The organism is Gilvimarinus polysaccharolyticus (genome assembly GCF_001187555.1).
GTDB lineage: Bacteria > Pseudomonadota > Gammaproteobacteria > Pseudomonadales > Cellvibrionaceae > Gilvimarinus > Gilvimarinus polysaccharolyticus.
The window spans coordinates 214,059-329,401 of the sequence record NZ_LFIJ01000002.1 but is presented as its reverse complement, the minus strand read 5'-3'; the positions used below and the strand labels follow the sequence as shown (position 1 = coordinate 329,401).

The following is a 115,343-nucleotide window of genomic DNA, read 5'->3' as shown; positions in this document are numbered from 1 at the left end:
TTAACTCAAACCGAGGTTGTGGTAGGGCTTGAGCCGGGCGATCAAGTGGCACTTCTTAAACCTGCGGGAGAAATCCTGTGAAAAAATTAAAGCAGAGTTTTCTTGAGGCGTTAGAGCAGCTGTGGTTTCACCGCTTACGTACTTTTTTAACCCTACTTGGAATGATCTTTGGTGTCGGTGCGGTAATCGCGATGGTGAGTGTTGGTGAGGGTGCTGAAAAAGAAGCTCTACAGCTGATCGAGTCGATGGGTTTGCGCAATGTGTTGGTCGAGGAAAAATCAATTTACGGTGAGCGCTTGCGTGATGTGCGAAAGCACTCGGTGGGTTTGTCGCTGCAAGATGTGCGCGCCAGTATGGAGACTTTGCCATTTGCGCTTAATTACAGCGCCGAGAAAAAAATAGAAGTCTATGCCTTGTTTAGCCGCAACGCCAATAGCGACAGCCAAGTGTTAGGCGTAACCCCAAGTTTAAGTGAGCTGGGGAGCTTGCAAGTGGGGCAGGGCCGATGGTTAACCGAAGATGATAATCGCTATTATCGTCAGGTGGTGGTGATTGGTACGGCGGTGGCTAATCAGTTGTTTCCGCGCGGCGATGCAGTGGGTCAAACCTTAAAAGTAAATCATCTATGGCTTGAAGTGATAGGAGTGCTGGAAAGTAAAAATCTAACTAAGGATAACTTTCAGGGGGTCCAGTTATCGGGTGAGAATAACCGAATTTATATGCCGTTAGAAACGGCTCTAAAGCGTTTTGATTTTAGGGATATGGCCTCGGAGATAGACGCCTTTAGGGTCGAGCTAAGCCCTGGTGTCGATCCTCAGGCGGCGGCTAAAAACCTTGCCCACCTACTGGATAGGCGGCACGGCCAAGAGCAAGATTACAATATAGTGGTGCCCGCTGAGTTACTTAATCAGCACGAACAAACCCAGCGTATTTTTAACATTATTATGTCTTGTGTGGCCGGCATATCACTGTTGGTGGGCGGTATAGGTATTATGAATATTATGCTGGCCACTGTGCTTGAGCGCACGAATGAGATCGGCCTGTTGCGTGCCATAGGGGCAACAGAAAAAAACGTCCGCGATCAGTTTATTATCGAGAGTGTCACCATTGCCGGCCTGGGTGGTTTGCTGGGTATCGTACTGGGTTTTAGTTTGGCAGCGGTGATCTCGACTTTTGCCGGTTGGCCGGTGGCTTGGTCGTTCAATGCGGTGATTGTAGCGGTACTCTTTTGTACTGCGACGGGTTTGATTTTTGGTATTTATCCCGCAATCAAAGCTTCGCGGCTCGATCCGATTACCGCACTACAGCACGATTAATGCGAAACTGGATTTTAGTCTCGATAAGGCAGCTGGAATATACAGGTAAAAAGGCTTCCTTTGCCTACTTCACTGGTGATTTTTAACTCGGCGTAATGCCGCATAAGAACGTGCTTAACAATCGCGAGCCCGAGACCTGTTCCACCTGTGCTGCTATTGCGGCTGTCATCAACTCGGTAGAATCGCTCGGTAAGGTGCGGCAAGTGTCGGCTGCCAATGCCCGGGCCATTATCGCCCACCGAGATATAAAAGTTGTTTTTATCTAGCCATAAACGAATGGTAATTTCGCCACCGTCTTGAGTGTATTTTATAGCGTTAGTCACCAAGTTAGACAGTGCGCTATGGAGTTCTTTCTCGTCTCCTAGAATATGTATGCCTTGGCTGTTTTCATGGCACTCTAGTTTAAGCGTTTGCTGCTTGTCTTGAGCCAGGATGGTGGCTTCGTCTTTTATAATAAGCAGTAGCTTGTTGATATCAATATCGGTTTGGTTCAGGTCGGAGGCGGTGGTCTCAAGTTTGGATAGCACCAGCAAGTCATTAATTAGCACCGATAACCGATTGGATTGTTGCAACATTTGGTTTAATGGTTTGTTCCACTTAGGCATGACATTGCTGTCGGCTAAGGTTTCTATATAACCGTTGATAACCGTAAGTGGGGTGCGCATCTCATGGGATGCGTTGGCGACAAACTCTTGTCGCATTTTTTCTAAGTTATGCAGTTGGGTCGTATCGCGCACAATGATTAGGCGCTCATTATTGCCAAAAGGTGTCACCTGAAATTGTAACCGTTTGGCTGCAAAACGTGGAGAGGGCAACTCTATATGTTGATCGTATTGTTGCTCTTCTAGGTAGCTGACAAACTGCGGGTGACGGATAAAGTTAATGACCGATTGCCCGCGATCTTTACTGTTAAAGGCCAGCATGCGATGAGCGGCCGGATTCCAGAAATCGAGATGACCGCGCGAGTCGAGAATAATTACCCCTTCACGCAGTGTTGAAGTGAGCTTTTGTATCCGATTAACTACCGCCTGCAGTTGCTGATTTTGGCTGCGTTGACGCCGCTGGGTATGATACAAGCTGTCAAAGATTTCACCCCACAAGCCTTTGGCCTCTGGCGGTTCTGTATCCTCATGCATAAGCCATACTTTGAGCTTATAAATGTTGTGATAGATAACCGCTATATACACCAAGCTCCCCAGCAGTAATGCTAAGGTGATGTTGTCGGTGGCTAAGCCGACAAAAAAGACGATTAGAGTGATAATTAGAATGCGTTGGAACTCGGCGCCAAAACTTTTTAACAAGGTACCGCCTCCGGGTTCCGATCGATCTTTTGGATGATGTTGTGCCATGCCAGGTGAGAGCAGCAGTGGACTTTTATTATACAGTTTTTATACTGTATACATCAGTGCAACTAAGGCGTGCTGGTAGGGTTTAGGCTTCTGCTTTTATAGAAAACCGATAACCTGTGCCGCGTACAGTTTGTACTAGATAATCGAGACTGTCGATAGCCAGTACTTTACGTAATCGTCTTATGTGAACGTCTACCGTGCGCTCTTCGACATAAACATTGCCGCCCCAGACATGATCGAGTAGCTGGCTGCGAGTGTATACGCGCTCTTGGTGAGTGATAAAAAACTCTAACAAGCGGTATTCCGTTGGCCCCATACTCACGGGCTGGTCATTAATGCTTACTCGGTGGCTGACTTGGTCGAGACACAAGCTGCCGATGACAATGGGCTCGGACTCTGATTTTGGTGCGGTGCGGCGCAGCACCACCTTTAATCGAGCAACCAGTTCACGCGGCGAGAAAGGTTTAGTGATGTAGTCATCAGCACCGACTTCTAGACCTTGCACCTTATTATCTTCTTCACCTTTGGCTGAGAGCATAATAATAGGTAAGGTAGCGGTGACCTCGTCCTGCTTTAAGCGCCGCGCCAATTCTATACCACTGGTGCCTGGCAGCATCCAGTCTAAGAGCAGTAAATCAGGCTTTTCATCAATAATTAAGCTGTGAGCATCTTGCGCATTACTGGCTTCTATACACTGATAATCAGCCATTTCCAGTGCTACGCGTAGCATATCGCGAATGGCCGCTTCATCATCAACGATTAATATCTTTCGTTCGTTCATTGGTATCTGCCTAGTGGGTAACCTGGAGATCATGCTTGTTTGAACATTTAATAAAAGATTCATTGCAGAATTATGACAGGATAACAAAAATGTCATAATTTTATATGGTTAAGTGAAATACTAGGCTTCGATACTAGTATTGTTGGTAAATTGAGCCGCGATTGATTTTTTGGCTTAGTTTTCACTGCCCGCATTTTTACTACTTAGTTGTGGCGATTGATTTAACGGTTGGGCTGCCTGCATCACGGCTCGGTTTGATTATCCCGCTCACTTAGTGCTTGGATCGATAGCTTGCTTTTCGCCGCCTGAAATAAAACCTTCACAATCCTGTCACCCAATATTCACAAAACTCGTCAAGTATAGGCGCCACATGAGTACTGAGCTCAGATTGGGCCGACCACGAAGTGGTGCCTTTTTAGTCAGTCATGTCAGCTCATTATGGGCACGAACTACGAATTTATCCGACGCTAACAGGGGTTAGCGTCGGCATACTTTGACAAGCAATCCTTTGGGGAGCGTTGGAATTTATGAAGATCAAGACTTTGGTAAGCGTGAATGCATTAGCCGCTATGTTAGTTGCTTGTGGTGGTGGTGACATTAACCTGAACCCGTCGAGCAACGTTATCGACTCTAACAACACCACCAACAATGTCACTAACGGTGGCAGCGGTGCAACGCCAGATACCAACCCTTGTGCTTCTTACACCAAAGACGGTCAAGCACGTCAAGGTTTGTTTGACGGCAGCAACTGTACTTATGGGCCAACTTTTGTCAGCGACACTAACCCACTGACTATTGACCTGTTGATCCCAGCGCTGGACGGCGGCATTCATATTTTTGAAGACAGCTTGTGGGTTGGTGAAGATGTTGATGCCAGCGAAGCTACTAGCGGTGTTCGTATTCCACAAGAGAGCGAAGGTTCTGAGTTGTCGATTGAAGCCGGCGCTAAAATCGCTTTTTCGGCCTCAACCGATTACGTTCGTATCGCACGCGGCTCTACCATCGTAGCTGACGGTACCGCAGATGCACCGATTATCTTTTCGGCCGTTGCTGACTTGCGTGATGGCGTGGGTACTGAGTCTGATCGCGGTCTGTGGGGTGGGGTACAAATTAACGGTAACGGTATTACCAATAAGTGTACCGATGAGCAGCGCGCGGCGACCGACAACAATGTTCACAGTTGCAGCATTACCGCTGAAGGTCGTCCGGCTTCTTACGGTGGTAATAACAACGCTGAAAACTCAGGCATCTTGCGCTATGTGCAAATCAAGCATGCGGGTTTTGAAGTGGTTGATGGTTCAGAGCTGAACGGTTTGACTTTAAACGCCGTTGGATCTGGCACCACTATCGAGTATGTACAAACTTACACCACCCAAGATGATGGTTTTGAAATGTTTGGTGGCGCAGTTGATTTGAAGCATGTCGTTGCCACTAACGTGGGTGATGATTCGATAGATTACTCTGAAGGTTGGGTGGGCAATGTTCAGTTTGCTCTGGTAACACAAACTTCTGGTTCTAACCGTTGTATTGAAGCCGATAACACCGGCGGCGGTCGAGCTGATGATCTGGCTCCTTTCACCAAAGGTCGTATCTCTAATATGACTTGTATCACCTCTAATGTTGATGAAGGTGAAGGTGATGATCCATCCTCTAAAGGTGACGCAGAAGGTGTGTTGTTTCGTGAAGGTGCACACTTCGAATTGTATAACTCTATCGTAACTTCTAGTGCTTCTGGCATGTCCTCTAACGAATGTTTTGAGCTGGACGACTCTGAAGGCCCGCAAACAATTTGGGCGGCTACCGAAGGTTGGTCAGTAGTACACAGCACTTTGTTGGCTTGTACCGAAGCGACCAAAGTTGGTGTTGATCCTGCCAATGGTGCATTCGATGTTGACAGCTGGATTGCCTCAGCAGGCAACACCAACAACGTTGTACTGGACGAGAACACCACTGGTGTCTTACCAGCCTCGGTGATTGATGGTTTGGATAGCAACCCACGCGCTTATATTACGGCTGCCAGCTTTAGCGATGGCAACGGCGTAACCATTAACGTTCCGGTATACGACGTCACCATGTTGCAAGACAGCTTTGAGGCTGGCGCAGCGCCCGCGTTAGGTAATGCTGGTACTAGCAGCTTCTTTGAAGCGGTTGATTTTATTGGCGCCGTTAGCGCAAGCAACAACTGGGTAGCTGGTTGGACCACCGGTCTGAATCAATAAGCTACACAGCGGATCGATCGGGTAAGGCGCCTCTAATGGGGCGCCTTGTCACGGCAAAGTCCAACGTGTAACAAGCTAGACAGGCGGTTGCTTCAACCGCCTAGTTAATTAAGACCCATCCACCGCCATAATGAGTCTGCATGTATCGCAGAGCGCGTTGGGTGGATCTTCCCAGACCGTTTGGAAAACCGCCTTAAAAGGTTTTTAAAATGCGCACAATGATTACCAAGCGAAACCCGTTAGCATTGGCTGTAGTTGCCGCCACTGTTGCACTGGGTAGCACTCACTCGGTACTGGCTCAGTCCAACGATGAAGCAGGCGAACAGCCTGAGCGTCAGCGGTTGAGTATTCAGGCACCGGTTATCGAAGAAGTACTGACTATCGGTCGCCTGCAAAGCAGTGCCGACTCTATTGTCGATGAGCGTATTGAGCAGGCATTTGCCGCTGATGTGCTTGGCTTCGAGCAAATTTCTCGCGCCGGTGACGCCGATGTAGCATCGGCGCTAGAGCGTGTTACCGGTTTGACGGTTGTTGATGATAAATACGTTTATGTTCGTTCGCTCGGTGAGCGTTACTCCAGCACTTTGCTTAATGGTGCGGCGGTACCTTCACCGGAGTTGACCCGTAACGTGTTGCCGTTGGATTTGTTTCCATCAACCATCGTCAAAACGCTTAAAGTTCAAAAGGCATACTCGCCTGATCTGCCGGCAACGTTTGGTGGCGGTAATATTGATATCCGCACTAAGGGCATGCCCGACGACGTGGTACTTGAGGTGTCTTTGGGCACCGGCTGGAATACCGTAAATAGCGACGATGGTATTAGTTATTCCGGCGGCAGTGTCGACAACACGTTGCCCGAACCCATCGGTCAAGCACTGCAGCAATACAGTGGTGATCCAAGCAGCAATGGCATTTTGAATGTTCTGCACAGCACCGGTGGTTCACCTAGCTCGGAGCTGATTGCCGAGGCCAATCAAATCAACCGTAACCTGTTGTTGTCGCTTGATCGCGATGTGGAAATGACATCTAAGTCACTCCCTGCTGATTTTGACGGTAAGTTCTCGATAGGCAACTCTTGGTATGTTGGTGATGATTGGCGTGTTGGTGGGCTGGTAAACGTTTCTTACGATCATCAGTGGCGCAACAAAAACCAGAGTAAAAAAGGTGTAGGTAGCCCCGACACCATTAACTCTGAAGTGCAGCGTACCGCTGAAGAGATTCGTGAGTTGGCCGCGGTTAGTGCTGGTGTAAGCTTTCAAGAAATGCACACCATTGAGGCGAGCGCTTACCATATTACTGATGCAGAAGACCTGGTGTCTTACACTGAAGGCTTCGATTCCAACAGCAGTGAAGTTGATGGTTCGCAAACCGTCAATTACCAAACTCGCTATGAAGAGCGCCGTTTAGAAATATTTCAACTGACCGGTGATCATAATTTTGATTTGTTTGCGGGAACCTTCGCCGACGAATTACAAATCGATTGGTTTTACTCCGATTCGCGCGCCGAAACCGCCGTGCCAAACGAAGTCAATATTCAGGCATCAAACGTACTTGATCCGATCACGGGTGAAGTGCTGAAAACTCGCCTACTCTCGACCACATCGGTTGCTACGTTTGCGTTTTTACAGCTAGAAGATAACGTAAAAAGCTACGGCTGGAACGGTGAGCTGCCACTTAATTTTGGCGATAACCTTGTGACCCTTAGTGGTGGTTACAGCTATAACGATAAGTCTCGCGCTTACTACGGCTACACGGCCAATATTGATGCGGCGGGTGTGTCAGGTGATGTTATGGAGGGCACGCCAGGGCAGGTGTTGTCCGATGAAAATTTGAGTAATATGAGCAATAATTTTCAACTAACCATGGGTAATGGTCTGGGCAAAGAGAGCTATATTGCCGCGCAAATGACCGATGCGGCTTATGGTATGGTCGATATTAATCTCGATTACACCTGGCGCTTTACTGCCGGCGTGCGTTACGAAGACTTCCGTCAGGCGGTTTTGCCGGTGGATCTTTTGGATTACTCCGGTGAGTCGATTGTTGATCTGAATAATCAGTTGGCCAGTGAAGGGCAAAAGTTCGCCATTAAGGATGACGGCTGGTTTCCATCGGTGGCTTTGACGTTTATGAATCAAGGCTTTATGAATGCCGATGACTTCCAAGTGCGTGCCTCGGTCAGTCAAACTGTGATTCGTCCCGATTTGCGTGAAATATCTGATGTTGAATATATCGATCCGGAATTAGGTATACGCGTTCAGGGTAATCCGTTATTGGATTTCTCTGAGTTGAATCACTTCGATCTACGTACTGAATGGTTTTACGCCGGAGGTGATAACTTTACGGTATCGCTGTTTTATAAAGACATCAAAAACCCCATCGAGCAGACCCGTGCGCCGGGCTCTGATGACGATATCCTCTTGCAGTTTTACAACGCTGAATCTGGAGAAATTTACGGGTTAGAGTTTGAAGGCTTAAAAGATATCGGTGCGGGATTTTTTGTCTCGGGTAATGTCACCTTGAGTGATTCAGAGATTGTCTCGGCCGACGGTCTTGGTTTTACCAACACCAATCGTCGTATGACTGGTCAGTCCGAGTATGTGATGAACGCTCAGCTGGGGTTTGATTCGCCCGACGGTATGCATACGGCATCGTTACTGTACAACGTGTTTGGTGATCGCGTGTACTACGCGGCCCGCTCTAATGGCCATCAAGACGCATTTGAGCAACCGTTTCACTCGATTGACTTGGTATACACCTTCTACCCAACCGATATGCTTAGCATGAAGCTTAAGCTTAGCAACTTGTTGGGCCAAGATCGTGAGTTTGATCAAGTGAACTCTGCCGGTGAAGTGGTGACGATCCTTAAGCAAGAGCAAGGCACAGGCATAGGCTTAGACTTTAAATACTCCTTCTAAGTCAGGCACCCTAAGCACAATAACGCTTAGGGGTAAGAAGAGGCCCGATTAAGCCGCTACCGCAAGGTAGCGGCTTTTTTTTGTGTTTGGTTTTCTGAGGCGATAAATCGATAGATGTGGCTGGGGCCTAAAATGATCCACTTGAGGTTCACCAAGGCTAAAAATGCCATTAAAAATTAGATTAGGCTTAGACGCTTTTGCTATAGGTTTAGTCGTTAATTCAAAAAGTTCTTCGTTTTATAGGTAAGCTCGATGCTGGAAGGGGTGTTTTACGAAAAAATCACGCTTTTTATAAAAAAAATTAAAATATGTCACTTCTGTAATAATAATTTAACAGTGATGTGCGTGGGCGGGTGATATTCTTTATAACAACAGCGCAGATCTAGCATATCAACTGCGTTTATTTGAAGTCGGGGATGTCCCCCAGAGATGATGAGGATTTGAGCATGAAAACACTTCTAACCAATAAAGTGCTCGGTTCACTGGCGATTTTGGCAGTAGTTCTGCCTTTTTCTAGCAGTGCGAGCTCCATGTATCAACCCGCGCAATTTGGCGATGTGGTTGATCAGGTCAGCCAAAAAGTGATTATTCCAGCAGAGATGGCGGCAGATCAGCGCACTATTTCTGTGTACTGCCAAGCAGATATTGCCGCCACCGGTGTGGCCAGTAATGTTAGCTGTTTTGATAAAGCCGCTTACGATGATTTACAGGGGCAAACGCAACGTGCGATTGAGGGATTGAGCTTTTCACCGGCACAAGTTGATGGAGCAACCGTCCCGGTGCGAATGACGTTTCGGGTGGTTTACTCGCGCAATGACAATCAACCTAACGTAGTGATGCTGCCGAACCTGGGTACCTTGCAACGTGAATACGGCGTGAGCTACGTGGCCCCACAAGAGCGCCTTAGTGGCGACGATTGGTACAGTGTTTATGTGGCCGACGGTCGAGCAGAGGGTAAAGCCTTTTTTAATAATGGCCGTTTGGCGCGAGTAGTAGGTAATGTTAGTGCTAATGGTGAGGTGCAAGGGGTGCGTACTATTGAGGCGTCCGGTCGCGCTCGTCAGGATGCTAAAGTTGTCGAGTCGGCGTTAAAAAAATCCAGCTTCATTCCGGGTTTTGTCGATAATAAAGCGACTAGTATGAGCTATATCGCGGTGCTCAATTACCCCGAAAAAAATTAAGTTAAAGTCACTCCCCAAGGGCACCGCAATGGTGCCCTTTATGTTTGGCGGCACGGTGTTGGTTATATCTAAGATAACTATTGTGTAGTCCTGTCATAACTTCTTCGCAGTTACTGTGTTACTCCCCCCCTTTAAATGTGACAGTTTTTTTACGGCCTGTCATCTGTTTGTCATATAGCCTAGTTAGAGTGCGCTCCATACCAAGTTGTCCTAGTGTTTAACCGAGGAGTGCGCAATGAACACCAAACGTCTTATCAGTGGTTTAGCCCTTAGCTGTTCGCTGCTATGCAGTGCGGCCTTTGCCGATTTAGATCCAAACTTGCCCGACTATCAAACAACTTCCGGAGTCTCTGGCAATATCAGTAGTGTCGGATCGGACACTCTGAATAACTTAATGACCTTGTGGTCTGAGCAGTTTGCCAAGCATTACCCTAACGTGAATATTCAGATCCAGGGCGCGGGCTCGTCATCTGCGCCACCGGCTCTTACCGAAGGCACCGCTAACTTTGGCCCCATGAGCCGAGAAATGAAAGCTTCCGAGATTCAAGCTTTTGAAGCTCATTACGGCTATAAGCCCACCGCCGTGCCAGTAGCTATTGATGTTGTGGCGCTTTATGTCAATAAAGACAACCCGATTGAGGGTTTAACCATGAGCCAGGTGGATGCCATTTTCTCGGCTACTAGAATCTGTGGTTATGGCGAAGATATTACTCGTTGGGGTCAGCTGGGTTTGACTGGCGCTTGGGAAAATCGTGATTTTACTGTTTATAGTCGTAACGCCGTTTCTGGCACCTACGGCTTTTTTAAAGATGTTGCGTTGTGTGGCGGTGATTACAAAGCCAGCATTAACGAGCAGCCCGGTTCTGCCTCAGTGGTGCAAGGCATAAGCGAATCGATCAACGGCATTGGCTATTCGGGGATTGGTTATAACACCTCAAGTGTACGTGCGTTGCCGCTTGCGGCCGAGGCGGGCATGCCCTTTGCCAGCCCCGATGCCGAACACGCCGCCGATGGCAGCTATCCAATGGCTCGGTTTCTGTTTGTCTACGTAAACAAAAAGCCTAACCACTCGCTTGATCCGTTGCATAAAGAGTTTTTGAAAATGGTGCTCTCTAAAGAAGGACAAGAGACCGTCATCCGCGATGGCTATATCCCTTTGCCGGCCCAAGTGGCTAAGCGTGTGCGTGCCGAGTTAGAGCTATAAAGCGAAGCCTGTAAACATGCGGCGGTATAGTGCCGCATGTTTTGTCACAAAACTGTCATTTTTGGCGGTTACTATTTGCGCCTTAGCACCCATTCCTTAATTTAAGTCGCCTCGACGCTCTATTGGCGTCCAAGCTAACAGATCACCAAGGATTGTCATTCATGCAAAAGACCCCTCCTGTCGCATCCGAGCCCGAGAGCTTGATGCCCCAAGCCCAACAGCGGGCCAAATTGCGCAGGACTCGCAAACTTAAAGATCGCTTTTCTCATTGGGGTGTGGCTACCGCAGGCATCGCCGTAGTGGGGGCGCTTGGGTTGATATTCTTCTATCTGTTTTCCGAGGTGATGCCGTTACTTAAAGGGGCCAAAGTAACGCCTGTAACCCAATACAGCAGTACCCAAGTTACTGAGATGACTAGCCCTACGGTGTACCAAACCTTAGAGCGTTATGAACAAATTGGCGCTAACTACAGCGAAAGTGGCCAAGTGCAGTTCTTTCAGGTAGCCAGTGGCGAGCCTTTGCTGAACGTACAGTTACCTGCGCCTGCGGATGCCGAGTTTAGTGCGATGGGTTACGGCACGCCAACCGATGCCTTGATAGCCTACGGCTACAGTAATGGCCAAGTAGTGGTAGCGCAGCATGTATACAACCTTAGTTATCCTAATGATCAGCGCAAAATAACCCCAGAGCTAAAATATCCTCTGGGTGCAGCTCCAATCACTTTAGATCAACAGGGCCAGTCGCTAACGGCGGTGGCGATACAAAAAACCGCACGAGGTTATGCCTTGGTGGCGGCTACCGCGGATAACCGCCTGCTGTTGGGCAGTTATACCACTCAAAGTAATATCATGACCGGTGAGACGAGTATCCGTAGTCAGGTGTACCCGCTGCCGGCACTGCCAAACGGTGCCACGCCGCGTTTTGCTCAAGTCGATGCCGGCGCCAGTCATGTTATTGTTGCCGATAACCAAGCGCAATTACATGTGTACGACATTAGTAACCCACAACAAATAAGTTTAACTGAGACAATCCCCACCGAGCGTGGCCAGACAACCGCATTGCAGTTTTTGGTGGCAACCGGTTCGGTAGTGATGGGCACCGATAGCGGTTCGGTAAGTCAGTGGTTGTTAGTGCGCGATAGCCAAAATATTTATCATTTGCAGCATGTGCGTGAGTTTGAGTCACTGCCGGCAGCGGTGACTACTATTGCCCCAGAATATTCTCGACGAGGTTTTCTGGTGGGCGATAGCAGTGGCCATCTAGGAATTTATTACGGCACCTCTTCGCGTACCTTGTTGGTAAAAAAGGTGGCGAAAAAGGGTATCGCGCAGTTGGCTATATCCCCCATCAATGGTCGTTTGATCATTACCGATTCCGGCAATCATATCCAAGTGGTAGATGTTTGGAATCAACACCCAGAGATCTCTTTTAGTTCACTTTGGCAAAAAGTGTGGTACGAGGGACGTTCGCAGCCAGAGTATATTTGGCAAGCATCTTCTGGTGGCGATACATTTGAAGCAAAAATGAGCCTTATTCCACTTTCGGTTGGCACCTTAAAAGCGGCTTTTTTTGCCATGCTTTTTGCCATGCCATTGGGAGTTATGGGTGCGCTCTATACCGCTTACTTTATGACACCTAAATTGCGTGGAGTGGTTAAGCCTTCGATTGAAATCATGGAGGCTTTGCCCACGGTTATTTTGGGCTTTCTTGCCGGTTTATGGCTTGCCCCGTTTTTAGAGAGCCACCTTCCTGCGATCTTTAGTTTGTTGGTGTTTATTCCCTTAATCATGCTGGTAGTAGGGTTTTTGTGGTTTTTATTGCCGTCATCGGTTCGCAGTTTTGCCCCCGAGGGTTGGGAGGCCGCTATTTTGGTGCTGCCAATTATTTTAACCGGTTGGCTCTGTGTTAGCTTAAGCCCTCATATTGAAGTGTGGTTTTTTGATGGTAGTTTGCGTCAGTGGTTTACCAATCACGGTATAACCTACGATCAGCGTAACGCCTTAGTGGTTGGTATTGCTATGGGCTTTGCGGTTATTCCCACCATATTCTCTATTGCCGAAGATGCTGTCTTTAACGTGCCTAGGCATTTAACCCAGGGCTCGTTAGCGTTGGGTGCTACCCGTTGGCAAACTGTGATTGGGGTGGTGTTACCGACGGCTAGCCCAGGCATTTTTTCCGCGGTGATGATGGGTTTTGGTCGCGCGGTAGGTGAGACCATGATCGTCTTAATGGCCACCGGCAACAGTCCATTGGTTAACTTTAATATCTTTGAAGGTATGCGTACTTTATCGGCCAACATTGCGGTAGAGCTACCAGAGACCGCAGTGGGTAGTAGTCATTTTAGGGTGTTATTTTTGGCCGCACTGGTGCTGCTAACTCTGACGTTTATCGTTAATACCTGCGCCGAAATAATTCGTCAGCGCCTGCGTAAACGCTACAGCAATCTATAGTCTGGGAGTTAACAAATGAAGCAATGGTTTAAAAGTGGTGCTCCCTGGATCTGGCTCAATGGCGGCGCGGTAGCTTTATGTATGATTATGGTGGTGGGCCTAATTGGGCTGATCGCGGTGCGAGGCTTTAGCCATTTTTGGCCAGCCGAGGTGTTGCGTACTACTGTGATTGATAAACAAGAGCAAAGCCAAACGGTTATCGGTGAGCTGGTTCGTTCAGAGACAATACCCGCGGCAGTAGCCCGAGATGCTGGCTACTCGGTGCCAGAGGGGGCAGAGCTAGTGACTCGCCACCTGATAAAACAGGGTAACCGTGACATTACTGGCAATGATTTTATGTGGTACGTTGCAACCGGGATGGGCGAGTGGGATTACCCGCAAGACATTATGGTGCTTGAACGTCGTCAGTGGGGCAATTTTTATGGCTTTGCGCAACAAATCAAAGCCCATGGAGAGGTGATTGCCGAACGTGATGATGCCCAGTTTTGGCAAGAGTTAGAGCAGCGGGTTGCTCGTAGCGTCAGTTTGCACGAAGAAATTAAAGCGATTGAAAATGGCGCTATCGGCGATGTCAATCACGCCCTAGAAGGTTTGCGGTTAGCACGTAAAAAATTAACCATAAACAACGCCGATGTTGCGACTATTAATCGTGCCGAGGCTGAGTTTGCTGAGCGCCGAGCCGAGCTGCAAACACACTATGAGGTAGCAAAAGCCGAGCGCGATGCACTTTACCAAAGACTAGAGCGCGACACCTTAGTTATGCAGGTGGCCGATGGTCAGACAGTGCTTGTGCCGTTGCACAATATTGTCCGTGTCTCTCGCCCCAATGCCTTAAGCGTATGGGGAAAGTTGGCTGAATATTCAAGTCGATTTTGGGGCTTTTTAGTTGATGACCCACGAGAGGCCAACACCGAGGGCGGTATATTTCCCGCTATTTTTGGCACTGTAACCTTGGTGCTTGTTATGTCGATTATGGTGACTCCGTTTGGTGTGTTGGCGGCCATTTATTTACACGAATACGCACGCCAAGGGCCAGTATTGCGTCTTATACGGATCTCGGTGTACAACCTTGCCGGTGTGCCCTCTATTGTTTACGGGGTGTTTGGTTTAGGCTTTTTTGTCTACTTTTTGGGGGGCAGTATTGATGAGCTGTTTTACCCCGAGTCTATGCCAACCCCAACTTTTGGTACTCCAGGATTGTTCTGGGCCTCGTTAACGCTAGCACTGTTAACCTTGCCGGTGGTGATTGTTTCAACCGAAGAGGGTTTGTCACGTATTCCTAAAACGATTCGTCAAGGTTCACTCGCGCTGGGCGCGACTAAGTCGGAGACGTTATGGAAGGTGGTGGTGCCCTTAGCAACGCCCGCGATGATGACCGGTTTGATTCTGGCTGTTGCCCGTGCTGCAGGCGAGGTGGCACCGTTGATGTTGGTGGGGGTTGTTAAACTGGCGCCATCGCTGCCGATCGATAGCCACTACCCGTACTTGCACCTCGATCAAAAAATAATGCATCTTGGATTTTATATCTACGATGTGGGCTTTCAGAGCCCCAATGTCGAAGCTGCCAGACCCTTAGTGTATGCCACCGCGATGACGCTGGTGATGCTTATTATTATTCTTAATTTAGCCGCGATTAAAATCCGTAATAATTTACGCGAAAAGTATCGTAGCGCATCAGATTGATTGCTGGAGAATAACCATGTTAGATGACATTACCAAGGTGGCTCCAAGCGCTGCTGAGAGAATAAAGATTCAGACGAAAATGCCGACTATAAAAGGTGTTGAAGGTTTTTCTGAGGCAAATTGCATGACCCACGAGAAAGTAAAACTTGAGGTTTCTGACTTAAACCTTTTTTACGGTAAAGATCGAGCACTTAACAATGTTAGCTTGCAAATACCTGAGAAAAAGGTCACCGCTTTTATTGGTCCGTCGGGTTGTGGTAAATCCACGTTGTTGCGTTGTTTTAACCGTATGAACGACTTAGTGGATAATTGCCGCGTTGAAGGTCAGGTCATGCTCGATGGTCACGATATTTACGATCGCACCGTCGATGTTGCAGAGCTGCGTCGTCAGGTAGGTATGGTATTTCAAAAACCCAACCCCTTTCCTAAAAGTATTTATGAAAACGTCGCCTATGGTTTGCGTTTACAAGGGGTAAAATCTAAACGTAAATTAGATACTGCGGTTGAGCAATCCTTGCGTGGTGCGGCCCTTTGGGATGAAGTGAAAGATCGGTTGCACGACAACGCTTTTGGTTTGTCCGGTGGTCAGCAACAGCGCTTGGTGATCGCCCGCGCAATTGCCATAGAGCCCGAGGTGATTTTGTTGGATGAGCCCGCCTCGGCGCTGGACCCTATATCGACGTTAAAAATTGAAGAGCTGATTTACGAGTTAAAAAATCAGTACACCATTGTTATCGTCACCCACAATATGCAACAGGCGGCACGGGTGTCCGATTACACGGCGTTTATGTATATGGGCGATTTGATTGAGCTGGGTGATACCGACACCTTGTTTACCAATCCAAGCAAAAAACAAACCGAAGATTATATTACCGGCCGTTACGGTTAACCGTTGCCGCTGAGGTTATTGGGCCATTTATTGGAGTAACTTATTATGGCAATGGATATCACCAGTCATAAGCATCATATCTCGCAGCGCTTTAATATAGAGCTGGACAGCATCAAAACACATCTGGCTGAAATGGGCGGAATGGCAGAGCGTCAGGTTAACGATGCGATTCGTGCCATGATTGATGCCGACTCGGCAATGGCCGAGCAGGTCGTGCGCGCCGACCGTAAAATCAATGCCATGGAAGTGGCCATTGACGAAGAGTGTGTCCGTATTTTGGCTAAGCGCCAGCCAGCCGCCGGCGATTTACGTTTAGTGATTGCTGTTACCAAAGCCATTACTGATTTAGAGCGCATTGGCGATGAGGCGGCTAAAGTTGCTCGTCAAGCGATGGCCTTAAGTCGTGATGGGCAGGCTAAACGCGGCTATGTCGAAGTGCGTCATATTGGCGAGCATGTCGCGCGTATGCTGCACGATGCTCTAGACGCTTTTGCTCGGCTTGATATGGATGTCGCCCTGCGTGTGGTGCAAACCGATCAAACCGTAGATCTGGAATACGGTACCGCCATGCGTGAAATGATCACCTACATGATGGAAGATCCGCGCAGCATTACCCGGACGCTTAATATTATGTGGTCGTTGCGAGCGCTAGAGCGTATCGGCGATCACGCCCGCAATATTGCTCAGTACGTGGTTTATTTGGTTAAAGGGGAAGATGTTCGCCACGACAGCGCGGAAGAGATAGAAGAGTATATTCAGCAAGAAGACTAACCGTTAGTGCTAAGGGTAAATGCCGCCGATGAGTGCGGCTAAGCCCACGGTTAATTGTTATGTATCGCGCGGGGTGTAGCTAACCCGCGCTTATACTTGCCTCAGCTTAAGTCCATACGCGTCATGCCGCTAGCTGCATTTAAATACTAGCTCGCCATATAACTTTGTTTCCCCGTCCCTCGCTGTTTTGCCAAGCGTTAGCGCCATTAGCCATCGAATTTTGCAAACTGTACTTTTGTCACTCCTTAATTTACAGAGCTGCCACCCGTCATGAGTTGATCGCCCCTGATTTCAACGGTCTGCGGTAATGGCGCTGTTTTTGCTTTACATTAAGGCCCTAACAATACAGTTGCTATTAGATGGTGGATTAATGGGATTAAATCGACTTTTTAGGTGGTTTGGTAATCGCGAGCTAACCGTGTTGTGCGTGGTATTTGCGTTGCTGGCATCGGTATGGATGTTTGCCGAGATAGCCGCCTTAGTTACCGCGGGCGACACTCACGAGCTAGACCGCCAAGTGTTACTAATGATGCGCACTGCGGGCGATGTATCAGACCCCATAGGCCCCGGTTGGGCCGAGGAGATGGGCCGCGATATTACCGCATTAGGCGGCAACGTAGTGTTAACGCTGCTTACGCTAGTGGTTATGGGCTATTTGCTACTGTCCCAGCGCAAACGGTTAGCGTTTGTGGTGTTGGTGGCGGCGCTTGGCTCGTTGGGCGTAAACACTTGGCTCAAAGATTCTTACGAGCGTGATCGGCCCGATTTAGTGCCCCATGGCGCCGAGGTGTACACCGCAAGTTTTCCCAGTGGTCACTCTATGGTGGCTGCGGCCACGTACTTAACTTTAGGCGCGCTCTTGGCTATGGCCGAACGTCGCCGTCGTTTAAAAATTTATTATTTACTGGTGGCCTTAACACTTACGTTATTAGTGGGGGTTAGCCGAGTGTATCTGGGCGTACACTGGCCTACAGATGTGCTGGCGGGCTGGACCGCAGGTTCCGGCTGGGCCTTGGCCTGTTGGCTCTTAGCTCGCCGGTTGCAATGCCATCGTTCGTTAGAACCAAGTTTCGATAACTCAGCGGTAACTGCCGGCAAGAGCCCCTAGGTATTAGCTTTAACAGTGCAGACTTGTGATACAAATTATGAGGACTTTATATGAATACCCCCGCGGTTAATATGACCAAGGTTGCTGCGATCGATGTGCTTGCACGTATGGGTTATACCGCTCGGGCGCTGGTGTATTTAACCGTCGGCTCCCTGGCCGTTTTAACCGCAGCCGACTTGGGCGGGAAAACCACCAACAGTCGCGGGGCTGTACGCGAGATTGCCGAACAGCCTTTTGGCCAGATTTTATTAGTGTTATTAGTCGTGGGTTTAGTCGGCTATGTGATTTGGCGCAGTACCCAAGCGCTGCGCGATACCGATAATCACGGCACTTCTGTTAAAGGCTTAGGGGTACGCGCGGGCTTGTTTATTAGCGCTGTTAGCCACGGGGCCTTAGCATGGTTTACCGCAAAGCTGGTCTGGTTTGGCTCCGACAGCCGTGAGGCTGAGCCTACTTGGTTATCGTCTGATTTGGGTTTGTGGTTATTGGCTGTTGTTGGTGTGGGTATGGCGGTTGCGGGTGTGGCGCACATGATAAAAGGTTGGAATGTGGGTTATGAAAAATATATGCGCTTGCCACCTGCACAGATTTTTTGGTTACGGCCGCTGTGTCGTTTTGGGTTATTAGCGCGGGGGGCTGTACTGATTTTAATCGGTGTTATTCTTGCGCGCTCAGCCCTGGTGGCTCACAGCTCCGAGATTAAAGGCATCGCCGATGCTTTAAGCTCACTACAAAATAATCCTTACGGCGCTTGGCTGTTAGGTTTTGTTGCGCTCGGGTTGGTGGCATTTGGTTGCTATAGTTTACTCGAGGCGAAATTTCGCCGAATTAATGCAGACGAAAAATAAAAGTTATGCAAAAAAATCAGATACGTAACGCCTTATTGATTGTTAACCCCAAAGCACGCCAAGGGGCAGAAGCACAGCTTGATGCAGGGCTCGAGCGGTTAGAGCAGGCCGGCATTCATGTCGAACGATTAAACTCTCACAGTGCCGATACCAGTCGTCAAGCCGTATTTGATCGTAAAAGCCATTTAGACTTAGTGATAGTCGGTGGTGGTGATGGCACCATTAGCTCAATGGCGGGTACTTTGTACCAATGTGACCTGCCTCTTGCGGTATTGCCTTTAGGTACTGCTAATGACTTAGCGCGTTCGCTGGGCTTAAGTACAGAGCTGGCAGAAGCTTTTGAGACGATTGCTTTAGGTCGGTGCCAAAAAATTGATTTGGGTGTGGTAAATGAGCATTACTTTTTTAATGTTGCCCACCTAGGACTTGGAGTAAAGGTTACCGAGGAGTTAACGTGCGAGGTAAAAAAACAATGGGGCGTGTTTAGTTACCTAAAAGCCCTATTTGCTGCGCTGGCTCGAGTTAAGCAATTTAAAGTTAATATCTCCGCCGATGGTGTGCACTACCGCCAACGCTCTATTCAAATGGCTATTGGCAATGGTCGTTATTATGGCGGCGGCAATGTGGTAGATGAAAACAGCCGCATCGACGATGGCAAGCTTTCGCTGTATAGCTTGCGTCCGCAAACTCTGTGGGAGTTATTAACGCTGGCGCCGCTGTTACGTGATGGCAAACAGCATTACAATGAGCGAGTCTTTAATATTCAGGCAAAAAAGATAGAGATTATAACCGGCCGAAAAGTTATGGCGATTCACGCCGATGGCGAACCCGTAGCCAACACGCCGGCACATTTTAGTGTCTTGCCCAAAGCTTTAGAGGTAGTAGTGCCAAGGCCTATCGCTATTGACGAGTCTCTATGACCGCCACTTACCATCAGAAGGATGCCTGCTTATGAGTGTATTACGTAATGATGTACAAGTTGCACTTAACGATTTACATGTAGCGCTAATGCAAAGCGCCGACCACTACCGCTACGCCGCCGAGTTTGTTACTGATAAGCTTACGTGCGAGCTTTTTGACACTATCGCCCACGCACGTGATCTGTTGGCTAAAGAAGCCGAAGAAGCTGTTCGTAATAGTGGTGACTTACCCTCAGTTCCCGATGCCGATCGCGAAACCGGTGAGCAATTATTGCAACGGTTAGAGGCTGCGTTCTCTGCTCATGAAACCGAAGGCGTTATATATCAAAGACTAGAGGCCGAGTCGCAACTTGAACAGCTGCTGCAAACGCCGGAGCTGACGGTAATTGATAAAGATTACCCCACGCTGCGCCGCGCTTGTTTGCAGGGCATTGAGGTGGCAAGAGAAAGCCTCAATGGTACCGAGGTATCTTAAAAATAAAATATTAGCGCTTTTACAGCATTGCCAAAAGATAAAAAGCTAGTGATATAGAGATGCTCGTAAATCTGCGCGAGCAAGGTGAGTTGCGCAGCGCAGCAAGAGAATGTGCCATGGGATAGGCGGGGAGCCAGTGGTTGAAAATACCGAGGCCTCTGGATTTTCGTCTTCGTGGCAATAGCAAAAAAGTTAGTGCTTCGGCACTCAGTAAGTGCCATTCAGCCCAGCGGTGTGATAAAAATATCGTTGCCGATGGCACTATCAATCTATCGGGCTTGAAATTCCACGTTGCTCGATACCCACTACATGGGTATAAATTTGCGTAGTCTCCAAACTCGCGTGCCCCAATAATTCTTGAATGTTTCGCAAATCAGTACCAGAGCGAAGTAGTTGTGTGGCAAAACTGTGGCGAAAAGTATGACACCCGGCTTTTTTGTGAATTTTACTCGCCAAAACAGCTTTTTTAACAATACGTTGAATTTGCTGCTCCCCCAAGTGGTGTCGCCGCTCCTTGCCAGAGCGCGGGTCAATAGCGCGGTTTGGTGCAGGGAATATATATTGCCAAGCGGGCTCAGTTGCCGCACTCGGGTATTTTCTGGCTAAGGCATTAGGCAAATAAACCTCCCCAAACCCCTCAGCTAAATCCTTTGCTTGAACATTTAAAGCTAGAGCGATTTGCTCGTTTAGCGGCCCCACTAAAGATAGCGGTAACAATGTGCGACGCCACTTACGGCCCTTTGTCTCGCGCGCAATAATGCAGTTATTAGCAAAGTCGATATCTTGAACTCTAAGCCGCATTGTCTCCATCACTCTTAACCCCGCGCCATACATAAGCGATGCGCACAACCAAGCAACGCCCGATAATTGCTCCAGCACCGCGGTTGCCTCATCGTGGCTAAGCACTGTCGGTAGCGTTTTGGGCCGCTGACTAGTGGAAAAGCTTAGTTGCCCAAGTGGCTTATCTAAAAATTGATTATATAAAAAGGCAAGAGCGTTTAAGGCGGTTTTTTGGGTATTAACAGAGCAAAAGCGTTGGTTGGCAATATGACTTAAATACCGGTCAACCTCGTGGGGCGCTAAGCTTTCGGGTTTAGCCATATTATGAAAGCGGATAAAATCCACCACCCAGGTACAGTAGGTTTGCTCCGTCTTATAGCTCAACCCTTTGGCGCGAATAAAAGCTCTAAACCGGTCCATAAATCGTACAGGGCTTGCGGGAAGTAATCGGGGAACGTCTTTCATAAAACCTCCTCATGCTGTCTATATATACAGTAGCAGGCTTGTACGGTCTATTCAAATAGGTGCAATAGGTGAGCAGGGAGCCTATCAAGGGCACCTATTGAGTCGTTTGTTAAATAACTGTTAAAAATCAGCGGCTTAACGTGTACCTCTCCATCGGGGATAGGCTCCCTACGAGTACGGTCTATTGGGTGGTTAAAAAACAGTCAGGCCGTTTGTAGGTTTGACTTGACGCGGCCTTCAGAGTAATTTCTGTTTAAATTCAAAAAAGATAGGCTCCCTCGAAGCGCAAATTCCGGAAGGAGCCTATTAAAATGTTATATTTTTCAGGATAAATCGTGGCTGGCCAAAGAATTATAAATGATGACAAGTTCGAATGTTCAAATCTTATAAATAGAATAATCGAATACTTCACTGTTTTTTATACAGATAGCAGTAAGGTTGATGTTTTGATGGTTGTCTGTAAATTCGAAGGTATTGATCTATATCAGCGATTTTTTCTAGATGCGACTTTAGGTTTCTGGGAAGAATTCTGTAAAGTTGATGCTTTCGAAGATTTAGATGATTTAGAATTAACTGATTTTATGAGTGAGTTTAATTTTCAAGGTGAATTAATTAGTAAAATAATTTGTTCTACCTCTAAAAATGAATTTGCTAAAATTAAATTTTACATTAATGGTATTACCTTTACCTTAAAATACTCAAATAATGAAGATACAGACTCTGATATAATCATTGAAAAAATATAACAAGTGCATCAAACGGACTCGTTCAAATTGTCCACTTTATTGCAAAAAAAACAACGGCGCAACAAAGCGTCCAATTTGCTCGCCGTTTATGCGAGCGTTAGTAGCCTCTACTTATGAAATATCATCTTACTTTAATATTTTTGTCTATGGCGTGGTCAGCATTGGTCTTTGGAGATAGTATATTTGGACTGAACAAAATGAATAGTGAAACGTCAAACTTTTATCAATTAACCCTTCATATCGGAAGGGGCACTAATACTGAAATACCAAAAGAGCTTCTTGGTGCATACGTGCCAGTTTTTGTTGTTGCAAAGAATCATGAATTAGCAGCACAAAAAGCAGTGTCAAGCCTTGTTCAGCAAGGATATGAGTTTATAGATATAGAAGGTAAAATAGTTCAGTTAGACCCGTTAAAGTGGGATTCATATGTTAGCGAAGGGTGGCCAGAATTTAAGGGGCACTTCCCAGTGAAAAGTGAAGTTATAGCGGGCCTAAAAACTGAGAAGATATTTTATGGTCCGTTTGCTGGCTATGATAAACCGGCAACTAACAAGTAAATCAATTTGACCTACGTAAACTGTCGCCTTTTTTGCGGGGCAAAAAATCCGCCATTTTACTGCGGCAAATTATTTAGGCGTTAGCATTTCAGGAGGCATCGAGTTGCCATCAATTGAATTAGTATGCATTAATCAAAACGATCCAATAGACTGCTCTTCATATTCGTTTCTTGTAGAGTCTGGTAGGGAGCTAATATCAGATAGAGCACATTCATCTACCTTTCAATCTGATTTCGATCAGTTAAGTGGGTGTATATATCGCGTCCATGAAAAAAGAGGGCGTACCGCTTACGAGTTGCTAAAGAAGGATTGGTATGATGAAAACGGAGAAGATAATGGTATCGACGATAATATTGAATTTATAGAAGAACATGATTCCAGCTTCGTCGAATTAATTAAAGATTTGTTACAAGCATCCCCTGCGGGAAAAATTGTTTTCACCTCAGATTACCAGTTTGGTCCCGATGAGTTTAGGTGTTATGGCGAAACGACTATCTTGGAATTTATTGAGCTTTACAAAGAGGGAGAGCTGCGCATGAACTCATTGTATAGGGTAAAAAAATGCTAACAAGCGACTGTGATTAAAATCAAGCCTTCAGCAACGTTATTTTTGGCTAATTTATGCCTCCATCCACGGCTGATTATCACGAACCATGGCGTTTAATATTGTCATCATTTTTCGCATACAGGCCGTCAGCGCAACTTTTTTATGTTTACCATTAGCGACTAGCCGATTGTAAAACTTTTTCATTGTTGCGTTATGCTGGATGGCGCACATCATTGCCATATAGAGCACGGTTCGTATCGGAGCCCGTCCACCTTTTATCCGACGCTTACCTTGCATATTGCCGCTGTCGCGGTTGTAAGGGGCGAGTCCACACAGGGCCCCAACTTGACGGTTAGATAGGCTGCCCAGCTCAGGGAGCTCGCCTAGTAGGGTGAAGGCAACGCCATCACCAACGCCAGGAACGGTTTTTAACAAATCGTAAGTGTGTTGCCACTCGGTGACATCGGCCACCTCTTTGGTAAGTTTTTTCTCAATCCATTCAATCTCTTTTTCTAGGAATTTCAACATCCGTGCGTGAGTTGGTACTAAGGTTTTTGTAGTTTTTTGCTGGCGATTAAGCTCTTGTGTTCGGGCCTCCATAAGTTGGCGCTTCCGAGCCAATAAGTCTCTGATATGTCTGATCTTTTTGCTTTGTATGGGTCTTATTTCCGGCTTCATTACGGCGCCGAATTGGGCGATCAATTGCGCGTCAATTTTATCGGTTTTAGCCAAGGTTCCTTGAGCTTTTGCAAACTGCCGAACATTGGTGGGCTGTACGACAACCACAGGCAGTTCAGCTTCAGCCATGGCTTGTACGAGTGTGCGTTCATAGCCTCCCGTCGCCTCGACCACTATGCGCGATAACTTGAAGCGCGAAAGCTTGTTGATCAGGGTTTTTATCTCACTCGCCACATTGTGAATTTGCCAATGTCGATCGATCTCCAGAATGTGGATGTCTAGAAAGGTTTTCCCGACATCAATTCCCACGTTTTTTTCATTCATTCCAATGCGTGCTTTAGAGGTTGTTTTCATGACTCACCCTTGCTACATTCGAGCTCGAGGCTCATTCGACTGTTCGAGTTAAAAGTAGGATCAGCGTGGCGCTCTGGCTTGTTAACGGACTCGGTATTACCGGTGCCTGGCATCAATCGAGTTACCACGCTGAATGTCTGTTGCTGCAGACATGAGCCTCACCTTATCGCTTTATTAACAGGAACGGAAATCGTGTTAAATCAATCATACAAGGCATTAAAGCAGGACAAAAAACAGTTTGCTGTTTTTCGTTCCTCAAACATTTTAGCAAACAATTTTTAGCCTCTTAATGGGGCGTTGAGGCTGTAGAAAAACTCCAAAAAACAGGAGGATTTTGATAAAATAAGGCATCGTAAATGGAGCTTCCGTTATGCCAAACTTCAAAAAATATAATTACAACCAAGATGCCATGGTGGTGATTAACTTCGAAGAGCAAATCCAGCCAGGAACCTTTGAATTTACCCTCCATAATCTGATCGATAATCACATTGATCTTTCCGAGTTTTATAAAAACTACAGTAACGATGCTGGTGGGCGCTCTGCATACGACCCTGCCATACTGCTTAAAATTATTCTTTTTGCCTACGCGAAGGGGATCACCTCCAGTCGTGAAATTCAGTGGCAGTGTGAACACAATATAATATTTAAAGCCTTGTCTTGTGATGCGGTACCTCACTTTACCAGTATTGCCAGCTTTGTAAGCAGCTACCCCGACGCTATCGAATCAGTATTTGAGCAAGTACTCTTGGTGTGTGACCAGCAAGGGCTTCTGGGGAATGAACTGTTTGCCATTGATGGTTGTAAAATGTCATCGAATGCAGCTAAAGAACACTCAGGCACCTTACCTGAATTGGAAGCCAAGCGTGACAAAATACAGCGGAGGCTTCGCGCGTGTATTAAAGAGCATAAAAAGTTAGACGGACGTAAGCCGAATGAACGAGAAAGAAAACAGCAGTTGACGAGCGCCACGGAAACCTTAGGAAAAGAGTTTGAACGGATTAATAAATTCCTAAAGACGGCAACCCCACGGATGGGGCAGGGTAAAAATCCGACAGAGGTTAAAAGTAATATAACCGACAATGAATCGGCTAAAATTACCACCAGTAAAGGCACCATTCAAGGCTACAACGGTGTAGCGGCTGTCGATAAAAAGCATCAAATTATTGTTGAAGCTCAGGCCTTCGGTGAGGGCCAAGAGCACCATACGCTAGAGCCTATACTGGCCGGTATCAAGCAGCGCTACGCCCGTACGGGAATCAGCCCTGACATACTCAAAGCACAGGCCATTATTACCGCTGACACCGGATTTTCAAATGACGCCAATAATCATTACCTGCGCCGCGAAGGCATTAATGCTTATATCCCCGACAACCAATTTCGCTCGCGTGATAAAACCTTCGCCAAACAAAAAGAAAAATACGGTAAGCGTCACCGAGACACGGTGAAAGGTGTAAAGGCTGTGATTCCTTCCAGCGAATTTATCATCAATAAAAAGAAGAAAACTTGTCGCTGTCCGGCCGGCAAAGAGATGTGGCTAAAAAACGACATCATCGCCAACGATGGCAAGCGGAAACTCTTCTTTGAAGGTAAGTTGACAGACTGCCGACAGTGCGACCTTAAGCATCAGTGCATGCGCAACCCGAGTTCAGCCGATACGCGTGAAGGCCATGGTCGACAAGTCTCCATAACCTACACCAATGGCCGTACGGCGACTGACTGGATGAAACGTCGTGTCGATAGCCGATACGGAAAGGCGATTTACGGTCACCGTATGTCCACTGTTGAGCCTGTGTTTGGCAATATAGGCACTAATAAACGGTTGAACCGTTTCTCTCTACGTGGAAAAACGAAAGTACAGGGTCAGTGGCGTTTGTTTTGCTTGGTGCATAACATTGAAAAGCTAATGAATTATGGAGCGATTGCTTAACCACAGTCTTATCCACAATTACCTCTGCGTTACCGCGCAGAATAAGTGATTATGTTAAGCGAATGTGGTTGAATGGTGATCAATATAAAATTAAAGGGCAGACTGAGATATGCGTTTTCGAAAAAACGTTTTTCTACAGTCTCGTTATATGCTCCAAGGAGGTTACATATGATTTCGGAAATGGAGTTTCCATTAGAAACAAAAATCAACGGTAAAGAGGTCAATTCTTATTACCGAGATTCATTTAAAGTTCGGGTTAATAAAACTAACCTTGAAGCTAAAAATGTATATCACAGCATATTTGGTTTTTTACCCAAACCAGTGCGACTCGCTTTATCTTTGCGTAATTCCATAGTGAAACACTTTGGCTTCTCGGCTAGTAATACAGAAATGAGTCTGCCACTAGATGATATTCAGGCAGGTAATAAAGCTGGCTTCCTTGTAATCGAGTCAGTAGAAACTACAGAAGTTATTTGTGGTGCGTATGAGCCTAATATGGATATGTGGTTATCTGTTTTAAAATTATCAGAACAAGAGTTTTCTGTTTCTACCTTAGTTAATTTAAAAACTAAAACAGGTAAAGTGTACATGGCTTTTATAAAGCCTTTTCATAAATTAGTTGCTAAGTATTGTATTAAACAAGCACTCAAAGCAGGTCGCATATAACAAGTCGCTTAAAAGGACAAAAAACACTTGGTTTTTGCTCCTGCGTCGCTTATTTTAATCAACTATTTTTTGCCTCTTAGCGAGGCGTTTATATCCCATCAAGCATCGACCGTACTTGTTGTCGGCAAGAGGCCAAGATTTTTTTAACTAAACTCTTATCTTCAATTGTTCTTGAAACGGCTACCGCCCCGATAATCATTGAAGTTAATGAAAGTATATCATCTTTGTTACGAGGGGCGTCAGCTCCAGCATACTCAATAATAATTTTATTCATGTTCTTATAGGTGTGCGCATACGCCTTCTTTGCTGTTTTGTCTTGTGAAACAATATCAGTTGCCAAAAAAGCCAGAGGACACGGTTTTTCGCCGTTCACATGTTCAATACTAAGATATCCATTTAACAACTGACTTAGCCACTCTTTTGAGGATGTTTCTTTAGGTTTCATTTTGGCTAGCTCACTATTCGTTGCCGAAAACTTTAGAGCCTCACTATACAATTCAGATTTACTTTTGAAGTGAGCGTAAAAGGCCCCTCTTGTGAGGGAGCAATCTTGCATCACCTCATTCACAGTAACTGCACTAAATCCTTTTGAAGAAAATAACGATTGGGCGCTTTCCAGAATGCTTTTTCTGGTTCTTTCTTTATGTTTTTTTGAGTAGGGCATTCTAAATCTCAATAATCTAAATATGACCTTTATCATATATAGATTATTGTTAAGATCAAGTCTTTCCCAAAACCTATAAGGAACTGAGTGATGATTTATGCAATGTTTATCGTATCGATTCTAACCATTTTGGTAGGCTTGATAGCCGTTAAAGCGAGGATTTATAGTGTAAAAAATGGTCACATTCCAGCGGGTTATTTTAAATTAATGCAAGGTCAAGACGTTCCAGAGATCGTCACAAAAACGACTCGCTGCTTTAACAACCTGTTCGAAATTCCTGTCTTATTTTATATTGTTTGCACGCTGTACATTGCTTTAGGTATAGAAACCTATGTGGCGGTTGTTGTTGCATGGATATTTGCGATCCTTAGATGTACACAAGCATATATCCACATAACCTATAACCATGTGAAGCATAGAATGCTTGCGTTTGGAGCCTCGGTGTTGTGTGTATTTTTGCTATGGGTTAATCTAATCGCACTAAAAATATAACAATTCAAGTAAGAAGGACGCGCTAAAGCGCGCCTCTTCTTGAGGGGAACACCAAACTTTTAATTAGAGAATGGAAGTCACAATGAATAAATTTGACATAATCAAAGAAAAAGAAACAAATGGCGCTAACTATGATTTATCTCCAGATGACATTATAGATAGGCTGACAGCTTGGGATTCTATGTATGGAGTTTCAATCGACAATATAGATCATAATCGTTGCGAAGTCACATTTGATTCTTTACCCGATGACCTTGAGGCATTTGCAAGTGAGATTTACTCATTTTGTCCAGATATCGTAGACCAGGGATATGGCTGTATAGATGAAATGATTGAAATGATGGAAGAATCTGGGCAGCCGATTCCTGAAAAGATAATGGATCAAATCGAAGGGGTTGATCTAAGTGAAGAAGATTATGGCTTAAAAGTACTTCAGAACGTTATAAGGAAAGAAAAAAGATTAGGGTTTTGGTGGGACTAAGCATATCAATTACGCGCAGTGGATTGGTTACGCTACGCTCCACCAACCACTGGCGTGAACGTTAAATGTCAGAAGGGATTCATATCCGACAAAAAGAAGCCATACAGTCTGTTCGCTTGGAAGAACTGAACTTCCCAGGCTTCACTAGACACTGGTTGATTTCCGATCGCGTGTTAAGCATATCTCCCCAGATAAGAGCATGAACTGTCACTGCGCAAAGCTTCCACGTCCTGCTTACGCCCCTGACCTGCATCATTTACGGTGGTCGTTAGATCACATGGCTTCACCGTCTTGGACCCAAAGCGCTGCGCGGGCCGACCCTGCCAACTTGCCTCCAGCCTACGCCTTATATGATGTTCTTGTTCATCAGCTCGCAGTTTTGCGTCTGGCTTGACCTACAAGGGTGTAGGAAATGCAGATATTGCAGGAGCAATATATCTGTCCTTCAGGCAGACCCTCGCGGGGCTGCCCTTGCCATTCGCTAGTAGTTATCGTCTAATCACAACATGGTTTTCGAGGGTGATCTTCCTACAGAGGACTTTCACCTCATTAGTTCATGCCCATGCTGGGCGTACACAAGCATAGCCAGTGCGACATTTATTTCGGCGATTTTGGGTGTCCATTACTTCTTCAACTATTCAACGATTTACGTTGGTGCCGGTCGTAGAGGGCTTGAAATAGAATTAAGCCCTGACGATTTAGTAAAGCTAACAAATAGCATGGTTTCTGAAATATGTTATTAATGCTTGCTTTTATTTTGTGTGTGAAAATAGTCAAACGGCCGTAACATTTTTTATGTTGTTGTGTTTTCGTTAACTGATAGAGTTATTCAATGGATATAAGCGTTAACAATCGCTTTAAAAGTTACCCCGAAAATGCCCGAAGCAAGATTGAAATCTTACGTGGTTGGATATTTGAAATTTCTGCCAGTTTAGATCTAGGAAAGATCGAAGAGTCATTAAAGTGGGGGGAGCCTAGTTATAGCGTTAAAACAGGTAGCCCAATTCGTATTGATTGGAAGCCAAAGTCACCGAATAATTGCTATCTGCTCTTTAACTGCAATACGACTTTGGTGGACACATTTAGAGAGCTATACGGCAATTTGTTGGAGTTTCAGGGCAATAGAGCCATAGTTGTAAGCCTCTCAGAGGAATTACCAGAAGCGGCTATAAAGCATTGTATAGAGCTTGGTTTAACCTATAAAACCCGCAAGCATCTGCCATTATTGGGCACGTAATAAGGTTCCCTAGGCGCTTAATACTAAGGCGTTTATCGCGGTATTGCGAAGTAAAGAAAGTACCTAATCTAATAAGGCTATTAATCGATACTATGACAAGAAAAACATTAACGTTAAAAAATAAAAAGCCTAAAAGTGTTGCAGCCTCAGAGGAGCTTGTCGAGGATTTGTATCCGGGCGACCCTAAAAAACGCTTTTTAAATGGCGTGGCTGTGCACCCTGCTCCATGCATTCGCTTAGAGTCCGGTTCTAGCGAACTATCGGTACGAGCGATGGATTTGATTACGCCTATCGGTATGGGGCAACGCGGTTTGATAGTAGCGCCACCTGGCTCGGGTAAAACAACAATTTTAAAACATATCTGTCAGGCGGTGGGCGAGGCTTACCCCGATATTAAACTGTATGCGTTGCTGATTGATGAGCGGCCAGAGGAAGTAACCGATTTTAAGCGTAGCGTACCGGCTGAGGTGCATGCGTCATCGTCGGATGAAAGTTATACCGAGCATGTTCGGGTGGCCAATGAGCTGCTAGATACAGCCTGCAAGCAGGCAGGGGAAGGTCATGATGTGATGATTGTGATCGATTCTCTTACACGGTTATCGCGGGTGCACAATGCCGAGCGCAAGAGTAGTGGAAAAACCATGTCGGGCGGGGTTGATGCTCGGGCATTAGAGATACCGCGCAAACTATTTGGCGCGGCTAGAAACATTGAAAACGGCGGTTCGCTCACTATTTTGGCCACCATTTTGGTAGATACCGGCAGCCGCATGGATCAAGTCATTTTTGAAGAGTTTAAAGGCACCGGTAATATGGAGCTGGTGCTCTCGCGTGAGATTGCCAGCCATCGAGTATTCCCGGCGCTGGATGTTGCCAAAAGTAGCACGCGTCGTGAAGAGCTTTTACTCGCGCCTAAAGATATTGATAAGGTACGAGCTTTACGCCGATCACTTACTAATTTAAGGCCAATGGAGGGGGCAAAAACATTGGTTGAGCTGTTAGATAAGTTCCCAACCAATGGGTCGCTGTTAAAGCAATTTACACCGATATAAAAATTAGCTTTAACAGGTAGAGTTTTTAGCGCTGACTTTTACGTACATAGTTTAAAATAGAAATGGGGACGACTTTTCTAACTGGAAACCCCTCGATTTCTTTGCGGTCGATAATATGGTTTAAGCGACTTTCAATGGCGCATAGGTTTTTAAAGTCCCCCATAGCAACAAACGAAATCGCTTCGCCAGCGGTTCCAGCTCGGCCGGTGCGGCCTATTCGGTGAATATACTCTTCTGGCTTAAAGGGCAGGTCATAATTTACCACGCGACTTAAATCGCCAATGTCGATGCCTCGTGCAGAAACACCGGTAGACACTAAGTATTTGAGTTTTCCTGACTTAAAGTCGGCCAATATTTTTTCACGCATGGCCTGGCTTTTATCGCCGTGAATAGCATCGGCTTTAATGCCTCGCTTTGCCAGCTGATCAACCAGCTTGGCAGCGCCGTGTTTTTTCTCGATAAAGATCAGCGCTTGATCCCATTGCTCGGTGTTAATTAAATGACTCAGGAGTGCCGATTTTGTGTCTTTATCTACCGTTATTAACCATTGGCTTATGGTGGCGGCAGTTGTAGATTTTGGTGAAATCGATATCTCAGAGGCGGGGTTGCTCATCTTGCTGTCAGAAAAATTATCGGCAATGGTGTGAACCGCATGGTTCATTGTGGCCGAGAATAATAAGTTTTGACGGCTTGCAGGTAGGCGTGCAATTATTTTATTAATATCACCGACAAAACCCATATCAACCATTCTATCGGCTTCATCTAATACCAGTACTTCAAGTTCATCAAAGTGCAGTGCACGCTGGTGGGCCAAGTCAATGAGCCGGCCAGGTGTGGCCACCAGAATATCAACTCCGTCTATTAAACGTTGCTTTTGTGGCTCAAGCTCAACGCCGCCATAAACAGCCATAGAGCTTAGGTTTAGATGTTTGCTGTACTGGGCAACATTAGCCGCCACTTGAACGGCTAATTCGCGTGTTGGCGTTAAGATAAGTGCTCGTATTCGCTTGCCCCGCAGTTTTCGCTCTTTGTTAATGTTCTCTAATAACGGCAAAACAAAGGCTGCGGTTTTACCTGTTCCGGTCTGAGCGGTGGCAATTAGATCTTTTCCTGCAAGGATAAGAGGGATAGCTTGTTTCTGAACTGGGGTGGGTGCGCTATAACCTAGCTCTGTAATGGCTTGTACAATAGGGTCACATAACCCAAGGTTTGAAAATGGCATAGAGGCTCGGATGGGTGTCATAAGAAGAGTGGCGGCCAGTATAACGTAAAAGCAGTAGCTCGTTATTTAATCTTGCTGGTTGACGATGTGAGGTTACTCTTGGTGGTAACATCGCATTTGGATAAGCTCTTGAGGTTAAGTTTATGGCTTGCTTTAAGTGCATTGCTGCGATGTCAGTAAGTATTTATCAGTTTGTCTTTTTATATGAATGCTTTTATAACTAAGTGGATTTTTGTTAAGCGATAGTTTTGATGCCCCACGGGCTAAAACACACCGACACAAAAAAGCCGGAGCTAGGCTCCGGCTTTTTTGTGTCGGCTAAAGGTCGATTTTAATCGGCAAATGCGTTAACGGTTTCAATGGTGCCGTCGGCGTTGTGAGTGATTGGCATCATCTTCACGTTGCGTAGGTGCGTTTGGCCGCCAGAGAGTTGTGTGTCGTGGTAAAAGACATACCATTGGCCATTAAACTCGGCGATGGAGTGGTGGTTGGTCCAACCCAATACAGGCTCTAAAACGACGCCTTGATAGGTAAATGGGCCGTATGGGTTATCGCCAGTGGCGTAGGCAATATTGTGAGTGTCGCCAGTTGAGTATGAGAAGTAATAGGTGTCGTTGTATTTGTGCACCCATGCGGCTTCAAAAAAGCGTTTCTCGTTATCGCCATTTTTAATCGGCGTGCCGTCGGTATCCAGCAGCATGATTTCTTTTGGCGCCTCGGCAAAGCTGAGCATGTCGTCGCCCATTTTAGCAATCAATGGCGCCAAAGCAGGCTCGTCATCGGCGGGGTAGCTATCTTCAGCGACATATTCACCGGTGCTCCAGCGCTGCAATTGACCGCCCCAGATACCGCCAAAGTACATGTAGTATTCGCCATCGGTGTCTTCGTATACCGTTGGGTCCATGCTGTAGCTGCCCTCGATGGGCTTAGGTTCAGCGGTGAATGGGCCTGTGGGGGAGTCGCTAACGGCAGCGCCAATATGGAAGATGCCGTCATAATCTTTGGCGGGGAAGTACAAATAGTACTTATCGCCTTTTTTCGCCGCGTCTGGTGCCCACATTTGTTTTTCGGCCCAAGGGACATCATCTACATCGAGCGCCACGCCGTGGTCGGTTACTTCGCCGCCGGCTTCGGTCAGTGATAGAACATGGTAATCGCGCATGGCAAAGTGCGCGCCGCTGTCATCCATCGCGATGTCAGTTTCGATATCATGAGAGGGGTAAATATAGAGCGTGTCATTCCATACATGGGCCGATGGATCCGCGGTGTAGATATTGCTAACCAGTGGTTGTGAGACATATTTGCGCTCGGCGGCCATACGACGATTTTCGGCCTCTTTTTGGATAACGTCGGGCACCTCTTCTGTTGTCGCGGCAGCCGGCGCTTGGTTGGCGGCTGTGACCGATTCGCTTTGTTGTTCACCGCAGGCTGCTAGTGCAGCGACCATGGCGAGCAGAGTTAGGTTTTTATTAAATTGCATAACAATCTCCAGTTATCATTTTTAGTGTGTATGTTAATTTTATAAAGCTATGTTTAAAGGGTTTTAAGTTTTCGTTTAACAATAGCCACTATTACCAGTGCCATAACGTGCCATCCTCTAATCGATTAACCGGCAGGCAAGCGCGTTTGTAAGGATGTTTGGCGGCTTCAGCTTCGTTAATATCTACCCCGTGGCCAGGTGCTTCGCCGGGGGTAAAGTAGCCTTCTTTAAATTCATAGGCACGGCTGAACACTGATTCCATGAGTGGGCTGTGGGGCATATGTTCTTGTATGCCAAAGTTGGGCACCCAGTAATCAAAGTGCAGCGCGGCGCCCATGCATACGGGCGATAAATCGGTAGCGCCGTGAAACCCAGTGCGCACGTGATACAGCGAGGCGAGATCGGCAATACGGCGCACATGAGTAATACCGCCGCCGTGGACGATGGTGGTGCGAATATAGTCGATCAGCTGATTTTCGATCAGCTCACGACAATCGTGAATACTGTTAAATACTTCGCCTACGGCAATGGGGGTGGTGGTGTGTTGGCGTAGTAGTTTAAAACCTTCTTGGTTTTCTGCCGGTATCGCATCTTCTAGCCAAAACAGATGGAAAGGCTCTAACTCTTTGCCGAGTCGGGCGGCTTCTATCGGGGTAAGTCGGTGGTGAACATCGTGCAATAAGTGAAGATCGTCGCCAAATTCGTCGCGAATTGCCTTAAATAATTTAGGTGTAAAGTTTAGATATTTTTCGCTCGACCAAACGGATTCGGTTGGTAAATCGGCATCGGCAGGTTCGTAGGCTTTGCCCTCTTTGGCGACGCCGTAAGTGCTGGCCACACCGGGAATACCACATTGCACGCGGATGGCTTGGTAACCGGCATCACGGGCGCGAGCTACCGCCTCTAGGGTGCTTGGCAGATCTTTGCCGTTGGCGTGGGTGTAGGCCATAATCCGATCGCGGCTACGGCCACCAAGTAATTGGTATAAGGGCATGCCGGCGAGTTTGGCCTTAATGTCCCACAGGGCGGTGTCGATACCGGCCAGTGCCGTCATGCCAATAGGTCCTCGGCGCCAGTAAGCACCGCGGTAGATAAACTGCCAAATATCTTCAATACGCTGTGGATCGCGGCCAATAAGCGCCGGCAACAGATAATCCTCAAGGTACGAGACGACCGATTTTTCACGGCCGTTTAGGGTGGCATCGCCAATCCCGTAAACGCCTTCGCTGGTGGTGATTTTAACGGTGACAAAGTTGCGCCCAGGGCTGCAAACGATCACTTTGGCTGCGGTAATTTTCACGCCAGATGTTACCTCGTGCATTGAGGGTGGCAGTTAATTGGCGCCTTCCCTACATCTTATAGTCATTAAAACCATAAGATTAGCGATATTTTTCCTAAACTACAAGCCAAGCAGTTGGTTTAGAGGCTGCCGTTAAGGATTTCACAGCGCTTTAGCTGTTTTTTGGGGGCGAGGTGTCATTGGATTGGGTGTGGGCGACTTAATATAAAGTCGCCTTTATTTTGCGGCGTATGGCGGTCTTATTATTATCCAGTAGAGCGTGTCATGCTTATTAGCTACTTTATAACTGTTTGGCCATTTTGACGTAATCGACCCCGCCCTTATTGAATGGCTCGCTCTCGACCGCTAGGCCAAATCGAGTGTAAATCCCCGTGGCGGATGAGCGAGCATCACACCAAAAACGCTTGGCGTCATGATCTTTTAGCTCTTCTAAAATATGGGCGAGTAAGGCGCTGCCAATTCCCTGGTTTTGACGTTCTGGCAAGGTGGCGAACTTACGCAGACGAGCATTGCCACCCTCGATAAAAATAGAGGCTACGCATACCAGCTGGTCATCGATAAAAGCGCCGTAGTGTAGGGCATCTTCGTCGCCGCTAATGCGACAAAAATCTTCGGTGCGATCTGGCCATAGCACGAGGTGACGCAGGGGCAGGACTTGGTCTATATCAATTCGTGCTAACTTCATAAATGTGTTCCGAGGTTATGTCTGGGCGTAATGCGGCAGACACTTAGTGTAGACGATTGGTACAGTAAAGTGTCAAGCCGTATGTAGTGACTAACCGTAAGCGGACAATGTGATGCTATTTTGTCTGCCGTACAGGTGCGCAATAATGGTAGGTTTCCCTCTGCCATTAGGGCATATGCCGTAATGTAGGCATAGCGGTGAAGGAGGCGCCCGAGCCAATATCATTCATACAGGATAAAAACACAATACTCGATGTCCGGCCTTATAGCCGCATGGCGCGGCCTGCTGACAGTCTCGGTAGGTAAAGTGGGCAGGGTTGCCTTAGCTGTTGGTTAGGGAAGGCTAGGGCATTAAAATGCGGTTTACTCTGTGTTGTCAGCTGCCGCTTTGCGGGCCTTAACTGCGCTGTCGTGCGCGGCAAATGCGGCCTCACGGTTATCAAACTCAAAAATATGGCGGATGGTGCAATTGTCGCCCCCTGTCTGCACCTGTCCCATTCCGCCGCCACAGACTTCATATGAGCGGCTGCCAAACATCGCGCGGCTGGAACTTGCAAGATCGATGCAGCCGGGCAATACCGTCGCAAGGTAATAACGGTTGCGAGCGTCGATAGAAATCACGTCTTGCTCGAGTACACCGTAGCCGCGAATATCGTTGGCCTTGATACAGGCGCGACCGTTTTGGCCTGTGCTATCAAGCAGTACCGATGAGATGTTAGGTAGCTTGGCCGTGTTACTACAACTGACCAGTGCGGTGACTAAAACGATGCCGGTGAGTCGGGCGACTGAGGGCATGAGAACTCCTAAATATTAATAGTATGTGAGGACTATATTAGCGGTATTTAACAGTGTAAACGAGATTTCGCCGGTTAACTTTTTAAAATTATAAGCAAAAAAAACCCCAGTGGATGACTCCAACTGGGGAAAGCTTCCTGAGGTTGCCTCGTGTTTTAGATTTACCGGCGACAGCTCTCGGAGGTGCCGAGATAACTGGGTTTTAACTCGTCGGTATTGATAACGGTTTTCTTTTCAAAGTCATGTCAAAATCAGTGGTGTAAAGCCGTAATGTGTGAAATCTAGGTTAATCTATAAGCTCACTGTGACCAGCCTCTGCGGTAGGGCTGCTTACTTGCTGGGGCTATGAGTGTTGAGATTATGGATGGCAGTGTGCGGTCGTTCACCAAGCAAAAGTTTGTTACTTGTGGGTTGACGGTTAAATAGCTGGAGCTCGCCGGCAACCGATATCAATGAACGAAAGGGCGTATGCATGTTGGTATTACCCATCCTTTGATTATTATTTATAAGCAAACGCAAAGAGCTGCCGCCTTTTGCCGAATATATTGGGCTTGGTGGCATCGTGTTCCAGCTGTTTGGGCAAAGAGCTGGAAAAGAATCGTTGCTCGTTAGCGAATGTGTGCCTAACTGGTTTTTATTAAAGTGACTTCTTGTGAGTCATAGTCAGCAATATCATGGTCTCCTTGTGGAGGATATCTATTGACCGCAATGTGTCATCTTATGGTCAGCAGAACTATAAGATAGTCAAAAATAACGAAAACCTCAAGTGTTGCGATAAAAAAATTATAAAAAAATTGCAGGTAGCTGGGGGCAGCGCCCTAGGGGCGCTTATTTGGGGGGGTTAGATCTCGAACGAAAAGCCTTTTTCGGTAAGTGCTTGGTAAGCTTGTTCATCAAAGCGGTAAAGCTTGGCGGCACGATGAGCGACGCCTTGTTGTTTTTCGTCGCAGCTGGCGAGCAGGTTCATTTTCATGATTTTGCGCCGAAAATTAGGTTTGTCGAGCTTAGTGCCCAAAACCCCTTCGTATAAATCTTGAAGCTCTAATAGGGTGAATTTTTCTGGCAGCAGATTAAAACCAATGGGGCGACGGCGTACTTGCTGCTGCAAAAATTCAATCCCGTATTGCAAAATCTCGGTATGATCATAAATAAGCTTAGGTAGGTCGCGGACACTAAACCAGCTGGCATCAGCCGCGCCGTTGCCGGCCACTAAGCTGTAGTCTTCGGCGCTGACTAAGGCGTAATAGGCTATGGTGACAACGCGCTCATTTGGGAAGCGGTCGACGCGCCCAAAGGTTTTTAGTTGTTCTAGGTAGATGTTTTGCACGCCGGTGAGCTCGTTAAGATGCCGAGTTGCGGCGTCGCGTAAATTCTCGTCATAGCGAATCCAGCCACCAGGTAGTCCCCAGCGGCCTTTGCTGATACCGTCGCGGTGCTTAATCAGCAAGATATCTAGGTTGCCATTGTCTAAACCAAAAATTAGGTTGTCGATGGACAGCGCCTGGATTACGTTGCTGGGGGTGCGCGCTGGCTCAACATGATTACTGTAGGGGTGATCTGTATCTGGCACTGTCTTATCCGGCTGGAGTGATTGAGTCGATATGCGCCAATAACAAGCGAGGCGCGATTTTACTATATGATACCACTTTTATATTCGATCTTTTTTGTCTCGAAATAGCTGATTGAGTGGCTCTTTGCAGTATGGCAAGCTAATTTGGACGAGTTTGGGTAAAAATTCAAGCAAAAGCCTTGTGGTCAAAAAGACAATAAGCTATTATTTGCTGTAATGTATATAAGTGTCGGCTACTGGTAGGTTGCGAGCTGATGACTAGGTAAAAACACAATAAGTGGGAAGCCATGATATTTCTCGGTATCGATATAGGTAGCTCGTCTACCAAACTTGCGGTTATTGATGGTGCCTCAGGTCGCACTTTAGCCACAACCTCTTACCCCGAGGTGGAGCTTGAAATCAGCAGTCCTCAAGTCGGTTTTGCAGAGCAAGACCCCAATGCTTGGTGGGAGTGTGTTAAGCAAGGGTTGGCAAAAATTGCCGCTACCACTGAAGTTGATCTGAAACAGATTGACGCGGTTGGCATCGCTTATCAAATGCATGGTTTGGTGTTGGTCGATGAGCAGCAACAGGTATTACGGCCTTCTATTATCTGGTGTGATAGCCGTGCCGTACCGTATGGTCAAGCCGCGTTAGAAGCGCTGGGCGATGACTACTGTTTTGATCACCTGCTCAATTCACCCGGTAACTTTACCGCGGCGAAACTGCGTTGGGTGCAAGAGAATGAGCCAGAACTTTTTGCTCGTGTGCACAAAGTGATGTTGCCCGGTGATTTTATTGCTATGCGTTTGTCGGGTGAGATTACGACTACGTCTTCGGGGCTTTCAGAAGGCATTTTCTGGGATTACCTCGAGCGTGCGCCAGCGTCGCAGTTGTTGGCGCACTGGGGAATGTCGCAGGCGTTATTGCCCACGATTGTGCCTAACATCGGCGAGCAAAGTACCGTGAGTGATGCTGTTGCTGCCGAACTTGGCTTAAAACGTGGGGTCAAGATCAGTTATCGCGCGGGCGACCAGCCTAATAACGCCTTTAGTTTGAATGTTCTGCAGGCCGGAGAAGTGGCTGCCACTGCCGGAACTTCAGGAGTTATTTACGGTGTGACAGATAACAATGCTGCCGATCGGCTATCGCGTGTGAATACATTTGTGCATGTAACCGATACCGAGGCTGAGCGCCGCAATGGTGTATTGGTGTGCGTCAATGGCACCGGTCGGTTGTACAGCTGGTTGCGGCAAATGCTCGCGACCGGCGGTGAAGTCAGTTATCCGTTGTTAAACGATTTAGCCACCAAAGTGCCGGTGGGCAGTGAAGGTTTAGTATTTCATCCATTTGGCAATGGTGCAGAGCGTATCTACCAAAACCAGAATCTTGGTGCTCACATTCGGAATATTGATTTTAACCGTCACGGTTTAGGGCATATGGTACGAGCCGCACAAGAGGGCATTGTGTTTGCGCTTAATCAAGGCTTTGACGTATTAAAAAGTCTGGGCGGTAGCTGTGAGGTTATTAAGGTGGCCAAGGGCAATATGTTTTTGAGTGATGTTTTTGCGCAGACGTTTGCTAACACTACCCAGGCGGCTATCGAGGTGTATGACACCGATGGCGCAGCGGGTGCGGCGCGCGGTGCGGCATTAGGCCGAGGTTATTATGCCAGTGCGAGCGAAGCGTTTGCCGGTTTAGATCGTATAGATGTGATTGAACCCAACAGTGCGCAAGCCGATGAATATCAGGCTGCTTACCAAGCATGGCAGGATCAGCTGCCTAGCGTTAAGTAAAGCGGTCGTTGCTCATGACTAAAGCGATCCAGTTACAGGCGGGCTCATCGACCGCGACACTCTACCCAGAGTTGGGCGGAATGATCAATGAGCTGGAGTTTGCTACTCCTGTCGGTGTGCGTAATGTGATTGATGGGGTTGTTTGCTCCGAGCTGCCGCATAACCCTGGCTACCGCAGTGCAGTATTGTTTCCATTTGCTAATCGTTTGCGTGATGGACGTTATCAATTTGCCGGTAAGTCGCATCAGTTTGCCGTCAATGAAGCGGTCACACAAACTGCATTGCACGGTTTTTTGTATCGTACAGCCGCTAACATTATTGCCGAAGAGCAAACGGCCACAGCGCACAGCGTTACTTTGCGCTACAACTCAACGGCAGAGGCGGGATATCCTTTTGCCGCTGCCGTTGAGTTGGTTTACACCTTGCGTGCCGAGGGGGCTTTAGATGTTGAGTTGACGGTGACTAATCGCGATGATTGCGCGATACCCGTTGTCATCGGCTGGCACCCTTATTACACCTTGGGCTGTGACTTGGCCGAGTGCCAATTACAAACGCCGCCTATGCAACGTTGCGAAATTGACGAGCGTATGTTGCCTACCGGAGGGCATACAATCGACGAGCGGTTTACCCAGTCGATGTCATTAACTGACACACAACTGGATAATTGTTTTGTGTTGAGTGCTGACAGTGGCGGGGAGCAGTACGTTAGGTTTTACAGTAAGAGTGTCGGTTATGGGCTGGAGTTATGGCAACAAACCGGCGCTTATGGAATGAATTTTTTGCAGTTATACACGCCGCCTGAGCGGCAGTCGCTCGCGGTCGAGCCGATGAGTGGCGGTATTGATGCATTGAATACTGGTGAGGGGTTGCAAATACTTGAACCCGGCCAGCAATATCAAGGCGCATTTGGTGTGCGTTTGATGAAACAGGTTTAACGACTTAATAGGCTAAGCAGTACCTTCAGGTAACTGCTGACTCAAGCAAAGGTGATTTGATATGAGCGTACTCATTGGTGATAAAGAATATTTTAAGGGTGTGGGTAAGATTGCCTACGAAGGCCCCGAGTCGGACAACCCTTTAGCGTTTAAATGGTACGACGAGAATCGCGTTGTTGCCGGTAAAACCCTAAAGGAGCATTTGCGTTTTGCAACTTGTTACTGGCATACCTTTTGTGGTGCTGGCCACGATCCGTTTGGTCCGGGGCCACTACAGTTTCCGTGGAACGAAGGTCAAGATGCCGAGACTCGTGCGCGTATGAAGCTTGATGCTGCATTTGAGTTTTTCACTAAAATCGGCACTCCATTTTATTGCTTCCACGATGTGGATGTTATTGAGGAAGGCGCTAGCCGCGCCGAAACTCAGCAGCGTTTACAGCAGTGGACTGGCTGGGCCAAAGAAAAACAAGACGCTTCTGGAATGAAGTTGTTGTGGGGCACCGCCAACTTGTTTTCTAACCCGCGTTTTATGAATGGCGCCTCTACCAACCCAGATTTTAACGTTGTAGCGTTTGCCGGCGCTCAGCTGAAAGATGCCATCGATGCGACCATCGCACTGGGCGGCGAGAACTACGTATTCTGGGGTGGCCGTGAAGGTTACATGAGCTTGCTAAATACCGATATCGGTCGCGAGCAAGAGAACATGGCGCGCTTTTTAACTATGGCCCGCGACTACGGTCGCGCCAACGGCTTTACCGGTAGCTTCTTAATTGAGCCAAAGCCAATGGAGCCATCAAAGCATCAGTACGACTTTGACAGCGAAACTGTGATCGGCTTTTTGCGTCACCACGGTTTAGACAAAGACTTTAAATTAAACATCGAAACCAATCACGCAACTCTGGCCAGTCACACGATGGATCATGAGATGCAAGTGGCGGCTAACGCTGGAATGTTGGGCTCGATCGATGCCAACCGTGGCGACTATCAAAACCAGTGGGATACCGATCAGTTCCCGTACAACATCAACGAGACTGTTGAAATGATGTTGGTTATGTTGCGCGCTGGCGGTTGGGCTGGGGGTGGTGTTAACTTTGATGCCAAGCGTCGTCGCAACTCGACCGATTTGGTTGATACTTTCCACGGTCACATTGGCGGTATGGACGTATTTGCTCGTTCATTGATTATTGCTGATGACTTGCTGCAAAACTCCAAGCTTGAAGCCATGCGCAAAGAGCGCTATGCCACTTTTAACGCTGGCGAGGGTGCCAAGTTTGCGGCGGGTGAGCTGAGCTTAGAGGCTTTGGCTGCGATAGGTAACGCTAATGGCGAGCCTGCACAGACCAGCGGGCAGCAAGAGCTGTATGAAAATATCATCAACCGCTTTGTGCGCTAACGATATTTTAGAAGTCGGTTAAATGACTTTATTAAAACGGGTTTGCTGCTCTTTACGTGAGAGCTGCAGCCCGTTTTTTTTTAAACTTATTTTTGTCTGTGGCTGCGTCGTCCGAATTGGTAGGCAGACAACATTTATAATAATACGAGAGGCAAAGGCATGATGATTTGCAGAGCACGAATTTTATCGATGATAGTGTTAATTGGTGCAGGTTTTAGCAGCGCCACAACTGTTTCCGCCGCTGACGAACTCGCTTATAAAAATCCGAATTTGTCGGTAGATGCGCGAGTGAATGATTTATTGGGACGCATGAGCTTAGAGGAAAAGGTCTCGCAGTTGCAGGCCGTTTGGGCAGCGCGACAAGAGTTAGAAACAGATGCCGGTGTATTTACCGACGTTAAAGCAAAAGATATTTTGGGTTTGGGGATTGGTCAAATCGCTCGGCCTGCCGAAAACAAAGCGCAGGTTACCGCCAACAAAACGCCAGAGCAGACGGTTGCGTTTGTAAATGCCGCGCAGCGTTGGCTGGTCGAGAATACTCGCTTGGGAATTCCTGCTATTTTTCATGAAGAGGCCTTGCACGGCCATGCCGCACGCGATGCAACAAGCTTTCCGCAAGCAATTGGTTTGGCGAGCACTTGGAACCCTGCGCTGATCGAGCAAATGTACACGGTTACCGCGGCCGAAGTGCGTCGTCGCGGTGGGCAGCAGGCGTTGACCCCTATTTTAGATGTGGCGCGCGATCCGCGCTGGGGCCGTATTGAAGAAACTATGGGCGAGGACCCTTACTTAATTGCCGAAATGGGTGTTGCCGCGGTACGTGGTTTTCAGGGGGCTGACGATACAATTGGCCGCGACCGAGTTATTGCCACGCTTAAGCATTTGGCCGGTCATGGCGAGCCTACCGGGGGCATGAATATCGCACCGACTCCAGTTGGTGAGCGCACCTTGCGCGAAGTATTTTTGTTTCCATTTGAGGCGGCGGTTAAGCTCGCAGGCGCGCGCAGCGTAATGGCATCTTACAATGAAATTGACGGCGTACCATCACACGCTAATGGTCAGTTATTGAATGATATCCTGCGCGGTGAGTGGGGTTTTGATGGGGTGTTGGTGAGCGACTATTATGCCATTGCCGAGTTGATGACTCGGCATAATATTGTTGCCACTAAGGCCGAGGCCGCTGTGGCTGCGTTGCAAGCTGGCGTGGATATGGAGCTACCGGACGGTGATACTTACCTTGAGCTTGTAAGCTTAGTTGAACAAGGCAAAGTGGAAGAGTCGCTAATCGATACCGCTGTGGCCCGTGTGTTGCGCGAAAAATTTATGCTGGGTTTATTTGAAAGCCCTTACGTAAATACCGAGGGAGTTGATGCTTTTGTTGGCAATGCCGAGCACCAAGCATTAGCTCTTAAAGTTGCCGAGCAGGCGATAGTGTTGTTAAAAAATGATGCTGACCTGTTGCCGATCGATGCTAAAAAATTAAAGTCGGTTGCGGTTGTCGGTCCCCATGCCGATGAGGGAATGTTGGGCGGTTACAGTGATGTGCCACGTCATACGGTGAGTATTCTTGAAGGTGTAAAGAGTTACTTGGATGGTCAAGCTGAGGTGAAGTTTGCCCGTGGTACTCGTTTGACGATTGATGCAGGTGAGGCGGGAGCTGACTCTGTGGCGGCCAATACTCGCTCTAAAGAGCGTTGGAATACTGATGCAATCGTACTGGCTACGGCCGAGGACAAGCGCGGCTTGATGGCAGAGGCGGTTAAACTTGCTGCCGGCAGTGATTTGGCCTTAGTGGTGGTTGGTGGTAACGAGCAAACTTCTCGTGAAGGTTGGGCCGAAAGCCATTTAGGTGATCGTACTGATTTACAGTTGCTCGGGGATCAGCGCGAGCTGGTAGAGAAAGTTTTAGCAACTGGTACGCCCACTGTCGTGTTGTTGCAAAACGGACGGCCCTTGGCAATTCCGGAATTGGCTGACAAAGCGCCTGCCATTATGGAGTTGTGGTATCTCGGTCAAGAGGCGGGTCATGCCGTTGCGCGTAGCGTATTTGGTGATGTTAACCCAGGTGGTAAGTTGCCGGTAACGGTGCCGCGCTCGGTGGGTCAACTGCCGGTGTACTACAACCATAAAGGTACCGCCAAGCGCGGCTACGCATTTAGTGATGCATCGCCTCTATACCCCTTTGGTCATGGCCTTAGCTATACGAATTTTAGCTACGGAGATATTACGGTTAAGGGCAGCCCGGTTAAAGCCGGCGGCAACGTAACCCTAAGTGTTAAAGTAACTAATAGTGGTAAACGCGCTGGCACTGAAGTTGTGCAATTGTATTTGCACGACAAAGTCGCCAGCTTGACGCGCCCGGTACAAGAGCTTAAAGGCTTTACTCGGGTAGAGCTTGAACCAGGTCAAAGCCGCACAGTTAGCTTTCAATTAGCCGCTAACCAGCTGGGTTTTTATGATCGCGATATGCGCTATATCTTAGAGCCTGGTGTGTTTGATGTGATGGTCGGAAGCTCGTCGGCTGACATTCGCGCCCGCGGTGAATTCTCTGTGGCAGGCGAGGTTGTTGATATCACTCAGCAAAAAGCTTATTTAACGAAGGTCGCTATTAAATAATGACGCTTGCTAACTCCCGGTGGCTAAGCGCCACGGGGAGTCAGGGCTTGTAGTGGTATTGTCAGTGCTATCGTTAACGGCTGAGTGTTTGAGACTTTACGAAAGGCACAGTTCTTTGATGTTTTTTTCATAAATTAACTGTTAGCGATAACATCCCTTCTTGGTATTCCATTATTGAAGCTGCTATAGGCGGATTAAGTATAGATGTGTTGAGATTACTTAGCGTAAGAGACGCTTTAAGCTCGGCCGTTGTAGCATTTTTTTCTCAGCGCTGTCCTTAAGGCTGTTTTGCAGCTTTTCTTGCTCTTTATGCCTGCGTTATTGTTGATTTTAAAAAAACATTATGGTCTCGTTGACTATTAGGTATGTCTGTCGTATAAATAGCTATGGTTTGAGCCTAGCCAGCAGTAACAGTAGGTTTAGTGCTAATTTTTAGGTTTGACTATTAGTTTTTAATCGAGCATCATTTGTTAGTAATGACCACCTGCAAGGTGTGATAGCGCTAACATGCCGTGCCCAGGCATTAGCTATTAAACCTGCTTTCGCTTGTTGGTCATGCCACATATAAAGCTCATGTTATTAATAAATATAAATAAAGAGATCATGCTATGACTATTCGTACCCGCAGACCCGGTATGAAATCCGGGATTGTTACCCTTGCTTCCTCCTTGCTTGTTTTAACTAGTGTTGTTGCGTCGGCGCAAGATGATGCCAACGATGATATGGAAATGTTAGAGGAGATCGTTGTACAAGGTGCACGACTGAATTTACAAAACGCACAAGATATTAAACGTGACGCCGATACATTTGTAGACGCTATTTCTGCAGAAGATATTGGTTCGTTACCCGATCGCAGTGTGCTTGAAGCGATGCAACGTTTGCCTGGTGTATCGATCGAGCGTTTTGCTGGTCCAGATGATCCAGATCACTTTAGTGTAGAAGGTTCTGGCGCGGTTATTCGCGGTATGAGTGCAACCCGTAGTGAGTTTAATGGCCGCGACTCTTTCACTGCTAACTCTGGCCGTGGTCTTAGCTTCCAAGACGTATCACCCGAGCTAATGGGTGGCGTAGATATTTATAAAAACCAGACTGCTGATATGATTGAAGGCGGTATTGGCGGTACGGTTAGCTTGCGTACTCGTAAGCCGTTTGATTCCGATGGTCGTGTGTTGTCGCTAGGTGGCGATATTTCTTACGGCGATATGGCTGAAAAAAGTAGCCCTACCATTTCTGGTTTGTACAGCGATCGCTGGAATACTGAAGTGGGTGAATTTGGCTTTTTGGCGAACTTTGCTTACTCCAAGCTCTATGGCGAGTCACACGCTATTCAGAGTGATGCCTATGTGATTTACGACGCTTCTGTTTTGCCTGGTGCAGAAAATTTTGTAGGCGATGGTACTGGAACCGTTTGGATGCCTAACGGCTCGAACCTTCTTATGAAGGAAGATGACCGTGAGCGTCAAGGTTATGCGGCCGCCCTGCAGTGGGCCAGCCCAGATGAAACGATGGAAGCAACCGTCCAATTTATGCGCTCTGATGCCACCTTGGCTTGGACTGAAACGGCCTTAAAATATCAAGGTGGTTATTACGATCCGGGTGCTGGACAAGATAAGCGTTTTACGCGCCCTGTCGACGGTACTGAGTTCTCGTTTGATGATGAAGGCTTGTTTGAGTCTGGTTTTATGGGTGACACAGACGGTTGGCGAGCTGCTGATGATAACGCAGAGCGTATTCCTCGCGCTTGGAATGATGGTGTGGGTGCCGATGAGGGCATCGCGCTATTTGGTCACAAGTATCAATCAGAGCGTCGCTTTAAAGAAACCAACACCGTGGTTGACGATTTTGCGGTGAACTTTAAATGGACGCCTACCGATCAGTTTGAGTTAGAGGCTGATTTGCAATACGTACAAGCTGAGACCGTCGATAACGATTTGGTGGTGATGCTAGGTGTTAACGCTTTGCAAGATTATGACACCACAAGCTCTACCCCGACCCTTGGTCTGGTTGAGCCTTGGAACGGAGTACGTGATGCCGATAGAGCAAACGGTGGAGGCATCTATGATACTGGCTACCCAGGTTTCTCTGGTGATGATGCTGGTGATAGCAACTACTTCCAAGATCCTAACTCTTACTGGTGGCGTTCGGCCATGGATCACTATGAGCGTTCGGATGGTGATTCTATCGCAGGCCGTTTGGACGGCACCTACCACTTTGATGGCGATGCAGGTTTATTGCGCGCGGTAAAAGTGGGTGTTCGTTATGCAGAGCGTCAGCAAACAGTACGCAATACCGATTGGAATTGGGGGAGTGTAGGGCCTGAATTCTCCGGTGGTAACCCTGCTTTGTTTTTGCCTGATGTTGAGTCGCAAGCGAGTGACTATGAAGTGGTCGATTGGAGTGATTTTCACGGTGGCGGGGTAGTTGATATCTCAGGCGGCGGCCTAATTCACCCGACCGAAGAATTTGTGCAAGATCTTCTTTATCAGCGTCGTGAGATTGTTAAGAGTGGCGCTGGCGACTGGGTGCCTTATCCAAATCGTACCGATGTTGTTCTAGACGATGAATTTGGCCTATTTAGCCCAGGGCAAATATTTGATACCACTGAAACCAATCAAGCGGCCTACGTGCGGTTAGACTTTGGTTCAGACGAACATGCTTTGCGTTTTAGCGGTAATGTTGGTTTACGCTATGTCAAAATCGAGCGTGAATCTTTGGGTTCGGTAGCATTCCCTGATTTGGTTCCTGAAGATGTGGCACCAAGTGACATACAGTTACCTTTGACTAGTGCGTCTGTAGAGGCTTACTTGCAGGGCCAGGTTGATGCAGGCACTTACGGTAGTCTTAAAGAGGCTGGCGATGCTGATGAGAATGACTGGGCGGGAGATCGTCTTAATTATTTGTCTGATGATGAGCGTAACTTTGGTAATAACGCCGAGAACCTGCTAACTGCGGTTTCTGATTATGATGCATTTTTACCAAGCTTTAACTTAAAGCTTGAGCTGACTGATGATTTGATTATGCGTTTTGCCGCGGCAAAAGCCATAGCAATGCCAGATATGGGTGACGTGAAAAATCAGGCCGACCTTGGCACCTTGTCGATTGAGGTAGATCAGCCGCAGGTCGATCCAAACAATCCGCCACCAGTTAATGAATACTCTGGTATCCGGGGCGCATACGTTAGTGCTTGGACCGGTAGTGGCGGCAACCCATATCTGCAGCCAATGGAATCCACGCAGTATGATTTGTCGTTGGAGTGGTACTTTGCATCGGTAGGTTCGTTAACCGCAACCGTGTTCCACAAAGATTTAAATAACTTCTTTATACACGGGGCGTTCCCGCAAACGTATACCAACCCGACAACAGGGGTTACCAATACGGCTGATGTTACTGGCACTCGTAATGGTGGCGAAGGTACGATGGATGGTGTGGAGCTGGCATATCAACAGTTTTTTGATATGTTGCCAGAGCCGTTTGATGGCTTGGGTGTTCAGGCTAACTACACTTATATTGATGCCAGTGGTGTGCCTAACAATGAAGAAAGCTATGAGGATGCTGGCTGGATTGGTGGTGATGAAGAAAACACCAGTGCTCGAGTAAGTCTTGATAGCGTACCTTTCCAAGGGCAGTCAGAGCATACAGCTAACTTAGTGTTGATGTATGAGAAGAACGACTGGAGTGCACGAGTAGCTTATAACTGGCGCTCTAAGTACTTGTTGACCACTCGTGATGTTATCAGTAAATATCCATTGTGGAGTGATGATGCAGGCTATATGGATGCATCGGTGTATTACAATGTGAATGATAATGTTCAAGTTGGTCTGCAGTTTACAAACCTTCTGGACACCCAAACCGAGACTCTTATGATCTTGGATGACGGTGGAACCGAAGCTGGTCGTAGCTGGTTTAAACAAGATCGTCGTGCGTCATTTGTCGTACGTGCGAACTTTTAAAATAAGTTAAGCTAGCTATAAAAATGCGCACTTTCGGGTGCGCATTTTTTTTGTCTGTATGATAAGTTTAATTTAAAGATTGCTGAGTCATCTCCAACCCCAAACAAAAAACATAAGAGACCCTATGCAGCAGGAAAAAAAGCGCGAAATTCTTATTGTTGGCGGCGGTACGGCAGGCTGGATGACGGCTGCGGCGCTGGCACGCTTTCTCGATCCCCGCAATTTTAAAATTCGTTTGGTAGAGTCAGATGCAATTGGCACGGTGGGTGTCGGTGAGGCTACCATTCCTCACATACGCCAGTTTAATGACATGCTCGGCATTGACGAAAATGAATTTATGCGGGCTACCAATGCCACCTACAAGCTTGGTATTCAGTTTAATGGTTGGGGCGATAAAAAATCATCTTATATACATCCATTTGGATTGTGTGGCCATGATATTAACGGTGTGGACTTTCACCATTATTGGCTGAGACTGCAAAAGGAGCAAAAGGCTCGCCCGTTTGGTGAGTACTCATTTGCGGTGCAGGCAGCAAATGCCCATAAATTTGATTATCCGATATCGACTCATGATGGCCCAAGAGGTGAATATGGTTATGCATTTCATCTTGATGCGACACTTTATGCCCAGTTTTTACGAAAGTATGCTTGCGATCGATCTGTTGAGCGGATCGAAGGGCGGATCATTGATGTTGATGCACACGCTGATGCAATAACGGCCATACAGCTTGAGAACGGCAGCAAGTTGAGCGCCGAGATTTTTATCGACTGTTCGGGTTTTAAGTCGTTATTGCTGGGTGAAGCGTTACAGGTTCCCTATGAATCTTGGGGGAAGTGGTTGCCGTGCGATCGTGCCGTGGCGGTTGGCTGCGAGAGGGTGTCGGTGCCTAATCCTTATACGCAAACCTTTGCAAATGATTGTGGTTGGCGGTGGCGTATTCCGTTGACAAGTCGTACCGGTAACGGCGCGGTATATAGCTCAAAATATATCTCCGATGATGAGGCTGCGAGCCGGCTTATAGCTGATCTTGATGCTCCAGCGCTAGCTGATCCACGTATTATTAAGTTCGAGGCTGGTAAGCGCGAGCAAGGCTGGAAGGCTAATTGTATCGCTATTGGTTTGGCTTCAGGATTTCTGGAGCCGCTAGAGTCGACCAGTATTTATTTGATCCAAGTGGCAATTCAAAAATTATTGGAATTTTTTCCGGGCGAGGATTGTATTGGGCTTGAGCGAGAAATTTATAATCGTCAGATGAATCTTGAGTATGATCGTATTCGTGATTTTTTAATATTGCATTATTGGCTTAACCGTCGTGATGATAGTGCATTCTGGCGCGAGTGTGCAGCGATGAGTCTGCCTGAATCGCTGCAAGAAAAAATCAATTTGTTTCGTGTTACTGCTCAGGTAAAACAATATCGTCAAGGATTGTTTATGCCTGCCAGTTGGCTGGCGGTTTATTTTGGTCAGGGGCTTATACCTAAAAGCTATGACTCGCGTGTTAATGTGCCTGATATGTCTGGTGTTGAGCGCTACCTAGAGCAAGTGTACGGTGAGTGTGCAAAAGAGTTGATGGATCTTCCTTTCCATGAGCAAGCACTTGCTCGAGTTCAAGCAAGTGCGGCGATTTACCCTCCCTCATCGTTAAGCCTATATGGAGCTAAAACGTGATGTCCGAAGAGCCGCTTAAGCATATCGCGATAGTAGGAGCTGGAGTTGAGCTGTGGTTTTCTGCGGCATTTTTAGCCGCCACTCTTAAGCCATTTAACATCAGTGTGACCAGTATTGAGCTGCAAAGTGTTAATGGTTCAGCGCTGGAGGCCCTCGCACCGCAAAGCCTACGACTGCTTCAATTGCTGAAGATTAATGAGTTTGAGCTTATTAGGCAGTGTCGCGCAGGCTATTCACTAGGTCTAGATTGTAATAATGAGGCTGGAAGTTTTTTTATTCCTTATGGCGGTTTAGGGTTTGCCGCGCAAGATGGAACATTGATCACCGCCGCGTATAGATCTTTTTTTCAGTCAGGTAAAAATAATCTTGATACTCTGAGTCTAGCAGCCACGGTTGCCCAGCAAGGTAAGTTTGCTATAGCGGGTGCAGATAGACCGGACTTGCAAAAATTATTACGTTACGGTGTTCAGCTAGAGGTGGCGGGCCTTACTGATTTAATGCGAAGCCATTGTAATAAGCTAGGTATTACTTGCCTATCTTCGAAGGGCTCCATTGGTGATGTTACGTTTGATGATGGCCATATTACATCATTTACTTGCCTGCCTGAAAACAACAGTGTGCATGCTGATTTTTGGATTGATTTAACGGTTGATGGAGTGCTTCGAGATCCTGCAGAGAGTACAGCAATGCTCACCGGTAGGGAGGAAGTTGAAACATTATTTGTTGCACAAACTTGGCAAAAGGCTTCACCTAAGAATGCTGCGAGAGTAATAAGCGCAACTTCTGATGTGCTGAAAAGTAGCTACAGAAGTGCGGATGTTGAGCAAAATACGTTTTATTCTAATAGCCAAGATAAGTTGTTAGAAGAATGCAGTAAGGCTTCTTATAAGAACTTTTCTTGGCATATGACCGAGCAGTCGAGTTTTATTCCTGATTTGATTTGGCAGAAAAACTGTTTGAGCTTAGGTTGTGTGTGCTTGAATGTATCCGGCCCGACATACTCACGAACAGATTTAACCTTAGCTGCCTTGGTGCAATTTGTTGATCAACTGCCCGACGCAGACATTAAGCCGGAACTTGTCTGTATGTATAACAGAAATATGTCAGATTATTTTTCTGAAATTATTAGTTTTAACAGCTCTATTTTTGGCATGGCTAATATTCAGGTAGGGGGCTCGAGTGAGGCCCGCCAGCGTAAAGATGTATTTTTTCGAACTGGACGGTTGTTGCCAAATGTAACAGACGCGATAGATGCGCAGCAATGGCAGTGCTTGTTGTATGGCTTACTGGGGGTTCCAGCGCTACCTGATGTGACCTTGGATCGAGTAGGCTCAGATGATGTGAATGAGGCGTTAAGCTCGATTCAATCAAAGGTTGCAAGTGTAGCCGCCACAATGCCTGGCTATGCTGATTTTTTGACGCGACTGTTGAGTCGCCATATTTAAAAATTATTATTACAACACCGTATTGATAGGTAAATATATGACCAATGCACCATTGCAAAAAATAACGATTGTTGGCGGCGGTACGGCTGGCTGGATGGCCGGGGCTTCGTTAGCTAAGTTGCTTCGTTCTGAAACGTGCCAGGTGACTTTGATTGAGTCTGAAGATATTGGCACGGTAGGTGTGGGTGAGGCGACTATTCCGCAAATATTATTATTTAATAAGTTGCTTGAAATTGATGAGGACGATTTTATCAAGAAAACCCAAGGAAGTTTTAAGCTGGGGATAGAGTTTGTCAATTGGGGGAGCCTTGATAGTTCGTATTTCCATGCTTTTGGTAGTGTTGGCAAAGACATGAGAGGTGTTCAGTTCTATCATTACTGGTTAAAAATGCGAGCTCAAGGAAAAGCAGCAGATATAGATGACTATACATTGTCGTCTCAAGCATGTTTGCAGAAAAAATTTATGAGACCCATCGATGCGGGTAATTCGCCACTTTCTAAAGTGGCCTATGCTTATCATTTTGATGCGGGTTTATATGCGGCGTATTTACGTGAGTATGCTGAGCAGCGAGGGTTGATCAGGGTCGAAGGGAAAGTTGTTAAAACACATTTGCGCGATGATGGTTTTATTCGTAGTGTTGAGCTGGAAAATGGTGATCTTCACGAGGCCGATTTCTTTATTGACTGCTCAGGGTTCCGAGGTTTACTTATCGAAGAGGCATTAAAGACTGGCTATGTAGATTGGACCCACTGGTTACCTTGTGATCGAGCTGTAGCCGTGGCCTGTGAGCGCACGGCAGACCCGATACCTTACACTCGATCAACTGCGCGTTCGGCGGGCTGGCAGTGGCGCATTCCATTGCAGCATAGGACGGGTAATGGTCACGTGTATTCAAGTAAGTTTATGAGTGACGACGAGGCGCGTAAAATACTGCTGGATAATTTAGATGGGGCGCCGATATCCGAGCCAAAACAGCTTAGATTTGTAACGGGTATGCGAAAAAAGTTTTGGAATAAAAACTGCTTGGCACTTGGTTTGGCCAGTGGCTTTATGGAGCCGCTAGAATCCACTAGCATTCATTTGATGCAGGCGGGTTTGGCAAAGTTTATGAGTTTTTTCCCCAATAAAAATTGTGATGCGGCCGATGTGGATGAATACAATCGTCAAATGACGTTTGATTTTGAACGGATACGAGACTTTCTTATTGCGCATTACCATGTGACAGACCGAGATGACACGGAATTTTGGCGCTACTGCAAGACGATGGATATCCCCGATAGTTTGGCGCAAAAAATTGAACAATTTAAAGCGAACGGGCGGGTGTATCGACAAAATAACGAAATGTTTAGTGATCTAAGTTGGTTTGAGCTAATGTACGGCCAAGGCATTGTGCCCCGTGGCTATCACTCGTTGGTCGATAATATCCCTGAGGACGAACTGCAAGAGCGCCTTGAGGGCATCCGTTCTGTGATCAGCCAGTCAGTTGATTATATGCCGACACACCAAGAGTTTATTGATAAAAATTGCCGTGCAAAAACTATGTAGCTTTAGTTTACTTAGGCGGAAATTAATAATGCCATGTTAAACCGGCGATATTAGTTTTTCGCATAATACTTCATATAAGCTTTTGGGTTTTATCGGCTTGCTTATGTAGTCATCCATTCCGGCCGCTAAGCAGCGGTCGCGATCTTCGTGCATAGCTTGGGCGGTTAAGGCGATAATGGGCAAGGTGTTATAGAGCTCATTTGCACGAATTCTTTCTGTTGCTTCTATGCCATTCATGAACGGCATTTCTATATCCATCAGGACCGCATCAAATTGCCTGCCCGACTCTATAAGTTGTACAGCTTCTTGGCCGTTATTGGCTGTTGTGACTTGTACGCCTTTTTTACGCAACATGCCGGTGGCGACTTGTTGGTTTACGATATTGTCCTCTACCAGTAAAACGTGACGTCCCTGTAGCTGCTCGAAGGCTTCGGGTTCCGTTGTTTGATTGTGTTGCAGACACTCTGGCAGAGCTTTACAGATAGCATCGAATAAACGAGACGGGCTGACTGGTTTGCTTAAAAAGTCATCTATAAGCTCGGAGCCTTGTGGTTGTGCTGTTTGTTGCGTGTTCTTTGTCTGTAAAAAAATCTCATCTCGATTTAAAGAAGATACTAAAAATATACGCGGCTTTTTGTTTAAGTCACAAGCTGTTTTAATATCTCGGGCGGCAGCCAGGCCGTTTTTTATAGGCATTTTGTAGTCGATTAAAACTAAATCATAGGGGCGATCATCTTGTTCGGCGCGGCGAATTTTTTCGCCGGCAACATGTGCGTCGCAGGCAGTATCGACATGGTCGACTAACTTGCCAGCGGACTGGCTGAGTATGTCTAGCGCTAATTGGTTGTCATCCACCACCAGCAAGCGCAGTGCTCGGCAGTTGTAGTCACTATCGTTAATGCGTCGCGCACCAATATGGCTTTTTTCAAAGTTAGCGGTAAATGAAAAGGTAGTGGATTTATTGGGTAAGCTAGTTAGCTCAAGTGTGCCATTCATGAGCTTGACCAGCAGTTTACAAATTTGTAAGCCAAACCCATTGGTGTTGCCAATGGTGCGGTGCGGCTGGCGGTGTAAGTCTTGGCGCAAACGCTCGAGTGTCTGCGGCGACATGCCGCGACCGTAATCGGTAATTGAAAAACGCAGACGAATGGCGTTGCTGTCGCACTTTACAAGCTCGGCTTTAATTAGAATTTCGGGGCTATAAGAATATTGTAAAGCGTTACTGACTAAGTGGCTGATGATGTGGTTGAGGCGGGTGGCGTCGCCACGCATAAAAAGTGGTACATCATCACCAATGGTGAAATTAATATCGACCGCTTGAGCCTCTTTGTTATGAGCTAATCCAAGGCTTTCAAACTGATGCGACAAACGCTCAAATACTCGCTCTAAATCAAAATGACTGTGCTCCAGCGTAATGTTGCCAGTTTCGAGTTTGGCGTAATCAAATACTTGATTAACGGTTTGCAGTAAGGCGTCGGCGGCGATACTCATGTTGCCTAGATAGCTGCGCTGTATGTCGTCGAGTGGCGTGTCCTGCAATAAGTGGCCAAGTCCAATAATGGCATTCATGGGGGTACGAATTTCATGGCTCATACTGGCTAAAAATTGACTTTTGGTTTTACTGGCTTGCTCTGCTTCGGCTTTAGCACTAATCAGTGCGGCATTGGTTGTTACGTCGTGGGTTATATCGCTGATAGTGCCGACACAGCGAGTGGCGTAGCCTGCACTGTCGGGCTCAACCAGCACGCAGCGGCTATCGACCCAGAGCGTTTCGCCTTTGGCTGTTAACATGCGGTGCTCAAGCCGTAAATTGGTGCGATGATTGGCAATGGCGGTGCGCAGCTCGGTGAGCACGGCATCGCGGTCCTCTGGGTGCAGCAGTTGTTGCTCAATAGTTTGGAAGTTTGCTTGGCTTAAAGGCTCGCTGAAGCCTAACAGTTGCCAGTAACCGGGGCTGAAATAGCAGGAGTCTGTGCCGATGCTCCAATCCCATAAGCCATCGCGAGAGGCGGTTAATGCGTATTGAAAGCGTCGATCTCGTTCGACCAAATCCTTCATTGCTGAGGAGGTCGTAGTGGAGGTAGCTTGAGGCTGGGTGTGCTGCAGAGCTAACGCCGCCTCAAGTTCGCGGATACGCGCTTGTAGCGCATTGGTGTTGTCGCCTTCACTGGCCAAGCTAAGCTACTCCCGCACGTGGGTCGAGTTGCGATTAGCGTGCTTTTGAGGTGTATTACCACAAGCACAATTTATCAGCTAAGCATAGTCGAGTTGATTGCCGAGTGCAGCGTTTTTGCACAAAAAACGCACATTAATTGATGTGCTAGAGAGGTCTTTTGGGGACGAGGGGAGGGGCACGCGACCAGCCATCCTAAAATGGCTGGTCGCTGGTGCACTTTAAAGCTGCTTGCGGGCGCGGGCGATCGCAGCTTTTACTTGGGCCGGTGCGGTGCCGCCAATGTGATCGCGGGCGGCCACAGAGCCCTCCAAGGTCAGTACTTCAAATACATCGGCAGCGATTGTATCGGAGAACTGCTGCAGCTCATCAAGACTCATTTCTGATAGGTCTTTACCGGACTCAATGCCATAGGCCACTGATTTTCCCACGACTTCATGAGCATCGCGAAACGGCATACCTTGGCGTACTAAGTAGTCGGCTAAGTCAGTCGCGGTTGAAAACCCTCTGCGAGCTGCTTCGTACATACTGTCTTTGCGCGAACGGATCGCCGGTATCATATCGGCAAATGCGCGCAGGCAATCTTTAACCGTGTCGACGGCGTCAAATAACGGCTCTTTGTCTTCTTGGTTGTCTTTGTTGTAGGCCAGCGGCTGAGACTTCATTAAGGTTAATAGCGCTATTAGGTGGCCATTTACCCGTCCAGTTTTGCCGCGTACCAGCTCTGGGACATCGGGATTTTTCTTTTGCGGCATAATCGACGAGCCGGTGCAAAAGCGGTCGGGCATCTCGATAAAGTTAAATTGTGCGCTGGTCCAAAGAATGAGCTCTTCACTGGCGCGCGATAAGTGTGTCAGTAAGATACTGGCAAAGGCACAAAATTCGATGGCAAAATCACGATCGGACACCGAGTCTAGCGAGTTGGCGGTAGGCTTATCAAAGCCCAGCAGCTGCGCGGTTAACTCGCGGTCTATGGGGTAGGTGGTGCCCGCCAGTGCCGCTGCGCCTAATGGCGATTGGTTAAGCCGCGCGCGGCAATCGGCCAAGCGGCTGGCGTCGCGTACGAGCATTTCATACCAAGCCATTAAGTGATGGCCAAAGGTGACTGGCTGGGCCGTTTGCAGGTGAGTAAAGCCGGGCATAATGGTGTCGGCTTCACGCTGGGCCAACTCTAAAATGCCGCTTTGCAGGCGCTTTAGTTCGCTGGCAATTAAATCGATTTGATCGCGTACATACAGGCGAATATCAGTGGCAACCTGATCATTACGCGACCGACCGGTGTGTAGTTTCTTGCCGGTAGTGCCGATTTTTTGCGTCAATGCCGCTTCGATGTTCATGTGTACGTCTTCAAGCTTAACCGACCAGGTAAAGTTGCCCGCGTCAATGTCGGCGCGGATCTGCTCTAGCCCTTCGATGATTTGTGTTTTTTCATCGGCGCTCAGTACTCCGACCTTCTCGAGCATGGTAGCGTGGGCGATAGAACCGTTAATGTCCTGCTGGTAAAGGCGCCAGTCAAAGCCAACAGAGGCAGTAAAACGCTCGACAAAGGCATCGGTGGGTTCGGTAAAACGTCCGCCCCAGGATTGGTTGGTCTGTTCGTTATCGCTCATAGTGTGTCTCGCGGTTAAAATCGGTATTTTGTGCCAGTCGGACCGGTGGCGTAATCGCGTGGTCGACGGGCCTGTATGTGCTGGGCCGCATCGGCTAGTATTCTGGCAGAATAATACTGGCACGCATCTTAGTGGCGGCATTATAGCCTATGAAAAAACCGGCAGTAAGGTGGCATATAGGATTGCTATGAAGAAACCCAAAAACCAGGCGCCTGTTGAGTTTACAGAACAAGGGCTAACGCGCTTACCTAATCTGTGCAGTATCGAGGCATTATTTATGCTGGTGGTGGCCGCCGAGCTGTTGGCGGTGTTGCTTAGTGTCGCCAGTCACGGGCTGGCGGAATTGAGTTGGGCACATTTGGGCTTGGTATCGGCTCTGGTGCTTTGGATTACCTTAGGTAGTGCGGCCTTGATTTGTACGTTGCGGCCGAGCTTTGAGCGTCTGCCGCAAGTGGCGGCGTGGTTATTAGCTTATCTGCTGATTTTACTCTGTGCGGGTTTTTTTTCGGCACTTGGACAATGGCTGCTAAAAGGTCTTGGCCGAGGCTTTATGGATTGGTGGCAAGTCGCCTCACATGTGCTTATCGCGGCCATCATTGCCGGTATGTTGTTGCGTTATTTGTATTTATTGCAGCATTTACGCGCCCAGCAACAAGCCGAACTGCGAGCTCGTATTCAGGCGCTGCAGTCGCGTATTGAGCCCCATTTTTTGTTTAACAGCATGAACAGTATTGCCAGTTTAATAGCGGTTGACCCAGATCTGGCCGAGCGTTTGGTGGAGGATCTGGCCGATTTATTCCGCGCCGCTTTAGCCCAAACAAGTATGGTCAGCGCGGAACGCGAGCTGGCGCTAACCCGCGCCTATCTGCGTATCGAGCAGTTGCGCTTAAGCGAGCGATTGCGGCTTTCGTGGAACGTGCAAGCCCCGCCCGAGGGCGCGCAATTACCCAACCTGTTATTGCAGCCATTGGTAGAAAACGCCATTTATCACGGTGTCGAGGCTAGCCGTACGGGTGGTGATGTAGCCGTTGAACTGACGTTTGAGGGGCGAAGTGCTATCTTAACTGTACGCAACAGCGTGCCCGATGCACCTCATATCGCTCGCCGTACTGGGCATAATATGGGGCTTGATAATGTGCGTCATCGGCTGCAGGCGTTTTACGGCACTGGTGCGCAGTTGGTGGTTGAGCAACTTGACCAAGAGTTTTCGGTGCGTATTCGCATTGTCGATACGGCGGCTCAGCCTGCATCATCAACTCCTACAAAGGTTTAATTATGTTAGACGTGCTTATTGTCGATGATGAGCCGCTCGCACGAGCCAGATTAGTGCGAATGATCGATCAGTTGAGTGATTACCAAGTGAGCGCCGAGGCCACCGATGGCGAGCAGGCATTGGCGGCGGTAGTGCAGCACGACCCCGATATTGTGTTGCTGGATATTCATATGCCGGGCGAAGACGGTTTGCAAGCAGCGCAGGCAATCAGTGAGCTGGATGCCCCGCCGGCGATTATTTTTTGCACGGCTTTTAGTGAGCATGCGCTAGATGCTTTTGCCACCAGTGCCGTGGGTTACTTGCTTAAGCCGGTGCGACTTGAGCAGCTAGAGGCGGCGTTGGCGAAAGTTACCCAGCTTAATAAAATGCAACGCGCCGCAGCGCGCGGCACGACCTCACGCACCAGTATTACCGCCAAAACCCACCGCGGTATAGAGCGCATTGCATTAAATGATATTCGCTATTTTTTGGCCGATCAAAAGTACGTTACGGTGTATCACACCGGCGGGCAACACTTGTTAGATACCACTCTTAAAGAGCTAGAAAATGAGTTTGGCGACCAACTGTTGCGGGTACACCGCAATGCACTGGTTTCGGTGCCTCATATTCAAGCATTAGAGCGTTGCCCCGACGGTGGTTTGCAAGTGCGTTTGGCCGATACCGACATTGCTCCTTCGGTAAGCCGGCGCCATGCCAGTGATGTTAAGGCTCTGTTGCAGCAGTTGTAGTTGACCGTTGGTTTTGGCTTGTGTTGCTGAGGGGGGTTTGTTGCAGTTTGTTTTGCTATCATAGTGGCCGCGTTAAATTCTAGCCAATATGAGAGTAATATGAGTACCAGCTCCCGCACTATTAAGATTGCCACGCGCAAAAGTTTACTGGCCTTGTGGCAAGCAGAATACGTTAAAGCCGAGCTGCTGCGTCACCACCCAGAGGTCACGGTCGAACTGCTGCCGATCAAAAGCCGAGGCGATAAAATTCTGGATGTACCGCTGGCTAAAGTTGGCGGTAAAGGGTTGTTTGTTAAAGAGCTAGAGCAAGCCATGCTTGATGGCGAAGCTGATATTGCCGTGCACTCGATGAAAGACGTTCCGATGGAGTTCCCCGAGGGGTTAGGTCTGCCGGTTATTTGCCCGCGCGAAGACCCTCGCGATGCGTTCGTTAGCAATCATTACCCCAATTTAGACTCGCTGCCTGCCGGTAGTATTGTCGGCACCTCCAGCCTGCGTCGTCAGTGTCAATTGTTGGCCCAGCGGCCCGACCTTAAAGTTAATTTTTTGCGTGGCAATGTGCAAACTCGCTTAGCTAAGCTTGATGCTGGCGAGTTTAATGCCATTATTTTGGCCAGTGCGGGCCTGCTGCGATTAAAACTCAAAGAGCGTATTACCAGCTATCTAAGCCCGGAACAATGCCTGCCTGCGGGTGGCCAAGGGGCGGTGGGAATTGAGTGTCGCAGCGATGATGTCGAGCTGATCGAGCTGCTGGCGCCATTGCACGACCAGCTTAGTGCCGAGCGGGTAATTGCAGAACGGGCGATGAATCGTCGTTTAGAGGGCGGTTGCCAAGTGCCAATTGGTTGTTATGCTGAGCATCGCGGCGACCAGCTTTGGTTGCGTGGCCTAGTGGGGTCGGTAGATGGCAGCACGATGTTACGCGATGAAATTGTAGGTCCTGTAGCCGAAGCCGAAGCGATGGGTATAACCTTGGCCGAACGCTTACTAGCGGCGGGGGCTGATCGTATTTTGGCTGAGGTTTACGGCCGCGAAATCCAGTGAGTTATGCTTTTTATCGGTCTGCTATGAATTGTTTCTGAGTTTAGTATGAATAAATGGCGTGTCATTATCACTCGGCCGGAGCCGCAAGCTAGCCTATGGCAGCAACGCTTAGCCGGTGAGGGTTTAGCGAGTACCGTGGTTCCGGTAATGGCTATTGTCGCCGTCACAGATAGCGCGGCTCGTGAGCGTGTAAAGCAGTTAATTCTTAACTTTGATCATTACCAAAAAGCTATTTTTGTGAGTCGCAATGCGGTTACTCATGCTTGTGAGTGGCTTGATGACTATTGGCCACAGTTGCCGATGGGGGTTGGTTATTTTGCCGTTGGTAGTGGCACTGCCCAGCAGTTGGCTCAAGCCGACTTTAGGGTGACGGCATTGGGCCGTGAGGATTCTGCCATGAACAGCGAAGCGCTGTTGGCTGACCCCACATTACAACAGGTTGATGGTGAAAAAATTGTGATTTTTCGCGGTGTTGGAGGGCGTGATCTGTTGGCCTCAAGACTGCGTGAGCGCGGTGCTCATGTGGATTTTTGCGAACTATACCATCGGCAATTACCCGCCGATGCGCAGCTGCAGGTATTAAATGCATTAGCGCCGGCTGCGCGGCGGCAAGATATACTTAGCGTACACAGCGGTGAGAGTTTGCAAAACCTTATGCAAACGCTTGCCGCGCACCCAGCGTTGGCCGATTATGCCCGAGCACAACCTTTACTGGTGCCCGGCGAGCGGGTGGCATTGCTGGGGCGCGAGATGGGTTTTAAGCACTTGTTGGTGGCTTATAATGCCGGCGACAGTGCTATGCTGAAGACGTTAACAGACTATATTCACAACTAGCGCCGCGCCATACTCGCTGCGGGCTACAGTAAAAATGGGTGCCACACGGCCGAGAGTTGAGTGCGTCAACCTCAGACGAGCACGAGTTATCCTAGGAGAAGTTCATGGCGCAAGATCATTCGCAAAACAACGATAAGCTCCCAGTAGTGGGTGATGCTGAGCCTGCTAGCAGTGCTGAGGCGGCACTCGACTCAAACACCACGGCGACCGAAGAGGCCTCCTCGACGGCTAAGGTTAAGCCAAACTTAAAGGCACCGCGTCGTTCGGGACTGGCGGTATTTTGTTTGCTATTGATTGTTGTGTTGGGTGGCGCTGGCGGATGGTTTGGCTGGCAAATGTGGCAACAATTGGCGCTGTTGGAAAATAATGTGCCCGCTAACGATGCACCCGCCGTAGCGTCGTTCGATCCAACCGCGCTTAACCGTGAAATTAACACTCTTAAGAATCGTCTAGGGCAGCAAGATAAGCGATTCGCGCAACTGCAAGCCGAGCGTGCCGATACTTCGCAACTTAACAGTTTAGGGCAACAGCAGGCCGCTATGGAGCGTCGCTTGCAAGCGTTAAGTGACACCTCGCGAGATGATTGGAAGTTAGCCGAGGCGGCTTTTCTATTGCGTCTTGCAAGCCAGCGAATGCTTATTGAGCACAACAGCTCCGAGGCAATCGCATTAACCCAGGCCGCTGACACGATTCTGCGCGATCAAAATGACCCAGATTTGTTTGGCGTGCGCCAGACATTGGCACGTGAGCTAACCGAATTAAAAATGGTACAGCCGGTAGACCGTGAAGGTTTATACGCTCGCTTACAATCGTTAACAGAACAAGTAGCCCAGCTGAAGCAATTGCACAGTTATCAGCGCGAAGCCCTTGGCCCCGATAATACTGTAACTTCTGAACCTGTGGCGCAAGGTGTCTGGGCAAAAGTTAAAGCCAGTTTTGGTCGCGCCTTAAGTACCATGAGTAGCTATGTTCGGGTGCGAGATCGGGAGCAAGAGGTTGCGCCATTATTACCACCCGAGCAGCGTTATTTTTTAACGCAAAATTTGCGCTTGATGTTAGAGCAAGCTCAGCTCGGATTGTTGCGTGAGCAACCCCGAATTTATCACCAGAGCTTAGAGCGATCACAGCAGTGGATTGCTGAGTATTTTGAGCAAAACAACCGCTCGAAACTTATTCTTGAAGAGCTGGCGCAGTTACAACAAGAGCCTGTGGTGGTCGAGCTGCCCGATATTAACCAAGCGTTGGGCCAACTACAGGCGTATATCCAAAAACTGCACAGAATTGAGGCGGGTGGCACGCCATGAAAAAACGTCTAGTTATTTTATTACTGGTTATGGTTGCCGGCGCAGCGCTATTTCAGCTAATGCGTTATGACGGTGGTTATGTCTTGATCGCCTACGGCAATAAAACGATAGAGATGAGTGTTTGGACGGGTATTGTTTTATGGCTAATCGCTTTTTTTACGGTTTGGTTGGTCTTGCGCTTAATCAATACTGGCCGTCGTGCGGGCAAGTTCTTTACCCGTGAGAGTAAATTTTCACCGCGCTCACAGTCTAAAACTATGGCGGCGTTGGTGAGTTTTATTGAGGGTGACTGGTCTACCGCCCGTAAAAATTTACTGCGCAGTGCTGGCAAGTCTATTAGTCCACAGGTTAATTACTTGGCCGCTGCACGCTGCGCCTACGAGCTAAAAGATTTCTCTGGCGCATTAGATTTACTGCATAAAGCTGAGCGCTCACGGGGCAGCAGTGAGCTGGCGGTAGCCTTAACGCAGGCGCGCATGCAGTTGGGTAGCCAAAGTTACGAGCAGTGTTTAGCAACACTTAATCGAATTAAGCGCACGGCCCCCGAGCATCCAGTGGTGCTCGATTTGTTGGCCGAGGTCTATTTAGCACTGAATGATATTGATGCGCTAGAGCAGCTGTTGGGCACGTTACGAAAATTAAAAATTCGTCCAGAAGATGCTATTCGTGAACTAGAAGTTGTGGTTTACGAGCGTCAACTTGCCATCAGTACTCGAGCTGCACGCAAGCCAAAAGTAGCAGTAAATGATGCTCGAGCCGAGTTGGATGCAGTGTGGCAGCGCATGGGTAAACGTTTGCAAAAAGAACCTAATCTAATTGCTGTTTATGCTCTTGAGCTACATCATTTAGGCTGCGATAAAGAGGCCGAGCCGCGTTTAGTTGCTGCGCTAAAAGGCGAGTGGCGTAGCGATTGGGTGGCACTTTACGGTGAGCTGAATGGCGCTAACATCGATGCACAAATCAAAATGGCTAATGCTTGGTTGGCTCAGCATGATGCCGATGCTGTTTTACTGTGTACTTTGGGGAAACTGAGTTTACGTAATAGTTTGTGGGGCCAAGCTCGAGATTATTTTAGAGCGAGCCTTGTTATTGCGCCTACCGCAGAGGTTTACGAGTTACAGGCAAGACTATTGCAACAGCTTGGTGAAATAGAGGCGAGTAATGCGTTGTACCGTGAGGGGTTAGAGTTTAGTGCGCAGCGCGCAACATCGTTAGCGCTATCGAGCAAACCACGTTTAGAGTGCGCGACCACAGCCCCAGCTAAAACCGGTATCGCTAGCCTTTGAGTGCCTGCGAGGGAACCGGTCAAAATCCTACGCCATTGAATCTTATGGCGGATATTCCTGCGGAGCTGCCAAATGAGCTCACGCAAATATTATGCAGTGGTGCCGCTGTACGCATCGAACGTATAGTGTCTTGCGGGCACGCGAGTGAGGCGGATTTTTGGTATCAACAACACGAACACGAATGGGTGATTTTACTCAGTGGTGGGGCTATCTTGCAGTGGGGCGATGGTTCCGAGCAAGCACTGGCGCCGGGTGATTATGTCTTTATTCCTGCTGGCACTCGCCACCGAGTTGCCGGCACTCTTGCCTCCGAGCCGTCTATTTGGTTGGCTGTTTTTTTTACACCTTAAATTTTTGTTGGTGAGGCGTCGAGCTTGTTTGTTGCAGTCCCAATAACTGAGGTGCGTGAACAAGCACCCAAAGAGCAATTAAGTCGTACACCCCGTGCCAAACCATAACAAAAATAAGGCTCTGACTCAGATAGTACCCTACGCCTAACAGTAGCCCAATTATCAGTGTCAAAATAAAATACAACCACGACATAAAGTGCAGTAAGGCAAAGCTCAATGAGGTTAATCCAATGCCAATCCAGGCGTTACTGTAACTGCTGATAAGCGGTTGTAAAAAGACTCGAAACAGCAGCTCCTCACCAATCCCCGCCAGTACAGAGATTAGAGTTAATTGCCAAAGCGCTAGCGGAGTAAATAGCGGTCGGACAGATCCCATTGTGGTGACAGTGAAGCGCTGCATGGCTTGGTTGTAGCGATTGATCAGCATGAGTAAGCCGTAGGATAAGAGCGCTAAAGCGATCCCCCCAAGCCAAGCGGCTAGCCCCAAGTTGCCGAACCAAGAGATAGGCTGAGGCAATAGTTGCAGCATTATTAACGCAATGACGATAATAATGCTTTGCCATTTAATCATGGTGGTAAAGGGTGACTTGGCCAAATGTAGATCCTTGTTGTTCGGTTGTTGTGCCATTCAGGTCAAGTGTAAGGTTGTTGGCTGATCAGTGCATTTAATGTTCCGGTGGTACTCGATGGAATAAAGCGATTAGCTCGATATTACAGTTAAAGTTAATTCTTGTGTGTTTATAAAACGTAGCTATGGAGTCTAGAGAGACAAAAGTGCCATCAGATATATCGGTGCGGCTGCAGTTTTTGCGTTATGGCGAGTGATTGTTGAGCTTCTGTGAGAGGGTGCTAAAGGGATTGCTTGTGCCACACTTGTTTATTAAAAAGCCCACAAATGCGGGCTTTTTAAACACCTGATGGCAAGTGCAGACGCTGCTAGTTGCGCATACCTTTACCGGTAGCGGCCCAATATAAGCCACCATAAATATGCTCTAAAAACATTTTATCGCTGAAAGTGGATGGCACGTGGCCAAGGCCGGTATAAAACGCGCGTCCACCATCGTATTCGTGGTACCAAGCAATGGGGTGAAAGTCGCCCATTCCTTTGCCGGCGACACGGCCCCAGTCGGCGACTGGATCGTAAGTGGTTTCATCGATAGCGAGAATGTAATTTAACCCTTTAATACGCTCGGCGCCAAATTCGTAAAATTCGTCGGTCCACAAAAAGGTGTCGGGCATTCGTTCAACACCCGGAAATTGTCGGTCCAGTACATCTATCTCGGCGGTTTGAATAGTCGGATGAATGTGGAAGGTGCGGCCCACCATCTTGGTGTACCAGTCCCAGTCATATTCGGTATCCGAGGCAGAGTGAATGCCGACAAAGCCCTTACCCGATTGAATAAAGCGTTCCATAGCGGCTTGTTGTTCATCGTTAAGGATATTGGCGGTAGTGTTTAAAAATACGATGGCGTCATATTTTTGTAGTTTATCGTCGGCGAAAACGTCAGCCATTTCATGCCAGTCGAGGCTAAAGTGGTGGCGTACGGCCATTGCTTCCATGGCAGTTACCCCAGCGTTGATGGACTTGTGGTGCCAACCGGCGGTTTTGGTAAACAGTAAGACGCTAAATTGTTCCGCCAGCGCGGGTAGCGCGGCGAGGCTAAGGCTGGCTAAAAGTGCCAGTCGGGCTGTGAGATTACGCATAGTTTGGTCCGCTATTGTTATGGGTCATTCTAATGGTTATGGGCTCTGTGTACGGCGACGGCTGAGTGGATACCACGCCGGCGCACGTTAGTTTAATGCCAATCTCACCATAAACGGCGACGTCACAACTGACAATAGCCAGTTGTGAGCTTAGCAATTATTTACTTTGAGGTGGCGGGGTTAATCGTCAATGCCGAGTGAAGCCCATAACTCATCGATGCGCGTTTTGACGGCGGCGTCCATCACAATGGGCTCGCCCCACTCACGGTTGGTCTCGCCGGGCCATTTGTTGGTGGCATCCATACCCATTTTGGAGCCAAGCCCAGACACCGGTGAGGCGAAGTCGAGATAGTCGATGGGAGTGTTTTCAATAAGCGTGGTGTCGCGTGACGGGTCCATGCGAGTGGTGATCGCCCAGATGACATCTTTCCAGTCGCGGGCGTTGATGTCGTCGTCGGTGACGATGACAAACTTGGTGTACATAAACTGACGTAAAAAAGACCAAACACCCATCATCACTCGCTTGGCGTGACCGGGGTATTGTTTTTTGATGGTGACCACGGCTAAGCGATACGAGCAGCCCTCGGGTGGCAAGTAAAAATCCACGATCTCGGGAAACTGTTTTTGCAGTAGCGGAATAAACACTTCATTTAACGCCACGCCTAATACCGCGGGTTCATCCGGTGGGCGGCCGGTGTAAGTGCTGTGGTAGATGGGATCTTTGCGGTGAGTAATGCGGGTAACGGTAAACACCGGGAAGGAGTCTACTTCGTTATAGTAACCGGTGTGATCGCCGTAGGGGCCCTCGGGTGCCATATCGTCGGGGGCTATGTGGCCCTCTAAAATAAATTCTGCCGAAGCGGGCACTTGCAGCTCGTTACTGCCGGCTTTTACCACCTCGGTTTTGCTGCCACGCAGCAGTCCGGCAAAAGCGTACTCGCTTAAGCTGTCGGGCACGGGAGTAACGGCTCCTAAAATAGTGGCCGGATCGGCGCCTAGGGCAACGGCTACGGGAAAGGGTTCACCGGGGTGTTGGAGCTGCCAGTCACGAAAATCCAAAGCTCCGCCACGGTGACTCAACCAGCGCATAATGAGCCGATTTTTAGCGATTTTTTGCATCCGGTAGATGCCAAGGTTTTGTCGCTCTTTAAGTGGGCCGCGAGTGATCACTAGAGGCCAGGTTACCAGTGGGGCGGCATCGCCGGGCCAGCAAGTTTGGATGGGAAGGAGGTCTAGGTCGACTGCCTCGCCTTCTAATATCACTTCTTGGCAAGGCGCCTTCTTGAGTATTTTGGGTGCCATGTTAAGCACTTGTTTAAAAATCGGTAGAGTTTGCCAAGCCTCTTTTAGCCCTTTGGGTGGTTCCGGCTCTTTTAAAAAAGCCAATAGCTTACCTACATCGCGCAGCGCTGCAACGGACTCTTCTCCCATGCCTAACGCCACTCGCTCGGGGGTGCCGAACAAGTTTCCTAAGACCGGTATGTTGTAACCTTTGGGGTTTTCAAATAGCAATGCTGGGCCGCCGGCGCGCAGGGTGCGGTCGCAGATTTCAGTCATTTCAAGGTTGGGATCGATCTCGGCACTGATGCGCTTTAGTTCGCCACGGGCCTCAAGCTGTTGAATGAAGTCGCGAAGATCGTTGTATTTCATGGTGATTCCACAGTGCGAGTGACGGTGTGAGTCGCGGTTAAGCAAAAACGGGGGACAATTATTGTCCCCCGTTTTTGCTTAACCGTTACCCGATCGATTACTTCCGTTTCATGGACAGGAAGAATTCGTCATTGGTTTTAAAGTCTTTGAGTTTGTCGACTAAAAATTCGGTAGCGGCGACGTCTTCCATATCGTTAAGCAGGCGACGCAAAATCCAAGCGCGTTGCAGCTCATCTTCTTTCATTAGGAGTTCTTCGCGGCGAGTGCCAGAGCGGCGCACGTTAATAGCTGGATAGATACGCTTCTCGGCAATTTTACGATCAAGGTGCAGCTCAAGGTTACCGGTGCCTTTAAACTCCTCGTAGATAACTTCATCCATTTTAGAGCCGGTATCCACCAAGGCGGTGGCGATGATCGATAAGCTGCCACCCTCTTCGATATTACGTGCGGCACCAAAGAAGCGCTTGGGGCGTTCTAGGGCGTGAGCATCAACACCACCGGTGAGAACTTTACCGGATGATGGAATGACAGTGTTATAGGCGCGAGCTAGGCGGGTGATGGAGTCGAGCAGGATGATGACGTCTTTTTTGTGCTCTACCAAACGCTTGGCGCGTTCGATAACCATCTCGGCCACTTGTACGTGACGTGCCGGCGGCTCATCAAAGGTGGAGGCGACTACTTCGCCGCGCACCGAGCGCTGCATCTCGGTCACTTCCTCTGGACGCTCATCAATCAGCAAAACAATCAGGTGACACTCGGGGTTGTTGCGAGTGATGGCCTGAGCGATGCACTGCATCATGATGGTCTTACCGGCTTTGGGCGGGGCGACAATCAAGCCGCGCTGGCCTTTACCGATGGGGGAAGTTAAGTCAATGATGCGGCCGGTTAAATCTTCGGTCGAGCCGTTGCCGGACTCTAGCAGCAAACGCTCATTGGGAAACAACGGCGTTAAGTTTTCAAATAAAATTTTATTGCGTGAGCTCTCGGGTTTGTCGAAATTAATTTCGTTAACCTTGAGCAGGGCAAAGTAGCGTTCGCCCTCTTTTGGGGGGCGAATTTTACCGGCAATGGTGTCACCGGTGCGCAAATTAAAGCGACGAATTTGGCTTGGCGAGACGTAGATGTCGTCTGGGCCTGCCAGGTACGAACTGTCGGCCGAACGCAAAAAGCCAAAGCCGTCTTGCAGAATTTCTAGTACCCCGTCGCCGTAGATGTCTTCGCCACTTTTGGCGTGACGCTTCAGGATATTAAAAATAATATCTTGTTTGCGCGATCGCGCGAGGTTTTCTTGACCTGTCTCGCGGGCGAGATCGATCAACTCTTCAATGGATTTTGCTTTTAAATCGGTAAGGTTCATACAGTTGGACTTAGGTTAGTAGGTTTGTTGTCTGCAGGGGGTTCGTGCCGAATGGCGTTGAATTCAAGCGGCAGACTGCGTTGCTTAGCGACGTTACATGCTTCTTGTGCGTCGGGCAGAGAATGCGTTGTAGTTGTTGTATCGCATACACTGTCAGTCAAAAATCTGTTATTCATCATTCAGTCTTGCGGATAAGCTACAGAACTAACGTCTGAAAGTCGGAGATAGTTGTAGGGGTCGGCATTGCCCGAGATCTGTATATTAAGATCTGATGAATAAATAAACGCTGATGTCGGGCAGGACTTAAATGAGCTGTAACAGGTGGTTTGGAGTATAGCGGTAAAAAACGGTGAGTGCAAAAAATTAATTTGGCCGCAGATTATCCTGCGGCCAAAAAGCAAACTACACCGCAGAATCGATAAACTCTACCAATTGGCTGCGTGATAGTGCCCCTACTTTGGTGGACTCAGCATTGCCGCCTTTGAAAATAATCAATGTTGGAATGCCGCGAATCCCAAATTTAGCAGGAATCTCTTTGTTGGCATCTACGTCTACTTTGGCAATTTTTATCTTGCCGGCGTATTGGTCGGCCAGCTCGTCGAGTACCGGAGCGATCATTTTGCATGGGCCACACCAGGCTGCCCAAAAGTCGACCAGTACAGGAACGTCTGATTGCAGAACGTCGGCGTCAAATGAATCGTCGGTAACGTGGATTATAGTGTCGTTACTCATAGTCAAATAATCTCCAAACCCGGTTGAGGGTATTTAATTAGCAATACTGTGGGGGACCCTGTATCGCTATATGGGGGCGTGAGCCGTGATTTAAAGACCGTAAGTTAGGATAAATAGGCCCACGCAGTGCGTTTCATCAGGCAATCATAATAAAGATTGGCTAACGTCTGGGCAAGGAGAAAAAAGCTATAAAGGCGATTGCTAAGCTTAATGTGGGTACTCTTGTGATGGCGGTTTGATTCTCGGCGCGGATGCTTAACAGGGCTATATGTGATCATATTGGGCTGTATGGGATTAAGATTTGATTTTGGCCAAAGTGTTAGGTGAGTCGGGGGCTAGACCTAGTTTATCGAGTGCCTTGGTGAGGCTTTTGAGTGAGATGGGCTTGCATAAAAAATGATCCATACCGCTGGCAAACACCGCCTCGCGATGCTCCTCTAGCGCGTGGGCGGTCAGCGCGACAATGGTAGCTGCTGTGTGTGATTCGGCTTGCTCGTAAAGGCGAATTGCACGGGTGGCTTCAAAGCCATCCATATCGGGCATTTCGCAATCCATTAAGATTAAGTCAAAGGGCTTGGCGCTGCGCTGTACGGCACGGAGTGCCTCGCGGCCGTTTTCGGTAATGATTGGCACGACTCCGAGCTTGCCGAGTAAACCTTTTATGACCATACGGTTGACGGCATTGTCCTCGGCAACAAGGACTTGTAAGTGTGCCAAAGAGCGGTGTGCAACCAGCGCGGTTGTGTCGTTATTATGGTTCGGTGGAGTTAGCCCACAGGCTGTAAAGAGTGTGCGATATAGCTGACGGGGCAGCAGGGGTTTACGCAGTGTTGCATGAATATTAAGTCGTGTTAACTCGTCGGTGGCGAGTGGATCATCTGAACCGCTCAGAAGAATAATGGGCACCTCGGCGAGCTTGGCCTCGCGACGAATCCAATCGCTAAGGTGTAACCCCGACATCACTGGTAGTTGTTGACACAGAACGATGAGATCAAATGCTCCCTCGGCGTGAAGAGCATCGATAGCGCCGCTGGCGTTCGTGGCGTGTACCAGTTGTATTTGCCAGGTACTGCAAAGTTTAGCGACGAGTTCGGCCAATGGTTCGCTGTGATCGACCAGTAGTAGGCGCTTGCCTGCCAGAGGTGTTGGTTCGTTGCTATTTTTTGCCAAAGTAATTTTAGTCGATGGCGCAAAGCGGGCGGTAAACCAGAAGGTTGAGCCCTGCCCGACTTTGCTGTCGACGCCCAGATCGCCGTGCATAAGCTCGGTTAAGCTTTTGCATATTGCCAGCCCTAAGCCTGTGCCCCCGTAATGCCGGGTTGTGGTGGTGTCGGCTTGGCGGAATGCGTCAAATAAGACGGCTTGGGAATTTTTGCTAATACCGATACCGGTATCTTTGATCGCGAATTTTATTATCGGTGTGACACTGCTGCTGTCGCGAGCGGTGCTAACGTGCAACACAATAGAGCCGCTGCTGGTAAATTTAAAAGCGTTACCGATTAGGTTAATAAGTATTTGCCGCAGGCGGGTAGGGTCACCCCTTAAGAAGGTCTGTACTGTGGGCTCGATATAGCCGTACAGCTCAATATGATGTTTGTTCGCGACAGCGCCAAACAAGGTAATGGCGTCGTCGACAACCAGTCCTAGGTCAAACTCGACAACTTCCAGCTGCATCTTGCCCGCTTCGATTTTAGAGTAATCGAGGATGTCGTTGATGATATCCAGTAAGTTTTCACCAGAGCGATGGATGACATCGACATAGTGGCGTTGATTGTCGTCGAGCTGGGTGTCGCGCAGCATATCAAGCATGCCAATGACGCCATTCATGGGGGTGCGAATTTCATGGCTCATGGTGGCTAGAAACTGGCTTTTGGCGCGACTGGCCTCTTCGGCAGCGAGCTTTTGGCGACGAGTTTCGAGCTTTTCTTCTTTTTCGTTTAACAGTGCCAACTCGATACTGTGACGCTTTTTAATATCCTCTTGCAGGGTTTCACGCATATGGTTAATGGCGTTAGTGACGTTGTCTAATTCATCGGGGGAGGCGTGATTTAGGCGACGATTAAGCGTCAGTGGAGTGGAGAGCTTGTTGAGGTTTACTTGCCGAGCGTAGCGCGCAATGGTGTCGATGTGACGAGTGAGTAGAGTGTGTATTAACCATAAAATTAGCAGCGAGACTAACAGGGTTTTGGTGCCCTGAATAAAAGCGATAAACAAGGCGCGCTGCCACAGTTTGTCGTAAATAGAGGTGAGCGTAGCGGTGATGGTTAGCTGACCTAAGTATTGTGCAGAGGTGGATTCATCTTGATAGATTAAGTCGTATTGCTTCACTAAAAAGCGCGCAGGACTGTCGCTAATGGCGTCTTCTTGTATGTTGGGTTTGCGTGCAATTAATGTTTGCGGCTCGTTGTTCCAATCCCGCCAATCGACCTGCACCTTTACGACGTCGGCAACGTCTAATACGCTGTTTGTTTGAATCTTTAGCTGTTCTTGGTCGAACCCCCAAAGGCTCTTGGTCATGCTGGCAAGAGTACTGACTCGGACCTGATCGAGACGTTTTTCTAGCGCCGAGACGTCGTCGTTAAAGTTAGCATACAACTGTAAGACAATAGCAATGAGGGTAATGAGGGAGCTGCATAGAATAATCAGCCCCAGCAAGCGCGTGGCGATAGGGTTGTCGCGGGCGTAGCGGGTAAATGGCAGCATTTAAAGGTTTCTAGCCTGACCTAAGTGACAATTGTTTTAAGTGTAGCAGCTGGCGTAGAAAGCGCTGTATAGGATATAAAAATTTATTCACTAAAGGCGCCTAACACATCGTTTAAAAATCGTTGCCCCAAGGCGGTGGCGGCGATATTTGGCTGGCGTGGGTTTACCAGTGCTCGCTCTAGCAGTTGTTGCCATTGAGGTTCGAGTGCCTCGGTGGTCAGTCCTGTGCGGTGAGTAAAGTAGTCGCTGGGGCAGCCATCAGTAAGGCGCAGGGCGTTCAGCAAAAATTCTAGCGGTAACATGGCGTGGGTCAACTCTTCACGGCCGGCGATGTAAGGGTTGGTAAAGCGTGCCGGCGAGTTGGCTGCGCTTAGGTAGCGCTCGGGTTGGCGGGTTTTCCACTGGCGGAAGATTAAGCTTTGCTGAGGCTGGGTGATTTTGCTGTGGGCGCCGGCACCGATGCCTAAATAATCGCCAAACTGCCAGTAGTTTAGGTTATGGCGCGCTTGTGGCCCGCGTGCGTAGGCCGATACTTCATAGCGATCAAAGCCGGCGGTGGTTAAACGCTCGTGACCTGCGTCTTGAATATCGGCCAGGGTGTCTTCGATGGGCAGCGTCGGCGGTGCGCTGTAAAAGACGGTGTTGGGCTCGATGGTGAGCTGATACCAGCTTAAGTGCTCGGGGTTAAATCCAAGTGCGGTGTCGAGGTCGGCCATGGCCGCGTTTAAGCTCTGGCCGGGCAAACCGTGCATTAAATCTAAATTGAGATTATCAAATCCTGCGCGCCGAGCCGTGTCGACTGCTTTTAGCGCGGCTTTGCTGTCGTGAATACGTCCCAATGCGATGAGCTGATCGTCGGCAAAGCTCTGAATGCCAATCGATAACCGGTTGACCCCAGCACGGCGGTAATCGGTAAAGCGCGCCTGCTCAAAGGTGCCGGGGTTGGCCTCAAGGGTAATTTCAATATCGGGCTCAAAACCGATGCGCTGTTCGGCGTGATCCAATATCCGACCAATGGAGTGTGCCGAAAACAAGCTGGGGGTGCCGCCGCCAAAGAATATGCTGGTGAGTTTACGGCCCTGGGCTAGCTCGGCGTCGGCGTTTAAGTCTTGTATGAGTGCGTCTATGTACTCAGTTTCGGGCAGCTCAGTGTCGCTTTGGTGAGAGTTAAAGTCGCAATAGGGGCACTTGCGTACGCACCAGGGGATATGAATGTACAGCGATAGAGGTGGCAAGCAGAGCATAGCGGGCACGGGTTTTGAAGTGGCCGCGCATTATGCCACAGTCCGCTTGCCGGTTAATACGCGGGCAGGGTGATCGCCGGCAGCACAGTGGCTGCCAGCGATACCAGTGGTGCCGTTAAAAGTTAATACGAACACTTACCCAAAAATTGCGACCGGCGTCTTTTACGTTGTAGTCATCGGTAAAAATCACTTCATCGTCATCGAGGCTGTAGGTGCCGTTGTTATCCAAGTCGACGTAGTCGGTTTGATAAGATGTGAAGTCTTCATCCAGCAGATTGTTAACACGACCAAACAGCGTAATGTTTTCGGTGACGTTATAGGTTAAACCGAGGTTAACGATCTCGTAGCTCTTGTAGTAGAGCGGTTTATCGAGGACGGTGTCCCAGCTGCGGTAGCGATCGGAGCGCATTTCTGTCTGCAGCGACATGGTTAAATTGCCCAAAATGGCCCAGTCCAGCGAGGCGTTAGCCATGTGCTCGGCGGTATTAGTGAGCGGCTGGCCTTCGTCAGCGCCACTTAATTGCTCGCTGTCGGTCCAGGTGTAGTTGGCGTTTAGTGACCAAGCATCGCTAATGATATAACGACCGGCCAGTTCGATACCCTGAATGCTGACTTCGTCGATATTGATTTTTTGGCTGTAGGTATCGTAGCCCAGTTGGTCGTAGTCCCCGAGGTTTACACAAGGGCGCACGCCGCCGGTGGTCTCACAGCTATAAATGGTATCGCCGCTGGCGATTTTGTCATCAAACTGGGTGTTGAAGTAAGTGATGTTGATGTTGTGGCCATAGTCACCTGTCCAGTACAGGGCAATCTCGTTGTTTACACTGGTCTCTGGCTCAAGCTCGGGGTTGCCTGCAAAGGGTGAGGTGCCTTGGCCACCAAAGCCGGTAATGCCGTCATATAAGTCGGTGGTTTTTGGCGTTTTATAGCCGGTAGAGATACCGCCTTTTAGCGTCCAGTGGTCGCTAATGGTGTAAACCCCGTAAAGCCGCGGTGAGGTCTGGCCGCCAAACACATCGTGCTCGTCAAAACGAATACCTGCGGTTAACGTAAAAGGCTCGGTCATGGTCCAGCTGTCCTCAACAAACAGCGAATACATTTTTTGCTCTTGAACACCACCAGGGTTGCCGCTCTCGAGGCCGAATACGCCGTCTTCAAGTTCGCCATCAATGGCCTGGCCGCCGATGACAAGCATGTGTTTACCCATCGCTTCTAGCGGGATATCGACGCGCGCATCAAGGGTGTACTGACGGCTGTCGAGTGGACGATCGGGGCGAGGCAAAAAGGTACTCTCGGCCAGTGTACGTCGCTCTTCCTCGCTCATGCCGGCGTAGTCGCCAGTGCCATCGTACATCTCTTGCAGATGTAGGCGCTCAGCCACAGAGAGCGGTAAGGTGCGGCCAGCGTTGGCGGTGTCAACATAAGACAGTGCTACATGGCTGGTGCCAAAACCCCATTTGGCATCGTGGCTTAGTGACCACCACTCACGATTAAACTCTTGGTCTGCGGCGTAACCGGCGCGGGGGTTTACTTGGCCGCTTTTGTCTTGCCACAGGGCTTCAATGTTGTCTTTTGTGCCTAAGGGGTATGACAGTTCGCCGGTGTCGGGGTTGGCAAACGGCGTGTTGTCGTACACCTGGGTTGAGTAGTCGTAGTCTAGCTGAATAGTGTTGTCTTGATTGGGGGTGTAGCTCAGGCTTACACCAAACTCTTGAGTCTCGCTGTCGACGGTTCGGCCGCCGCTGCCAAAGCCTAAGCTGCGGTAATGAACGGTGCCGTTGGGGTCGGTGGCAGGCTCAAATTGTGGTGAAGATGCATCGCTCTCGTGGTGACTACCGCGTATGCCGAGCGACAGAGTGTCGTCAATAAGTGGGCCAGCCGCGTAAAAGTCACCTTGCATACTGCCGCCAAAATCGCTGTTCTCTTGAAAGGTGCTAGCTAGGTTAACGGTGCCAAACCAACGGTCTGGGGTGTCTTTGGTAATAATGTTAATAACGCCACCCAAGGCGTCGGCGCCATAAAGGGTTGAGGCCGGCCCACGGATCACTTCGATACGCTCGATTGCCTCAGCCGGTGGCATATGGCCAAAGGCATTACCGCCAAAGTTGTTAGGGTAGATGTCGCCGTGGTTATTTTGGCGCTTGCCGTTAATAAGGTACAGCGTGTATTCACCCGTTAAGCCACGCATGCTGACGCTGCCTTGGCCGGTCTTATCGCGTGAGGTACCAATATCAATACCTTCTTGATACTTCAGCATGTCTAGCAGGTTGGTATGGGGCCTGGCGATGATTTCGCCCTGATCAATCAAAGAAATACTGGCCGGTGCGTCTGTTATCTTTTGCTCAAAACCAGATGCGGTAATGACCATTTCTTCGATCGCACCGGAGTTGTGTTCGGCGTAAGCGGTAGTCGTTAATGCGCTTAAACTGAATAAAGCGAAGCGGCGAGTATTAGGTGAAATCACGGTAATTAGCCTTAGTATAAATGTTAATGATGATGCGAATTATTAACATTTGTAAGCGTGGTTGCAAGTATTTTATTGCCGTATGATTTTTTGGGAGGGGATTTTTAAGCGGATATAAATGCCTAGCGCCGCAATATGGCGGCTAGGCTTAGTGAGCTATAACAACGCTTGCAGGAGCTGTTGTAGCGCTACTGCGCGGTGGCTGATACGGGCCTTCTGTTCTTTGCTAAGCTCGGCAGCGGCACAGTTGTGGGTGGGTACGTAAAATAGTGGGTCGTAACCAAAGCCGCCAGTGCCCGCGGGTGCGGTTAAAATCCGGCCTTCCCAGCTGCCTTGGCAAATAATCGGGGTTGGGTCCGTCGCGTGGCGCATGTACACCAGCACGCACTGATAACGTGCGGTGCGCTCGGCTTCGGGCGTGTTTTGTAATTCTTGTAGCAATTTCTGGTTGTTGCTTTCGTTGCTGGCGCCGGCGCCAGAAAAGCGTGCCGAGTAAATACCGGGTGCACCGTTGAGGGCGTCTACTTCAATACCAGAATCGTCCGCGAGTGCGGGTAGGCCTGTTGCCTCGCAAGCGTTGCGGGCTTTAATAATGGCGTTTTCGACAAAGCTTAAGCCGGTTTCATCGGCGTCGGTCACCTGAAACTCTGACTGCGGGCGCACATCGAGGCCGGCGCCGGCGAGCAGTTGTTGAAACTCTTTAAGCTTGCCGGGATTGGAGCTGGCAAGTACGACTTTGCTGATGGATTGATGGGCTGCTGACACGGTTATTGGGCCTTTTTCTGGTAGAGCTTGCGACTGAAGGATACCGTCATGGGGGCTGTGTCGGCTACGGTTACCTGAATCTTAAAGTTGTAGACTTCTTCATTGCTGTGTTTAAGGGGGGCGAGGTAGTAAGTTGCATCGCCTTCGTTGATCTCGGCAAAATCTAATACGCTCTGCTGCTGTAATAAGTTGCTGGCGGTGCCGCTGAGCTTGGCGGGAAGACCAAGGCTGGTTTTGTCGCCCGAGGTTTTAGTAACGCTAAGGTTGATCAGTGTTTGGTTGCGGGCGCGCGTAATACCGTATATCTCGGCTACCTCGGGGGTAATGAAGGCGCTGTTAAAGGTGCTGAAATGCACGGTGTAGTCGCCAAAGCGTTGTTCGCGAAAGTCATTGTCGAGCACTGTGGCATCGGGGATGTCAATGGCAACACTTGAGGCGCTTGTCAGCAGTAAGCTTATGGCTACTAGGCGGCGGGACAGGCTTTTAAACAAAGACATAATAACGCTCCGGAGCGACGATTATTTACTTAGATGATAAATGGCAGTTTCGCCAAATAGGTTGGGATTAAGGTTGCCCAAAAATTGACTGGTGCGCTCGTTAACGACTTGGCGGTTGAGCACGTTGATATGCTTTTCATGGCACAGCACTTCAAAATCTTTGAAGGTACAGAAGTGAATATTGGGTGTGTTGTACCATTCGTAGGGCAGTAAGTCCGACACCGGCATCCGGCCGCGAAACGCTAAGTGAAAGCGCGCCTTGTAGTGGCCAAAATTAGGGAAGGTAATAATGCACTCTTTGCCGACCCGCAACATTTCATCTAACACTTTGTGCGGAAAATACATGGTTTGCAATGCTTGAGTCATGAGTACTGTGTCAAAGCTCTTATCGGCAAAGTTGCCTAAACCGCGGTCGAGATTTTGATTGATGACATTGACGCCGAGTCCGATACAAGCCTCAATTTGGCCCGGATCGATTTCCAGCCCGTAACCATTAACTTGTTTGCTATCCCTTAGGTATTTCAGCAAAGTGCCGTCGCCGCAGCCTAAATCGAGTACCCGGCTGCCTTCGCCAATCCACTGTTGTAGGTGGTTAAAGTCGATGCGCATGATTACTCCGTGGTTATGCGGGCCATGTACTGGCGAAAGGTTTGCTCGTAGTGTTCGTTGGGTAATAAAAATGCGTCATGGCCGTAAGGTGAGTCGATCTCAGCGTAGCTGACCGATTTGTCTGCAGCGATGAGGGCGTCAACTATTTCGCGCGAGCGCTCGACCGGAAAGCGCCAGTCGGTGCTAAACGAGGCCACATAAAAACCACACTGGGCACGACGAAATGCCTCGGCCGGATCGTCATTGTACTCGCGGGCCAAATCAAAATAATCCAGCGCACGGGTCATTAAAATGTAGGTGTTGGCATCGAATTTGTCAGAGAATGTGTCGCCTTGATAGCGCAGATAGCTTTCAACCTGGAACTCCACCAAATCATTTAAGCCTTGCTCAAAGCTGCCGCTCCTAAGGTCACGGCCAAATTTTTCGCCCATTACATGATCGGACAAATAAGTGATATGGCCGATCATTCGCGCCACTGCTAAACCGCTTTTGGGGTAAGTGTCGTGAGCGAGGTAGTCGCCCTCAAAAAAGTTTGGGTCACTCATAATGGCTTGGCGCGCGGTCTCATTAAAGGCGATGTTTTGCGCGCTCAGTTTGAGTGCCGAGGCAATCACAATACAGTGACGGATTCGGTTGGGGTATTCCAGCGCCCAGCGCATCGCTTGCATGCCACCTAAGCTGCCGCCCACAACAGCAGCCCATTGGTTAATGCCGAGGTGGTCGGCAAGGCGTGCTTGCGCGTGAACCCAGTCGCGTACCCGCAGCGTGGGGAATCTTGCCCCCCAAGGGCTGCCTGTTTCGGGTTCAATAGAGCTTGGTCCAGTAGAGCCTGAGCAGCCGCCTAAGTTGTTTAGGCTCACTACGTAAAAGCGGTTGGTATCGATGGCTTTGCCGGGCCCAATATAGTGGTTCCACCAGCCGGGCTTGCGGTCGGATTCGGTATGGTAGCCGGCGGCGTGATGATCGCCCGACAGTGCGTGACAGATAAGCACGGCGTTGCTGCCCTCGGCGTTTAACGTACCGTAGGTTTCGTAGACTAGCTCGTAATTATCCAGAGTACGGCCGCACGCAAGCGTTAAAGGCTGTTGCAGTAACGCGGTGCGGGGCGTAACCAAGCCCACCGATTCCGGTGGTAAAGGTGTAGTCATGACGCTTGTTGTCTCACAGAGCCGATTTTAGCGGCAAAGGCGCAAGTCTAAAGTTGTGCCGCCACGCCTGCAAGGGTTCAGATGGTCTGAGCCTCGCGGGCTGACTGCAATGAGACGATATCGGCGCTCTCGGGAATCACCTGTCGCGGTGTTGTAGTGATCTCGGTAAACAGTGGCGCCAAGTCGGTGCGAGCAAGGTTAAGCTGTTTCAGACTGGCCTCTAAGGTATGTAACTGCTCACTGCGGGTATGGCTTTTACTGCGCAGCTCTCCTAAGCGCAGCATGTGATGCTCAAGTAACTGCTTTTGATACTGATTGTGATGAGTTAGCGGTGTTAAAGCTTCGGCTAACCAGTGATCAATACTTTGGTTGAGGCCGTCAAAAAGGTTTTTGACCTCTTTCACTAGGGTGCCGACAAAACGTTTTATCAGTACTTTTTTACTGGTCAGCACACTGTTAAGTGAGCGTCTAAAGCTGTCGGCATTTTGTTGTAGATTGCGCAGCTGACGCCGTTGACGGGTTATATTGAGCTGGTGTTGGCTGGCCAGAGAGCTTGAGTCTAGGCCGTATTCAGGGCGCTCGTAGATAGAAGTCATAACCTGATTGGCTCGTTCTATTTCTCGCAGTAGGTGGTTAATGCTGGTGTCGACATCATCAAAAAAACCACTGATGGCACGCGACAGACCTACGGTTGTCCAGCTTTGCTCTAGCGACTGATTAGTCTCCTCGATGATCCGCTTAAAATTCGCCGGAGCGATGGGGGCAAGTAAAGAGGTGCGCTGGTTGTCGAGCATGCGTTGGCTTGTACGCAGCGATAACGCTTGTTTGTGGTAACGGTGATGAGATACGCGGATTTTTTCGCGCTGTTTGTTTAGCACTTGTTCTAGCTCGTGGTCATCGGTGGTATGTAGAGTGCGCAGCTCTTGCTCGGACTCATCGATACGACGGCTGAGGCTGTTGTAGGTGCTCACGACCATTTCTAAGCTATTGCTTACGACTCGGTGGCCGATGATTTGTTGTTGCGAGCGAATAATACATTCGGCTAAGCGTTGCTCGAGCTGTGGAAAGTTACTGCGCAGTAAGGCGCTACTGCGTTTGCAGGTTTTGGCGACTAACGCTTGCTTAGCGGATAATGGCAGTACGTGCTCGGGCGCCAGTTGCAGTTGGCGTGCAGTTTGGATGCGTACCGCCTCGATGTTGGCTGCCACCTGGCCGGGTGGGGTTAGTTCGTCCCACAAGGTATCTATTTTATTCAGCAGAGCCAAGACAGCGGTGCAATTGTCATCGCGCAGGCCGGCAATATGGTTGCGCCAAATCTCCATATCACTGGCACTTACACCGCTATCGGCGGCTAAGATAAATAAGATCGCCTGTGCATCAGGTAGGGTTTTTAAGGTTAGCTCGGGCTCGTTACCTAAAGCGTTAAGCCCAGGGGTATCTACAATTCGCAGTCCCTCTTGCAGCAACGGGTGTTTGAGGTTGATTAACGCATGGCGCCAAGTGGGCACCTGCACCAGTCCGGTGTCGGCATCGGGTTCTAAGTCGGCGGCGTTAAAGCCAAGTTTAATGGCCTCGGCGCGACTTACCTGCTTGCTGGCGGACACCTGAGAAATGGCTTCGGCCATAGAGTCTGGATCGTTGCCGTCAAACGCCATTGTGAACCAGTTTTGCGGAATGCGTTTAAAGCTTTGCAAGCTTGCTGCACTGCGACGGGTTTCGATGGGCAGCAAACGCACACAGTTGGCTGGTTGAGCCGGATCAAAGAAGATCTCGGTGGGGCACATAGTAGTGCGCCCCGCTTCGGAGGGTAGCAGACGCGGTTGGCCGTCGACATAAAGCAGAGCGTTAATCAGCTCGGTTTTGCCGCGGGAAAACTCACCGACACAGGCGAGAGTAAAATGCTCACCTTTTAAAAGTGCACGGGCGCGCTCCAGTGAGCGCAGAGCGTCTCGGGTCACCAGTTTATGTTTGTCGCTCCAGCAGGTAAACGCTTCAAGGCGTCGGTCTAGCTGCTGTTTCCATGCGTTATATTGTGCCATCTGGCGGTGGAGTGCTTTTATATCCATAGTGCGCCTGCCGTTTCTCGTCCGTTTTGCCTGTCAGTATAGGTTATACGTAAAGTTTAGTTATAAAAAGGCAGGGTTATTAAAGCGCAAAACCCCGACTATCGCCAGTAATTACATGTTTCAGGGCGACAGTCGGGGCTTTGGTGGTTATGAGGGGTTTTAATAGCCGATCATAAGGCCGTGCGGTGCACCGAGTAGTTGCGCAATAGCGGGGATCACAAATTGGTTTATAAGGTTGAGTGTTAGCATAAGAAATATAGGCGAAATGTCGATCGGTCCTAATGGCGGGATTACTTTACGAAATGGCGCCATGACTGGCTCGATAAGCTGACGCAGCAGTATTAGCGCTGGGTTTCGGCTAAAGGGAGCAACCCAGCTGACAATAATGTGGGCGATCATCCCCCAAAAATAGATACTCGATAGCATCGCTAAAATGCCCACGACAGACCAAGCAAGCAACATTAGGGGGTTAAAAAGACCGTAGCCTGCGATCATTAATATTAGTTGCAGTACCACCCACTGGACGATTAATGCGAGCACTAGACATGCGATGTCGAGCCCAAATAGCCCCGGAATCACTTTGCGCAACGGCAGTAGTAATGGATTAGTTGCCTTGCTGATAGCTTGCGATAGTGGATTGTAAAAGTCAGCGCGCGATAGTTGTAATAAAAAGCGCAGTAGCACAATCAATAGGTACAGTGAGCCAAGTGTTTTAATCAAATAAATGGCCATTTGTGCCATAGTTTGCATGAGATATCCTCGTAATGCTTTAAAAGTAGCGCGTAGCAATGAATGGGCGGCAAAGGCTATTATGCCTGATCGATTTCTTTTGTGTGTAGCGGTTAATAGCGCACTCGTCTAGGTTTAATTTTTGTCGGCAAGCTCGCGGGCTAGTGTTTCGGAGCGAGCCGCGCATTCAGTCATGGCTTTGTTGACTTGTTCGCGCAGGCCTCCGGCTTCAAAGCTATGGATGGCGCGTTCGGTGGTGCCGCCGGGTGACATTACACGGCGTTTTAGCTCGTCTACCGGGACATCTGCTTGGCTTGCAAGGGTGGCCGCGCCAAGAGCGGTTTGTAGGGTGAGCGCACGGGCCGATTCGGGTGTTAATCCAAGTTTAACGCCCGCCTCTATCATTGCCTCCATAAACAAAAAATAATAGGCCGGTCCCGAACCCGATACGGCGGTTACGGCGTGTATCAAAGCCTCATCATCAACCCAAATAAACAAACCGGTAGCGCAGGCTAGCTGCTCGGCAAAATCGCGTTGCTGAGGGTTAACGTGGGGGTTGGCAAATAGACCGCTGGCGCCCACGCCTACCTGTGATGGTGTGTTGGGCATACTACGAATAATCGCGTGACTGCCACCGAGCCAGTGATTAATACTGTTGCAGCTGATGCCTGCGGCGACAGAGACAATGAGTTGTTTGCCTAGCGCAGGTTTAATCTCAGTGCATACGGCTTGTAGCATTTGTGGCTTGACTGCCAATACGACGACATCGGCCCATTGAATAGCGGCAAGGTTGTCGCTATCGACCCGAATACCAAGGCGCGCGCTGGCGCTGCTGGCCGAGTCGGCGGTGCGGGTGGTGGCGCGAATAGCGTGATCGGGATAGCCCTTGGTTAGCAGGCCATTGATAATAGCGCCGGCCATATTGCCGGCACCGATAAATACGATGTTCTGGTGGTTCACAAATACTCCTAACAGGTTATGTGAGTCGGGTGCCAAAGATGTCGGTGCCAATACGCACGATGGTGGCGCCGGAGGCAATGGCGGGTTCAAGATCGGCCGACATTCCCATGGATAATGTGTCGAGCGGGCTGCAGGGTAGAGCAAGCTTTAGCTGTTTAAGCGCAGCGGCAGTTCGAGCAAAACTATTCGGGTGGTGTTCATTTGCCGCAGCGTTTGGTGCGGGAATGGTCATTAGGCCACGCAGGGCTATATTAGGCAGTTGCGCGACGCCCTCGGCCAGCGTGGTCAACTCGGCTAGGGTGACCCCCGATTTACTGGGCTCGTTGTCTATGTTGACTTGTAAGCAGATGTTTAATGGCTCGAGTGTGGTTGGGCGCTGATCATTTAAACGCTGAGCGATCTTGAGCCTATCGACACTGTGCGCCCAGCTAAAGTGCTCGGCAATGGCGCGGGTCTTATTGGATTGGATAGGGCCAATAAAGTGCCATTCGATGCCATCTAGGTCATTTAGCTCGTTTTGTTTTTCGAGCGCTTCTTGTAGATAGTTCTCACCAAAACGGCGGACGCCGGCCTGATAAGCCTCGCGTAATCGGTGGGCTGGTTGAGTTTTGCTGACGGCAAGCAGGGCGACGCTCGCCGCGTTGCGATTAGCAATTTTAGCGGCGTGCGCAATGCGGGCGGTGACATTGGCGAGCTTCTCGTCTATCTTGTGCATCTAGGCCTCGGGTCTGTGCCATCGTGGCAAGTGCGAAATTAGCCTTTGACGGCGCCTTCGCAGCACAATAGCATGACTAAACTGACAAAAAATTAAGGGTTTTGCTGTATGGATATCACGGAGCTTCTCGCCTTTAGCGCCAAGCAGGGCGCTTCGGATTTGCACCTTTCGGCGGGCTTGCCGCCAATGATACGCGTCGATGGTGACGTGCGTCGTATCAATCTGCCACCTATGGATCATAAACAGGTGCACAGTTTGATCTACGAGATCATGAATGACAAGCAGCGTAAGGACTTTGAGGAGTTCCTAGAAACTGACTTTTCATTTGAGGTGCCGGGCGTTGCGCGATTTCGGGTTAACGCGTTTAACCAAAATCGCGGCGCCGGTGCGGTGTTTCGGACGATTCCATCAAAAGTGTTAACCATGGAAGAGTTGGGTATGGGGCAAGTGTTTCGCGATATTTGCTCGGTACCCCGCGGTCTTGTGTTGGTAACTGGGCCTACAGGTTCTGGTAAGTCCACCACGCTGGCGGCGATGATCGATTATATTAACGATAATAAGTATGAGCATATCTTAACCATCGAAGATCCGATCGAATTCGTTCACGAGAGTAAAAAGTGTCTGGTGAACCAGCGAGAGGTGCATCGCGATACACACGGTTTCTCTGAGGCGTTACGCTCGGCGCTGCGAGAAGACCCGGATATTATCTTGGTGGGTGAGCTACGTGACTTAGAGACCATTCGTCTGGCGCTAACCGCAGCGGAAACGGGTCACTTAGTGTTTGGTACGTTGCACACCACCAGTGCGGCAAAAACTATTGACCGGGTGGTAGATGTATTCCCCGCCAATGAAAAATCAATGGTGCGTTCGATGTTATCGGAGTCGCTGCAGGCGGTGATATCGCAAACACTGCTTAAAAAAGTGGGCGGCGGTCGTGTGGCTGCGCATGAGATTATGCGTGGCACACCGGCAATACGTAACTTAATTCGCGAAGATAAAGTGGCGCAGATGTACTCGGCGATTCAAACCGGTGCATCAATGGGGATGCAGACCATTGATCAATGTTTGGAAGATATGGTGGCGCGTCGTGTAATTAGTCGTGAAGTGGCTCGTGAAAAAGCCAAAATGCCTGATAATTTTTAAGTGCTAGAGTTATAGTTTAGCTGCAAGTGCAAAAAAACGCAGACGCCGGTTGCCGTGCAACCGGGCAAGAATTTTAAAAGATACGTAGGCTCACATAATGGATTTCAATCGATTACTGCAACTGATGGTAGACAAAGGTGCATCGGATTTATTTATAACTGCCGGCGTGCCGCCATCGATCAAATTGCACGGTAAAGTGGTGCCAGCAACGGCAACTGCATTAACCCCCGAGAAAGTGCGGGAGCTGGTGTTGTCGGTGATGAACGATAAGCAGCGCCGAGAGTTTTTAGAGTCTAAAGAGCTTAACTTTGCAATCAGTGCGCGGGGAATCGGACGGTTTCGTGCTAGTGCGTTTTATCAGCGCAACTTGGCTGGCATGGTGTTGCGTCGTATCGAGACGATTATTCCTCGCGTCGATGATTTGAATTTGCCCGAAATTATTAAAGAGTTGGCTATGACCAAGCGTGGCTTGGTGATGTTTGTGGGGGCAACCGGTACCGGTAAGTCCACCTCGCTGGCCGCAATGATTGGGCACCGTAACCGCAATTCGAAAGGCCATATTATATCGATAGAAGATCCAATTGAATTTATCCATCAGCACGAGGGGTGCATCATCACCCAGCGCGAGGTGGGTATTGATACCGACTCGTTTGAGGTCGCGCTAAAAAATACGTTGCGTCAGGCTCCGGATGTTATTTTGATTGGTGAGGTTCGTTCGCGTGAAACCATGGAGCATGCGATTGCCTTTGCTGAGACTGGCCATTTATGTTTGTGTACCTTGCACGCCAACAACGCTAACCAAGCGCTGGATCGGGTAATTCACTTCTTTCCGGCTGACCGTCATCGCCAGCTGTGGATGGACTTGGCGCTTAACTTAAAAGGCATTGTGGCGCAGCAACTGATTCCCACGCCCGACGGTCAAGGCCGGCGCGCTTGTTTGGAGGTGTTGCTCAACACCCCGCTGGCGTCAGACCTGATTCGCAAGGGCGATGTGAGTGAGCTTAAAGAACTGATGAAGAAGTCCAATGAGTTGGGTATGCAGACCTTTGATCAGGCGTTGTACGCATTGTACGACAATGGTGAGATTACCTATGAAGATGCCTTGTCGCACGCCGATTCGCCTAACGATTTGCGCCTGATGATTAAACTTGGCTCTGAAACTGATGCGGCGTATCTTTCTAATGCCGCCGATGGTTTATCAATGGAAGAGGAAGAATCCGGTGCTGGTCGTGGACGAATGTTCTAGTTGACCTTGACGTGTAAGTTTGATGAATGGCGAAATAGCTTTCGCTATTCATCAAGTGAGCTATTCATATTTCCGTTTAACCAATCTTCTAAAATGATTCTGGCGGCGATGGCGTCGACGGGATCATTTTTGTAATGCCTAGATCCCCCTCCTGCTAAATGCTCGCCTTTGGCTGCAAAGCTGCTCAGTCGTTCATCTACCATTTGTATCTGTACGCCAAAGCGGCCGTGAATGCGATTGGCAAATTTGCGTGCTCTTGGGCAAAGCTCGCTATCGCTGCCGTCCATGTTAAGTGGTAATCCTATTAATACCAAGTCTGGCTGCCACTCGTCGAGTAGCTTACCAATCTCATTCCAGTTAGGGATGCCATCGCGCGCTTTTAGTTGGGTAAGTGCGCGTGCGCTGCCGGTTAATGTTTGGCCAATGGCGACCCCAATATTTTTAGTGCCGTAATCAAAACACAATAAAGATTGTGGTTTTTGTTGGATGGGTTTTGGGGGGGGGCTAGGCATGGCCGGCGGTGCTAGATATTAAGTTGAGGTCGATGCCCAAGTAGCGTGCGGCTGCGGACCAGCGCTGTTCGACGGGGGTGTGAAATAAAATCTGCGGATTGGCTGGTACCGTTAGCCAAGCGTTGTCAGCTATTTCTTGCTCGAGCTGATCGCCGCCCCAGCCTGCGTACCCCAGAGCCACCAAGTAGTGCGCAGGCCCCGTGCCTTCGGCTAAAGACTTAAGGATGTCGCCGGAGGTGGTTAGGCATATTTCGGTCGAGAGCTCGGCAGTCGATTGCCATTGTTGTGTGGTGTGGGGGTGTAAGACAAAGCCGCGTTCTGTGCTTACAGGTCCGCCGGCTAATACTTGAGCGTGGCCCGATGGGTTGTTCTCGGTTAATTCTAGCTGCTCAAAGATATCGCTTAATGCTAGCCCCAGTGGGTGATTGATGATCAGCCCCATAGCGCCATCGGCATTGTGTTCACAAATATAGGTAACACTGTGGGCAAAGTGTGGGTCGCTCATGCCGGGCATAGCGATCAAGAATTGGTTGCGCAATGAGCCTAGCTCAAATGTATTGAGATTGGGCCGAGGGGGCAGTGTATCCATACTGTCAGTATTAGGGGGCGGCGGCGTAAACTCAAGCATTGATTGGTATCGTGAGTCCGGTTAGTGAGCGAGGTTGCGGGTAGTTAAGCCGTCGATTTCAAACGACCAAGTGCGAATAATGACTAGCTGATCGGTATCTTGTCTAATCTCGGCGGGAAATGGCGCAAACGGTGCTGCGAGTCTCACGATTTGTAAGGCTGCTTGATCGAGTAAGCTTACCCCGGATGACTCTAGTAGTGATAGATCACGAATAGTGCCGTTGGGGTTGAGGGTGACGGACAGTCGCAAGTTGCCGGTGATCCTTTGGCGTAACGCTTGCTGAGGGTAGTTGTCGTTACCGACTTGTTCAATCTTAGCGCTCCAGTTGTGTAAATACTCGGCGCCGGTGGAACTGCGAGTGGCGACCGAGGTGAGGCGCCGGATACGTGGGCGTTTTGCATACTCTTGTCGTTGGCGATCGAGCTTTGCTTGTAAGCTAGCGATCTCGGGGGTGATAATTGGCTGCTCTTCGGGCAGCCCCTGGCGCTCTACTTCTTCGCGCAGGCTCTCTTCATCAAGGCGGCGCAGGCGCTGCCGTTCGGCGTTGGCGCTACTGGTGATTACTTGTGTTTGTTGTTGGTTGCTAGCGGTGGCGGCAGCGGGCATGGGGGCTGGGTTCACTTCGCGAATATCTGGCGCGGCAAAATCGGCACGATGTTCTGTGGTGAGCTCGCGGCTTTGCTCTTCGGTGCCGCTGGCTTCTTGGTTGTGCTGGGCAAGAAACTCCGCGTCCTCAGGTGCTAGATCAGCTTTGTGATTGGCTAGGGTGATCTCAAGCGTTGGCGCCAGCGTGTCTGGGTCGGGTAGCTTAAACGTTAGGCCAAAAATAATCAGTGCGTGAGCGATAATCGCGATAAAAATCGTAAAGCTCAAGCGCTCGGTTGATTTGACCGAGGTGTCGATGCCAACGGCAACATTAGACGCCATAATTAACCTTGTGCCCGGTACTTGAGTTCGGCCTCGAGCGCTAGCATCAAGCGCTCGCCAATGCGAGTGTCGTAAGCGGCATCAATTTCGCGCACGCAGGTGGGGCTGGTTACATTGATTTCGGTTAAATAATCGCCTATCACGTCAAGGCCAACAAAGTATAAGCCGCGGGCCTTAAGTTGCTCGGCAACTTGGCTCACAATCCAGTAGTCGCGCTCGGTTAACGGCTGCGCTACACCGCGGCCACCGGCTGCTAGGTTGCCGCGGGTTTCGCCTTCGGCTGGTATTCGAGCCAAGGCATAGGGCACGGGTTCTCCTGCAACCACTAGAATGCGTTTGTCACCATTGCTTATTTCGGGAATGAACTTTTGCGCCATGGTTAGGTGTTTGCCGTGGCCGGTGAGCGTTTCAAGAATGACGCCGACATTGGGGTCGTCTTGCTTACAGCGAAAGATACTGCTGCCACCCATGCCGTCGAGCGGTTTAAAAATAACGTCTCCGTGCTCTTTGTGAAAGCTTTTAAGTTGAGCCATTCGGGCACTGACGATCATTGGTGGGCAGCACTGTGGAAAGTGGGTGGCGAAGATTTTCTCGTTGCAGTCACGTAGTGACCGAGGGTTGTTGGCCACTAGTGCGCCTTGTCGTTCCGCCGCTTCAAGGATGTAGGTGCTGTAGATGTATTCGGTATCGAACGGCGGATCTTTGCGCATCAAGATTACATCAAGCTCGCCCAAGGCAATATCGGTTGCCGGCGCCAAGTCGTACCAGTGGTCGGCATTGTTGTAAACGGTAAGTGGGTGAGCGTTAGCGCGAGCTGTCTCACGTTCGAGGTAGAGATCTTCTGGTACCATGTAAACCAGCTTCCAGCCGCGTTCTTGAGCGGCCAGCAATAGCGCCAAAGAGGTGTCTTTGTAATAGGTAATGCTCGCAATGGGGTCCATTACGATGCCAAGGGTCAGGCTCATAGTGTCGGGCTCAAGCTAAAAAGTGACAGGGCTGTATATATTGCGCCGTTAAGTTAACGGCTTGCCGGAGTTGGCGCAAGTGCCTGTAAGTCATAATTGTAAGTAATATTAAACAATGAAAAAGTATATTTTGTGTATATATTCAGTGATTTATAGATAAACCTTAAAAACTATGTTAAAAATCCTGCTAGATAAATAAATCCGTAGAGCGGTTGCGGTTAAACTCAATGCGTACTATTGTGCCACTGAAAGTGTGAACTCTGTCGCAACCTAAAACACTCTACAATAACAGCGCAAAGGTCAGCACCTATGGACGTTAGTTTGGAAAGTCTGAAAGTAATGGTGATCGACGACAGTAAAACGATTCGTCGCACAGCAGAGACGCTACTTAAAAAAGCTGGTTGTACGGTAATAACCGCGACCGATGGCTTTGACGCACTCGCAAAAATCGCCGATTCAAGGCCCGATATTATTTTTGTCGATATCATGATGCCGCGCTTAGATGGTTATCAAACCTGCGCTTTGATCAAAAACAATACTGAGTTTAAGTCAACGCCAGTCATTATGCTTTCTAGTAAAGATGGTCTGTTCGATAAGGCGAAAGGCCGAATCGTAGGGTCCGATCAGTATTTGACTAAGCCGTTTAGTAAAAGCGAGCTGCTTGGGGCAATTGAAGAGCATGTAAAGCAAGCCAAGGCGTCTTAACGTCGGCTGTAAAACATTCATTATCTATGAGCTAACCGCGTAACTTGGGGATCCTATGGCTAGAGTACTTATTATCGACGACTCGCCCACTGAAACTTATAAACTAACTACCATGCTGGAAAAAAATGGCCATGCTGTTTTAACCGCGCCGAATGGTGAGGAAGGTGTGGCGCTGGCTAAAAAAGAGCTGCCTGACGTTGTGTTGATGGATATTGTTATGCCTGGGTTGAATGGTTTTCAGGCGACTCGTCAACTGACTAAAGCACCAGAAACCGCCAAAATTCCCGTTATTATTGTTACCACCAAAGATCAGCAAACAGATCGTGTTTGGGGGATGCGTCAGGGCGCACGCGCTTATTTGGCTAAGCCGATAACCTCTGAAGTCTTAATGGCTTCGATTAACGAGGTTATGGCTTAACACGTCGGGTAGTGACGCAGGCGACTTATGCCGCGTCAGAGTCAGACACAATAGATAAAAACGGACTCGGAACATGTCAGAACAATCGAGTGCATTCACGGCATTGGCCAGCTTGGCCAGTAGTTGTCGGGCAGCGGCGAAAGGTCTGCCTGCCCAGATTGATGCACGCCCGCAGTGGAGCGGTATCGGCTTTACCTTGCTTGGCGGTCACTTTGTGGCGCCGATGGACGAGGTGTCCGAGATGCTTGAAGTTCCCAGTTATACACATTTACCTGGCGTTCAATCGTGGGTGCGTGGTGTGGCGAATGTTCGAGGGCGTTTGCTGCCGTTGTTCGATTTAGCTGCTTTTTGTGGTGGTCGCTTGGTAGGTGGGCGCAAGCGCCGCCGAGTGTTAGTGCTTGAAACTGAAGAGTTATACACGGGCCTTATAGTCGATCAGTTGCTGGGTATGCAGCATTTTCCGGTCGATGAATTTATGCCCCATAACTCTGAGTTAGTGGATGGTTTGCGGCCTTATGCGCAGGGTAGCTACGCCCAAGCAGAAAATACATGGAATGTGTTTCGTTTATCAATACTTGCGCAAGACCAACGATTTACCAATGCGGCAAAAGATATTTAAAGTATTGGTTTGTAGTGCCGTTCGCCAGCTAGAGCACTAGTAATTGATAATGTAAGTCGGCGAGTAATATAGCAGGCAGCATTACGCTGCGATAAAACAACATTTGTCATAGGTTTGTGCAGTGCCAGAAGAGAGCTTTAAAGTCAGCTCAGTGAGTTACCTTTAAATTCTCGGCTAACAATGAACAACAATGATGCAGAGTCGGTCAGGAGTGTGTAATGAAAACTGAGTCCAGAACTATTGCCGCGACGCTTAAGGGCAATCCCGCGATTGTTTTTGTAAGCGTTTTGCTGGTGGCGCTTATTGTTGCCATGGCGGTAATCTTCACCATTGTCAATCGTGACAGTGATCGAGATGACTTCTATGAGCAGCAGGCCGCGGAACTACGGGCTCAGGCCTACCGGCTGACGTCTTTGGCTCGTGATGCCACATCGGGTAACGAAGCGGCCTTTGGCGAGCTAGATATCGTGGTAGATACCATGAGTGCCACGTGGGAGCGGTTGCGAACATCTGATCCGCGTACCCGAGAGCAGCTTAGCGCTGAATTTGGTGCGTTTGGCTTGGTGTGGAACGATATTAAGGTCAACGCCGAGTCGATCTTAAAAAACCAAGAAGCCATTGTTTTTATTAACAGTGTGGGTAACGAGCTGAATAACAACCTGCCAACCTTGCAGGCGCAGCACAGCAATATTGTAGAAATTCTACTTGAGGCGGGCGCTCCCGCAGAGCAAGTGTCGCAGGCGCAGATGCAATCTTGGCGTGCAGAGCGTATCGGTCGGAACGTGGATAAAATGCTCCGTGGTGACGCCGACGCCGATAAAGCCGCAGACCAGTTCAATCTAGATGCTAGTCTTTATGGTCGGATGTTGGCTGCGATGCAGGACGGTGATGAAATGCTCGGTATCTCGCGAGTATCAGACCCAGATGCGCGGGCTAGTTTGGAAGAAATTGCACAGCTATTTCAGGGTGTGGGTGACTCGATCCGCGATATTTTTGAAGGCGCACCAGCGCTGTTCTCGGCGCGGCAAGCGGAAGAGGCCATTATTACTCAAACGCCGGCTCTTTTGCAGGCACTGAGTGATATCGCTGATAAGATTTCGATTCAGGCTACCGAGCGGCCGCTGAATAACACCTTGCTGCTGGTTATTGCCGGTTTGATTCTTGCGAGTTTGGCCTTTGTCGGTATATTTCTATATCGCGGTACGCGTCGTCGCTTGGCTGTTACCGCCGAGGCTAACGAGCGTAACCAAACTGCAATTTTACGATTACTAGATGAGTTGGCCGACTTGGCAGATGGTGACCTGACCACTACTGCAACGGTAACTGAGGATTTCACGGGTGCGATTGCTGACTCTATTAACTACACCATTGACCAGCTGCGGATCCTGGTAGCGCGAATCAATGAAACGGCCGTAAACGTATCGGCTGCTGCGCAAGAAACCCAGCAGACAGCACTGCACTTGGCCGAGGCCTCTGAGCACCAGGCGCAAGAAATTGCCGGTGCATCGGCTGCAGTAAATGAGATGGCGGTGACCATTGACCAGGTATCGGCCAACGCCTCTGAGTCGGCAGCGGTTGCGGAGCGCGCGGTATCGATCGCGAGCAACGGCGCCAAAGTGGTACAGAACACTATTCACGGTATGGATACGATTCGTGAGCAGATTCAAGATACTTCGAAGCGTATTAAACGATTGGGTGAGTCGTCACAAGAAATTGGTGACATCGTATCCTTGATTAACGACATTGCTGACCAAACCAACATCCTAGCACTTAACGCTGCGATTCAGGCCTCGATGGCCGGTGACGCAGGTCGAGGCTTTGCGGTGGTAGCGGATGAGGTACAGCGTCTTGCGGAACGTTCTGCGGCGGCAACCAAGCAGATTGAAGCGCTGGTTAAAACAATTCAGAACGATACTAACGAAGCGGTTATCTCGATGGAACAAACCACCTCTGAGGTGGTTCGCGGTGCTCGTCTGGCGCAAGACGCTGGTGTGGCACTAGAAGAGATTGAGGGTGTATCGACCTCGCTGGCAGAATTGATTCAGAACATCTCTAACGCTGCTCGTCAGCAAGCATCGTCTGCTGGTCATATCTCCAACACGATGAACGTGATTCAAGAAATTACCACGCAAACTTCTGCGGGTACGAGTGCCACGGCACAGTCGATTGGTAATCTTGCGGCGATGGCCCTCGATTTACGTGAGTCGGTAGCGGGCTTTAAGTTGCCAGAAGAAGACACCGGCGCACGCGATAGCTTTGATGCTGACCTTGCATCATTCGATGGCGCCACTAACGCGGGTGGCACGGCTTCTAGCGACTTAAATAATTACGACGAAGTTGTTGATCTTGGCGCGGCAGATGTTGTTGACCTGAGTGACGAAGTGGATATCGAAATAGACATCGACGCCGATGATGAGTCTGATCACCGTCATGTATAAATTGTCCTCTGGGCGGACGCTGATTGCGTAATTAAATATGGGCTGGTCGTTACGGACAATAATCGATCTCAGTGATAGTGAATTTGAGCTTTGGAGTGAATTGTTAGAGGCGCGCGCGGGTATTCAGTTAGCCTTAGCGCAAAAATCGCTTCTTCAATCACAGCTTTCTATTCGCATGCGAGAGTTGGGTTACGAGCGTTATAGTGATTATTACTCGCTGGTAACAGATGGCCTGCAAGGCCGGCTGGAGTGGTCGATTCTGATCGATCGAGTGGCGGTAAAGGAGACGAGCTTTTTTCGTCATCGTCAGTCGTTTGAGTATGTGCGCCATTTTTTGCAGGATAAAATCAATAATCGTCAGTTAGAAGACAGTTTTGATGTTTGGAGCGTGGGTAGTTCTACCGGTGAAGAGCCCTACTCGCTGGCCATGGTCATCAACGATTGCTTTGAGCTGGCACAGCTCGAACCCTATTATGGGGTTACAGCGCTGGATATAAGTTCGACAGCATTGGCCAAAGCTCGATTGGGACGTTATTTACCTCGTGCCATAGAGCAAATGAGTGCAGAAGAGGCGCAACGTTATTGCAGCTTGTGTGACGATGGCAGCTATGAGATCGCGCGCAAATTGCGAGATCGAGTCTGTTTCACGCACGGGAATATTTTACAACTAAATGATATTCCCAATGTGCCAATGGATGTGGTGTTTTGTCAGAATCTGCTGGTATATTTTCGCCGCTGGTTGCGTCGGGATATCCTCAACAATCTTGCAAACCGTCTGAAACCAGGTGGATTGTTGGTGGTTGGCCTCGGTGAGGTGATGGACTGGGAGCATCCTAGTATGGCGCGAGTGGCCAACGACAAAATCCAGGCTTATATACGGGTCGAGAAAAAACAACAATGAGGAAGGCGCTAGATGGCTGACAATCGCAACTTTGCGGCTCTCGACTGGGTTATTCATGAAATAGCCGAGACCTTGAAGCAAGCGCGACAATCGCTCGAGTCTTACGTGCAGGATACCAATGATAAGGCACGCCTGCGCTTTTGCTTGACTCATATCCATCAAGTACGCGGCAGCTTACAGATGGTGGAGTTTCACGGCGCAGCGATGCTTGCCGAAGAAATGGAGCAGCTTACTCAGGCGCTTATCGGTGGCTCTGTTACTAATGCAGGTGAAGGGCAAGAAGTGCTTATGCGCGCTATCTTGCAGTTTCCGATATACCTCAATCAAGTAAAAGTGAGTCGTAACGACAATCCATTAGTGGTGTTGCCGTTATTGAACGATCTGCGCACTGTGCGCGGTGAGAGCTTGCTGTCGGACACTAATTTATTTATGCCAGATATGACGCCTGCGCGGCAAATATCTGGTGAGCGTATGCCTCTTGCAGATGACAATGCTCAGCTGATTGCGATGGCAAAAAAGCTACGTCAAATGTATCAGTACGCTGCAGCTGGTTTTATTAAATCTGTAAATCCAGATGAAAACTTAAGCTACCTCAGTAAAGTATTCTCACGCCTCTATCGGTTAACCGCTGGCACTGCTCGCCAGCCATTGTGGCTTGTTGCTCAGGCATTGACCGAAGCGCTGGAGATGGACGCTATTGAGTCGAGCGTCTCGATTAAAAATTTATTACGTAAATTAGATCGTGAAATTAAAGCCTTGGTGCTTCATGGTACGGCAGCGTTAGACACTTTTAGTGATGATGATTTAGTTAAAAACCTGCTTTATTACGTAGCCCGGTCGGGTAAGCATACGCCAAGCTTTGGTGCCAGCTCTAAGCTCAAAGAAGTGTATGAGCTTTATCAGTTAGATAACGCATTGCTTGAAGGCAAAGAGCAAGGTGAAAGCCACGATATTTTATCCAGTCCCGATCCGGATGCGATGCGCTCGGTTGTTACCGCGCTTAAAGTTGAGCTGGATGGCGTCAAACGCGCATTGGATGAATGTTTGTCTGGTGTCGATACTCAGCAACCATTGGCCAATGCGGTAGGTATACTCAAGCGAGTCGGCGATACCATGGCGGTGCTAGGTATTGGTGATTTGCGCCGTTCGGTGATCGAGCAAGGGGCAGCCTTAGAGCTTGCCATGAGTTCGGCTACAGGTCTGTCTTCAGGGCAGCTGCAAGGCGTTGCTAATCATATTATTGATATTGAAGGTGAGCTTGACGTATTAGCTTCTAACGCCGGGAAAAGTGTAGCGAAGCAAGTAAAAGATCAAGCCGGCATGACTCTATCCGATGCAAAAACATCGGTTATGCGCGAATCGCGTAATGGTCTTGAGCACGCAAAAGATTCTATCGTTGAATATATTGCCTCGCAGTGGAATCGTGATCATCTAAATAATGTACCGCAAATGTTGCGCGATATACGCGGCAGCTTAGAGATGATTCCGCTACCTCGCCCAGCGCGAATTTTAGGCGCTTGCGCACGTTACATCGAAGAGCAATTACAGCAGAAAGTACAGACGCCGGAGTGGTCAACACTCGATACCTTGGCCGATGCTATTACCAGTGTTGAGTATTATTTAGAACGCTTAGGTGGTGAGAGTAGCGAAGAAGAGAACGAGCTGCTGTTAATGGTTGCCGAAGAAAGTGTCGAGCAGCTTGGCTATGCAGTTACTCAGTTTTCTGGTCGTGGACAAACTGCCACGGCAGACGTGTCGCTTGAAAATAAAAGTGATTCAAGCGATGAAATTGAGCAAATATTACCGTCAGTACCAAACGATCAGAGCATAGAGGCTGATGATGCGGTGTCGGCACTGCTGCAAAGTGCTTACACTCAGGCGCTAGAGCCTGACGCTAATGATACCGAAGATCATGATTTGGCCGTCGACTACGTACTAGGTGATGACGGTACTAGTGATCTTGAAGTTTCCAACAATGATCCTGTGGATGAAGTGATTCCAGCTCTCGATGTATCAATCATCGAGCCGGAAGATACGAGTGTCCCTGCGCCTGTCGAAGACGATATTACTATCGATGATGATGACATCGTCGATGACGAAATTCTCGAAATCTTTATCGAAGAGGCGGGTGAGGTTAGCGAGGTCATTGCAGAATTCTTCCCGCTATGGGCTGATGATTTTGATGACAGCAACTCTTTAACTGAATTCCGACGTGCATTCCATACCTTAAAAGGTAGTGGCCGGATGGTGGGCGCCAATGACATTGGTGAACTCGCTTGGTCGGTCGAGAATATGCTTAACCGAGTCATCGACGGCACGATTGTGCCTGGGCGGCTCAATGTTGTATTTATCGAAAATGTTCGACTTAAATTGCCGGCAATGATTGAAGCTTTTGCCGCGCGTGAGGCGACCCCAGATATCGCAGGGGTTACTCGGTTACGCGAACAAGGTGAGGCATTGGCTCGAGGCGAAGTGCCGACTGATTTAGAGCCGTTTAGCAGTGCCGATCTTGGCAGTGACGCTGTTGCAAATGACGCACTTCCCACAGAAGAGTTAGCTGCAGAATTAACGGGCAACGAGTACTCTGTCATTGAAGAGGATGAAGATAACTCATCCGACGACGGTCAACTCTGGCAGATTTTTGGCGTAGAGGCGCTATCGCATCTGATCATTGTTGAAGAGTTCATTGATCGTATGGAGCAAGCGCGGCCATTGTTTGAACCGCCTAGTGATGATATGCAACGCGCACTGCACACATTAAAAGGCAGTGCACATATGGCCGACGTTACGCCAATTGCCGAGCTTGCCACGCCACTAGAACGATTTGTTAAAGAGCTACGCAGCTACCAAGTAAATATTAATGACGATATCTTGCAGTTGTTACGTGATGGTGTGACCTACACCCGCTCAGCCTTAGAAGATATCGACCGTAGTCGCGATTTAATGATTCCGCGATTAGATCAATATTTGGCGCGGGTAGATGAGTTGCGCGAGCTTTATGTGGCACCGCTTGCGCTACTGCAGCAGACGGATGCTGGTGGTAAGCGTCCGGTCGATCCTGAGTTGCTTGAAATTTTTATGGCCGAGGAGATGAACTTACTTCTTGATGCCGATCAACTTATTAATGCATGGCAACAAAACCCCAGTCATATCGCCCAGCTACAGCCTATTATTGATGAGTTAAAGAATCTGACTCGTGGCGCGGCCCATGCCAACTTGCCTCCCATGGCGAGTTTAGGTGACAAGCTGTATCAGGTGTATCAACGCATCGTTGCAGGTGAGTTAGATTGTGAGCCGCCGTTGTGTGAAGCGCTTATCGCCACACATGCCGCTCTATTGGATATGGTTGATGCTATTGCTGCAGGACAAAATTTACAGCCCATTCCGCCGGATGTAGATGCTGTCTTAAGCCGGTTGCTTGAGGGTTCGGTGTCTAGTAGCAGCCTATTACTTGAAGACAGCGTTGATATTGAAGCTTCAGAAACGGAAGTTCATTTGCCTGATGGCTACTCGACGGATAATGTCGACGATGGTATTAAAAGTGTTGATTCTGAACTTGTAGATGTTGATGAAATTGAGTTGTCGGCAGATGTTCCAGGTGTTGATGAAGACAATGACGCTCATTCAGACGTCGAACAAACCTTTGCAAATGATCCGGTAGCGTTTGATGGCATAGTCGCGGACGAGCTAACGGATTCGGAGCAAGAGGCCGAGAATGTTGATGCTGTCAATAACGCCAATTCTGATGCCGAACAGACTTTAGTCGATGATCTCGTTGCTGTTGATGGCATAGTTGCGGATGATAAGCTAACGGATTCGGAGCAAGAGGCAGAGATTGTTGTTGATGTCGTCAATGACACTAATGCAGAAATTGAACAAGTTTTAGCCGATGATTCGGTGGCGATTGATGGCATAGTTGCGGACGAGCTAACGGATTCGGAGCAAGAGGCAGAGATTGTTGTTGATGTCGTCAATGACACTAATGCAAATGTTGAACAAATTTTAGCAGATGATTCGGTGGCGATTGATGGCATAGTTGCGGACGAGCTAACGGATTCGGAGCAAGAGGCAGAGATTGTTGTTGATGTCGTCAATGACACTAATGCAGATGTTGAACAAACTTTAGCCGATGATTCGGTGGCGATTGATGGTATAGTTACGGACCAACAGAACGAGTCCGAGCAAACTGTCGAGAATGAAAATATTGCTGAGCAAACAGCATCAATCGCAAACGAAGTTGTCGATACCGATTATGCCGCCGAAGTTGAGATAGAGGACGATCTCGATCAAGAAATTCTTGAAATTTTCATGGAAGAGGCCGGTGAGCTGAGTGAAGACATTGAGCGCTCGATGCACGATTGGCAAGAGGATTGGAGTAACACAGATTGCGTTGAGGAGCTAAAGCGTACACTGCACACACTTAAAGGTGGCGCACGGTTGTCTGGTCTCAATGAGCTGGGCGATTTAACTCACGATTACGAAACAATGGTTATTGATCTTAATATCAATGATATGGATCAAGCGACTTTTAGTAAGCTTTTAAACTATCAAGATCAAATCCATCATTGCATACAAGTGGTGCAGGCGAAGTTACACGGCACAGAAGTGCCCGAAGCGCCTGAAGCCCCCAGCGCGACGGTCAGCGTAGAAAGCGCTGTTGATAACAGTCAAAGTGCGACGCTAGAACAAGAATCAAGCACGGATATTGCAGAGCCCCAAGCTCAGCCATCGCAATCGATCGAACCCGCTAAAGTATTACCATTTGCGCCGAAAACGAAGCCGGCTGTTCAATATGGGTCGAGCGGTTCTGCCCCGACAGGTGGTGGCGCAGTTGCAACCCCTGGTGGTCAAACCCAGCATTTGGCTGCAAAACGTAGCGGTCCCCAAGAGGTTGTAAAAGTATCAGCCGAGTTACTTGAGGAGCTGGTAAACCTTGCTGGTGAAACGTCTATTGCTCGGGCGCGTATTGAAGAGCAAGTGGGCGATACCGGTGTTGCGTTAGATGAAATGGACGCAACTATTGAGCGTTTGCAAGAACAGCTGCGTCGATTAGATATAGAAACAGAAGCACAGATTTTGTTTCGTCAAGAGCAGATGGCAGCCCTAGATGATTTTGATCCACTGGAAATGGATCGCTATTCGGCACTGCAACAATTGTCGCGTTCGTTGGTAGAGTCTGCGTCTGACTTGTTGGACTTGCGAATGACGTTGGTGGATAAAAACCGCGATACCGAGACGTTGTTGTTGCAACAGTCGCGAATTAATACAGATTTGCAAGAAGGCTTAATGCGTTCGCGCATGGTGCCTTTTGCTCGCTTGGTGCCAAGGTTGCGCAGGATTGTGCGGCAAGCGGCAAACGAGCTGGGTAAAGAAGTTAGTTTTGAGCTGGATAATGTAGAAGGGGAATTGGATCGCTCGGTGCTCGAGCGAATGATTGCACCTTTAGAGCATATGTTACGTAACGCAGTCGATCACGGTATTGAGACAGCCGATGAGCGTAGCAAAAGCGGTAAAAATGATGTCGGTGTTATCTCTCTGAATTTATCTCGTGAAGGCGGTGATGTTGTGCTGCGCTTGGTGGACGATGGCCGTGGTATTAATTTAGAGCGCGTGCGTGCTAAAGCGATCGAGCGAGGTTTGATGACGCATGAGGCACAATTGTCTGATCAAGATGTGATGCAGTTTATTTTGCATGCAGGCTTTAGTACGGCCGATAAAGTAACGCAAATATCCGGCCGAGGCGTCGGGATGGATGTTGTTCACTCCGAGATTAAACAGTTAGGCGGCTCAATGTCTATTAACTCCCATTGGGGGGAAGGCACTGAGTTTACCGTACGTCTGCCGTTTACGGTCTCGGTAAACCGCGCCTTGATGGTACAAATTGGCGATGATCTGTACGCGATTCCTCTAAACACTATCGAAGGTATTGTGCGGGTAAGTCCATTTGAGTTGGAACATTATTATCAAGATGAGCAAGCTCGTTTTGAATACGCTGGCGAAAATTACCTAGTGCGTTATTTGGGCTCGTTACTCGATAGCGACTCGCTGCCTAAGTTAGATGGCCAGGCATTACCGCTACCAATTGTTTTGGTGCGCAGTGCCGAACACACCATGGCTCTGCAGGTTGACAAACTGTTGGGCAGCCGAGAAATTGTCGTGAAAACACTTGGTGCGCAGTTTAGTAAAGTGCGTGGTGTGTCGGGCGCCACGGTGATGGGGGATGGCTCTGTTGTTGTTATTCTTGACCTCCATGCACTGATACGTGAGCAGCTTGCGCTGGGCTTGAGTGAATCCATTTTACTGGAGCCACACGCTAGAGCTAACGCCGTAGATAAAGAAGACGACGAAAAAACAGTTATGGTTGTTGATGATTCGGTGACTGTGCGCAAGGTAACTGGGCGCTTCTTAGAGCGAGAAGGCTATCGTGTGGTAACCGCTAAAGATGGTGCCGAGGCGATTTTGTTACTGCAGGATAGTATCCCTGATGTTATGTTGCTTGATATTGAGATGCCACGAATGGATGGTTTTGAAGTGGCAAAAAACATACGTACAAGTTCGCGCTTAAAACACTTGCCGATTATTATGATTACTTCGAGAACGGGTGATAAACACCGCAATCGTGCTTTAGATCTGGGGGTTAACCGTTATATGGGTAAACCTTATCAAGAAGATATATTGCTGGGAAACATCCAAGAGTTGATCGAAGAGCAGGACGCTTAGTCGAGTGAAGCCCTTAGCATTAGGGTTGCTGGTTGACAGCGAAATAAAGTTGCGGCAATTGAGCTCGCTGGTAATAAAAATGGGCCAGCGGGTCGAGTACAGTGCAGTTTTACCACAATACGAGCATTCTGTAGTACCTGATCTTGATTTAGAAGATTTAGAATGCATCGCTAACTTGGATGCTTGGTTGGTCGACATTACCTGTGTCGAGAATGAGCGCAGTAGCACGACAGAAGTGCTGAGTGTGTTGTTGGCTACCGTCGATGTGCCTGTGTTGCTTAGCGATAGCAGTGAAGTTGAGACTGATGGAACCAGTTTGTTACAGTGGTCTGATCGTTTGTGCGCGAGGCTGCAGCGTTTAGTTGGTGAAGTCAATCTTGCAAGTAACACACCTGCAAACATGGTCTGGGTATTGGCCGCATCAACGGGGGGGCCGCAGCCGGTTAGAGAATTTTTACATGCTTTGCCCACAGGGCTTGGTGTTGGTTTTTTATACGCACAGCATATAGACCAAGAGTATTGTGGGTCGTTGGTTACAATGCTTGGGAAAAACGCTTCTTATTTAGGCGTGGCCCCGGAGCAAGGTGCGGTCATAAAGCCTGATACAGTGACCATTATGGATCCGGCACGTCGAGCTGAGTTACAAGATAATGCCACACTAGTTGTCTACGATGAGCCTTGGGGCGGACGCTACAAGCCGTCAATAGATCAATTGTTAGCAAACCTGGCGAGTACTCAAAAAGAACGCGGTGGGGTTATTATTTTTTCTGGCATGGGACTTGATGGTGCGGCTAGTTGCCGGCTTATTAAGCAGCAGCGGGGGCAAGTTTGGGTGCAAGAGCCCACCACTTGTGTGGTCGACTCGATGCCCCAAGCTGCATTGGCCACTGACTGTGTAGACTTTACCGGTACGCCAAAAGAATTAGCCGCCAATTTTGTGCAACACATAAACCATATAAATGCGATGAAAGAGGCCGTAAGCTCATGAGAGCGGAACATCAGATCCAATCAGATAGCTATCAAGAAATTGCCAGTTTGTTAGTGCCTCTTAGTGACTCCCTGTTGTTATTGCCTAACGTTACCGTCGCTGAAATTGTACCGGTAGGCAATATTCAGCCTGTCGATAACGCCCCCGACTGGCTGTTGGGAGAGATTAGTTGGCGTGAGCGAGATATTCCCATCGTCGCGATGGAGATCATGAACGGACAAGCGCGTCCAAGCTTTACTGGCCGGTGTCGTATTGCGGTACTTAACACAACTGGATTGGATGATTCTTTGGGTTTTATTGCAATTTTAACCCAAGGTTTACCACGTCTAGCGCGTGTTACCGCCGCAGAAATTGCCGAACGTGATGACGTTGTAAAAGCATCCTACGATGATCTTGTGGTTACCTGGGCCGGTGAGCAAGCGGTGATTCCTGCGCTAGCGAAAATCGAGCAGGCTTATCTGGAGTTTTCTTCCCAGCGTTAACGCTATGTGCGAGCACTGGCTGACGCAAAGTATTTTCTAGGCGGAAGCCTTTCCGCCTTATTAGTTTATCCTTTCCTATTCTCAGTTAAGTGAACAATAAGTTCTTTGTTGCGGGCGGGCATTAAGCAGCATTTAGAATTTATGATGCAAAATCCCCCCATTGATACTGCAGTACGCTGATGGCAGCGAGTGGGGCGGTTTCGGTACGCATAACTCGTGGCCCGAGTGTTAGTGGGTTAAAGCCTGCATCTCGGGCAGTGGTAATCTCGTGGTCACTTAGCCCGCCTTCGGGGCCGATCAAAAGTGCTGCACTATGGGGGCTGGGTACGGAGGGTAGGCCTTGGTTGTCGCGATGATGCAGGACAAGCTTCTGTTCTGCATTAGCACCGCTTAAGTACTCGGTTAGTGTCGTTAGTGGTGCAAGCTCGGGGACTCGGTTGCGTTGGCATTGTTCACAGGCACTGATGATGATTTGGCGCCAGTGCAGCCATTTTTTTTCTAGCCTGTCAGCTTTTAGTTTTACTTCCGTGCGCTCGGTTAGCAGCGGCACAATACGAGTTGCGCCAAGTTCAGTGGCTTTTTGCAGCACAAGGTCCCAGCGCTCGCCGCGGGATAATCCTACCGCTAGTTCGATGCTTAGGGGCGACTCGCGTTCGGTGTTATCAAAGTGCTCGAGGGTGACTTGTAAGTGCTTTTTACCCACATCGCTAATAATGCCAGTGTATTCACCGCCTTCGCCGTTAAACACTACTATAGGGCGCCCAGTCCCCATGCGTAACACTTTGCCCAGATAGTGAGCGGCGTTGTCGTCCAGAGTGATAGGAGTGTTAAGTACGAGATTGATTGGGCAGTAAACACGGGGAATGCGCATGGATTATTTGGTCTTCGCTGAATGTCAGAGTAAGATCATAGCAGGACTCAGATGGATGATTAAAGTGACCCAGAAGGCTACTTGCTACGCTCGCTATTAAATCTTAAATAATAGGATCCAAACAATGAAAATATCAATTGCTTTGATGGTACTGCTTGGCTTTAGCGCTTCTGCGATACAAGCGGCCGACTGTCCCGCGTATCTCGATGCCGATTATCGTAAGCTACATGCCAGTGAAAGCATTCATTTATGTGATGTGTTGGCGGGTAAAGATGCCTTGATTGTCAATACGGCCAGCCACTGCGGTTACACACCGCAATTTAAAGCGTTAGAGGCTTTGCACAACCAATACGCCGAGAGGGGTTTGGTTGTGGTGGGTTTTGCTAGCGATGATTTTAAACAGGCTGCTAAATCCGAAGAAGAAGCCGCAACTATTTGCTATACCAACTACGGCGTGACGTTTACCATGCTGGCGCCTACGGCAGTTACCGGTGCTGAGGCCAATGATTTGTTTGAGTATTTGGGCCGTCAGAGCGAGCAGCCAGGTTGGAACTTTAATAAGTATCTGTTAGATGGTGAAACCGGCAGCGTGCAGCATTTTGGCAGTAAAGTGAAGCCAGGTAGCGTGGAGTTAAACAAGGCCATAGAGGTTTTATTGCAGCCTTAGGGTTTATTCCTGTTCGACGGTGACGCTAAGGTCGCCGGCGTTATCCTCCCAAATCGTAACGTCTATTGGTTGGCAGCACACATGGCAATCTTCAGTGTATTGCTGTGTGCCGGCCGAGTCGTCAACTAAAAGGGTAAGCGGCGCATCGCAAAAGGGGCAATGCACCGATTTTTCTAGCAGCTGGGACATAAATTAAAAGCGATAATCTAGGTTTACGCTGATCGACGTGAAGTCTTGATCGTCGACATCTAGCAAGTTTTTATACTCAAAGTTTAAATTCAATTTTGGCGCGACAAACCAGCCAAAGCCTACGCCCCAAGAAAATCCGTCGGCACTGAAGTCGGTGTTCTCTAAACGATAATCGAGATCGACATAGCCTAATAGGCCGTAAAATCGGCCGTGTTGATTGGTGGCCTCAGCGCGGTAGTAAATAGCACGATAATGGTTAATGTCCATGTCCACTTCAATGGTGTCTTCACCATCTAAAAATACTGTATCGGCACCAAGGCTTGTACCGTAGCGTACTTCGCCACCCAGAAAGCTGTTGTATTTGTAGCCGGCCATTAATTCGGCTATCCATAAATCGGCCCCGTCATAACTTTTTTCATCGTCGGCATTAATGGCGGAGGCGCCAATTCCGGCAAAAAAACCACGTTCGTTATCGGCAACGCTGGGGTTGCTAAGTAGTAGTGTGGCAGGAAGGGCAAATGTCAGTAAAATGCGAGTTAATTTCATAAAAATACACTATGTTGGGGCCGATATTGAGTGTTCTTGATTAAAAGACCCACGCAATCATCAGCCAGATGATAATAAAAAAGGTAAAAAAACCACCGAGTACAAATTGTATCTCGCCGATAAGTCCATCGCCCGAGGTAATGGCAAGTACCACGAGTAATGCGGTGGTGACAAAAAAAGATATAACTGCAGCGTCTTTAAGACCTAAGCCTTGCGAGAATGTGCCAGCGGTAATGTCCCCCAGCATAGGCAGTAACAAAGCGGTAGCTACCACCGCTAAAAGCAGCACCGCTACAATGCCAATAAAGATGGCTCTTGCCTGGCGCTTGTCTTTTTCGTCACTGCCCATAACTGCCTCAATTAATCGTGAGCTTTAATAATGTCGCGCACACGGTTTGGGTCGGGCATTCCAATGGCGGTAATCTCAGCTGCATCGCCGGCGGTGTAGAGCTCAATGGTGCCGGTGCCAAAGACGCGATTCCAGAATGATTGCTTCACTTTAACCGTGCGAATGCTGGTGATGTTCAGCTCGGAACGTTCTTTACTGAGAAGGCCTTTCTCGTATAAAACATCTGACTTTGTCACTATTAAGCGCGATGATTTGTTTTTCAGGTGCCACACTAGCAAAATAATAATACCGATACCCACAAGGCATAATATCAGGGCGACAATAAACCCCAGTGGGTTGTTTTTAAACATCACGGGGTGTTCGTCGTAGAGTGCGTCCATGGTGTGTCCTAGCTCAATTTTAGTCCAACAATGCCCGTGAGTATAAGGGCAATACAGACTAGGCGCAAAGCCGACACGTTTTCGCCAAACAGGAATATACCGAGTATGACCGTCCCCACTACACCAATACCAGTCCAGATCGCGTAGGCGGTGCTAATAGGCAGCTCTTTAAGTGACAACCCCAGTAGCGACATACTGATAATAATCGCTGTTAGGGTCGCCAGGCTCGGCCATAAGCGAGTAAAGCCCTCGGTATATTTGAGGCCAACGGCCCAGATAACTTCGAATAAGCCAGCGAAAAGTAAGTAAAACCAAGACATGTTTGTTAATCTCACGGGGCGGGGTCGTCCCCAGTTAGAGATAGCCAGAAAATTCTGCAGTACGGGTCGTCCCGTACAGGTCGGTGCCTTAGGCTCGCCGCTCGTATGAGTTAAAATAGAGGTAATGGGCGTAAACTTCAAGACCCTAAGTGTTCTCATAGATCAAAGTAAAATTAAGGCACATGAATGTTAGAAGCGATATGGATTGCCTGTGCGTTCACGCTGGGTTTATTGGTGCGGACAGTCGGTTTGCCGCCATTGGTCGGGTATTTGACCGCAGGATTTGCCATCAGTGGTTTGGGATACTTTTTTGAGTTGCCCGAAAATGGCGACGAGATTATCGCTCACCTTGCTCACTTGGGGGTATTGTTGCTGCTCTTTACTGTGGGCTTAAAGCTTAGGGTGCGCAACCTGGTACAGCCCGAGGTCATCGGCGGCGGTATCCTGCACTTTGCCTTGGCCGTAGGCTTGCTCGCTCCGGGCATGTACATGTTGTTGGATGTGACTTGGTATGAGGCGATATTGCTCGCCATTGCGCTGTCATTCTCAAGCACTGTTCTGGCCGCCAAGGTGCTCGATAGTAAACGTGAGCTGCGAGCGTTTCACGGTCGTGTCGCCATTGGTATTTTGGTTGTACAAGACTTGATTGCACTGCTGGTGATTTCGTTGGCCAGTGGCAAGGTGCCCTCGATTTGGGCACCTTTGGTACTAGGTTTACCGCTGTTGCGGCCGGTATTATTCAAATTGCTGGATGTGTGTGGCCACGATGAACTTATGGTGCTGTTTGGTCTCTTACTGGCACTGGTAGTCGGTGGCATGGGCTTTGAGGCACTGGGGTTAAGCTCGGAGTTGGGCGCTTTGGCATTTGGTGTCTTGCTGGCCAAACATCGTAGTGCTACAGAGTTGTCAAATTCACTCTGGAGCATCAAAGAAGTCTTCTTAGTGGGCTTCTTTTTACAAATTGGAATGAGCGGATTACCGGGTATGGATGCCTTGGTGCTCGCTATTGTGGCTTCAGTATTATTACCGCTCAAAGGCATTGGTTTCTTTTTATTGCTGGTGTTGTTTAAGTTACGCGCCCGCAGTGCGTTTCTAACCAGTTTGGCACTGACCAACTACAGTGAGTTTGGTCTTATTGTGATTGCCGTTGTGTTGCCGGAGTGGTTGGTGCCGTTGGCGTTAACCGTAGCTGTGTCGTTTGTGATTTCGGCCCCTCTTAACCGTATTGCCCATCCTTTTTACGAAAAGCTATCCCGCCGTCTATTGCTGTTAGAGCGCAACATTCACCATCCAGATCAGCAGCCTATCTCGCTCGGTGATGCCGAGGTGCTGATATTTGGCATGGGGCGGACCGGTACGGCCGCATATGATCAGCTTAGTGGCAAAATAGGTAAGCTGATAGCGTTAGACTCCGATCCAGGTAAGGTTGATCGGCATCGTAAAGCTGGGCGCTCAGTGATGTTTGCCGATGCCGAAGACCAAGTGTTTTGGCAGGGGCTGGATATGAGTTGTATCCGCGCGGTTATTTTAAGTATGAGCGACCTAGAGGCTAAAATCATTGCCGCTCGGCAACTGCGTCAACGCGGTTACAGTGGCTTTATTGCCTCGCACAGCTTGTTTCAGGACGAGGCCGATAAAATCAACTTGGCTGGCGCCAATGAGACCTACCTGACTATGTCGGAGGCTGGTGTGGGTTTGGCCGAACACGTGCAGGAACAATTGTTTACCAGTTTTGAGGGGTCACTGCAGTATGAAAACATTAAGCCTTCTATTAATTGAAGATAATGTTGCGATTGCTCCACTTTTGTCACCCCTTACTAGGTAAGGGGGGGGCTTTTGGCTGAGCGACGCCCTCAGCCGATAGATGACTTAACTGCTGCGCTGATACATTAAATCCCACACCCCGTGACCTAATCGCTCGCCACGTTTTTCAAATTTAGTAATCGGGCGGTGATCTGGGCGCGGTGAGTAATCGCCATTGGCTTGAGTGTTAGCGTAACCTTCGGCAGCATCCATAACTTCTTTCATGTGTTCGGCGTAGTTTTCCCAGTCGGTGGCAAAATGCAGCAAGCCGCCGATTTTAAGCTTAGCGCGAATGCGTTGCACAAATTCAGGTTGAATAATCCGGCGTTTGTGGTGCTTCTTTTTATGCCAAGGATCGGGAAAGTAAATTTGCACGCGGTCAAGACTAGCGTCCGCAATGCAATCGCTCAAAACATCGGTGGCGTCGGCCATGTACACTTTTAAATTGTCGACACCGGCTTCGCCTGCGGTATAAATCAAACGCCCCACACCTGGCGGGTGTACCTCTATACCGATAAAGTCTTTATCTGGTTCGTTGCTGGCCATTTCACGTAGAGAGTCGCCCATGCCAAAGCCGATCTCTAACACTACGGGGGCATCGCGGCCAAATTGTTCGCAGGGAACAAAAGCACCGGAAAATAAACTGGCACCGTATTTAGGCCAGTATTGCTCAAAGGCTTTTTTCTGGCCGTCGGTCATGCGTCCGGCGCGAATTACAAAGCTGCGGATAGATTTGTCTTTAAACTCGGGACGAAACTCAGGGATATCGCTCATGTTTTGGGGGTAAAGTCCTTAGATGATTTTAATGCGGCCAGTAATAGACACAGCCAACCCAGCAGCAAGCAAACGCCGCCAAGGGGGGTGATAGGGCCAAACAAACGAAAGCCGGTTAATGTTAACCCATAAAGACTGCCGCTAAACAGAAGCGTGCCGATTATAAATAACCCGCAGGCACGATTGAGCCAAACGTTGGTGCTTTGATGTTCCGCTCGTTGTCGACAATGTTGTAACCACAGACCCACCATTAACAAAGCAAGCGCGTGGTACATTTGGTATTGCACACCTGTTTGAAACGCCCCTAGTAGTTCAGGCGTTAGTGTGTCTTTAAGGCTGTGGGCGGCAAAGGCGCCTAGCGCTACGGCGATAAATCCGTAAGCGGTGGCAGCAATGAGCGCTAGCTGAGGCATTAGTTGTTGTCCGTAATGGTGACATAAAAAAGCCGCGCAGGGCGCGGCTTACGGTGACTTATGCGGTTAAGTTTAAGCCGCTTCGGTCATCATGTTTTTGACTTTGTTCATTGCATTTTTTTCAAGCTGGCGAATACGCTCAGCTGATACGCCATACTCGGCCGCCAGTTCATGCAGGGTAGATTTACTGTCGCTTAACCAGCGACGCTGTAAAATAGTACGGCTGCGATCGTCCAGTTGCTCCATGGCGCGCTCTAAGCTGTCTACATTGGTTGCTTCCCAATTAGAATCTTCAAGCTGTACCGCTGGGTCTTGGCGTTTGTCTTCTAAATAGTGTGCTGGCGCAACAAAATGGCTGTCTTCGTCTTCGTTTTCGGGCGCGTCAAAGGCTGCGTCATACGATGAGAGGCGTTTTTCCATTTCGCGAACGTGCTTAACTTCAACGTTTAAATCTTCGGCAATTGCCTTGGCTTCGTCGTTGCTGAGCCAGGCCAAACGTTTCTTGGCGCTGCGCAGATTAAAGAACAATTTGCGTTGTGCCTTGGTGGTTGCCACCTTAACAATGCGCCAGTTCTTTAAGATAAATTCGTGAATCTCGGCTTTGATCCAGTGCACGGCAAAAGATACTAGGCGCACGCCTTTTTCGGGGTTGAAGCGTTTAACAGCCTTCATCAGGCCGACATTACCTTCTTGGATTAGATCACCCAGCGGTAGGCCGTAGCCGTTATATGAGCGGGCAATGTGAACCACAAAACGTAGGTGCGCCATAACCAGCCGGCGGGCGGCTTCGAGGCTGTCGTTGTAGTAAAGGTCTTCAGCGAGGGTTTGCTCTTCTTGTGCCGTAAGAACAGAAAAGCCGCTGACAGCCTGCACATAGGCATTGAGGTTACCACCTGGTGCGAGGTTCCCCATTGGCTGTAGGCTTGTGCCCATAGTTGTGACTCCCAATTTTTGCGCGATTAAAACCGAATATAAGCCTCTGCGGTGATTTGCAGGGCTAGTTAGTCTAGCATTGATCCTTGGAGTCTGCCAATACCGAAAGGTTCCCATAGTGCTTGGAAAAAGCGTAATAAAAACAATGGCTTGACGATTCTTAACGAGCGCAGAAAGTGGTTGTTGATAACCTTTGAGCTAATGCGGGGCGATTTGCGTCAAATGCCGCCCTACCGCCAGCCAAGCACCGGCCAAACCTATTAGACCTGCCGCCAGCACTAGCTGCAGGTTATGTACCAAGCTTAGGCCGCGAAGGTTAAATTCACTCTGATACAGCTCTGCTAGCGAGGCAACTGGTGTTTCTAGCCACGCCAAACCTAAGGAGAGCAATACCAGTGCGATTAAGCCCCCCCCCAGTCCATACCAAAGGCCGGTGTACAAAAACGGTCGGCGTACGTAAGCATCGGTACCGCCAACCAGCTTCACTATTAAAATTTCATCGCGTCGACTTTCAATCGCCAAGCGAATGGTATTACCCACTACCAGCAGTAGCCCTAATGCGAGCAAGGCCGCCAGAAAAAATACCCCACGACTGGCCAGTTCGACTAATTGCTCTAATCGTTTAACCCACATCATATCCAGTCGCGCGTCGTCCGTTAAGTGGTTGCTAGCCAGTTCGGCCAGCAGCCGCTCCAGCGGCTCGCCCGTAGTGGTGCTGCTAGGTTGCACTAAAAGCACGGCAGGCAGAGGGTTTTCGGTTAGATCGTCCAATACCGCTCCAAGTCCAGAGTAAGCTTTAAATTCTAGTAGTGCTTGTTCTGGACTGACGTAAACCACATCACTGATATCGGCACGGGTGCGTAAGGTATCGGCCCACTTTTCAATAGCGGTGGATTTGGCCGCGGGCTTGATAAATACCGATATCTGACTGGAGTCTTGCCAGTGATAACCGAGCGACTCGATATTTAACAGCGCCACGTATAATGTGGCGGGCAGCGCGGTGGCTATGGCGACGACCAGCCATGTAAGGGTGCTTTGCAGTGGTGTGCGCAACAGCCGCAGTAAGCTTTCGATGGCGCAATTGCTGTGATGGGCCTGCCAAGCGCTGAGACGGTCGCGCCAAGCTGTTTTACTTTGACTGGCGCCTTGGCTGCGCGGCGTTGTCGCACGTGTGACTTGTTTGCGGGCGACGGGCGGGCGTGATGCATTGCTACGTGTAGCGTTAGAGCGCGGTGGGGTTATGCGGCTCACAAATTGCCTCCGCCGGCTATTACGCGTCCCTCGGCCAGTTGCAGCACGCGTTTGTTCATGCGCTCGATTAGGTCGATATCGTGGGTGGCGATCATCAAGGTAACGCCCAGTTCGTTAAATTGGCGAAACAGCGTCATGATCTCGGCAGAAAGTGCTGGATCGAGGTTGCCGGTGGGTTCGTCGGCCAAGACTAGCGCGGGCTTGTTGACCACTGCTCGGGCGATGCCAACGCGCTGTTGCTCGCCGCCCGATAGCGTGACTGGGTTAGCTCGCTCTTTGTGTAATAGACCGACTTTATCCAGCGCCGCACGTACTCGGCGGCCGACATCTGAGTTTTGGTAGCCCGCCACTTGCAAGGGCAGTGCGACATTGTCGAACACGCTGCGATCAAATAACAGTTGGTGGTTTTGAAACACGACGCCAATGTCGCGCCTGTAGTGAGCAATACCGCTGCGTTTAATGCCGCTGGTATCACGCCCGCCGATTTCGATGCGCCCATTACTGGGGCGCTCCATCAGCATAATTAACTTCATAAGAGTGCTTTTTCCGGCCCCGGAGTGGCCGGTTAAAAACACCATCTCGCCGCGATCGATTTGGATATCGACTCGGCTGAGCGCTTCTTGCCCTGTAGCGTAGCGCTTGGTGACGTTCTGAAAGCGAATCACCGCTCGAACAAAGCCTCAATAAAGGGCTTGGCGACAAACGGTTGTAAGTCGTCGATACCTTCACCAATACCGATAAACCTTACCGGTAGGCCAAATTGTTTGGTCAGCGCAAAGATGACGCCGCCTTTAGCGGTGCCGTCTAATTTGGTCAAGGCAATACCCGAAACGCCAGACGACTTAATAAAGTGCTCGGCTTGGCTCACGGCGTTTTGGCCGGTGCCGGCATCCAGTACAAGAAGTGTCTCGTGAGGGGCGCTGTCATCTAGCTTACCCATTACTCGGCGCACCTTAGAGAGCTCCTCCATTAGGTGTTCTTTATTGTGCAGGCGGCCAGCGGTGTCGGCGATGAGAACATCGATGCCGCGTGATTTGGCCGCCTGTACAGCATCAAAAATTACCGAAGCGCTGTCGGCACCGGTGTGCTGGGCTATCACTGGTACTTTGTTGCGTTCGCCCCAAACTTGTAGTTGCTCGACAGCGGCGGCGCGGAAAGTATCGCCTGCGGCCAGCATCACGGTTTTCCCCTCGCCTTGTAAGCGCTTGGCAAGTTTGCCAATGGTGGTGGTCTTGCCCACACCGTTAACCCCGACAATTAAAATTACGTAGGGTTTTTTACTGGTATCGATAATCAATGGCTGCTCGGAGCCCGCAACTAATTCGGCCAGTGATACTTTAAGGGCATCATACAGTGCGTCAGGGTCGGCTAGCTGTTTGCGTGCTACGCGGGCGGTTAGATCGTCGATGATGGCGCCGGTGGCCTCGATACCCACATCGGCAACCAATAGCTGCGACTCAATATCCTCTAGCAGTTCGTCGTCAATTTCTTTTTTTCCCAAAAAGATGTTGCCGAGTCCCTCCGAGAAATTGCTGCTGGTGCGTGACAAGCCGCGCTTAATTCGGCCAAACAGGCTTTCTTTGGCTGGAGGCGGGTCGGCAGGCTCGGCCGAGGACTCTACCGCCTCTGTTTTAATTGGGGCGGATTCAGTTGCCTCGATGCCAGCGGGTGCGGCTTCGGGGAGCTCGTTGGGGACTTTATCATGGTCCGCTTCGAGCTGTGGCTGTTCGACCGCTGGGTCGACTTTTTGGGCGGATTTTTTAAACCGTTTAAAGAACATGTTGGTAGGCGGCTCTTATCGCTGCAAGACAAAGGCGCTATCCTACCACTTCTGACAAACGGTGGAGAGTAGCAGGTGGCAAAACAGCAACGAGGAAAACCGGCCGAGGCTACATTGCGCCAGCCATTGCGACTTATTGGCGGGCAATGGCGAGGACGAAAATTGCATTTTCCGCTGTGCGACGGCTTGCGGCCCACCGGAGACCGCATTCGCGAGACGCTTTTTAATTGGCTTGGCCCGTATTTAGTGGATGCAGTAGGGGCTGACTTATATGCGGGTTCGGGCGCTTTGGGGTTAGAGGCTTTGTCTCGGGGGGCAAGCCGCATGACTTTTTGCGAGCGTGACCCAGCAGCGGCCAAGGCTTTGGCTAATAACTTAACGGTGCTCGGTGCCAGCGGCGGGCGCCTACAGCATATAGATGCGCTGCAGTGGCTGCACACTGGCGAGATTAACGCGCCGCTTGAGTTGGTGTTTCTCGACCCGCCGTTTGCCGCTAACTTGTGGCAGTCGAGTATTGATGCGTTGAGCGCCCGAGGCTGGCTTGCCGATGGTGCCGCGATTTATATCGAGGCGGGGCCCGACAGCGTGTTTCAGGTGCCGGATACTTGGATGTTGCATCGTGAAAAGCGTGCCGGCGGCGTGTGCTATCGGCTGTATTTTTACCATTCGACTAGTAAGGGCTAGGCTATTTTTGTAGTATCTCGTCCACACCGTCTGCCACACAGAGAATAATCTATGCGCAAGGTTGTCTATCCAGGTACGTTTGACCCCATTACCAATGGCCACAAAGATCTTGTGGAGCGTGCCTGTCGCTTGTTTGATCGTGTGGTAGTTGCGGTTGCCGCCAGTAATCGTAAAGCCCCTATGTTTAATTTAGAGCAGCGAGTCGACTTGGCTCGGCGCACGCTTTCACACTTAGATAACGTCGAGGTGTGTGGTTTTGATAATTTGCTGGTAGATTTTGTCCGTGACTGCGGTGCTCAAGGCGTGGTGCGAGGCTTAAGAGCTGTGTCTGATTTTGAGTATGAGTTTCAGCTGGCAAACATGAACCGCGCTTTAGCGCCGGATATGGAAAGCTTGTTTTTGACTCCCGCCGAGCATTTGTCTTATATATCGTCGTCTATCGTGCGTGAAATTGCGCTATTGGGGGGGGATGTAAGTAAGTTTGTTACGCCGGAGGTCGAGCAGGCGCTGAAAGATAAGTTTGCCGCTGGGTGAATTAGTTAGGGGCGGTTGCCGGAAGCTCTATGCTGACGGCGTTTAAGTTGGGTATTTTAATCTGGCCATAATGCTGGTCAAACAGGGCATCTAAGCTACCGTCTTTACTGGCACGCGTTAGCCCAAGTGTTAACCGCTCGATAATATCTGGACGGTTGTGGCTCACATAGGCGTATACGGGCAGAGGGTAATGGATCGTAAGGTTTTCTACGATGGTTAGGTCGCTGGCATACTTAGAAGCGGCTAATGCTGAGTCTGCCTCGAGCATGCCAAGAGGTAAGTAATCAAAGCGACCGTGGGCCAACATATTAAAAAGTTGGGGAAGATCCGCGCCAGTGGTAAAAGTTAACTTCCCGTTCCGAAAGTAATCTTGATCAAGCCAGCCAGCTCCCAACCCTGCATTAAATTGGCGTAGCTGAGGCAAGGTTTTAATGTTGTTAAAATCGGCTACGCGATCGCGCCGGACGATAGCCACCCGGTTGCCAAGCAAGCCCTTTAGCAGAGGGATCGGGATACCAATGAGCGGCTGTGTTTTTGAGTCTACTTGGTAGGTACGTGCCGGAGCGGTAATGACCTGTGCGATATGCCCTTTGCTTAAATTGCGAATCGTGCGCGGCCTTGAGTGAGTCGAGTCGACGACATTTAGCTGATAAGAGCCGTAAGGGTCACGACTTCTCTCTAATGCTAATCGTATTACGCTTGCCTCATGAGCTTTTCGAGCCTCGCTCATGGCGCCGATCCAAAGGGTGATCTCTGTGGAGGCGGGCTCACTCGCTGCTGCGTTGGCATTTTGCTCGGACACACCTAATGATGGGCAAATTAGCATTGCCGCTGCTATATACCGGCGCATCTTAGTGTAAAAGTTAACCGGCATGTCTGGGGTGCTTAAGCTCATAAGCCAACGCAATTGTCATCATTTAGTGAGTTTGGTGCCCATTAGTGTAGCGTAATTTATAACAAGCCGGCATCATTGGTAGAATTTCTCGTTGAAACCGGTTACATTGCGCGTGTAATCGAATCGTAATACCCCGAGTGTTCGTATTGGGGGGCTGTTTGCGATTACCTTTTACTGATGATTCTTAATGAGGGAGGCTCATGGCCCGCGATATTAAAGCTCAGACCCAACGCTTACTGCAGTGGTTTGAGATGGACGCGCTACCTTTGTGGCGCGCGCGCATAATAGACCCGTGTACTGGCGCTAGTTTCGAGCGCTTGCGCGCCGACGGTGCCGCAGATACTCATGCTAACGTGCGAGTCCGAGTGCAGGCGCGTCAGGCATTTTTTTTTGCTGCCGCTAAAACCTGTGGTTGGTGTGATGACGGGGCCGATGTGGCGCAGAGGCTGCTGGCCTTTACTGAATCGCATGCGGCACACCCTAGCGCCGGTGGTGGTTTTACACATTTGTTGAATCCTGAGTTTGAAGTCATCGACTTTAAACAAGATCTATACGATCACGCTTTCTTTTTGCTCGCCTACGCTTGGCTTTATCGGGTGACAGGTGAGCGTATTGCCCTTGATAAAGCTGAGGCTCTGATTGCCCACTTGGATGCACATTTTTGCAGTGAATTTGGTGGTTGGACTGAGGGTGACTATGGTCACGTTGTGCGCCGACAAAACCCCCACATGCATTTGTTTGAGGCCTGTATGGCGCTTTATGAGGCCAGTGGTGAAGCGCATTGGCTGGCGCGTGCGGATAAATTGTTTGGTTTGTTTGAGTCGCATTTCTTTTGCCCTAAGCGAGAGGTGCTGTTCGAGTTTTTTAACGCAGACTGGACTTTGGCCGCTGGTGAAGCAGGGCAGGTGGTTGAGCCTGGGCACATGATGGAGTGGGTGTGGTTGTTAGATTGGTACGCGCGACTTAGCGGTCAGGAGGTGAGTCATTATACAAATACCTTATATCGTCGCGCGCTAGATCTAGGCCTAAAAACAGATTCCGGTTTGCTTTACGATTCCGTGACTCCAGGGGGACAGATTTTGCAATACAGCAAACGCTGCTGGGGGCTGACCGAGCTAATTAAAGCAAGCTTAGTCATGGCCCGAGCAGGTAGTGCGGAGGCAGAGACCCGTGCGGCAAATGCGG

Annotated in this window: 99 protein-coding genes (2 of these 99 cut by a window edge); 53 read left to right on the top strand and 46 right to left on the bottom strand. The window is 49.0% G+C overall.

The window, feature by feature from the left end; translation table 11 throughout:
* Positions 1-81: the 3' portion of an efflux RND transporter periplasmic adaptor subunit gene (locus GILYN3_RS10015; protein WP_157484916.1), read on the top strand. The gene continues 1,128 nt to the left of window position 1, outside the view; 81 of the gene's 1,209 nt are visible here — the last part of the coding sequence; its start codon lies off the left edge, out of view; its stop codon occupies positions 79-81.
* Entirely contained in the window at positions 78-1,316 is a 1,239-nt protein-coding gene (locus GILYN3_RS10010) for an ABC transporter permease (protein ID WP_049722848.1), read from the top strand. The genes GILYN3_RS10015 and GILYN3_RS10010 overlap by 4 nt, the downstream gene beginning before the upstream one ends.
* A gap of 14 nt (positions 1,317-1,330) precedes the next feature.
* Here GILYN3_RS10010 and phoR read toward each other — a convergent pair whose 3' ends face one another.
* Together phoR and phoB are read right to left on the bottom strand one after the other, a co-directional pair.
* Positions 1,331-2,617: a phosphate regulon sensor histidine kinase PhoR gene (phoR, locus tag GILYN3_RS10005; protein WP_049722847.1), complete on the bottom strand. Its 1,287-nt coding sequence runs from the start codon at positions 2,615-2,617 to the stop codon at positions 1,331-1,333.
* A 130-nt stretch (positions 2,618-2,747) separates the two neighbouring features.
* A complete protein-coding gene (gene phoB, locus GILYN3_RS10000) occupies positions 2,748-3,446 on the bottom strand; it encodes a phosphate regulon transcriptional regulator PhoB (protein ID WP_049722846.1) in 699 nt (232 codons plus the stop codon).
* 527 nt (positions 3,447-3,973) lie between these two features.
* On the opposite strand from phoB, the gene GILYN3_RS09995 reads away from it, so the two are divergent.
* From GILYN3_RS09995 to GILYN3_RS09940, 12 genes are all read left to right on the top strand, one after another.
* Positions 3,974-5,665, top strand: coding sequence for a hypothetical protein (locus GILYN3_RS09995; RefSeq protein WP_049722845.1), 1,692 nt, complete (start codon positions 3,974-3,976; stop codon positions 5,663-5,665).
* A 209-nt stretch (positions 5,666-5,874) separates the two neighbouring features.
* A complete protein-coding gene (locus GILYN3_RS09990) occupies positions 5,875-8,580 on the top strand; it encodes a TonB-dependent receptor domain-containing protein (protein ID WP_049722844.1) in 2,706 nt (901 codons plus the stop codon).
* 446 nt (positions 8,581-9,026) lie between these two features.
* A complete protein-coding gene (locus GILYN3_RS09985; RefSeq protein ID WP_049722843.1) occupies positions 9,027-9,761 on the top strand; it encodes a hypothetical protein in 735 nt (244 codons plus the stop codon).
* Positions 9,762-9,996: 235 nt separating this feature from the next.
* Positions 9,997-10,965, top strand: a complete 969-nt coding sequence (locus tag GILYN3_RS09980; RefSeq protein ID WP_049722842.1) for a PstS family phosphate ABC transporter substrate-binding protein — start codon at positions 9,997-9,999, stop codon at positions 10,963-10,965.
* 161 nt (positions 10,966-11,126) lie between these two features.
* Entirely contained in the window at positions 11,127-13,415 is a 2,289-nt protein-coding gene (locus GILYN3_RS09975; RefSeq protein WP_084005338.1) for an ABC transporter permease subunit, read from the top strand.
* A gap of 15 nt (positions 13,416-13,430) precedes the next feature.
* Positions 13,431-15,098, top strand: coding sequence for a phosphate ABC transporter permease PstA (gene pstA / locus GILYN3_RS09970; protein WP_049722841.1), 1,668 nt, complete (start codon positions 13,431-13,433; stop codon positions 15,096-15,098).
* A 124-nt stretch (positions 15,099-15,222) separates the two neighbouring features.
* Entirely contained in the window at positions 15,223-15,987 is a 765-nt protein-coding gene (pstB, locus tag GILYN3_RS09965) for a phosphate ABC transporter ATP-binding protein PstB (RefSeq protein ID WP_232305616.1), read from the top strand.
* A gap of 51 nt (positions 15,988-16,038) precedes the next feature.
* A complete protein-coding gene (gene phoU / locus GILYN3_RS09960) occupies positions 16,039-16,758 on the top strand; it encodes a phosphate signaling complex protein PhoU (RefSeq protein ID WP_049723907.1) in 720 nt (239 codons plus the stop codon).
* Between the two features lie 370 nt (positions 16,759-17,128).
* Positions 17,129-17,866 carry a phosphatase PAP2 family protein gene (locus tag GILYN3_RS09955; protein WP_049723906.1) on the top strand — a complete coding sequence of 246 codons (738 nt, stop codon included), beginning with the start codon at positions 17,129-17,131 and terminating at the stop codon, positions 17,864-17,866.
* Positions 17,867-17,916: 50 nt separating this feature from the next.
* The gene (locus GILYN3_RS09950) at positions 17,917-18,714 is read left to right on the top strand and encodes a DUF1206 domain-containing protein (RefSeq protein WP_049722840.1); all 798 of its coding nucleotides are present in this window, start codon (positions 17,917-17,919) and stop codon (positions 18,712-18,714) included.
* Between the two features lie 5 nt (positions 18,715-18,719).
* Positions 18,720-19,634, top strand: a complete 915-nt coding sequence (locus GILYN3_RS09945) for a lipid kinase (RefSeq protein WP_049722839.1) — start codon at positions 18,720-18,722, stop codon at positions 19,632-19,634.
* A 31-nt stretch (positions 19,635-19,665) separates the two neighbouring features.
* Entirely contained in the window at positions 19,666-20,109 is a 444-nt protein-coding gene (locus tag GILYN3_RS09940) for a hypothetical protein (protein ID WP_049722838.1), read from the top strand.
* 264 nt (positions 20,110-20,373) lie between these two features.
* On the opposite strand, the gene GILYN3_RS09935 is transcribed toward GILYN3_RS09940, so the two are convergent.
* Positions 20,374-21,354 (bottom strand): integron integrase, encoded by a 981-nt coding sequence (locus tag GILYN3_RS09935; protein WP_049722837.1) that lies wholly within the window; start codon positions 21,352-21,354, stop codon positions 20,374-20,376.
* A gap of 335 nt (positions 21,355-21,689) precedes the next feature.
* Here GILYN3_RS09935 and GILYN3_RS09930 point away from each other — a divergent pair, with 335 nt between their 5' ends.
* From GILYN3_RS09930 to GILYN3_RS09920, 3 genes are all read left to right on the top strand, one after another.
* Positions 21,690-22,100 (top strand): hypothetical protein, encoded by a 411-nt coding sequence (locus GILYN3_RS09930; RefSeq protein WP_157484915.1) that lies wholly within the window; start codon positions 21,690-21,692, stop codon positions 22,098-22,100.
* Between the two features lie 113 nt (positions 22,101-22,213).
* The gene (locus tag GILYN3_RS09925) at positions 22,214-22,657 is read left to right on the top strand and encodes a hypothetical protein (RefSeq protein WP_049722835.1); all 444 of its coding nucleotides are present in this window, start codon (positions 22,214-22,216) and stop codon (positions 22,655-22,657) included.
* 103 nt (positions 22,658-22,760) lie between these two features.
* Positions 22,761-23,225 carry a hypothetical protein gene (locus GILYN3_RS09920; RefSeq protein WP_049722834.1) on the top strand — a complete coding sequence of 155 codons (465 nt, stop codon included), beginning with the start codon at positions 22,761-22,763 and terminating at the stop codon, positions 23,223-23,225.
* A gap of 51 nt (positions 23,226-23,276) precedes the next feature.
* Here GILYN3_RS09920 and GILYN3_RS09915 read toward each other — a convergent pair whose 3' ends face one another.
* A complete protein-coding gene (locus GILYN3_RS09915; RefSeq protein ID WP_049722833.1) occupies positions 23,277-24,236 on the bottom strand; it encodes an IS110 family RNA-guided transposase in 960 nt (319 codons plus the stop codon).
* A gap of 370 nt (positions 24,237-24,606) precedes the next feature.
* Between GILYN3_RS09915 and GILYN3_RS09910 the strand changes: the two genes are divergently transcribed.
* Both GILYN3_RS09910 and GILYN3_RS09905 read left to right on the top strand, forming a co-directional pair.
* The gene (locus tag GILYN3_RS09910) at positions 24,607-26,163 is read left to right on the top strand and encodes a transposase (protein ID WP_049722832.1); all 1,557 of its coding nucleotides are present in this window, start codon (positions 24,607-24,609) and stop codon (positions 26,161-26,163) included.
* A gap of 168 nt (positions 26,164-26,331) precedes the next feature.
* Complete coding sequence (locus GILYN3_RS09905; RefSeq protein ID WP_049722831.1) at positions 26,332-26,829, top strand: DUF2867 domain-containing protein; 498 nt, start codon at positions 26,332-26,334, stop codon at positions 26,827-26,829.
* Positions 26,830-26,917: 88 nt separating this feature from the next.
* Here the strand turns inward: GILYN3_RS09905 and GILYN3_RS09900 are convergent, their stop codons facing one another.
* Positions 26,918-27,493 (bottom strand): TetR/AcrR family transcriptional regulator, encoded by a 576-nt coding sequence (locus tag GILYN3_RS09900; RefSeq protein ID WP_049723905.1) that lies wholly within the window; start codon positions 27,491-27,493, stop codon positions 26,918-26,920.
* Between the two features lie 90 nt (positions 27,494-27,583).
* Here GILYN3_RS09900 and GILYN3_RS09895 point away from each other — a divergent pair, with 90 nt between their 5' ends.
* The 4 genes from GILYN3_RS09895 (at position 27,584) to rho (GILYN3_RS09880) (ending at position 30,752) form a co-directional block, all read left to right on the top strand.
* The gene (locus GILYN3_RS09895) at positions 27,584-27,985 is read left to right on the top strand and encodes an MAPEG family protein (RefSeq protein WP_049722830.1); all 402 of its coding nucleotides are present in this window, start codon (positions 27,584-27,586) and stop codon (positions 27,983-27,985) included.
* Positions 27,986-28,067: 82 nt separating this feature from the next.
* Positions 28,068-28,466 (top strand): DUF4253 domain-containing protein, encoded by a 399-nt coding sequence (locus tag GILYN3_RS09890; protein WP_049722829.1) that lies wholly within the window; start codon positions 28,068-28,070, stop codon positions 28,464-28,466.
* Between the two features lie 832 nt (positions 28,467-29,298).
* Positions 29,299-29,703: a DUF1801 domain-containing protein gene (locus GILYN3_RS09885; protein ID WP_049722828.1), complete on the top strand. Its 405-nt coding sequence runs from the start codon at positions 29,299-29,301 to the stop codon at positions 29,701-29,703.
* A 92-nt stretch (positions 29,704-29,795) separates the two neighbouring features.
* Positions 29,796-30,752 (top strand): transcription termination factor Rho, encoded by a 957-nt coding sequence (gene rho / locus GILYN3_RS09880; protein ID WP_049722827.1) that lies wholly within the window; start codon positions 29,796-29,798, stop codon positions 30,750-30,752.
* 25 nt (positions 30,753-30,777) lie between these two features.
* Here the strand turns inward: rho (GILYN3_RS09880) and GILYN3_RS09875 are convergent, their stop codons facing one another.
* The 6 genes from GILYN3_RS09875 to GILYN3_RS09850 all read right to left on the bottom strand — a co-directional run bounded on the left by GILYN3_RS09875 (position 30,778) and on the right by GILYN3_RS09850 (position 37,803).
* Positions 30,778-31,974 carry a DEAD/DEAH box helicase gene (locus GILYN3_RS09875; RefSeq protein ID WP_049722826.1) on the bottom strand — a complete coding sequence of 399 codons (1,197 nt, stop codon included), beginning with the start codon at positions 31,972-31,974 and terminating at the stop codon, positions 30,778-30,780.
* A 331-nt stretch (positions 31,975-32,305) separates the two neighbouring features.
* A complete protein-coding gene (locus tag GILYN3_RS09870; RefSeq protein ID WP_232305615.1) occupies positions 32,306-33,292 on the bottom strand; it encodes a glycoside hydrolase family 43 protein in 987 nt (328 codons plus the stop codon).
* A 253-nt stretch (positions 33,293-33,545) separates the two neighbouring features.
* Positions 33,546-34,754, bottom strand: coding sequence for a D-mannonate dehydratase ManD (gene manD / locus GILYN3_RS09865; RefSeq protein ID WP_049723904.1), 1,209 nt, complete (start codon positions 34,752-34,754; stop codon positions 33,546-33,548).
* Positions 34,755-35,034: 280 nt separating this feature from the next.
* The gene (locus GILYN3_RS09860; RefSeq protein WP_049722824.1) at positions 35,035-35,439 is read right to left on the bottom strand and encodes a GNAT family N-acetyltransferase; all 405 of its coding nucleotides are present in this window, start codon (positions 35,437-35,439) and stop codon (positions 35,035-35,037) included.
* A gap of 362 nt (positions 35,440-35,801) precedes the next feature.
* On the bottom strand, positions 35,802-36,233 hold the full coding sequence (locus GILYN3_RS09855; protein ID WP_049722823.1) for a DUF6491 family protein: 432 nt from the start codon (positions 36,231-36,233) through the stop codon (positions 35,802-35,804).
* 841 nt (positions 36,234-37,074) lie between these two features.
* Positions 37,075-37,803 (bottom strand): NUDIX hydrolase, encoded by a 729-nt coding sequence (locus GILYN3_RS09850; RefSeq protein ID WP_049722822.1) that lies wholly within the window; start codon positions 37,801-37,803, stop codon positions 37,075-37,077.
* A gap of 287 nt (positions 37,804-38,090) precedes the next feature.
* Between GILYN3_RS09850 and GILYN3_RS09845 the strand changes: the two genes are divergently transcribed.
* The 8 genes from GILYN3_RS09845 to GILYN3_RS09810 all read left to right on the top strand — a co-directional run bounded on the left by GILYN3_RS09845 (position 38,091) and on the right by GILYN3_RS09810 (position 53,132).
* Positions 38,091-39,578 (top strand): xylulokinase, encoded by a 1,488-nt coding sequence (locus GILYN3_RS09845; protein WP_049722821.1) that lies wholly within the window; start codon positions 38,091-38,093, stop codon positions 39,576-39,578.
* Between the two features lie 14 nt (positions 39,579-39,592).
* Positions 39,593-40,513, top strand: coding sequence for an aldose 1-epimerase (locus tag GILYN3_RS09840; RefSeq protein ID WP_049722820.1), 921 nt, complete (start codon positions 39,593-39,595; stop codon positions 40,511-40,513).
* A gap of 61 nt (positions 40,514-40,574) precedes the next feature.
* Positions 40,575-41,906: a xylose isomerase gene (xylA, locus tag GILYN3_RS09835; RefSeq protein ID WP_049722819.1), complete on the top strand. Its 1,332-nt coding sequence runs from the start codon at positions 40,575-40,577 to the stop codon at positions 41,904-41,906.
* 159 nt (positions 41,907-42,065) lie between these two features.
* Complete coding sequence (locus tag GILYN3_RS09830) at positions 42,066-44,522, top strand: glycoside hydrolase family 3 N-terminal domain-containing protein (protein ID WP_084005336.1); 2,457 nt, start codon at positions 42,066-42,068, stop codon at positions 44,520-44,522.
* Positions 44,523-45,130: 608 nt separating this feature from the next.
* Positions 45,131-48,472: a TonB-dependent receptor gene (locus tag GILYN3_RS09825; protein ID WP_232305562.1), complete on the top strand. Its 3,342-nt coding sequence runs from the start codon at positions 45,131-45,133 to the stop codon at positions 48,470-48,472.
* Between the two features lie 124 nt (positions 48,473-48,596).
* Positions 48,597-50,141, top strand: coding sequence for a tryptophan halogenase family protein (locus GILYN3_RS09820; protein ID WP_049722816.1), 1,545 nt, complete (start codon positions 48,597-48,599; stop codon positions 50,139-50,141).
* Positions 50,141-51,586, top strand: a complete 1,446-nt coding sequence (locus GILYN3_RS09815; protein WP_049722815.1) for a tryptophan 7-halogenase — start codon at positions 50,141-50,143, stop codon at positions 51,584-51,586. The genes GILYN3_RS09820 and GILYN3_RS09815 overlap by 1 nt, the downstream gene beginning before the upstream one ends.
* A gap of 37 nt (positions 51,587-51,623) precedes the next feature.
* Positions 51,624-53,132: a tryptophan halogenase family protein gene (locus GILYN3_RS09810; protein WP_049722814.1), complete on the top strand. Its 1,509-nt coding sequence runs from the start codon at positions 51,624-51,626 to the stop codon at positions 53,130-53,132.
* A gap of 36 nt (positions 53,133-53,168) precedes the next feature.
* On the opposite strand, the gene GILYN3_RS09805 is transcribed toward GILYN3_RS09810, so the two are convergent.
* Both GILYN3_RS09805 and argH read right to left on the bottom strand, forming a co-directional pair.
* Positions 53,169-55,307 (bottom strand): PAS domain-containing hybrid sensor histidine kinase/response regulator, encoded by a 2,139-nt coding sequence (locus GILYN3_RS09805; RefSeq protein ID WP_049722813.1) that lies wholly within the window; start codon positions 55,305-55,307, stop codon positions 53,169-53,171.
* 219 nt (positions 55,308-55,526) lie between these two features.
* Positions 55,527-56,915, bottom strand: a complete 1,389-nt coding sequence (gene argH, locus GILYN3_RS09800; RefSeq protein WP_049722812.1) for an argininosuccinate lyase — start codon at positions 56,913-56,915, stop codon at positions 55,527-55,529.
* Between the two features lie 187 nt (positions 56,916-57,102).
* Between argH and GILYN3_RS09795 the strand changes: the two genes are divergently transcribed.
* The 7 genes from GILYN3_RS09795 (at position 57,103) to GILYN3_RS09765 (ending at position 63,734) form a co-directional block, all read left to right on the top strand.
* The gene (locus GILYN3_RS09795) at positions 57,103-58,188 is read left to right on the top strand and encodes a sensor histidine kinase (protein ID WP_049722811.1); all 1,086 of its coding nucleotides are present in this window, start codon (positions 57,103-57,105) and stop codon (positions 58,186-58,188) included.
* 2 nt (positions 58,189-58,190) lie between these two features.
* Positions 58,191-58,916 carry a LytR/AlgR family response regulator transcription factor gene (locus GILYN3_RS09790; protein WP_049722810.1) on the top strand — a complete coding sequence of 242 codons (726 nt, stop codon included), beginning with the start codon at positions 58,191-58,193 and terminating at the stop codon, positions 58,914-58,916.
* Between the two features lie 99 nt (positions 58,917-59,015).
* Positions 59,016-59,960 carry a hydroxymethylbilane synthase gene (gene hemC / locus GILYN3_RS09785; RefSeq protein WP_049723903.1) on the top strand — a complete coding sequence of 315 codons (945 nt, stop codon included), beginning with the start codon at positions 59,016-59,018 and terminating at the stop codon, positions 59,958-59,960.
* Positions 59,961-60,005: 45 nt separating this feature from the next.
* A complete protein-coding gene (locus GILYN3_RS09780) occupies positions 60,006-60,794 on the top strand; it encodes a uroporphyrinogen-III synthase (RefSeq protein WP_049722809.1) in 789 nt (262 codons plus the stop codon).
* A gap of 104 nt (positions 60,795-60,898) precedes the next feature.
* On the top strand, positions 60,899-62,098 hold the full coding sequence (locus tag GILYN3_RS09775) for a uroporphyrinogen-III C-methyltransferase (RefSeq protein ID WP_049722808.1): 1,200 nt from the start codon (positions 60,899-60,901) through the stop codon (positions 62,096-62,098).
* Complete coding sequence (locus tag GILYN3_RS09770) at positions 62,095-63,384, top strand: heme biosynthesis HemY N-terminal domain-containing protein (protein WP_049722807.1); 1,290 nt, start codon at positions 62,095-62,097, stop codon at positions 63,382-63,384. Before GILYN3_RS09775 ends, GILYN3_RS09770 begins: the two co-directional genes overlap by 4 nt.
* Complete coding sequence (locus GILYN3_RS09765; protein ID WP_232305561.1) at positions 63,381-63,734, top strand: cupin domain-containing protein; 354 nt, start codon at positions 63,381-63,383, stop codon at positions 63,732-63,734. The genes GILYN3_RS09770 and GILYN3_RS09765 overlap by 4 nt, the downstream gene beginning before the upstream one ends.
* Here GILYN3_RS09765 and GILYN3_RS09760 read toward each other — a convergent pair.
* The 16 genes from GILYN3_RS09760 to GILYN3_RS09685 form a co-directional block, all read right to left on the bottom strand.
* A complete protein-coding gene (locus tag GILYN3_RS09760; protein WP_049722806.1) occupies positions 63,724-64,329 on the bottom strand; it encodes a CPBP family intramembrane glutamic endopeptidase in 606 nt (201 codons plus the stop codon). The two genes, GILYN3_RS09765 and GILYN3_RS09760, sit on opposite strands and share 11 nt — an antisense overlap.
* A 341-nt stretch (positions 64,330-64,670) precedes the next feature.
* On the bottom strand, positions 64,671-65,438 hold the full coding sequence (locus GILYN3_RS09755) for a ThuA domain-containing protein (protein WP_049722805.1): 768 nt from the start codon (positions 65,436-65,438) through the stop codon (positions 64,671-64,673).
* Between the two features lie 180 nt (positions 65,439-65,618).
* The gene (gene ubiD, locus GILYN3_RS09750; protein WP_049722804.1) at positions 65,619-67,088 is read right to left on the bottom strand and encodes a 4-hydroxy-3-polyprenylbenzoate decarboxylase; all 1,470 of its coding nucleotides are present in this window, start codon (positions 67,086-67,088) and stop codon (positions 65,619-65,621) included.
* A gap of 97 nt (positions 67,089-67,185) precedes the next feature.
* Positions 67,186-68,445: a transcription termination factor Rho gene (rho, locus tag GILYN3_RS09745; protein ID WP_049722803.1), complete on the bottom strand. Its 1,260-nt coding sequence runs from the start codon at positions 68,443-68,445 to the stop codon at positions 67,186-67,188.
* Positions 68,446-68,847: 402 nt separating this feature from the next.
* Positions 68,848-69,177 carry a thioredoxin TrxA gene (trxA, locus tag GILYN3_RS09740; protein ID WP_049722802.1) on the bottom strand — a complete coding sequence of 110 codons (330 nt, stop codon included), beginning with the start codon at positions 69,175-69,177 and terminating at the stop codon, positions 68,848-68,850.
* Positions 69,178-69,471: 294 nt separating this feature from the next.
* The gene (locus GILYN3_RS09735; RefSeq protein ID WP_049722801.1) at positions 69,472-71,880 is read right to left on the bottom strand and encodes a response regulator; all 2,409 of its coding nucleotides are present in this window, start codon (positions 71,878-71,880) and stop codon (positions 69,472-69,474) included.
* Between the two features lie 83 nt (positions 71,881-71,963).
* Positions 71,964-73,124: a radical SAM family heme chaperone HemW gene (hemW, locus tag GILYN3_RS09730; RefSeq protein WP_049722800.1), complete on the bottom strand. Its 1,161-nt coding sequence runs from the start codon at positions 73,122-73,124 to the stop codon at positions 71,964-71,966.
* Between the two features lie 115 nt (positions 73,125-73,239).
* Complete coding sequence (locus GILYN3_RS09725) at positions 73,240-75,588, bottom strand: TonB-dependent receptor domain-containing protein (RefSeq protein ID WP_232305560.1); 2,349 nt, start codon at positions 75,586-75,588, stop codon at positions 73,240-73,242.
* Positions 75,589-75,744: 156 nt separating this feature from the next.
* Positions 75,745-76,332, bottom strand: a complete 588-nt coding sequence (gene rdgB / locus GILYN3_RS09720) for an RdgB/HAM1 family non-canonical purine NTP pyrophosphatase (protein ID WP_049723900.1) — start codon at positions 76,330-76,332, stop codon at positions 75,745-75,747.
* Positions 76,333-76,355: 23 nt separating this feature from the next.
* On the bottom strand, positions 76,356-76,850 hold the full coding sequence (locus GILYN3_RS09715) for a DUF4426 domain-containing protein (protein ID WP_049722799.1): 495 nt from the start codon (positions 76,848-76,850) through the stop codon (positions 76,356-76,358).
* 21 nt (positions 76,851-76,871) lie between these two features.
* Entirely contained in the window at positions 76,872-77,459 is a 588-nt protein-coding gene (gene metW, locus GILYN3_RS09710; protein ID WP_049722798.1) for a methionine biosynthesis protein MetW, read from the bottom strand.
* A gap of 2 nt (positions 77,460-77,461) precedes the next feature.
* Entirely contained in the window at positions 77,462-78,607 is a 1,146-nt protein-coding gene (metX, locus tag GILYN3_RS09705; protein WP_049722797.1) for a homoserine O-succinyltransferase MetX, read from the bottom strand.
* A gap of 77 nt (positions 78,608-78,684) precedes the next feature.
* Positions 78,685-80,673, bottom strand: a complete 1,989-nt coding sequence (locus GILYN3_RS09700) for a dynamin family protein (protein ID WP_049722796.1) — start codon at positions 80,671-80,673, stop codon at positions 78,685-78,687.
* 159 nt (positions 80,674-80,832) lie between these two features.
* A complete protein-coding gene (locus GILYN3_RS09695) occupies positions 80,833-81,423 on the bottom strand; it encodes a YggT family protein (protein ID WP_049722795.1) in 591 nt (196 codons plus the stop codon).
* Positions 81,424-81,537: 114 nt separating this feature from the next.
* Complete coding sequence (gene proC, locus GILYN3_RS09690; protein ID WP_084005332.1) at positions 81,538-82,362, bottom strand: pyrroline-5-carboxylate reductase; 825 nt, start codon at positions 82,360-82,362, stop codon at positions 81,538-81,540.
* Between the two features lie 16 nt (positions 82,363-82,378).
* Complete coding sequence (locus GILYN3_RS09685) at positions 82,379-83,077, bottom strand: YggS family pyridoxal phosphate-dependent enzyme (protein ID WP_049722794.1); 699 nt, start codon at positions 83,075-83,077, stop codon at positions 82,379-82,381.
* A gap of 108 nt (positions 83,078-83,185) precedes the next feature.
* Between GILYN3_RS09685 and GILYN3_RS09680 the strand changes: the two genes are divergently transcribed.
* Both GILYN3_RS09680 and GILYN3_RS09675 read left to right on the top strand, forming a co-directional pair.
* Positions 83,186-84,220: a type IV pilus twitching motility protein PilT gene (locus GILYN3_RS09680; protein ID WP_049722793.1), complete on the top strand. Its 1,035-nt coding sequence runs from the start codon at positions 83,186-83,188 to the stop codon at positions 84,218-84,220.
* A gap of 97 nt (positions 84,221-84,317) precedes the next feature.
* Entirely contained in the window at positions 84,318-85,466 is a 1,149-nt protein-coding gene (locus tag GILYN3_RS09675) for a PilT/PilU family type 4a pilus ATPase (protein ID WP_049722792.1), read from the top strand.
* A gap of 44 nt (positions 85,467-85,510) precedes the next feature.
* Here GILYN3_RS09675 and ruvX read toward each other — a convergent pair whose 3' ends face one another.
* Genes ruvX through gshB form a run of 4 tightly spaced genes read right to left on the bottom strand, consistent with a single transcriptional unit; the run spans position 85,511 to position 88,498 of the window.
* Positions 85,511-85,978: a Holliday junction resolvase RuvX gene (gene ruvX / locus GILYN3_RS09670; RefSeq protein ID WP_049722791.1), complete on the bottom strand. Its 468-nt coding sequence runs from the start codon at positions 85,976-85,978 to the stop codon at positions 85,511-85,513.
* Positions 85,971-86,567: a YqgE/AlgH family protein gene (locus GILYN3_RS09665; RefSeq protein WP_049723898.1), complete on the bottom strand. Its 597-nt coding sequence runs from the start codon at positions 86,565-86,567 to the stop codon at positions 85,971-85,973. Before GILYN3_RS09665 ends, ruvX begins: the two co-directional genes overlap by 8 nt.
* A 60-nt stretch (positions 86,568-86,627) precedes the next feature.
* Positions 86,628-87,533, bottom strand: coding sequence for an energy transducer TonB (locus GILYN3_RS09660; RefSeq protein WP_049722790.1), 906 nt, complete (start codon positions 87,531-87,533; stop codon positions 86,628-86,630).
* 2 nt (positions 87,534-87,535) lie between these two features.
* On the bottom strand, positions 87,536-88,498 hold the full coding sequence (gshB, locus tag GILYN3_RS09655) for a glutathione synthase (RefSeq protein WP_049722789.1): 963 nt from the start codon (positions 88,496-88,498) through the stop codon (positions 87,536-87,538).
* 309 nt (positions 88,499-88,807) lie between these two features.
* Here gshB and pilG point away from each other — a divergent pair, with 309 nt between their 5' ends.
* The 8 genes from pilG to GILYN3_RS09615 all read left to right on the top strand — a co-directional run bounded on the left by pilG (position 88,808) and on the right by GILYN3_RS09615 (position 101,769).
* The gene (gene pilG / locus GILYN3_RS09650) at positions 88,808-89,203 is read left to right on the top strand and encodes a twitching motility response regulator PilG (protein WP_049722788.1); all 396 of its coding nucleotides are present in this window, start codon (positions 88,808-88,810) and stop codon (positions 89,201-89,203) included.
* A 55-nt stretch (positions 89,204-89,258) separates the two neighbouring features.
* Positions 89,259-89,621, top strand: a complete 363-nt coding sequence (pilH, locus tag GILYN3_RS09645) for a twitching motility response regulator PilH (RefSeq protein ID WP_049722787.1) — start codon at positions 89,259-89,261, stop codon at positions 89,619-89,621.
* Positions 89,622-89,694: 73 nt separating this feature from the next.
* Positions 89,695-90,240, top strand: coding sequence for a chemotaxis protein CheW (locus tag GILYN3_RS09640; protein ID WP_049722786.1), 546 nt, complete (start codon positions 89,695-89,697; stop codon positions 90,238-90,240).
* Positions 90,241-90,458: 218 nt separating this feature from the next.
* Positions 90,459-92,678 (top strand): methyl-accepting chemotaxis protein, encoded by a 2,220-nt coding sequence (locus GILYN3_RS09635; protein WP_049722785.1) that lies wholly within the window; start codon positions 90,459-90,461, stop codon positions 92,676-92,678.
* A 37-nt stretch (positions 92,679-92,715) separates the two neighbouring features.
* On the top strand, positions 92,716-93,579 hold the full coding sequence (locus GILYN3_RS09630; protein ID WP_049722784.1) for a CheR family methyltransferase: 864 nt from the start codon (positions 92,716-92,718) through the stop codon (positions 93,577-93,579).
* Between the two features lie 12 nt (positions 93,580-93,591).
* Positions 93,592-100,299, top strand: a complete 6,708-nt coding sequence (locus tag GILYN3_RS09625) for a hybrid sensor histidine kinase/response regulator (protein WP_049722783.1) — start codon at positions 93,592-93,594, stop codon at positions 100,297-100,299.
* A 4-nt stretch (positions 100,300-100,303) separates the two neighbouring features.
* Positions 100,304-101,287 carry a chemotaxis protein CheB gene (locus GILYN3_RS09620; RefSeq protein WP_049722782.1) on the top strand — a complete coding sequence of 328 codons (984 nt, stop codon included), beginning with the start codon at positions 100,304-100,306 and terminating at the stop codon, positions 101,285-101,287.
* Positions 101,284-101,769, top strand: a complete 486-nt coding sequence (locus GILYN3_RS09615) for a chemotaxis protein CheW (RefSeq protein WP_049722781.1) — start codon at positions 101,284-101,286, stop codon at positions 101,767-101,769. The genes GILYN3_RS09620 and GILYN3_RS09615 overlap by 4 nt, the downstream gene beginning before the upstream one ends.
* Before the next feature lie 139 nt (positions 101,770-101,908).
* On the opposite strand, the gene GILYN3_RS09610 is transcribed toward GILYN3_RS09615, so the two are convergent.
* Positions 101,909-102,640, bottom strand: coding sequence for a 16S rRNA (uracil(1498)-N(3))-methyltransferase (locus GILYN3_RS09610; protein ID WP_049722780.1), 732 nt, complete (start codon positions 102,638-102,640; stop codon positions 101,909-101,911).
* Positions 102,641-102,764: 124 nt separating this feature from the next.
* On the opposite strand from GILYN3_RS09610, the gene GILYN3_RS09605 reads away from it, so the two are divergent.
* On the top strand, positions 102,765-103,307 hold the full coding sequence (locus tag GILYN3_RS09605; RefSeq protein ID WP_049722779.1) for a glutathione peroxidase: 543 nt from the start codon (positions 102,765-102,767) through the stop codon (positions 103,305-103,307).
* A gap of 3 nt (positions 103,308-103,310) precedes the next feature.
* Here GILYN3_RS09605 and GILYN3_RS16510 read toward each other — a convergent pair whose 3' ends face one another.
* The 5 genes from GILYN3_RS16510 to sugE are packed head-to-tail and all read right to left on the bottom strand — an operon-like array spanning position 103,311 to position 105,091.
* Complete coding sequence (locus GILYN3_RS16510; protein WP_084005330.1) at positions 103,311-103,496, bottom strand: CPXCG motif-containing cysteine-rich protein; 186 nt, start codon at positions 103,494-103,496, stop codon at positions 103,311-103,313.
* 3 nt (positions 103,497-103,499) lie between these two features.
* Positions 103,500-104,042, bottom strand: coding sequence for an outer membrane beta-barrel protein (locus GILYN3_RS09600; protein WP_049722778.1), 543 nt, complete (start codon positions 104,040-104,042; stop codon positions 103,500-103,502).
* Between the two features lie 40 nt (positions 104,043-104,082).
* Entirely contained in the window at positions 104,083-104,391 is a 309-nt protein-coding gene (locus tag GILYN3_RS09595; RefSeq protein WP_049722777.1) for a hypothetical protein, read from the bottom strand.
* Positions 104,392-104,402: 11 nt separating this feature from the next.
* Positions 104,403-104,771: a PH domain-containing protein gene (locus GILYN3_RS09590; RefSeq protein ID WP_049722776.1), complete on the bottom strand. Its 369-nt coding sequence runs from the start codon at positions 104,769-104,771 to the stop codon at positions 104,403-104,405.
* Between the two features lie 8 nt (positions 104,772-104,779).
* On the bottom strand, positions 104,780-105,091 hold the full coding sequence (gene sugE, locus GILYN3_RS09585; protein WP_049722775.1) for a quaternary ammonium compound efflux SMR transporter SugE: 312 nt from the start codon (positions 105,089-105,091) through the stop codon (positions 104,780-104,782).
* A gap of 186 nt (positions 105,092-105,277) precedes the next feature.
* Between sugE and GILYN3_RS09580 the strand changes: the two genes are divergently transcribed.
* The gene (locus tag GILYN3_RS09580) at positions 105,278-106,870 is read left to right on the top strand and encodes a cation:proton antiporter family protein (protein WP_049722774.1); all 1,593 of its coding nucleotides are present in this window, start codon (positions 105,278-105,280) and stop codon (positions 106,868-106,870) included.
* 90 nt (positions 106,871-106,960) lie between these two features.
* Here GILYN3_RS09580 and trmB read toward each other — a convergent pair whose 3' ends face one another.
* The 6 genes from trmB to ftsY form a co-directional block, all read right to left on the bottom strand.
* Complete coding sequence (trmB, locus tag GILYN3_RS09575) at positions 106,961-107,668, bottom strand: tRNA (guanosine(46)-N7)-methyltransferase TrmB (RefSeq protein WP_049722773.1); 708 nt, start codon at positions 107,666-107,668, stop codon at positions 106,961-106,963.
* Positions 107,665-108,081: a DUF423 domain-containing protein gene (locus GILYN3_RS09570; protein WP_049722772.1), complete on the bottom strand. Its 417-nt coding sequence runs from the start codon at positions 108,079-108,081 to the stop codon at positions 107,665-107,667. Before GILYN3_RS09570 ends, trmB begins: the two co-directional genes overlap by 4 nt.
* A gap of 72 nt (positions 108,082-108,153) precedes the next feature.
* On the bottom strand, positions 108,154-109,014 hold the full coding sequence (gene rpoH / locus GILYN3_RS09565; RefSeq protein ID WP_049722771.1) for an RNA polymerase sigma factor RpoH: 861 nt from the start codon (positions 109,012-109,014) through the stop codon (positions 108,154-108,156).
* A 198-nt stretch (positions 109,015-109,212) separates the two neighbouring features.
* On the bottom strand, positions 109,213-110,265 hold the full coding sequence (gene ftsX, locus GILYN3_RS09560) for a permease-like cell division protein FtsX (protein WP_049722770.1): 1,053 nt from the start codon (positions 110,263-110,265) through the stop codon (positions 109,213-109,215).
* Positions 110,262-110,930 carry a cell division ATP-binding protein FtsE gene (ftsE, locus tag GILYN3_RS09555; RefSeq protein ID WP_049722769.1) on the bottom strand — a complete coding sequence of 223 codons (669 nt, stop codon included), beginning with the start codon at positions 110,928-110,930 and terminating at the stop codon, positions 110,262-110,264. Before ftsE ends, ftsX begins: the two co-directional genes overlap by 4 nt.
* A complete protein-coding gene (gene ftsY / locus GILYN3_RS09550; protein WP_084005328.1) occupies positions 110,927-112,045 on the bottom strand; it encodes a signal recognition particle-docking protein FtsY in 1,119 nt (372 codons plus the stop codon). The genes ftsE and ftsY overlap by 4 nt, the downstream gene beginning before the upstream one ends.
* 75 nt (positions 112,046-112,120) lie before the next feature.
* Between ftsY and rsmD the strand changes: the two genes are divergently transcribed.
* A complete protein-coding gene (gene rsmD / locus GILYN3_RS09545; protein ID WP_049722768.1) occupies positions 112,121-112,729 on the top strand; it encodes a 16S rRNA (guanine(966)-N(2))-methyltransferase RsmD in 609 nt (202 codons plus the stop codon).
* A gap of 51 nt (positions 112,730-112,780) precedes the next feature.
* Positions 112,781-113,263, top strand: coding sequence for a pantetheine-phosphate adenylyltransferase (coaD, locus tag GILYN3_RS09540; RefSeq protein ID WP_049722767.1), 483 nt, complete (start codon positions 112,781-112,783; stop codon positions 113,261-113,263).
* 1 nt (position 113,264) lies between these two features.
* Here coaD and GILYN3_RS09535 read toward each other — a convergent pair whose 3' ends face one another.
* The gene (locus tag GILYN3_RS09535) at positions 113,265-114,158 is read right to left on the bottom strand and encodes a type 2 periplasmic-binding domain-containing protein (protein WP_157484912.1); all 894 of its coding nucleotides are present in this window, start codon (positions 114,156-114,158) and stop codon (positions 113,265-113,267) included.
* Between the two features lie 200 nt (positions 114,159-114,358).
* On the opposite strand from GILYN3_RS09535, the gene GILYN3_RS09530 reads away from it, so the two are divergent.
* Positions 114,359-115,343 carry the 5' portion of an AGE family epimerase/isomerase gene (locus tag GILYN3_RS09530; protein ID WP_049722765.1) on the top strand. It continues 182 nt past the right edge of the window, so the window shows 985 of its 1,167 coding nt (coding positions 1-985); the start codon lies at positions 114,359-114,361; the stop codon falls past the right edge of the window.

Excerpts from the sequence above, each read along its gene's own strand:
- GILYN3_RS09895 (WP_049722830.1), top strand. The coding sequence starts at position 27,584 with ATGATTTATGCAATGTTTATCGTATCGATTCTAACCATTTTGGTAGGC.
- pstB (WP_232305616.1), top strand. The coding sequence starts at position 15,223 with ATGACCCACGAGAAAGTAAAACTTGAGGTTTCTGACTTAAACCTTTTT.
- rho (WP_049722803.1), bottom strand. The coding sequence starts at position 68,445 with ATGAACCTTACCGATTTAAAAGCAAAATCCATTGAAGAGTTGATCGAT.
- GILYN3_RS09950 (WP_049722840.1), top strand. The coding sequence starts at position 17,917 with ATGAATACCCCCGCGGTTAATATGACCAAGGTTGCTGCGATCGATGTG.
- gshB (WP_049722789.1), bottom strand. The coding sequence starts at position 88,498 with ATGAGCCTGACCCTTGGCATCGTAATGGACCCCATTGCGAGCATTACC.
- GILYN3_RS09815 (WP_049722815.1), top strand. The coding sequence starts at position 50,141 with ATGTCCGAAGAGCCGCTTAAGCATATCGCGATAGTAGGAGCTGGAGTT.
- GILYN3_RS09845 (WP_049722821.1), top strand. The coding sequence starts at position 38,091 with ATGATATTTCTCGGTATCGATATAGGTAGCTCGTCTACCAAACTTGCG.
- GILYN3_RS09715 (WP_049722799.1), bottom strand. The coding sequence starts at position 76,850 with ATGTCTTTGTTTAAAAGCCTGTCCCGCCGCCTAGTAGCCATAAGCTTA.
- GILYN3_RS09840 (WP_049722820.1), top strand. The coding sequence starts at position 39,593 with ATGACTAAAGCGATCCAGTTACAGGCGGGCTCATCGACCGCGACACTC.
- GILYN3_RS09755 (WP_049722805.1), bottom strand. The coding sequence starts at position 65,438 with ATGCGTAATCTCACAGCCCGACTGGCACTTTTAGCCAGCCTTAGCCTC.
- GILYN3_RS09985 (WP_049722843.1), top strand. The coding sequence starts at position 9,027 with ATGAAAACACTTCTAACCAATAAAGTGCTCGGTTCACTGGCGATTTTG.
- coaD (WP_049722767.1), top strand. The coding sequence starts at position 112,781 with ATGCGCAAGGTTGTCTATCCAGGTACGTTTGACCCCATTACCAATGGC.
- GILYN3_RS09700 (WP_049722796.1), bottom strand. The coding sequence starts at position 80,673 with ATGGATATAAAAGCACTCCACCGCCAGATGGCACAATATAACGCATGG.
- GILYN3_RS09980 (WP_049722842.1), top strand. The coding sequence starts at position 9,997 with ATGAACACCAAACGTCTTATCAGTGGTTTAGCCCTTAGCTGTTCGCTG.
- GILYN3_RS09995 (WP_049722845.1), top strand. The coding sequence starts at position 3,974 with ATGAAGATCAAGACTTTGGTAAGCGTGAATGCATTAGCCGCTATGTTA.
- GILYN3_RS09860 (WP_049722824.1), bottom strand. The coding sequence starts at position 35,439 with ATGAAGTTAGCACGAATTGATATAGACCAAGTCCTGCCCCTGCGTCAC.
- trmB (WP_049722773.1), bottom strand. The coding sequence starts at position 107,668 with ATGAGCGATATCCCTGAGTTTCGTCCCGAGTTTAAAGACAAATCTATC.
- GILYN3_RS09640 (WP_049722786.1), top strand. The coding sequence starts at position 89,695 with ATGTCAGAACAATCGAGTGCATTCACGGCATTGGCCAGCTTGGCCAGT.
- GILYN3_RS09875 (WP_049722826.1), bottom strand. The coding sequence starts at position 31,974 with ATGCCATTTTCAAACCTTGGGTTATGTGACCCTATTGTACAAGCCATT.
- hemC (WP_049723903.1), top strand. The coding sequence starts at position 59,016 with ATGAGTACCAGCTCCCGCACTATTAAGATTGCCACGCGCAAAAGTTTA.
- GILYN3_RS09825 (WP_232305562.1), top strand. The coding sequence starts at position 45,131 with ATGACTATTCGTACCCGCAGACCCGGTATGAAATCCGGGATTGTTACC.
- GILYN3_RS09940 (WP_049722838.1), top strand. The coding sequence starts at position 19,666 with ATGAGTGTATTACGTAATGATGTACAAGTTGCACTTAACGATTTACAT.
- GILYN3_RS09890 (WP_049722829.1), top strand. The coding sequence starts at position 28,068 with ATGAATAAATTTGACATAATCAAAGAAAAAGAAACAAATGGCGCTAAC.
- xylA (WP_049722819.1), top strand. The coding sequence starts at position 40,575 with ATGAGCGTACTCATTGGTGATAAAGAATATTTTAAGGGTGTGGGTAAG.
- GILYN3_RS09600 (WP_049722778.1), bottom strand. The coding sequence starts at position 104,042 with ATGAAATTAACTCGCATTTTACTGACATTTGCCCTTCCTGCCACACTA.
- rpoH (WP_049722771.1), bottom strand. The coding sequence starts at position 109,014 with ATGGGCACAAGCCTACAGCCAATGGGGAACCTCGCACCAGGTGGTAAC.
- GILYN3_RS09830 (WP_084005336.1), top strand. The coding sequence starts at position 42,066 with ATGATGATTTGCAGAGCACGAATTTTATCGATGATAGTGTTAATTGGT.
- GILYN3_RS09630 (WP_049722784.1), top strand. The coding sequence starts at position 92,716 with ATGGGCTGGTCGTTACGGACAATAATCGATCTCAGTGATAGTGAATTT.
- GILYN3_RS09975 (WP_084005338.1), top strand. The coding sequence starts at position 11,127 with ATGCAAAAGACCCCTCCTGTCGCATCCGAGCCCGAGAGCTTGATGCCC.
- pilH (WP_049722787.1), top strand. The coding sequence starts at position 89,259 with ATGGCTAGAGTACTTATTATCGACGACTCGCCCACTGAAACTTATAAA.
- GILYN3_RS09580 (WP_049722774.1), top strand. The coding sequence starts at position 105,278 with ATGTTAGAAGCGATATGGATTGCCTGTGCGTTCACGCTGGGTTTATTG.
- GILYN3_RS09735 (WP_049722801.1), bottom strand. The coding sequence starts at position 71,880 with ATGCTGCCATTTACCCGCTACGCCCGCGACAACCCTATCGCCACGCGC.
- GILYN3_RS09695 (WP_049722795.1), bottom strand. The coding sequence starts at position 81,423 with ATGCAAACTATGGCACAAATGGCCATTTATTTGATTAAAACACTTGGC.
- pilG (WP_049722788.1), top strand. The coding sequence starts at position 88,808 with ATGGACGTTAGTTTGGAAAGTCTGAAAGTAATGGTGATCGACGACAGT.
- GILYN3_RS09945 (WP_049722839.1), top strand. The coding sequence starts at position 18,720 with ATGCAAAAAAATCAGATACGTAACGCCTTATTGATTGTTAACCCCAAA.
- GILYN3_RS09990 (WP_049722844.1), top strand. The coding sequence starts at position 5,875 with ATGCGCACAATGATTACCAAGCGAAACCCGTTAGCATTGGCTGTAGTT.
- GILYN3_RS09665 (WP_049723898.1), bottom strand. The coding sequence starts at position 86,567 with ATGGATACACTGCCCCCTCGGCCCAATCTCAATACATTTGAGCTAGGC.
- sugE (WP_049722775.1), bottom strand. The coding sequence starts at position 105,091 with ATGTCTTGGTTTTACTTACTTTTCGCTGGCTTATTCGAAGTTATCTGG.
- GILYN3_RS09780 (WP_049722809.1), top strand. The coding sequence starts at position 60,006 with ATGAATAAATGGCGTGTCATTATCACTCGGCCGGAGCCGCAAGCTAGC.
- metW (WP_049722798.1), bottom strand. The coding sequence starts at position 77,459 with ATGCGCATCGACTTTAACCACCTACAACAGTGGATTGGCGAAGGCAGC.
- GILYN3_RS09955 (WP_049723906.1), top strand. The coding sequence starts at position 17,129 with ATGGGATTAAATCGACTTTTTAGGTGGTTTGGTAATCGCGAGCTAACC.
- phoU (WP_049723907.1), top strand. The coding sequence starts at position 16,039 with ATGGATATCACCAGTCATAAGCATCATATCTCGCAGCGCTTTAATATA.
- GILYN3_RS09900 (WP_049723905.1), bottom strand. The coding sequence starts at position 27,493 with ATGCCCTACTCAAAAAAACATAAAGAAAGAACCAGAAAAAGCATTCTG.
- GILYN3_RS09660 (WP_049722790.1), bottom strand. The coding sequence starts at position 87,533 with ATGGCGTCTAATGTTGCCGTTGGCATCGACACCTCGGTCAAATCAACC.
- GILYN3_RS09820 (WP_049722816.1), top strand. The coding sequence starts at position 48,597 with ATGCAGCAGGAAAAAAAGCGCGAAATTCTTATTGTTGGCGGCGGTACG.
- GILYN3_RS09775 (WP_049722808.1), top strand. The coding sequence starts at position 60,899 with ATGGCGCAAGATCATTCGCAAAACAACGATAAGCTCCCAGTAGTGGGT.
- GILYN3_RS09680 (WP_049722793.1), top strand. The coding sequence starts at position 83,186 with ATGGATATCACGGAGCTTCTCGCCTTTAGCGCCAAGCAGGGCGCTTCG.
- GILYN3_RS09910 (WP_049722832.1), top strand. The coding sequence starts at position 24,607 with ATGCCAAACTTCAAAAAATATAATTACAACCAAGATGCCATGGTGGTG.
- argH (WP_049722812.1), bottom strand. The coding sequence starts at position 56,915 with ATGAGCGATAACGAACAGACCAACCAATCCTGGGGCGGACGTTTTACC.
- GILYN3_RS09675 (WP_049722792.1), top strand. The coding sequence starts at position 84,318 with ATGGATTTCAATCGATTACTGCAACTGATGGTAGACAAAGGTGCATCG.
- ftsY (WP_084005328.1), bottom strand. The coding sequence starts at position 112,045 with ATGTTCTTTAAACGGTTTAAAAAATCCGCCCAAAAAGTCGACCCAGCG.
- GILYN3_RS09605 (WP_049722779.1), top strand. The coding sequence starts at position 102,765 with ATGAAAATATCAATTGCTTTGATGGTACTGCTTGGCTTTAGCGCTTCT.
- GILYN3_RS09855 (WP_049722823.1), bottom strand. The coding sequence starts at position 36,233 with ATGCCCTCAGTCGCCCGACTCACCGGCATCGTTTTAGTCACCGCACTG.
- GILYN3_RS09935 (WP_049722837.1), bottom strand. The coding sequence starts at position 21,354 with ATGAAAGACGTTCCCCGATTACTTCCCGCAAGCCCTGTACGATTTATG.
- ruvX (WP_049722791.1), bottom strand. The coding sequence starts at position 85,978 with ATGCCTAGCCCCCCCCCAAAACCCATCCAACAAAAACCACAATCTTTA.
- GILYN3_RS09625 (WP_049722783.1), top strand. The coding sequence starts at position 93,592 with ATGGCTGACAATCGCAACTTTGCGGCTCTCGACTGGGTTATTCATGAA.
- GILYN3_RS09685 (WP_049722794.1), bottom strand. The coding sequence starts at position 83,077 with ATGCACAAGATAGACGAGAAGCTCGCCAATGTCACCGCCCGCATTGCG.
- metX (WP_049722797.1), bottom strand. The coding sequence starts at position 78,607 with ATGACTACACCTTTACCACCGGAATCGGTGGGCTTGGTTACGCCCCGC.
- GILYN3_RS09635 (WP_049722785.1), top strand. The coding sequence starts at position 90,459 with ATGAAAACTGAGTCCAGAACTATTGCCGCGACGCTTAAGGGCAATCCC.
- phoB (WP_049722846.1), bottom strand. The coding sequence starts at position 3,446 with ATGAACGAACGAAAGATATTAATCGTTGATGATGAAGCGGCCATTCGC.
- GILYN3_RS09870 (WP_232305615.1), bottom strand. The coding sequence starts at position 33,292 with ATGGCCGCCGAGCGCAAATATGTCTCACAACCACTGGTTAGCAATATC.
- GILYN3_RS09770 (WP_049722807.1), top strand. The coding sequence starts at position 62,095 with ATGAAAAAACGTCTAGTTATTTTATTACTGGTTATGGTTGCCGGCGCA.
- ubiD (WP_049722804.1), bottom strand. The coding sequence starts at position 67,088 with ATGAAATACAACGATCTTCGCGACTTCATTCAACAGCTTGAGGCCCGT.
- GILYN3_RS09915 (WP_049722833.1), bottom strand. The coding sequence starts at position 24,236 with ATGAAAACAACCTCTAAAGCACGCATTGGAATGAATGAAAAAAACGTG.
- GILYN3_RS09535 (WP_157484912.1), bottom strand. The coding sequence starts at position 114,158 with ATGAGCTTAAGCACCCCAGACATGCCGGTTAACTTTTACACTAAGATG.
- GILYN3_RS09810 (WP_049722814.1), top strand. The coding sequence starts at position 51,624 with ATGACCAATGCACCATTGCAAAAAATAACGATTGTTGGCGGCGGTACG.
- hemW (WP_049722800.1), bottom strand. The coding sequence starts at position 73,124 with ATGCTCTGCTTGCCACCTCTATCGCTGTACATTCATATCCCCTGGTGC.
- GILYN3_RS09925 (WP_049722835.1), top strand. The coding sequence starts at position 22,214 with ATGAAATATCATCTTACTTTAATATTTTTGTCTATGGCGTGGTCAGCA.
- GILYN3_RS09570 (WP_049722772.1), bottom strand. The coding sequence starts at position 108,081 with ATGCCTCAGCTAGCGCTCATTGCTGCCACCGCTTACGGATTTATCGCC.
- rho (WP_049722827.1), top strand. The coding sequence starts at position 29,796 with ATGACAAGAAAAACATTAACGTTAAAAAATAAAAAGCCTAAAAGTGTT.
- GILYN3_RS09905 (WP_049722831.1), top strand. The coding sequence starts at position 26,332 with ATGATTTCGGAAATGGAGTTTCCATTAGAAACAAAAATCAACGGTAAA.
- GILYN3_RS09790 (WP_049722810.1), top strand. The coding sequence starts at position 58,191 with ATGTTAGACGTGCTTATTGTCGATGATGAGCCGCTCGCACGAGCCAGA.
- GILYN3_RS09590 (WP_049722776.1), bottom strand. The coding sequence starts at position 104,771 with ATGGACGCACTCTACGACGAACACCCCGTGATGTTTAAAAACAACCCA.
- pstA (WP_049722841.1), top strand. The coding sequence starts at position 13,431 with ATGAAGCAATGGTTTAAAAGTGGTGCTCCCTGGATCTGGCTCAATGGC.
- GILYN3_RS09610 (WP_049722780.1), bottom strand. The coding sequence starts at position 102,640 with ATGCGCATTCCCCGTGTTTACTGCCCAATCAATCTCGTACTTAACACT.
- GILYN3_RS09615 (WP_049722781.1), top strand. The coding sequence starts at position 101,284 with ATGAGAGCGGAACATCAGATCCAATCAGATAGCTATCAAGAAATTGCC.
- GILYN3_RS09795 (WP_049722811.1), top strand. The coding sequence starts at position 57,103 with ATGAAGAAACCCAAAAACCAGGCGCCTGTTGAGTTTACAGAACAAGGG.
- GILYN3_RS09595 (WP_049722777.1), bottom strand. The coding sequence starts at position 104,391 with ATGGGCAGTGACGAAAAAGACAAGCGCCAGGCAAGAGCCATCTTTATT.
- trxA (WP_049722802.1), bottom strand. The coding sequence starts at position 69,177 with ATGAGTAACGACACTATAATCCACGTTACCGACGATTCATTTGACGCC.
- GILYN3_RS09885 (WP_049722828.1), top strand. The coding sequence starts at position 29,299 with ATGGATATAAGCGTTAACAATCGCTTTAAAAGTTACCCCGAAAATGCC.
- GILYN3_RS16510 (WP_084005330.1), bottom strand. The coding sequence starts at position 103,496 with ATGTCCCAGCTGCTAGAAAAATCGGTGCATTGCCCCTTTTGCGATGCG.